This is a genomic window from Leptotrichia sp. oral taxon 223 (genome assembly GCF_013394795.1).
GTDB lineage: Bacteria > Fusobacteriota > Fusobacteriia > Fusobacteriales > Leptotrichiaceae > Leptotrichia.
Genome location: NZ_JABXYU010000001.1, coordinates 1 through 115,343, shown reverse-complemented (window position 1 = coordinate 115,343; position 115,343 = coordinate 1). Strand labels below are relative to the sequence as shown.

113 protein-coding genes (1 of these 113 running past the window's edge) are annotated in these 115,343 nt (G+C 29.7%); 89 read left to right on the top strand and 24 right to left on the bottom strand.

Annotated elements, in window-relative coordinates:
- A protein-coding gene (locus HW275_RS00565; RefSeq protein ID WP_178934295.1) for a PEP/pyruvate-binding domain-containing protein crosses the window boundary here: on the bottom strand, positions 1-798 show its 5' end (the start). The gene continues 1,920 nt to the left of window position 1, outside the view; the window shows 798 of its 2,718 coding nt (coding positions 1-798); it begins with the start codon at positions 796-798; the stop codon falls past the left edge of the window.
- Positions 799-1,244: 446 nt separating this feature from the next.
- On the opposite strand from HW275_RS00565, the gene HW275_RS00560 reads away from it, so the two are divergent.
- From HW275_RS00560 to rsmA, 6 genes are all read left to right on the top strand, one after another.
- Positions 1,245-2,279, top strand: a complete 1,035-nt coding sequence (locus tag HW275_RS00560) for a DUF3644 domain-containing protein (RefSeq protein WP_178934294.1) — start codon at positions 1,245-1,247, stop codon at positions 2,277-2,279.
- A gap of 408 nt (positions 2,280-2,687) precedes the next feature.
- Positions 2,688-3,221 (top strand): translation initiation factor IF-3, encoded by a 534-nt coding sequence (infC, locus tag HW275_RS00555; protein ID WP_269473061.1) that lies wholly within the window; start codon positions 2,688-2,690, stop codon positions 3,219-3,221.
- Positions 3,222-3,265: 44 nt separating this feature from the next.
- Complete coding sequence (gene rpmI / locus HW275_RS00550) at positions 3,266-3,472, top strand: 50S ribosomal protein L35 (RefSeq protein ID WP_178934293.1); 207 nt, start codon at positions 3,266-3,268, stop codon at positions 3,470-3,472.
- Between the two features lie 193 nt (positions 3,473-3,665).
- Entirely contained in the window at positions 3,666-4,010 is a 345-nt protein-coding gene (rplT, locus tag HW275_RS00545) for a 50S ribosomal protein L20 (protein WP_021770297.1), read from the top strand.
- A 1,224-nt stretch (positions 4,011-5,234) separates the two neighbouring features.
- Entirely contained in the window at positions 5,235-5,789 is a 555-nt protein-coding gene (gene hpt / locus HW275_RS00540; protein ID WP_178934291.1) for a hypoxanthine phosphoribosyltransferase, read from the top strand.
- A 53-nt stretch (positions 5,790-5,842) separates the two neighbouring features.
- A complete protein-coding gene (rsmA, locus tag HW275_RS00535) occupies positions 5,843-6,691 on the top strand; it encodes a 16S rRNA (adenine(1518)-N(6)/adenine(1519)-N(6))-dimethyltransferase RsmA (protein ID WP_178934288.1) in 849 nt (282 codons plus the stop codon).
- Positions 6,692-6,878: 187 nt separating this feature from the next.
- Here rsmA and HW275_RS00530 read toward each other — a convergent pair whose 3' ends face one another.
- From HW275_RS00530 to HW275_RS00510, 5 genes are all read right to left on the bottom strand, one after another.
- On the bottom strand, positions 6,879-7,157 hold the full coding sequence (locus tag HW275_RS00530; RefSeq protein WP_178934287.1) for a type II toxin-antitoxin system RelE/ParE family toxin: 279 nt from the start codon (positions 7,155-7,157) through the stop codon (positions 6,879-6,881).
- Entirely contained in the window at positions 7,141-7,443 is a 303-nt protein-coding gene (locus tag HW275_RS00525; RefSeq protein WP_178934286.1) for a hypothetical protein, read from the bottom strand. Before HW275_RS00525 ends, HW275_RS00530 begins: the two co-directional genes overlap by 17 nt.
- 142 nt (positions 7,444-7,585) lie before the next feature.
- The gene (locus HW275_RS00520; RefSeq protein ID WP_178934285.1) at positions 7,586-7,846 is read right to left on the bottom strand and encodes a DUF4911 domain-containing protein; all 261 of its coding nucleotides are present in this window, start codon (positions 7,844-7,846) and stop codon (positions 7,586-7,588) included.
- Positions 7,847-7,868: 22 nt separating this feature from the next.
- Positions 7,869-8,804: an ATP-binding protein gene (locus HW275_RS00515; protein ID WP_178934283.1), complete on the bottom strand. Its 936-nt coding sequence runs from the start codon at positions 8,802-8,804 to the stop codon at positions 7,869-7,871.
- A gap of 15 nt (positions 8,805-8,819) precedes the next feature.
- Positions 8,820-9,815: a virulence RhuM family protein gene (locus tag HW275_RS00510; protein WP_178934282.1), complete on the bottom strand. Its 996-nt coding sequence runs from the start codon at positions 9,813-9,815 to the stop codon at positions 8,820-8,822.
- A 702-nt stretch (positions 9,816-10,517) separates the two neighbouring features.
- Here HW275_RS00510 and HW275_RS00505 point away from each other — a divergent pair.
- The 17 genes from HW275_RS00505 to HW275_RS00425 all read left to right on the top strand — a co-directional run bounded on the left by HW275_RS00505 (position 10,518) and on the right by HW275_RS00425 (position 33,431).
- The gene (locus tag HW275_RS00505) at positions 10,518-14,285 is read left to right on the top strand and encodes an autotransporter-associated N-terminal domain-containing protein (RefSeq protein WP_178934281.1); all 3,768 of its coding nucleotides are present in this window, start codon (positions 10,518-10,520) and stop codon (positions 14,283-14,285) included.
- A gap of 44 nt (positions 14,286-14,329) precedes the next feature.
- Positions 14,330-16,309 (top strand): autotransporter outer membrane beta-barrel domain-containing protein, encoded by a 1,980-nt coding sequence (locus HW275_RS00500; RefSeq protein ID WP_178934280.1) that lies wholly within the window; start codon positions 14,330-14,332, stop codon positions 16,307-16,309.
- 878 nt (positions 16,310-17,187) lie between these two features.
- Positions 17,188-18,576: an asparagine--tRNA ligase gene (gene asnS / locus HW275_RS00495; protein ID WP_178934278.1), complete on the top strand. Its 1,389-nt coding sequence runs from the start codon at positions 17,188-17,190 to the stop codon at positions 18,574-18,576.
- A gap of 198 nt (positions 18,577-18,774) precedes the next feature.
- Complete coding sequence (locus HW275_RS00490; RefSeq protein WP_178934277.1) at positions 18,775-19,464, top strand: lipopolysaccharide assembly protein LapB; 690 nt, start codon at positions 18,775-18,777, stop codon at positions 19,462-19,464.
- A gap of 18 nt (positions 19,465-19,482) precedes the next feature.
- Positions 19,483-20,574 (top strand): DNA-processing protein DprA, encoded by a 1,092-nt coding sequence (gene dprA / locus HW275_RS00485; protein ID WP_178934276.1) that lies wholly within the window; start codon positions 19,483-19,485, stop codon positions 20,572-20,574.
- A 40-nt stretch (positions 20,575-20,614) separates the two neighbouring features.
- Complete coding sequence (locus HW275_RS00480; RefSeq protein WP_178934275.1) at positions 20,615-21,322, top strand: hypothetical protein; 708 nt, start codon at positions 20,615-20,617, stop codon at positions 21,320-21,322.
- A 68-nt stretch (positions 21,323-21,390) separates the two neighbouring features.
- Entirely contained in the window at positions 21,391-23,775 is a 2,385-nt protein-coding gene (topA, locus tag HW275_RS00475) for a type I DNA topoisomerase (RefSeq protein WP_178934273.1), read from the top strand.
- Positions 23,776-23,963: 188 nt separating this feature from the next.
- Positions 23,964-25,073: a tyrosine-type recombinase/integrase gene (locus HW275_RS00470; protein WP_178934272.1), complete on the top strand. Its 1,110-nt coding sequence runs from the start codon at positions 23,964-23,966 to the stop codon at positions 25,071-25,073.
- 57 nt (positions 25,074-25,130) lie between these two features.
- Positions 25,131-26,252, top strand: coding sequence for a ribosome biogenesis GTPase YqeH (gene yqeH / locus HW275_RS00465; protein WP_178934271.1), 1,122 nt, complete (start codon positions 25,131-25,133; stop codon positions 26,250-26,252).
- A gap of 173 nt (positions 26,253-26,425) precedes the next feature.
- Positions 26,426-26,863: a competence protein ComE gene (locus HW275_RS00460; protein WP_178934270.1), complete on the top strand. Its 438-nt coding sequence runs from the start codon at positions 26,426-26,428 to the stop codon at positions 26,861-26,863.
- Positions 26,864-26,930: 67 nt separating this feature from the next.
- Positions 26,931-27,704 carry an MBL fold metallo-hydrolase gene (locus HW275_RS00455; protein ID WP_178934268.1) on the top strand — a complete coding sequence of 258 codons (774 nt, stop codon included), beginning with the start codon at positions 26,931-26,933 and terminating at the stop codon, positions 27,702-27,704.
- A gap of 30 nt (positions 27,705-27,734) precedes the next feature.
- The gene (locus HW275_RS00450) at positions 27,735-28,268 is read left to right on the top strand and encodes a uracil-DNA glycosylase family protein (protein WP_178934266.1); all 534 of its coding nucleotides are present in this window, start codon (positions 27,735-27,737) and stop codon (positions 28,266-28,268) included.
- A gap of 23 nt (positions 28,269-28,291) precedes the next feature.
- The gene (gene ychF, locus HW275_RS00445; protein ID WP_178934264.1) at positions 28,292-29,395 is read left to right on the top strand and encodes a redox-regulated ATPase YchF; all 1,104 of its coding nucleotides are present in this window, start codon (positions 28,292-28,294) and stop codon (positions 29,393-29,395) included.
- 178 nt (positions 29,396-29,573) lie between these two features.
- Positions 29,574-30,686: a 23S rRNA (adenine(2503)-C(2))-methyltransferase RlmN gene (gene rlmN, locus HW275_RS00440; RefSeq protein WP_178936376.1), complete on the top strand. Its 1,113-nt coding sequence runs from the start codon at positions 29,574-29,576 to the stop codon at positions 30,684-30,686.
- Positions 30,687-30,720: 34 nt separating this feature from the next.
- Positions 30,721-32,766 (top strand): transglycosylase domain-containing protein, encoded by a 2,046-nt coding sequence (locus tag HW275_RS00435; protein ID WP_178934262.1) that lies wholly within the window; start codon positions 30,721-30,723, stop codon positions 32,764-32,766.
- 148 nt (positions 32,767-32,914) lie between these two features.
- Entirely contained in the window at positions 32,915-33,172 is a 258-nt protein-coding gene (locus HW275_RS00430; RefSeq protein ID WP_178934260.1) for a type II toxin-antitoxin system Phd/YefM family antitoxin, read from the top strand.
- 1 nt (position 33,173) lies between these two features.
- Positions 33,174-33,431 carry a Txe/YoeB family addiction module toxin gene (locus tag HW275_RS00425; RefSeq protein ID WP_021768111.1) on the top strand — a complete coding sequence of 86 codons (258 nt, stop codon included), beginning with the start codon at positions 33,174-33,176 and terminating at the stop codon, positions 33,429-33,431.
- 110 nt (positions 33,432-33,541) lie between these two features.
- Here the strand turns inward: HW275_RS00425 and HW275_RS00420 are convergent, their stop codons facing one another.
- The 6 genes from HW275_RS00420 to HW275_RS00395 all read right to left on the bottom strand — a co-directional run bounded on the left by HW275_RS00420 (position 33,542) and on the right by HW275_RS00395 (position 39,291).
- Positions 33,542-34,924 (bottom strand): NCS2 family permease, encoded by a 1,383-nt coding sequence (locus HW275_RS00420; protein WP_178934258.1) that lies wholly within the window; start codon positions 34,922-34,924, stop codon positions 33,542-33,544.
- Between the two features lie 46 nt (positions 34,925-34,970).
- The gene (locus HW275_RS00415; RefSeq protein ID WP_178934256.1) at positions 34,971-36,329 is read right to left on the bottom strand and encodes a hemolysin family protein; all 1,359 of its coding nucleotides are present in this window, start codon (positions 36,327-36,329) and stop codon (positions 34,971-34,973) included.
- 175 nt (positions 36,330-36,504) lie between these two features.
- Positions 36,505-36,978, bottom strand: coding sequence for a GNAT family N-acetyltransferase (locus HW275_RS00410; RefSeq protein WP_178934254.1), 474 nt, complete (start codon positions 36,976-36,978; stop codon positions 36,505-36,507).
- 109 nt (positions 36,979-37,087) lie between these two features.
- Positions 37,088-38,491: an argininosuccinate lyase gene (argH, locus tag HW275_RS00405; RefSeq protein WP_178934253.1), complete on the bottom strand. Its 1,404-nt coding sequence runs from the start codon at positions 38,489-38,491 to the stop codon at positions 37,088-37,090.
- Positions 38,492-38,642: 151 nt separating this feature from the next.
- Positions 38,643-39,065, bottom strand: a complete 423-nt coding sequence (locus HW275_RS00400; RefSeq protein ID WP_178934251.1) for a type II toxin-antitoxin system HicB family antitoxin — start codon at positions 39,063-39,065, stop codon at positions 38,643-38,645.
- Between the two features lie 37 nt (positions 39,066-39,102).
- On the bottom strand, positions 39,103-39,291 hold the full coding sequence (locus tag HW275_RS00395) for a type II toxin-antitoxin system HicA family toxin (RefSeq protein WP_255459973.1): 189 nt from the start codon (positions 39,289-39,291) through the stop codon (positions 39,103-39,105).
- Between the two features lie 285 nt (positions 39,292-39,576).
- Between HW275_RS00395 and HW275_RS00390 the strand changes: the two genes are divergently transcribed.
- The 26 genes from HW275_RS00390 (at position 39,577) to HW275_RS00265 (ending at position 62,249) form a co-directional block, all read left to right on the top strand.
- Complete coding sequence (locus HW275_RS00390; RefSeq protein WP_026749234.1) at positions 39,577-39,819, top strand: KH domain-containing protein; 243 nt, start codon at positions 39,577-39,579, stop codon at positions 39,817-39,819.
- Positions 39,820-39,880: 61 nt separating this feature from the next.
- On the top strand, positions 39,881-40,288 hold the full coding sequence (locus tag HW275_RS00385; protein ID WP_178934250.1) for a thioesterase family protein: 408 nt from the start codon (positions 39,881-39,883) through the stop codon (positions 40,286-40,288).
- 107 nt (positions 40,289-40,395) lie between these two features.
- Complete coding sequence (gene rpiB, locus HW275_RS00380; protein WP_178934249.1) at positions 40,396-40,824, top strand: ribose 5-phosphate isomerase B; 429 nt, start codon at positions 40,396-40,398, stop codon at positions 40,822-40,824.
- Between the two features lie 120 nt (positions 40,825-40,944).
- On the top strand, positions 40,945-41,286 hold the full coding sequence (locus HW275_RS00375) for a histidine triad nucleotide-binding protein (protein WP_178934248.1): 342 nt from the start codon (positions 40,945-40,947) through the stop codon (positions 41,284-41,286).
- Positions 41,287-41,322: 36 nt separating this feature from the next.
- Positions 41,323-43,509 (top strand): DKNYY domain-containing protein, encoded by a 2,187-nt coding sequence (locus HW275_RS00370; RefSeq protein ID WP_178934246.1) that lies wholly within the window; start codon positions 41,323-41,325, stop codon positions 43,507-43,509.
- A gap of 174 nt (positions 43,510-43,683) precedes the next feature.
- Positions 43,684-45,903 carry a DKNYY domain-containing protein gene (locus HW275_RS00365; protein WP_178934245.1) on the top strand — a complete coding sequence of 740 codons (2,220 nt, stop codon included), beginning with the start codon at positions 43,684-43,686 and terminating at the stop codon, positions 45,901-45,903.
- 174 nt (positions 45,904-46,077) lie between these two features.
- Complete coding sequence (locus HW275_RS00360; protein ID WP_178934244.1) at positions 46,078-48,015, top strand: DKNYY domain-containing protein; 1,938 nt, start codon at positions 46,078-46,080, stop codon at positions 48,013-48,015.
- Between the two features lie 89 nt (positions 48,016-48,104).
- Positions 48,105-48,875, top strand: a complete 771-nt coding sequence (locus HW275_RS00355; protein WP_178934243.1) for an RNA methyltransferase — start codon at positions 48,105-48,107, stop codon at positions 48,873-48,875.
- A 34-nt stretch (positions 48,876-48,909) separates the two neighbouring features.
- Positions 48,910-49,056 carry a hypothetical protein gene (locus HW275_RS00350; protein WP_178934242.1) on the top strand — a complete coding sequence of 49 codons (147 nt, stop codon included), beginning with the start codon at positions 48,910-48,912 and terminating at the stop codon, positions 49,054-49,056.
- 47 nt (positions 49,057-49,103) lie between these two features.
- Positions 49,104-49,811 (top strand): Bro-N domain-containing protein, encoded by a 708-nt coding sequence (locus HW275_RS00345; RefSeq protein WP_178934240.1) that lies wholly within the window; start codon positions 49,104-49,106, stop codon positions 49,809-49,811.
- 7 nt (positions 49,812-49,818) lie between these two features.
- Positions 49,819-50,136, top strand: coding sequence for a TfoX/Sxy family protein (locus tag HW275_RS00340; protein WP_178934239.1), 318 nt, complete (start codon positions 49,819-49,821; stop codon positions 50,134-50,136).
- Positions 50,137-50,154: 18 nt separating this feature from the next.
- Positions 50,155-51,078 (top strand): deoxyribonuclease IV, encoded by a 924-nt coding sequence (locus HW275_RS00335; RefSeq protein WP_218975068.1) that lies wholly within the window; start codon positions 50,155-50,157, stop codon positions 51,076-51,078.
- Between the two features lie 231 nt (positions 51,079-51,309).
- Positions 51,310-51,729, top strand: coding sequence for a hypothetical protein (locus HW275_RS00330; protein ID WP_178934238.1), 420 nt, complete (start codon positions 51,310-51,312; stop codon positions 51,727-51,729).
- An 18-nt stretch (positions 51,730-51,747) separates the two neighbouring features.
- Positions 51,748-52,422 carry an NAD(P)H-dependent oxidoreductase gene (locus tag HW275_RS00325; RefSeq protein ID WP_178934236.1) on the top strand — a complete coding sequence of 225 codons (675 nt, stop codon included), beginning with the start codon at positions 51,748-51,750 and terminating at the stop codon, positions 52,420-52,422.
- A gap of 68 nt (positions 52,423-52,490) precedes the next feature.
- Entirely contained in the window at positions 52,491-53,099 is a 609-nt protein-coding gene (locus HW275_RS00320; RefSeq protein WP_178934235.1) for a hypothetical protein, read from the top strand.
- A 274-nt stretch (positions 53,100-53,373) separates the two neighbouring features.
- A complete protein-coding gene (gene gltX / locus HW275_RS00315) occupies positions 53,374-54,888 on the top strand; it encodes a glutamate--tRNA ligase (RefSeq protein ID WP_178934234.1) in 1,515 nt (504 codons plus the stop codon).
- A gap of 141 nt (positions 54,889-55,029) precedes the next feature.
- Positions 55,030-55,242 (top strand): hypothetical protein, encoded by a 213-nt coding sequence (locus HW275_RS00310; protein WP_026749217.1) that lies wholly within the window; start codon positions 55,030-55,032, stop codon positions 55,240-55,242.
- A complete protein-coding gene (locus HW275_RS00305; protein WP_255460064.1) occupies positions 55,217-55,789 on the top strand; it encodes a GNAT family N-acetyltransferase in 573 nt (190 codons plus the stop codon). The genes HW275_RS00310 and HW275_RS00305 overlap by 26 nt, the downstream gene beginning before the upstream one ends.
- A 554-nt stretch (positions 55,790-56,343) precedes the next feature.
- Positions 56,344-56,751 (top strand): YkvA family protein, encoded by a 408-nt coding sequence (locus HW275_RS00300; RefSeq protein WP_178934232.1) that lies wholly within the window; start codon positions 56,344-56,346, stop codon positions 56,749-56,751.
- Positions 56,752-56,763: 12 nt separating this feature from the next.
- Positions 56,764-57,660 (top strand): RNA-binding protein, encoded by an 897-nt coding sequence (locus HW275_RS00295; RefSeq protein ID WP_178934231.1) that lies wholly within the window; start codon positions 56,764-56,766, stop codon positions 57,658-57,660.
- A 75-nt stretch (positions 57,661-57,735) separates the two neighbouring features.
- Positions 57,736-57,918: a hypothetical protein gene (locus HW275_RS00290; RefSeq protein WP_178934230.1), complete on the top strand. Its 183-nt coding sequence runs from the start codon at positions 57,736-57,738 to the stop codon at positions 57,916-57,918.
- Positions 57,919-58,025: 107 nt separating this feature from the next.
- Entirely contained in the window at positions 58,026-59,825 is a 1,800-nt protein-coding gene (pepF, locus tag HW275_RS00285; RefSeq protein ID WP_178934229.1) for an oligoendopeptidase F, read from the top strand.
- A 107-nt stretch (positions 59,826-59,932) separates the two neighbouring features.
- A complete protein-coding gene (locus HW275_RS00280; RefSeq protein WP_006804298.1) occupies positions 59,933-60,208 on the top strand; it encodes a type II toxin-antitoxin system RelB/DinJ family antitoxin in 276 nt (91 codons plus the stop codon).
- Positions 60,209-60,281: 73 nt separating this feature from the next.
- Positions 60,282-60,986, top strand: a complete 705-nt coding sequence (locus tag HW275_RS00275; protein WP_178934228.1) for a hypothetical protein — start codon at positions 60,282-60,284, stop codon at positions 60,984-60,986.
- Positions 60,987-61,010: 24 nt separating this feature from the next.
- Entirely contained in the window at positions 61,011-61,751 is a 741-nt protein-coding gene (locus HW275_RS00270) for an OmpA family protein (RefSeq protein WP_178934226.1), read from the top strand.
- Between the two features lie 129 nt (positions 61,752-61,880).
- Entirely contained in the window at positions 61,881-62,249 is a 369-nt protein-coding gene (locus HW275_RS00265; protein ID WP_178934225.1) for a hypothetical protein, read from the top strand.
- Positions 62,250-62,294: 45 nt separating this feature from the next.
- Here HW275_RS00265 and HW275_RS00260 read toward each other — a convergent pair whose 3' ends face one another.
- From HW275_RS00260 to HW275_RS00245, 4 genes are all read right to left on the bottom strand, one after another.
- The gene (locus tag HW275_RS00260; protein WP_178934224.1) at positions 62,295-63,107 is read right to left on the bottom strand and encodes a phospholipase D-like domain-containing protein; all 813 of its coding nucleotides are present in this window, start codon (positions 63,105-63,107) and stop codon (positions 62,295-62,297) included.
- Complete coding sequence (locus HW275_RS00255) at positions 63,079-63,960, bottom strand: triacylglycerol lipase (protein ID WP_178934223.1); 882 nt, start codon at positions 63,958-63,960, stop codon at positions 63,079-63,081. Before HW275_RS00255 ends, HW275_RS00260 begins: the two co-directional genes overlap by 29 nt.
- A 17-nt stretch (positions 63,961-63,977) precedes the next feature.
- Positions 63,978-64,751 (bottom strand): type III pantothenate kinase, encoded by a 774-nt coding sequence (locus HW275_RS00250; RefSeq protein ID WP_178934222.1) that lies wholly within the window; start codon positions 64,749-64,751, stop codon positions 63,978-63,980.
- Between the two features lie 81 nt (positions 64,752-64,832).
- Complete coding sequence (locus HW275_RS00245) at positions 64,833-66,497, bottom strand: OPT/YSL family transporter (protein WP_178934220.1); 1,665 nt, start codon at positions 66,495-66,497, stop codon at positions 64,833-64,835.
- Between the two features lie 257 nt (positions 66,498-66,754).
- Here HW275_RS00245 and HW275_RS00240 point away from each other — a divergent pair, with 257 nt between their 5' ends.
- From HW275_RS00240 to HW275_RS00230, 3 genes are all read left to right on the top strand, one after another.
- On the top strand, positions 66,755-67,549 hold the full coding sequence (locus HW275_RS00240; RefSeq protein ID WP_178934219.1) for a M48 family metallopeptidase: 795 nt from the start codon (positions 66,755-66,757) through the stop codon (positions 67,547-67,549).
- A gap of 20 nt (positions 67,550-67,569) precedes the next feature.
- The gene (gene dusA / locus HW275_RS00235) at positions 67,570-68,568 is read left to right on the top strand and encodes a tRNA dihydrouridine(20/20a) synthase DusA (protein ID WP_178934218.1); all 999 of its coding nucleotides are present in this window, start codon (positions 67,570-67,572) and stop codon (positions 68,566-68,568) included.
- Between the two features lie 628 nt (positions 68,569-69,196).
- On the top strand, positions 69,197-75,493 hold the full coding sequence (locus HW275_RS00230; RefSeq protein ID WP_178934217.1) for an autotransporter-associated N-terminal domain-containing protein: 6,297 nt from the start codon (positions 69,197-69,199) through the stop codon (positions 75,491-75,493).
- A 263-nt stretch (positions 75,494-75,756) separates the two neighbouring features.
- Here HW275_RS00230 and mscL read toward each other — a convergent pair whose 3' ends face one another.
- From mscL to HW275_RS00215, 3 genes are all read right to left on the bottom strand, one after another.
- On the bottom strand, positions 75,757-76,158 hold the full coding sequence (gene mscL / locus HW275_RS00225; RefSeq protein WP_178934215.1) for a large-conductance mechanosensitive channel protein MscL: 402 nt from the start codon (positions 76,156-76,158) through the stop codon (positions 75,757-75,759).
- A 141-nt stretch (positions 76,159-76,299) separates the two neighbouring features.
- Complete coding sequence (locus HW275_RS00220) at positions 76,300-76,644, bottom strand: hypothetical protein (protein WP_178934214.1); 345 nt, start codon at positions 76,642-76,644, stop codon at positions 76,300-76,302.
- Between the two features lie 38 nt (positions 76,645-76,682).
- Positions 76,683-77,360, bottom strand: a complete 678-nt coding sequence (locus tag HW275_RS00215) for an XRE family transcriptional regulator (RefSeq protein ID WP_178934213.1) — start codon at positions 77,358-77,360, stop codon at positions 76,683-76,685.
- A gap of 513 nt (positions 77,361-77,873) precedes the next feature.
- On the opposite strand from HW275_RS00215, the gene HW275_RS00210 reads away from it, so the two are divergent.
- The 17 genes from HW275_RS00210 (at position 77,874) to hisC (ending at position 92,519) form a co-directional block, all read left to right on the top strand.
- Complete coding sequence (locus HW275_RS00210) at positions 77,874-77,969, top strand: SHOCT domain-containing protein (protein ID WP_178936374.1); 96 nt, start codon at positions 77,874-77,876, stop codon at positions 77,967-77,969.
- Positions 77,970-78,202: 233 nt separating this feature from the next.
- Complete coding sequence (locus HW275_RS00205; protein WP_178934212.1) at positions 78,203-78,748, top strand: hypothetical protein; 546 nt, start codon at positions 78,203-78,205, stop codon at positions 78,746-78,748.
- 121 nt (positions 78,749-78,869) lie between these two features.
- Positions 78,870-79,772: a UTP--glucose-1-phosphate uridylyltransferase GalU gene (gene galU / locus HW275_RS00200; RefSeq protein ID WP_218975067.1), complete on the top strand. Its 903-nt coding sequence runs from the start codon at positions 78,870-78,872 to the stop codon at positions 79,770-79,772.
- Between the two features lie 125 nt (positions 79,773-79,897).
- On the top strand, positions 79,898-80,248 hold the full coding sequence (gene folB / locus HW275_RS00195) for a dihydroneopterin aldolase (protein WP_178934211.1): 351 nt from the start codon (positions 79,898-79,900) through the stop codon (positions 80,246-80,248).
- Between the two features lie 13 nt (positions 80,249-80,261).
- Positions 80,262-80,765, top strand: a complete 504-nt coding sequence (folK, locus tag HW275_RS00190) for a 2-amino-4-hydroxy-6-hydroxymethyldihydropteridine diphosphokinase (protein ID WP_178934209.1) — start codon at positions 80,262-80,264, stop codon at positions 80,763-80,765.
- 600 nt (positions 80,766-81,365) lie between these two features.
- A complete protein-coding gene (gene folE / locus HW275_RS00185) occupies positions 81,366-81,956 on the top strand; it encodes a GTP cyclohydrolase I FolE (RefSeq protein WP_178934208.1) in 591 nt (196 codons plus the stop codon).
- Positions 81,957-82,391: 435 nt separating this feature from the next.
- Positions 82,392-82,781 (top strand): hypothetical protein, encoded by a 390-nt coding sequence (locus tag HW275_RS00180; RefSeq protein ID WP_178934207.1) that lies wholly within the window; start codon positions 82,392-82,394, stop codon positions 82,779-82,781.
- Between the two features lie 209 nt (positions 82,782-82,990).
- Entirely contained in the window at positions 82,991-84,376 is a 1,386-nt protein-coding gene (locus tag HW275_RS00175; protein ID WP_178934206.1) for a folylpolyglutamate synthase/dihydrofolate synthase family protein, read from the top strand.
- 65 nt (positions 84,377-84,441) lie between these two features.
- Complete coding sequence (folP, locus tag HW275_RS00170) at positions 84,442-85,524, top strand: dihydropteroate synthase (RefSeq protein ID WP_178934204.1); 1,083 nt, start codon at positions 84,442-84,444, stop codon at positions 85,522-85,524.
- Between the two features lie 43 nt (positions 85,525-85,567).
- Positions 85,568-86,098 (top strand): NUDIX domain-containing protein, encoded by a 531-nt coding sequence (locus HW275_RS00165; RefSeq protein ID WP_178934203.1) that lies wholly within the window; start codon positions 85,568-85,570, stop codon positions 86,096-86,098.
- Between the two features lie 46 nt (positions 86,099-86,144).
- The gene (locus tag HW275_RS00160) at positions 86,145-87,032 is read left to right on the top strand and encodes a CPBP family intramembrane glutamic endopeptidase (RefSeq protein WP_178934202.1); all 888 of its coding nucleotides are present in this window, start codon (positions 86,145-86,147) and stop codon (positions 87,030-87,032) included.
- Between the two features lie 103 nt (positions 87,033-87,135).
- Positions 87,136-88,275, top strand: a complete 1,140-nt coding sequence (locus HW275_RS00155) for an ATP phosphoribosyltransferase regulatory subunit (RefSeq protein WP_178934201.1) — start codon at positions 87,136-87,138, stop codon at positions 88,273-88,275.
- Positions 88,272-88,889, top strand: a complete 618-nt coding sequence (hisG, locus tag HW275_RS00150; RefSeq protein ID WP_178934200.1) for an ATP phosphoribosyltransferase — start codon at positions 88,272-88,274, stop codon at positions 88,887-88,889. The genes HW275_RS00155 and hisG overlap by 4 nt, the downstream gene beginning before the upstream one ends.
- A gap of 128 nt (positions 88,890-89,017) precedes the next feature.
- On the top strand, positions 89,018-90,298 hold the full coding sequence (hisD, locus tag HW275_RS00145) for a histidinol dehydrogenase (RefSeq protein ID WP_178934199.1): 1,281 nt from the start codon (positions 89,018-89,020) through the stop codon (positions 90,296-90,298).
- A gap of 244 nt (positions 90,299-90,542) precedes the next feature.
- The gene (locus HW275_RS00140) at positions 90,543-90,692 is read left to right on the top strand and encodes a hypothetical protein (RefSeq protein WP_218975064.1); all 150 of its coding nucleotides are present in this window, start codon (positions 90,543-90,545) and stop codon (positions 90,690-90,692) included.
- 36 nt (positions 90,693-90,728) lie between these two features.
- Positions 90,729-91,421 carry a hypothetical protein gene (locus HW275_RS00135; RefSeq protein ID WP_178934198.1) on the top strand — a complete coding sequence of 231 codons (693 nt, stop codon included), beginning with the start codon at positions 90,729-90,731 and terminating at the stop codon, positions 91,419-91,421.
- 18 nt (positions 91,422-91,439) lie between these two features.
- The gene (gene hisC / locus HW275_RS00130) at positions 91,440-92,519 is read left to right on the top strand and encodes a histidinol-phosphate transaminase (RefSeq protein ID WP_178934197.1); all 1,080 of its coding nucleotides are present in this window, start codon (positions 91,440-91,442) and stop codon (positions 92,517-92,519) included.
- A 93-nt stretch (positions 92,520-92,612) separates the two neighbouring features.
- Here the strand turns inward: hisC and HW275_RS00125 are convergent, their stop codons facing one another.
- Positions 92,613-92,990, bottom strand: coding sequence for a hypothetical protein (locus HW275_RS00125; protein ID WP_178934195.1), 378 nt, complete (start codon positions 92,988-92,990; stop codon positions 92,613-92,615).
- Between the two features lie 162 nt (positions 92,991-93,152).
- Here HW275_RS00125 and hisB point away from each other — a divergent pair, with 162 nt between their 5' ends.
- Together hisB and HW275_RS00115 are read left to right on the top strand one after the other, a co-directional pair.
- Positions 93,153-93,743, top strand: coding sequence for an imidazoleglycerol-phosphate dehydratase HisB (hisB, locus tag HW275_RS00120; protein ID WP_178934194.1), 591 nt, complete (start codon positions 93,153-93,155; stop codon positions 93,741-93,743).
- Complete coding sequence (locus HW275_RS00115) at positions 93,743-94,642, top strand: DUF1311 domain-containing protein (RefSeq protein ID WP_178934193.1); 900 nt, start codon at positions 93,743-93,745, stop codon at positions 94,640-94,642. Before hisB ends, HW275_RS00115 begins: the two co-directional genes overlap by 1 nt.
- A 196-nt stretch (positions 94,643-94,838) precedes the next feature.
- On the opposite strand, the gene HW275_RS00110 is transcribed toward HW275_RS00115, so the two are convergent.
- On the bottom strand, positions 94,839-95,027 hold the full coding sequence (locus tag HW275_RS00110) for an AAA family ATPase (RefSeq protein ID WP_178934192.1): 189 nt from the start codon (positions 95,025-95,027) through the stop codon (positions 94,839-94,841).
- Positions 95,028-95,454: 427 nt separating this feature from the next.
- Here HW275_RS00110 and HW275_RS00105 point away from each other — a divergent pair, with 427 nt between their 5' ends.
- The 6 genes from HW275_RS00105 to HW275_RS00080 all read left to right on the top strand — a co-directional run bounded on the left by HW275_RS00105 (position 95,455) and on the right by HW275_RS00080 (position 101,169).
- Positions 95,455-96,690, top strand: a complete 1,236-nt coding sequence (locus HW275_RS00105; protein ID WP_178934191.1) for a hypothetical protein — start codon at positions 95,455-95,457, stop codon at positions 96,688-96,690.
- Positions 96,691-96,707: 17 nt separating this feature from the next.
- A complete protein-coding gene (hisH, locus tag HW275_RS00100) occupies positions 96,708-97,337 on the top strand; it encodes an imidazole glycerol phosphate synthase subunit HisH (protein WP_178934190.1) in 630 nt (209 codons plus the stop codon).
- Positions 97,338-97,422: 85 nt separating this feature from the next.
- Positions 97,423-98,277, top strand: coding sequence for a hypothetical protein (locus HW275_RS00095; protein ID WP_178934189.1), 855 nt, complete (start codon positions 97,423-97,425; stop codon positions 98,275-98,277).
- Positions 98,278-98,455: 178 nt separating this feature from the next.
- Complete coding sequence (gene hisA / locus HW275_RS00090) at positions 98,456-99,172, top strand: 1-(5-phosphoribosyl)-5-[(5-phosphoribosylamino)methylideneamino]imidazole-4-carboxamide isomerase (protein ID WP_178934188.1); 717 nt, start codon at positions 98,456-98,458, stop codon at positions 99,170-99,172.
- Positions 99,173-99,241: 69 nt separating this feature from the next.
- Positions 99,242-99,997: an imidazole glycerol phosphate synthase subunit HisF gene (gene hisF / locus HW275_RS00085; protein WP_178934187.1), complete on the top strand. Its 756-nt coding sequence runs from the start codon at positions 99,242-99,244 to the stop codon at positions 99,995-99,997.
- A 38-nt stretch (positions 99,998-100,035) separates the two neighbouring features.
- Positions 100,036-101,169, top strand: a complete 1,134-nt coding sequence (locus HW275_RS00080; RefSeq protein WP_178934186.1) for a hypothetical protein — start codon at positions 100,036-100,038, stop codon at positions 101,167-101,169.
- A 101-nt stretch (positions 101,170-101,270) separates the two neighbouring features.
- Here the strand turns inward: HW275_RS00080 and HW275_RS00075 are convergent, their stop codons facing one another.
- Both HW275_RS00075 and HW275_RS00070 read right to left on the bottom strand, forming a co-directional pair.
- Positions 101,271-101,606 (bottom strand): type II toxin-antitoxin system RelE/ParE family toxin, encoded by a 336-nt coding sequence (locus HW275_RS00075; RefSeq protein WP_178934185.1) that lies wholly within the window; start codon positions 101,604-101,606, stop codon positions 101,271-101,273.
- Positions 101,596-101,853: a type II toxin-antitoxin system Phd/YefM family antitoxin gene (locus tag HW275_RS00070; protein WP_178934184.1), complete on the bottom strand. Its 258-nt coding sequence runs from the start codon at positions 101,851-101,853 to the stop codon at positions 101,596-101,598. The genes HW275_RS00075 and HW275_RS00070 overlap by 11 nt, the downstream gene beginning before the upstream one ends.
- A 246-nt stretch (positions 101,854-102,099) precedes the next feature.
- Between HW275_RS00070 and HW275_RS00065 the strand changes: the two genes are divergently transcribed.
- The 12 genes from HW275_RS00065 (at position 102,100) to HW275_RS00010 (ending at position 113,833) form a co-directional block, all read left to right on the top strand.
- Positions 102,100-102,987 (top strand): ketopantoate reductase family protein, encoded by an 888-nt coding sequence (locus HW275_RS00065; protein ID WP_178934183.1) that lies wholly within the window; start codon positions 102,100-102,102, stop codon positions 102,985-102,987.
- A gap of 117 nt (positions 102,988-103,104) precedes the next feature.
- A complete protein-coding gene (gene hisIE, locus HW275_RS00060; RefSeq protein WP_178934182.1) occupies positions 103,105-103,758 on the top strand; it encodes a bifunctional phosphoribosyl-AMP cyclohydrolase/phosphoribosyl-ATP diphosphatase HisIE in 654 nt (217 codons plus the stop codon).
- A gap of 102 nt (positions 103,759-103,860) precedes the next feature.
- A complete protein-coding gene (locus HW275_RS00055; protein WP_178934181.1) occupies positions 103,861-104,664 on the top strand; it encodes a YhfC family intramembrane metalloprotease in 804 nt (267 codons plus the stop codon).
- 120 nt (positions 104,665-104,784) lie between these two features.
- Positions 104,785-105,636, top strand: a complete 852-nt coding sequence (gene hisJ / locus HW275_RS00050) for a histidinol-phosphatase HisJ (RefSeq protein WP_178934179.1) — start codon at positions 104,785-104,787, stop codon at positions 105,634-105,636.
- Positions 105,637-105,691: 55 nt separating this feature from the next.
- Positions 105,692-107,143, top strand: coding sequence for a hypothetical protein (locus HW275_RS00045; RefSeq protein WP_178934178.1), 1,452 nt, complete (start codon positions 105,692-105,694; stop codon positions 107,141-107,143).
- Between the two features lie 59 nt (positions 107,144-107,202).
- Complete coding sequence (locus HW275_RS00040; RefSeq protein ID WP_178934177.1) at positions 107,203-107,835, top strand: M15 family metallopeptidase; 633 nt, start codon at positions 107,203-107,205, stop codon at positions 107,833-107,835.
- A gap of 27 nt (positions 107,836-107,862) precedes the next feature.
- Positions 107,863-109,374 carry an NAD(P)H-hydrate dehydratase gene (locus HW275_RS00035; RefSeq protein WP_178934176.1) on the top strand — a complete coding sequence of 504 codons (1,512 nt, stop codon included), beginning with the start codon at positions 107,863-107,865 and terminating at the stop codon, positions 109,372-109,374.
- Positions 109,375-109,486: 112 nt separating this feature from the next.
- Positions 109,487-109,984: a polymer-forming cytoskeletal protein gene (locus HW275_RS00030; protein WP_178934175.1), complete on the top strand. Its 498-nt coding sequence runs from the start codon at positions 109,487-109,489 to the stop codon at positions 109,982-109,984.
- Positions 109,985-110,191: 207 nt separating this feature from the next.
- The gene (locus tag HW275_RS00025) at positions 110,192-111,193 is read left to right on the top strand and encodes a bifunctional riboflavin kinase/FAD synthetase (RefSeq protein WP_178934174.1); all 1,002 of its coding nucleotides are present in this window, start codon (positions 110,192-110,194) and stop codon (positions 111,191-111,193) included.
- 7 nt (positions 111,194-111,200) lie between these two features.
- On the top strand, positions 111,201-111,926 hold the full coding sequence (locus HW275_RS00020; protein WP_178934173.1) for a ScpA family protein: 726 nt from the start codon (positions 111,201-111,203) through the stop codon (positions 111,924-111,926).
- A 24-nt stretch (positions 111,927-111,950) separates the two neighbouring features.
- Entirely contained in the window at positions 111,951-113,465 is a 1,515-nt protein-coding gene (murJ, locus tag HW275_RS00015; RefSeq protein ID WP_178934172.1) for a murein biosynthesis integral membrane protein MurJ, read from the top strand.
- Positions 113,466-113,467: 2 nt separating this feature from the next.
- Positions 113,468-113,833, top strand: a complete 366-nt coding sequence (locus HW275_RS00010) for a helicase (RefSeq protein ID WP_155282809.1) — start codon at positions 113,468-113,470, stop codon at positions 113,831-113,833.
- A 341-nt stretch (positions 113,834-114,174) separates the two neighbouring features.
- Here the strand turns inward: HW275_RS00010 and HW275_RS00005 are convergent.
- A partial coding sequence (locus HW275_RS00005) for a site-specific integrase (protein WP_255459972.1) occupies positions 114,175-115,343 on the bottom strand: 1,169 nt, incomplete at its 5' end.

The window sequence follows — 115,343 nt, the reverse complement described above, 5'->3', positions numbered from 1 at the left end:
ATTTATTTCTTCTACTTTTATTTTCTGATTTTCAAAATCTAAAACCTGTCTTATCTTCTTTGTTCTTATTTCCTTTTTAATTTCCTTCGTTTTTTTATTATAAATAAACAGATCCCCGTTTTCATCTCCGTCAACAATGCTTGTCCCCAGTCCATAAGTTCCAGAAATGACAGCTTCATCATAATTGTTATTTACAGGATTTACGCTAAATCCAACTCCAGCCTTTTCAGAATTAACCATTTCCTGAATTATTACCGCCGGAACATTTATTTCGTTATTTATTTTCCCTTCCTTCCTATATTTCATCACATGCGGTGAAAAGGACGAAATCCATACTTCCTTTATTTTTTCCAGCATATTTTCTTTTTTCACATAAAGATACGTCTCAAACTGCCCCGCAAATGAAAAATTACTGCTATCTTCCTCAATCGAAGACGATCTCACCGCATAATAGCTTTCTTCATTTAGCGTATTTTCTATTTCCTTTTGAAATTCTTCCTTAATTCTATGATTTTTTATAATTCTAATTATATTTTCAATCTTTCTTTCAGAATTTCCACTAAATACATCATCCCAGTCCTTTATTTCATCATTATTCCCTGCTTTTCGATTATCCTCTTCAATTTCTTTTAGCACAATTTCCTTAAAATATCTATTTGTAATTACTGAAAAATAAGGAACATTAAAGCTTGCAGCAGCCAGTTCAACCAAATTTTGTGCTTTTTTACCTATTTTTTCCTCAAATACTGTATTTTCATTATGATTTTTTAGTTTATCAACGTTATAAATATATTTCATAAGTTATTTTCCTTTGCTAAAGATTAAAGATTACGAATCTTTATATGTATTATACCTCATTAAGATTAATTTTAAAAATTTTTATATAGAAAAAGGCAGAGTAAAAAAATCAGGTTTTAAAATAGAAGTAATTTTTTTTTGTTGGAAGGTCGAGGAAAATAAAAAAGTAGGGGATTGAGGAGGTTTTGGGATTTATTAAAAAAAGTTAAAAAATATAGTTGACAAAAAGTAACAAAAGTGTTATAAATAATATGTGGATCGTACTATATCAATGATTTCTTAAATAGAAGTCGATATAGGCTGAAATTATAATTTAAATTAATATAAAGCTCTCTGTTTGGAGGGCTTTTTTCTATAGAATAAATCTAAAAATTTTTTGAAAAATAAGAAATTATGTAGTATAATTATATTAAAATTTGATAAAAATAATACAGGAAGGATAGTAAATGGAGAAAAAAACTATTAATTTTATAAATAAATTGATTGAAAAATCAACAGAGGCGTTTATAATGGGATTAGAAATTTACAATAAACCTACAATAAAATATAGAGTAGAAGGATTTAGTTTTTTTATTTGTAATGCTTGGGAATTGATGTTGAAAGCAAAATTATTAAAAGAAGAAAAATCCATATATTTTTCTAATCAGCCTAATAGAACAATTAGTTTAACACGAGCTATTGAATTAATTTTCACAAATAACAAAAATCCTTTAAGAATTAATTTAGAAACAATAAATGAACTACGAAATACAAGTACACATTTTATTACAGAAGATTATGAAAAAATTTATGCACCATTATTTCAAGCATGTGTAAAAAACTATTGTGATAAATTATTAGAATTTCATAACATTGATATTACAAATCAAATAGCTCAAGATTTTTTAACATTGAGAACAGTTTTTAGTGATTTTGATGAAACTGAACTATTAGCAAAATATCCCCCTGAATTAGCAGAAAAATTGATTTTTAATAACAATAATATTCAAGTTTTAGAAAAGCAGAATAATAATAATTTTGCTTTTACTATAAATCATTATTTGTATATCACAAAAAATCCTAAAAATGCTGATTTCAAAATATCAGTGGATAGAAATTCAAACTCTAAAGGAACAATTATTCGTGAAATAAGAAATCCTAACAATACACATATATTTTCACATGGAAAATTAACTAAATATATAAAAGAGGAACTAGAAAAAAGAAATATATTGTTTGAGTATTCTTTAAGTAATGGAGAAATAAAAAAAAGTTTTACTACAAACACATTAAATTTGTTTATCCAATTTTATGATATGAAGAATAATGAAAAATTTTCTTTCAAACATGTTATAGGAGAGAGTTGTCAATATACTTATTCTATAAATGCAGCAGAATTTATAATAAATGAAATAAAAAAAGATCCAAAAAGTATTTATGAAAATTTGAAAAAAGGAATTGAAATAAAAAAAAAGATAACCTCAGGGGCAAAGGAATTCTAAGATTTTAATCCTACTCCTATCCAGGAACCCAGCACTAATCCTTCACAAGTTATCTTGTTAAATTAATTATATCATAATTTCATAAAATGTCAAGAACAAGAAGTCAAAAAAAATTCAAAATTTACTTGCAAAATAAAATAAAATATGATAAACTATTTTAGTAATTAAATTAGAAGTAGAAACATTGTTTCTCACCTTTCCATCAATATATTTAGGTTTTGGATTGATTTTCCAAATAAAAATAGAATAATTAGTTCTATTTTCAGGATGAGTTGGGTATTAGTTATTTGATATTTTATAATGAAATAGGTATTTTTATTATACTGATTTTGTTGTGGATTTATTTATATGATAACTATTGAGCAAGGTTTCTTATATCTTGTTTTTTTATTGTAAAAAAATTAGGAGGTGTTTTTTATAAGAGGAAATAACCGATCTGATGAGCCAAGAATGAATGAGCGAATTAGAGCAAGAGAAATTAGAGTTGTTGGTGATGATGGAGAACAGTTTGGAGTAATGTCAGCTAGAGATGCGTTGGCACTTGCTGCAGAAAAGGAATTGGACTTAGTTGAGATTTCACCAAATGCAACACCGCCTGTATGCAAAATTATGGACTATGGAAAATTCAAGTATGAGAAAACGAAGAAAGACAAGGAAAATAAGAAAAAGCAAAAAAATGTCGTTGTTAAAGAGATTAGAATCAAGCCTCATATTGACGAGCATGATAAGGAAACAAAAATTTCTCAGATTGAAAAATTTATAGCCAAGGAGCATAAGGTAAAAGTCAGCTTAAGACTTACAGGTAGAGAAAGATTGCACGCAGAATCTGCTATTAAAGTATTAGACGAGTTTGCAAGCCATTTTGAAGAAATTGCAACAGTTGAGAAAAAATACGGGAAAGAACAGGTTCAAAAATTTATTTTATTATCGCCTAAAAAATAAAGGCAAAATTTAAAAAAGTGAAAAGTGATTTAGGAGGAAAGAAAATGCCAAAAATGAAAACACATAGAGGAACAAAAAAAAGAGTTAAAGTTACAGGAAGTGGAAAAATTTCTTTAAGACACTCTGGAAAGAGCCATATCTTGACTAAAAAAACTCATAAAAGAAAAAAACGTCTAGGACAAGACGCAATCGCTCCAAAAGGTGCTGAAAGAAAAATCAAAAAAGTATTGGCTGGACAAGAAGGAAGATAGTTCCGGCAATTGTTTTAAAATTATTTTGAAAAAAACAATTTAACAAAATTTATAACTTTTATTTAAAAGTAAAATAAAAAAAGCAGTTTAAAACAAGAATCAACGGCTTTTTATTTAAAAAATTAAAAATTGACAAAAGTTAGTTCTAAATATAAGGAACAGAAAACGGCTAAAATATCAAGGAGGAAAGAATATGCCAAGAGTAAAAACAGGAATAGTTAGAAGAAAAAGACATAAAAAAGTTTTAAAAGAAGCAAAAGGTTATAGAGGAGCCATAAAAACAAATTATAAAAAGGCTAATGAAGCAGTTAAAAAAGCTATGGCTTACGCAACTGAACATAGAAAACTGAAAAAAAGAAAAATGCGTGAATTATGGATTATCAGAATTAACGCTGCCGCAAGATTAAACGGAATTTCTTACTCAAGATTAATGAACGGACTTAAAAAAGCTGGAATTGAACTTGATAGAAAAGTTTTAGCAGACTTAGCATTAAATAATCCTGCTGAATTTACAAAATTAGTAGAAAAAGTTAAATAGAAATAAATAACAAATCAATACTCAAATGGTAATTTTTAATAAAATCACCTATTTGGGTATTAATTTTTTTAATACTATTTTCCATTTAAATAGTAGAAATCAGAAAATTCATGGAATTAAAGCCTTTTTTACAAGATTGTACTGTTTACAACCTATGTAACTATAAAATATCCTTTAATTAAATTTAATCATTAAGTATCCATCTTAAAGCCTTTTGTAATTTTATTTATATGTTTTTTAATGTAAGGGCATCAGATGCCATGCCCTTACAACCCCGCTTACGCAAAACTTTCTTATAAAGAAAAAATAAAACTCGCTTCGTAAAACTACGCTCAGACAGTTATTTTTCCTTTAACGAAATTTTGCTTATTTGATATTTTTCAAATGTAAAAGCCTAAAATTTAAATATAATAATCTTTATAATTTAATATATAATGTCGTGATTTTTTTGGAATGAAAACGACTGTCTGAGCGTCAGCGAGTTTCGTTTTTGTTTCAAAAAAATGCTTAGACGAGCCAGGGTTGCAAGGGAAATGGCGATTGATTTCCCTTGCTTATATAAAAAGAAAAAACATGAAATTATGAAAAATATTTATTAATAATAAGCAGTTTTTCAAACCCTAAATAAAAATCCCTTATACGGATACTGGATACTTAAAAAATTAGATTTGATATTTTTAACAAGGCTATCAAATTAATTATTATAGAATTTTATTACTATTTTTTAAATGGGGTTTAGTATAAGTTAAAATATAAAAAACTTATGTAATAAAAAAAAACTAAATAAATTAGATTTGATTAGAAAAGGCTATGTTTGTAAACTTTGTAAAAAAAATAAGTTGTGAATTATGAGATAGCCCTTTTTATATAGGGAAATTAAATAAATAATGTTTTTTTGGGCTATCTCATAAAATGGTCTTTTATTCAAAAAAACAAATTCCCCTATACAGCCAAATGATTGTTAAGTATTAATTAACTTTCCTTTGACAATATCATTATAACACGAAAGTTAAAAAAGTCAATAGCATAAATTAAATAATTTTAAATTTTTTTTGAAGTTTTTCAAAAATATCTATTTTTTATTCTTGAGATAGGATGTAAAAAATTTTAAATATGTTTGAAATTATTGAAATTTGAGGTAAAATAGAGATTGAGGGAAATTATAACGTGTATTTGTTTTTAAGCAGGTATCGCAGTAAAAAAATTGATGATGGAGGAAAACTGATGATAAGAGATGTTGAATTTGGGATAAAAAAGCAGCTGATTACGAAAGAGGAAATTCGGAAAAGATTAGCGGAATTGGGAAAAGAAATTACTGAGGATTTTAAAGGTGAAAATGAGCCGCTTATAGTTGTTGGGCTTTTAAAGGGTTCGATTGTGTTTATGGCTGATTTGATCAGGGAAATAAAGTTGCCGCTTGAAATTGACTTTATTGAGGCTTCCAGCTATGGAGAAGGGACTCAAAGTTCTAGGGAAGTTAAGATTTTGAAGGATTTGAGAAGCACAATCAGCGGGAAAAATGTGCTAGTTGTGGAAGATATTATTGATTCAGGGTTTACACTTAAAAAAGTATTACAGCTTTTAGGAAGCAGAAATCCCAAGAAAGTATCCTTGTGCACATTGTTGGATAAACCTGAAAGAAGAGAAGTTGAAATTGATGTGCAGTACATCGGCTTTGAAATTCCAAATGAATTTGTTGTGGGATACGGGCTTGATTTTAATGAAAATTACAGAAACCTTGAGTATGTGGGAATAGCAGAACCGTCAGTTTTTGAATAAATTTGTAATTTATTTTTAAAATAGTTCTAGGGCACATTAAATAAGGAGAAAGATTGAAAAGAAAAAAAGAGAAATACCAAAAGAAAAATAAACATTTTGAGAATGAAAATCATAAGGCTAAGAAAAAATACGGTCAGAATTTTTTGAATGACAGCAGTTTGTCAGATGAGATTTTGAATGTGGCGAATATTGATGAAAAAACAGAAGTGCTGGAAATTGGGCCGGGGCTGGGATTTTTGACAGAAAAACTGATTGAAAATTCTAAATTTTTGACTGCCTTTGAGATAGACGATGATTTGATACCATTTTTAACTAAAAAATTTGAAAAAAAAGAAAATTTTAAATTGATTCATCAGGATTTTATGGAAGCAGATTTAGGAAATTTTTTTGAAAACAGGCAAAATGTTAAAGTTGTGGCAAATATTCCGTATTATATAACTTCGCCGATTATTAATAAGCTTTTGAAATACCGTGAGAATATTGATGAAATTTACTTGATGGTGCAAAAGGAAGTGGCAGAGCGGATTGCCTCACAGCCTCATAGTAAGAATATGAGCTTACTTACACACGCAGTTCAATTTTATGCTGAAGCGGAGTATCTGTTTACTGTGCCGAAAGAAAAATTTGATCCTGTTCCAAAAGTTGATTCAGCATTTTTAAGAATAAAAATTTTGAAAGATAAAAGATATGAAAGCCAGATTTCAGAAGAGAAATATTTTAAATATTTAAAAGAAGCCTTTTCCAATAAACGAAAGAGCATTGCAAATAATCTGATAAAATTAGGATTTTCAAAGGATGTAGTGGGAAATGCGCTGGAAAAAACTGGAAAGACAAGACTTGCACGGACTGAGGAATTTTCTGTTCAGGAATTTATTGATTTTATTGAAATTTTGGAAGGGTAGTTTTTAATAATAAAAGGGGCTGTCCCATAAGGTAAATAAAATTACCAAATCATAAGTTTTATATATTTTACTATATTTACAAAATCAATAAAAATAATATCTGTTGATTTTTAAAAATATATAATATTTATGTTAGTAAAGTTATTTTTGACCTATGAGACACCCTCATTTTAATTATTTATTTTTGTTATTTTTTGTAAATATCTCCACGACTATTAATATCAATTACATTAATAATTTTTATTTCCTCATTTTCGATTGTAAAAATAGCTCTGTATTTTCCTATACGCATTCGATAGGCATTTTGAAAACTTTCATAATAATCAATATCAAAATTATTGAAGTTATTATAAAAGTCCTTTGACAATTCTGTAAAATTTTTAAAAAATCTTATTCCATATTCTTTATGGCTTTTCATAAATTTTTCAGCTTTTTTAGAATACAAAACTTTATAATAGCTCTTCAAGAGTTAGCTCCCTTCCTGGATCATTTTTGTCATATTCTTTTAAGACTTCAATTATTTCATTTTCTTCCTCTTTTGGAACTGGATTACAGTTTGCACGCAAAAATTCTGCTAAATCTAAGTTTTCCTGTTCCTGAACATAGTCGTATGTAGCTTTTTCTACGAGCTGAGAAAAAGAAATGCCAACTTTTTTTGCAAATCTTTCCATTGTATAAAATTGCTCAGCATTTAAAGTTATGTTTTTTCGAACTTTGTTTCCTGATTTTGGAACATTAACAGCTTCATTCATAATACTTCCTGCTTTCTTTATAAATATATGTAAATAATATCATATCTTATTTAGTGTGTCAAGGTGCGTATGTGTATATGTGTATAATGCGATGATATAAATTACTTACTATTAAAAAATTTGTAAATAAAAAGGCTTGGAATTATAATACTCCAAGCCATTCTCTTCTTTCCAGAACTTCTATTTCAATATTTTTTTTGTGTAATGTTTCGATTGCGTTGTCCATATCGTCCAGAAGACATGAATTTGTGAGGATCTTTATTAAACCGTTCTGGTTGTCGATTGTCCTTACATTTCCTAAACCATCATATGCTTCTATGATTTTATTGATAAAGTCGATGTACTCTTTTTTTGTTTGAATAATGTATTCCCAGCTTTTTATTTGCTTTTCTGCATTTTTCATATTTTATTTTTTACCTTTCTTTTTAAAATTTGTCTAAATATGAGTGTTTCCCGTTAGAGTCCTTCCAGCCTAATATTTTTTCTAAATTTACATTTTGTACTGAATGAACTATACGTTTTTTTATGTCTGGATTGGTTTTTACAAGCTGTGCGATTAATTCCTTTGTTTCCCGTCGTTTGCTTGAAGTCTTTTCGGCGGCTACTGTACAGCCACAGTTCATTGGCAAAATTCCATTATTTCGTACCCATTTGATAATTGCTTTTTCTTCAACATAGAATAATGGACGGATTAATTCTATTTCAAAATTATCGGACTTTAATTTTGGCAGCATTGTTTCAAATTTTCCCATATAAAAGATGCTCATCAGAGTGGTTTCGATGACATCGTCAAAATGATGTCCAAGTGCCAGTTTATTGCATCCAAGAGAAGCTGCTTTTGTGTAAAGGCTTCCACGCCGCATTTTGGCACACATGTAGCAGGGATAGTCTTTTGCAATTTTTTCTGCAATTTCAAAGATATTATCATTATAAATTTCACACGGAATATTCAGATGTTCCAGATTTTTTTTCAAATTATTCAAATTGGCAGGGTTAAATCCAGGATTCATTGAAATAAACACTAGCTCAAAATTAGTTCTGCTGGCTCTTTTCAGTTCTTGAAACAGTTTGGAAAGTAAAAGGCTGTCCTTTCCGCCAGAAATGGCAACTGCAATCCTGTCCCCATCCTTTACCATCTCGAACTCCTTCAAAGCCCTTATAAATGGTGCCCAAAGTGCTGAACGGTATTTTTTCTGAATACTTTTTTCAATAGTTTCCAATGGTTGAAGCGGAACAGATGGCAAAATCGTTTCACAGACTGCACTTCCAAGAGAAGTGGAAGCAATCTTGTCAGCACTTAGTTGTTCTTTATCCATTGTATTCTCATTATCAGAATAGCTTTCAATATTTTCTAAATTCATTATCTGCACCTCCTTTTAAATTTTGATTTTATTTATTTTTGTTTCAATATTTTTAATTTCTTTGAGATAATCTTTTTCAACTTTACTTAAAGTTTTTGATTGATATTTCTTATATTCATTTTCTACTTTTTTTATCATTTGAGTGTGTGAAACTTCTCCATTTCCTGAAAGCAAATTTTCTCCAGAAGCTGTAAGGATTTTATCTACATGATTTACCCAGTCCTGCATTGTCATTGGTATTTCTTTTTCTGCCTGTCTTTCTGCAAAGTCTAAATATCCCGAAACTAATTGATTCAGCCCTTTAAGTTCTTTTTCTGTCAAATAATTTTTAGCGATCTTGGCTTCATTAAGAGTAGGGAGCTCCCCTTTAAATGTCGAAAGCCCCATAAATGATTTTTCACTATCAACACGATTATAAATTAATTCACTTGCTGTGTGGCTGTGTATGGCAAAGTGCATTTTATTTTGAACAGTAGCGAAAAAATGTTTTGCTTCTTCACTTTTAGGATTGTAATCAATACTTGTGGAAAATAAATCTAAAATTTGGCGATAAAAAACTTTTTCACTTGAACGAATATCTCGGATTCTGTCTAACAGTTCTTTGAAATAATTTCCGCCACCTAAATTTTTAAGTTTTTTGTCATCCATAGCAAATCCTTTGACAAGATACTCTTTTAAAATTGTTGTTGCATAATTCCTGAACTGCATTCCTCTAGGTGAACGTACACGATAACCTATGGCTAATATCATATCAAGGTTATAGTAGGCAACCTGACGTTTAACCTCTCTTTTTCCTTCTTTTTGAACTGTCAACTGATAGTTGACAGTTGACATCTCTGAGAGTTCACTGTCTTCAAAAATAGCTTTTATATGTTTGCTTATATTTTGTTTAGTTGTGTCAAAGAGTTCGGCTATTTCAGACTGGCTTAGCCAAACCATGCCGTTTTCCAGGCGTAAACTTATCCGTGCCTTTCCGTCTTCTGTATTATAAATAATTATTTCGTTATTCATATCAGCTGCTCCCCCTTTTAAAATTTTTAACGTTTAATATGCGTAAATTACTTTGGAATCGGAATAAAAATCAAATAATTTGGATTCTGGTTCAAAATAATTTTATCATAAATAGACTGTACCAAGTTTTTGGGGGATTGTCAAGAAAAAAGGTGTATGCTTTTTTTAAATTAAATTTGGCTTAAATTTAAAGAAATATTTCATTTTAGTTAAAAAATATAACTGTTTTTATAAAAAAATATTAAAAAAAACAGGTTTTTTGAAAAAAGTATTGTATTTTTTTATTAAATTTGATAAAATGAAGAATAATAAGTTTTTTAAAACTTTTATTTGCAGTGAAAGTGAATTAAGTATAAATTTATAATTTAAATAAGTTTGAATTGTAATAAATTGCATTATAGTTAGACTGCTTGTAAAAAATTACTGTAAAGTTGAACGTAAAAATTTGAAGTGCTTTATTAATTTAATGTTAAATTTTAGAGGCTGTTTGATTTTTAAGTTCGGTTTTATGTGATTTTTAATAGGAAAGTTGAGAAATTGATTTAATAAAAGTTAAAAAACATAAAAAATATGAATGTTTAACAAATAACCTATCTAATCTTAAAATGAAATCACTGGTCATTTATTTTAAATTTTAATTTGTTAAATATGAAAAATTTTTTGAAATCACAAAGATTTAATTAAGAAGGAGTGAGAATCAAAATGACAAATAATCTTAGAAAAGTTTCACAAGATTTAAGAGCATTTGCAAAAAGAACAAAAGATTTTAAGTACACAGATTCTGCATTAATCACGTTTTTAATGACAGGAGTGGTGTCAATTACAAGTAATTTATTTTCTGCGCCTACGGATAAAAGCATAGAAAATCAGAAACAGGAGATTTCATCCTCAATAAAAGGGATGCACCAAAAAGTTAGGGAAACAAGACGTGAAAACAACAAATTACTAAAAGATACAAATCTTGAACTTATCCAATTAATGGAACAAGGGGATCACGTTGTAAAATCACCTTGGAGCAGCTGGCAGTTTGGAATGAACTATATGTATAACGACTGGCACGGACACTACAAAGGACGTGGAGATAAGGAAGAAAAATATCCATATGAAGGGATATTTGAAAGAAGTTCAAATGTTTATGAAAGAACTGTATCGCCAGATAGTGATAAGTATTCGTTGCTTTCAAAAACAAGAGGTCTAAAATCAGCTACAGGATCAGCTGGCAACTATGGGATAGCAAGTACAAAGGTGGTAAAGGAACCAATAGTAGGATTTGAAGTAAATGCGGGAATAACGCCAAGACAAGTACAAAAAGGTGCGATAACTATTCCAGCAAAACAAGCAACAACACCGCAAACACCAACACCAGTTAATTTTAGCCCAGTAGCACCAAATGTGCCAACGATAAATACTGTTCCTGTAAATATAACAGCAGTGGCATTAACTCCTTTTTGGAATAGTAATAGACAAACGAAATTAGGGAAAAATTTTAGCATTAATGATAATAACACATACACTTTAAATACAGGAGATCTTGGACTTTGTTCACCTTCTTGTCCTTCGGGAGAAAATGCAGCCCATGCAATATTAGAGATAACTGATACAGGAGAATATTCAATTGGGAAAAATGTTACTTTTGTTGTAAATGCTACAGGAGAAAGAGCATTATCTTTTGATCCTATAGAAAACACAAAAAGTCTTAATTATAGTAAATTTACAAATAATGGTAAAATTATCTTGAACGCTACAAATACAGCAGGAATGGAACTTACAACACAAGAAAATGGTATAAATGTAACAGGTATAAATAATGGTACAATAAATGGGGAGCTTGATAGACAATCAGCTTTTACATTTACTCAGGAACAAAATCCTACAGGAACATATACAGCAATAAATGAAACAGGTGGAACCATCAGTTTAACGGGAAACACTTCAACGGGATTCGGTTTTTATGTAAAAAGTCCAGGATGGGTTGTAAAAGCTATAAATAAAGGTAATGTTACTATGGCTGGTAATACTAGCTACGGTATAGGGTTAAGTACAAAAGCTACACTTCCTGGCGGAGGAACTGCAAATAATAATGTAGCAGCAGGTTCAGTATTTCAAAATGCATCAGGTGGAATAATGAACATCAGTGGAGATAATTCAGGAGGAATAGCGGTACAAAAACAAGCTGATCCTAGTCGTGCCTTGACAGTTGAAAATTCCGGTGGTGGAACCATAAATGTAAGTGGAGAAAATTCTTTTGGGATGTATTCGGAATTACATCAAAATGTTACAAATGCAGGAGATATAAATATAACAGGTTCAAAAAATAATTCGATTGGACTTAGAAATAATAATATTGATAATGATGCAAACAGTAGTATGACAAATACAGGTAATATAAACATTTCAAGTACAGGTAATACAAATATAGGACTTTATACAAGTAACGGAACGGTTATAAATACAGGTAAAGTAAATGTAACAGCTGGGAAAAATGTTGGTATGGTTGTTTATGGTACTGGAAAAGGAAAAAATGAAAGTGGTGCAGAAATTAATGTCACTTCTTCTGATGTTTCACAAGGAGTTGTAACTAAAGGAACGGGTTCATTTACAAATAAAGGTAAGATAACCCTTAACAGTGCTGGAAACGGTTCAGTTGGAGTTATAGTTGGAAATGCGACTCCAATGGAAAGTGGAACTTTAGATAGTACAAATGGAGAAATTGATATAACTGTAACGGGTAATAAATCTATAGGAACTTTTTCAAATGGTAATTTAACATTAGGAAAAACAAATGTTGTTGCTAATGATGGAGCTGTAAACTTTTTTGAAGGAAAAAATACTTCATCAACTACGACATTTGCGACAGGTAAAAATTCAACTGCTAAAACTGGACAAGGTTCATTGTTATTTTATTCAGATGGCGGAAAATTTAATATAGCTGGTAAATTGACTGCCGATGTAGCAGGAGGTAGTGATGTTAATAGTAGAGGTACTGCTTTTTACTATACTGCCCCTTCACATTATGCTTCATTTAATTCAGGAGATATAACTACTTGGGCAAATAGTATCTTTAATGGAAGTTTAAAGAATTTAACATTGAATATGGATAAAGGTTCAAGATTATTTGTGGCTTCAGATGTGGGAATGAATTTATCCGATACAACAGGGGATTCTGTTTCAAAAGCTACAGGAGCAAATATACAAGGTACAGGTTATAAAACGTTTATGTTGTACAAAAGTAAACTTACTATAAATCAAAATGTAAATCTTGATGATGATAATGATGCACTTAATCAGCTTGAAATTGCAAATTCTTCTATAGATAATAATAACAGTCAAACAATAACAGGAACTAAAACTGGATTGGTAGCACTTGCACAGGAAAACAAAGCACATACAAATAGAGCTGATGTTACAATAAATAACTATGGTACAGTTAATTTGTCAGGAGCAAAGTCAACCGGTATGTATGCTAAATATGGAATATTGAATAATGATACTACAGGAAAAATCACAATGGGAGATTCTTCAACTGCAATATATGGGAAAGACGATTCAATAGTTACTAATAAAGGTGTAGTTACAATAGGCTCAAACTCAACAGGACTATACTCGGAAGACACTGATCAGGCAATTACAAATGATGGAACAATTACAAGTTCAGGTAATAATTCTATTGGAGTATCGTATAAACCTAAAGCAATTTCAGCAGCTGGAACAGATATGTTAAAAAATACAGGTACGATTACAATGACAGGAGATAAAAATGTAGGGTTGTATGCTACAGAAGGTGCAGCTGCTACATATAATGTGTTAAATGCAGGAACAATTACAATGGGAGATTCTGCTTCATTATCAAATCCTAATGTTGCAATTTATACTGACAATGCAAATCATACATTAACAAATGGAGGAACTGTTACTGTAGGTAAAAACTCAATTGGATTATATGGTTATACATCAGATAACTCAGGTAATGTTACTGTTGGAAATGGTGGAATTGGAATTTATTCTCAAGGTGGAAATGTAAACTTAACTGGAGGAACAATTACAACGGGTTCTAATGAGGCAGTGGGAGTTTATACTGTTGGAAGTGGACAAAATATTACAAACAATGGAACGACATTTAATTTGGGTGATAACTCATTCGGATTTGTGAATGTAGGTAGTGGAAATACAATAACTTCAACTATTTCAAATATAGGACTTGGAAACAACAGTGTATATGTTTATTCAAACGACACTAAAGGAACAGTAACAAATAATACTGCTATCTCTTCAACTGGAAACCAAAACTACGGACTTTATTCAGCTGGAACTGTAAATAATAATGCAACCATTAATTTGTCAAATGGTAAAGGAAATGTTGGAATATATAGTGTTGGTGGAGGAACTGCGACAAACAATTCTTCGATAATTGTAGGGGAATCAGATTCAAAAAATAATTTATTTTCAATGCGACAAACAATTCTTCGATAATTGTAGGGGAATCAGATTCAAAAAATAATTTATTTTCAATCGGTATGGGTGCAGGGTACGGTACAACAGATCGTGGAACTATAATAAATAAAGGTACAATTACTGTAAATGGTAAAGACAGTATAGGGATGTATGCAAGTGGCTCAGGAAGTCAGGCTATAAATGATACAGGATCGACTATAACATTAAATGCAGACAATACCACAGGTATTTATGCTGATAATGGAGCTACTGCAATTAATAGAGGTACAATTACAACTTCGGGTTCACATTCAAAAGTAGTTGGAGTGTATCTAGGTAAAGGTGCAACACTTAATAATACTGGTACAATTCATATTGATTCAGATAATGGAACAGGTATTTATCTAAAAGGTGGAATAGTATCAAATTATGGAACTATAACAGTGGCTGGAGGAGCGAAAAGAGAAGCAGAATTTACAACACCTCCAACAGGTAAAGAAGTTGGTGGAGTATCAATTGATGCACCTGCAGGAGCAACAAGTGCCACAATTACTGTAAATGGAGTACCTCAAACACCAACAGTAGTAAATACAACAGGTAAAAATCCAATAACAGTGTCAGCTTCGAGTATTGGGTTATATATAAATACTTCAGGGGTAAATATTACAAAATCAATAGATGGATTGAATAAATTAACAAACAAGGCGGATTTAATTGTTGGTACAGAAGCTACAGAAGTGACAAATAGCAAATATATTTTGGTAAATGATCCTAATATAATAAATCCATATAAACAAGCTATGTTGCAAAATAATAATATAAAATGGAATATTTACTCAGGTTCATTAACATGGATGGCTACACCAACATTAGATCGTTCAAATGGTTCGATAAACAGTCTATATATGGCTAAAATTCCATACACAAATTGGGCTGGAAATGAAGGAACACCTGTAAATGGTACAGACACGTATAATTTTGCAGATGGGCTGGAACAAAGATATGGCGTAGAAGCCTTAGGTACAAGAGAACGTGAATTATTCCAAAAATTAAATGGAATAGGAAACAACGAGGAAGTATTATTGTACCAAGCATTCGACGAAATGATGGGACATCAATATGGAAATCTTCAACAAAGAATAAATGCGACTGGAAACATATTGGATAAAGAATTCAGATATCTGAAACACGACTGGAGAAATCCATCTAAACAAAACAACAAGATCAAAGTGTTTGGCGCAAGAGATGAGTACAACACTGACACAGCAGGAATCATTGACTATACAAGTAACGCCTACGGTGTAGCGTATGTTCATGAAGATGAAAAAATCAAGATGGGTAACTCAAGCGGATGGTATGCGGGAGCTGTAACAAACAGATTCAAGTTCAAGGATATAGGACATTCAAGAGAAAATCAAACTCAGCTTAAAGCAGGAATCTTTAAGACAATGTCACCTAAGAAAGATTACAACGGGGCATTGCAATGGACAATTGGAGGAGATGTATTCTTTGGAATTAATAATATGAAACGTAAATATCTGGTTGTAGACGATATATTCCAGGCAAAATCTGACTACAATTCTTATGGTGCGGCATTGAAGACAGACTTGGGATATGACATAAGAATGAGCGAAAGAACACATTTACGTCCATATGGAGCATTGAAGATGGAATATGGAAGATTCAATACCATTAAAGAGGATAACGGAGAAATGAGACTGGAAGTAAAAGGAAACGACTACTTCTCAGTTAAGCCAGAAGTTGGAGTTGAATTCAGATATGTACAGCCACTTGCAGTGAGAACAAACCTGACAGTAGGATTGTCAGCCGCCTATGAAAACGAATTAGGCAAGATGGCAAGCAAGAACAACGAAGGAAGAGTAAGATACACAAGCGCAGACTGGTTCGGAATAAGAGGGGAAAAGGAAGATAGACGTGGAAACGGCAAGTTTGACTTGAACATCGGAGTTGACAACACAAGATTTGGAGTGACAGTAAATGGAGGATATGACACTAAAGGCAATAATATAAGAGGTGGAATAGGATTTAGAGCTATTTACTAATTGTATGAAAAACCACTAATAAGAAGAGCAGTGAAATTTAGGTTTTGCTGTTCTTTTTTCTGTTTTATAGCAATGCTGGTCTATTTATATTAAACCCTATTTAAAAAATAGAAATAAAATTCTATAACAATTAATTTGATAGCCTTGTTAAGAAAATCAAATCTAATTTTTAAGTATTCATATAAGGGATTTTTATTTAGATTTTGAAAAACTGCTTATTATTAATAAATGTTTTTCATAATTTCATGTTTTTTCTTTTTATATAAGCAAGGGAAATCAATCGCCATTTCCCTTTATTTCGCAATAACAGTTATTTTAACATATTTAAATAATGACATATTAAAGAGAATAGCGAAAGTGCTACGCACTATCCCTGGCTTGTCTAAGCATTTTTTTGAAACAAAAACGAAACTCGCTGACGCTCACTTTCGCAAATAAAGATTAGAACAACTCTATAAAACATATTTGTTATAAAGGTTTTGGCGAAAGAAACACATAAATGTGTTTAATCGTTTTCATTCCAAAAAAATCACGACATTCCATATTAAATTACAAGATTATTATATTTATGTCTTTAAGATGGATACTTAATGATTAAATTTAATTAAAGGATATTTTAATAGTTACATAGGTCATATAATAGCATAATCATGTAAAAAATGAGTTTAATTTTATGATAAAAAGTATAAAAATAGAGATACAGTGTAATTTCAACCTCAAATATGAAACAAATTTTCAAATTTATTATTAAAATATATAGGAATTTGTGTTATAATATGAAAATATAGAAGAATAAATAAAAATTTATAGAGTAAAAATTAAAGAAAGGAGCTGTGTGAATTTTGTATAAATTATTATAATTTTTCATGCAGAAATATATGTTGTTAGAATTAAGAGAACTTCAGAAGAATACAAAAGAGTATTTGGTAAAAGAAATTGAAATTAATGGATGGGTGAAAAAGATTAGAAGCCAGAAGAACTTTGGGTTTATTGAACTGAATGACGGGACTTTTTTTACAGGGATACAAGTTGTGTTTGATGAAGAGCTGGAAAATTTTGAGGAAATTTCTAAACTTACAATTTCGACTTCTGTTAAAGTTACAGGAATTGTAGTGGAATCTTTGGGGAAAGGGCAGGATTATGAAATTAAGGCGACAAAAATTTCTGTTTACCAAAAAGCTGATTCAGATTATCCGTTGCAAAATAAAAGACATACATTTGAATTCTTGAGAACGATTGCACATTTGCGTCCTAGAACTAATGCGTTTTTTGCAACTTTCAGAGTGCGTTCAATTTTGTCTTATGCGATTCATAAATTCTTTCAGGAAAAGAACTTTGTGTATGTGCAAACTCCGATAATTACTGGAAGCGATGCGGAAGGTGCTGGAGAAATGTTTAGGCTTACGACACTTGATATAAACAATGTTCCAAAAACTGAAAATGGAAGCATTGACTTTAAGCAGGATTTCTTCGGGAAAGAGGCAAATCTTACAGTGAGCGGGCAGTTAAATGTTGAAACTTTTGCAAGTGCATTTAAAAATACGTATACTTTTGGGCCTACATTCAGGGCTGAAAAATCTAATACTCCAAAACACGCTGCGGAGTTTTGGATGATGGAGCCTGAAATTGCATTTGCAGACTTGGATGTAAATATGGATGTCATTGAGGAAATGATAAAATATATCGTAACTTATGTAAGGGAAAACGCCAAGGAAGAAATGGAATTTTTTAATAAATTTGTAGACAAGGATTTGTTTAATAGGCTTGACACTTTGGTAAATAATGAGTTTGGAAGGATTACTTATACAGAAGCCATTGAAATTTTGAAAAATTCAAAACAGAAGTTTGAATATGAAGTGGAATGGGGAATTGATCTTCAAACTGAACATGAGAGATATTTGGCGGAAAAACATTTTAAAAAGCCTGTATTTGTAACTGATTATCCAAAAGACATAAAAGCGTTTTATATGAAGTTGAATGAAGATGGAAAAACTGTAAGGGCGGTTGACTTATTGGCGCCAGGAATTGGGGAAATTGTAGGAGGAAGTCAAAGGGAAGATGATTATGAAACTCTTTTGGGAAAAATTCACGAAATGGGATTAAAAGAGGAAGACTACTGGTGGTACTTAGACTTGAGAAAATATGGAAGCGTGCCACATTCAGGATTTGGACTTGGGTTTGACAGAATGCTTATGTACATTACTGGAATGACGAATATAAGAGACGTGATTCCATTCCCAAGAACTACTAAAAATTTGGAATTCTAATTTAATCTTTAATCCTCAAATTCAGCTTGACAAAATATTAAAACCATATTCAAAGAAAAGACAAATATAAGAGATGTGTTTTTTGTGTATAATTTAAGTGAGAATACTTTGAAATCTGAAATTAAAATTTTTGATTAAATAAATTTATTGATTTTAGGATGTTGTATAATATCAAAATTATGCAGTCAGGAGGGAAAAATGGAGAAATTAAGAAGAATAATAATGGGAATGCTGCTGCTTTCCTTTACAACTGTAGTAAAGGCAAACTACTACATTGCAGAAAACGTAGGCACTAATAGCGGCGGTGATGCGACAACTGTTGAAGAGGAAAGAGTGCCGGCAGTACCGCCAACAACCGAAGCTGATGACGATACAAAAAAGGCGCTTGAGCATGGGAATGAGAAAAGTAAGCCTAAAGAGGAAAAAAAGACTGTTGACACAGGAACTATGCCGGCAACACAGACTGAAGACATATCAACTGAGGCAAAATATGATTCCTATGCCAATTATGAAAATGCTACACTTGCCAAAAAAAGTTCATCAGCCACATTCAGGATGGCACAGCTTTACTTTCGTGACGGACTTTATGAAAAAGCAGTAAATCTGGCACTAAAGGATGAGGCGCCTGACATTCCTGTAATGTATGTAATTGCAATTGGTTCACGATTAATGGGAGATAATGACAAGTCAATTGACTATTATACTAGAATATTATCGCAGGATGAAAATCAGGCGGAAGCAAAACTTGGGATAGGTATTGCCTACAAATCAAAAGGGGATTTTTCAAAGGCGTTAGGATATTTGCGAGATTATAATTCAAAATATGCTAATGACGAGGTAAAAAAAGAAATCGCAGTATTAAATGAAATATTAGCTGGTTCAAAATAAAAAATAGGGGGGATTATTGTGGAATGGCTTAGACTAAAGGAATATGGGATGAAAAATGCTCATATAAAAAAACTTATGTTAATTTTTCAAGATTTTGAAGAATTATTTTATGAAGAAAATTTTAAATTGTTTAATGACGAATTAAAAAATCAGCTGGAAGAAGCAATGAAAATTGATATGAAAGACAGGCTGGAGCTTTACGAACGAAACAGAATAAGAATAATAAGCGCAAATGACAAGGAATATCCAAAAAAATTGAAGGAAATAAAAGATTTTCCAGTCTTTTTGTATTTAAAGGGGAAAAAATTAAAAGATTACGATAAAATAAAAATTGACAAAGGTAAGATTTTAGTAGATAATAAGCGAAATATCGGAGTTGTGGGAACACGGCGGGCAACAAAATTTGGAAAGACAGCCTGTGAAAAAATTGTAAATGAGCTTGTAAACTATGATGTAACTGTAATTAGCGGACTTGCTGACGGGATAGATACAATTGCGCTAAAAACTGCACTGGATAAGGGAATAGAAGTTGTGTCAGTGGTAGGAACAGGGCTGGATGTAGTTTATCCATACGAAAACCGTGGTTTATGGGAAAGAATAGGTGAAGTTGGTACAATTATGAGCGAATATCCGCTCGGAACGCAGCCTACAAGATGGACTTTTCCCAGAAGGAACCGAATTATAGCAGGAATGTCAGATGGAGTTCTCGTAGCCGAAAGTTTCAAAAAAGGTGGCGCATTAATTACAGCGGAACTGGCTTTTAGCATGAACCGTGAAGTTTTTGCCGTACCTGGATTTATAAATTACCCATCTTTTGAAGGCTGTAACGATTTAATAAAAAATAATAAGGCAAAGTTAGTAGCTTGCGGAAATGACATTGCTGAAGAGTTTTTGTGGGATATAAAAAAAGAAAAAAGCAAATTACAAAAACTGACAGAAGAGGAACAAACTGTATTTGAAGCAATAACCGAAGAAACAAGCTTTGAGCAAATATTGCAGAATGTGAAAGAAAAAATTGAGAAAAATAAGCTGTTTTCAATAATTATGAGCTTGAAAATAAGAGGATTAATTACAGAAACAAATGGGGCGAAGTATATAAGGATAGTATAATTAGAGCAAGAAAATATACGAGATTTAGGGAAGGAATAATATGGCAACCAAGTATTCAAAAAATGAAATTTTAGAAATGATGGAGAAAATAAAATCTGATATTAGAAGCTTTTATAAACAAGAGTTTGTAAACTATGCAGGGAAAACAAAAGATTCAAAAGAATATTATACAGAAATTGCTGCAGAATGGCTGTTGAGTCACGTTGAATTATTTAATAAGATAAAGCTAATAAATAGAGAAGGAAGTTATAGAATAGAGAGCCATGACGGAAAAATTAAAAATCAAAACTCAAATCGTGTAGAAGAAAAAATTGCTATGAAATTATTTGATTATTCGCAAAATAAAGGAGAAATTTTTGATAAAATTGGGAAAATTATAGATTATCAGACACCTTTAAAAAATATACAAACAGATGATGCTGGTAAAATAGATTTGCTTGCCTATAATGAAGATGCTAACACTTTGAGAATCTTAGAATTAAAAAAATCTGATAGTAAAGAAACTATGTTAAAATGTCTGTTAGAAGTTTATACCTATTTAAAAATTGTAAATAAAGATAAACTTTTAAAAGATTTTGGATTACCAAAAGATACGATAGTTAAAGCCTCTCCACTTGTATTTTTTGAAGGAATGCAGTATAAGGAAATGCAGGAAGACAGGAAAAATTTAAAAAAATTAATGGAAAAAATGGGAATAGAACCAGTATATTTAATTGAAGAAAATAGAAAATATAAAGTGAAATTATAAGAATTTAGAAAATAATTTTAAAAATAAAAACTATTTATAATAAACAAAGGAATAAGGAGAAAATAGAGTTGGCTAAAAAGTTAGTTATTGTTGAGTCACCGTCAAAAGCAAAAACCATTGAAAAGATACTTGGCAGAAATTATGAGGTTGTTGCATCTTATGGGCATGTTATTGATTTACCAAAAACAAAAATTGGGATAGATGTGGAAAATAATTTTGAGCCACAGTATAAGGTTATAAAGGGGAAAGGTGAAGTTTTAAAGAAATTAAAGGAAAAATCGAAAGGTGCAAGTGCTGTTTATCTGGCATCGGATCAGGATAGGGAAGGGGAAGCGATAGCTTGGCACATTTCTAATTATATTAAGCAGCCTGATAAAGTAAAAAGGATTGAGTTTAATGAAATAACGAAGACGGCTGTAAATAATGCGATTAAGAATCCGAGAGATATTAATGACAATCTTGTGAATGCACAGCAGGCTAGAAGATTGCTCGATAGAATTGTGGGATATAAAATAAGTCCGCTTTTGTGGAAAATAATTAATCGTAACGCCAGTGCTGGACGTGTACAGTCGGTTGCATTAAAGCTGATTTGTGACCTGGAAGACGAGATAAATGCGTTTATACCGCAAAAATATTGGGAAGTAAGTGCATTAATTGAAAAAGATATTAATCTTAATTTAGTAAAAATTGTAGATGAAAAAGTGGATAAAATCTTTAATGAAAAAGTTGTAAAAAAATTAAAAAAAGACTTAAAAAATGAATCATTGACGCTTGAGAAAATAGAAGTTAAGAAAAAATCTCAAAGGCCGCCGCTGGTATTTAAGACAAGTACCTTGCAGCAGCTTGCTTCATCATATCTTGGGTATGGTGCGAGTAAAACGATGAGAATAGCACAACAGCTGTATGAAGGGCTTGCCATTAATGGTGAAAATAAAGGGCTTATAACTTATATGAGAACCGATTCTACGAGAATTTCAATCGATGCCATAAATATGGCAAAGGATTACATTACAAAAAATTATGGTGAAAAATATGTAGGGAAATATATTGTAAAAAATTCAAAATCAAATGTTCAGGATGCCCACGAAGGAATCCGTCCATCTGATATTAACTTAGTCCCAGATAATATAAAAGCTTATCTGACAAATGATCAGTACAGGCTGTATAAATTGATTTGGGACAGATTTCTAGTTTCGCAGTTTGCAGCAATGCAGTATGAGCAGATGCAGATTAATGCCGTGAATGGAGATTACAGTTTCCGTGGGACGATTAACAAGGTAATTTTTGATGGGTATTACAAGATTTTTAAAGATGAGGATGAAATTAAGACTGGGGATTTTCCAGAATTAAAGGAAGGCAGTGTTCATCCAATAGACAAATTGAATGTGGAAGAAGGAATAACAAAGCCTCCAACAAGATTTTCCGAAGCGACACTTGTAAAAAAACTGGAATCGGAAGGGATTGGACGTCCATCAACTTATGCTTCAATTGTTGAAACGCTGAAAGCAAGGGAATATGTGGAACTTATTGAAAAACGTTTTTATCCAACTTATTTAGGATACGAAGTAAAGGATGAGCTCGTCAAGAATTTTAAGGACATTATGAATGTGAAATTTACGGCGAATATGGAAAAGGAGCTGGATAAGGTTGAGGAAGGGACAGTTGAGTGGATACAGCTTTTGAGAACTTTTTATGACTCGCTGGAAAAGGATATTGACAAGTTTGAGAAGGAAATTGATGAAATAAAAAATCGTAGAGTTGTGTCAGATGTGTTGGATTCAGAGGGCAATCCTATGGTTTTAAAAACTGGACTTTATGGAAAATACTTGATTAGTGAATCAAATGAGAAGGAAAAAATTTCGTTAAAGGGAATTGCAGTATCGCCTGAGGCTCTTAAAAAGGGAGAAATCTTTGTAAAAGAGGAAGTGGAGAAACTTCAGAATAATAAAAAGGGAATATTGACTGATTATTTTGATGAGGATGGAAACAGATATGTGCTGAAAGTTGGACGATTTGGAGAATATCTTGAAAGTGAAAATTATGAAAAAGATGAAAAGAGAATGTCGCTGCCAGTTGAATTGAAGCAGAAGTATAAAAAAGGCGCAGTAATAGAGCTAGATGGAGTATTACAAATAAATGATGAAATGAAACGGTTGCAGGAGATTGACAGAAAAATAATAGAAGAAGCAGGAGTCTGTGAATTTTGCGGAAAACCGTATGAAATAAAAACTGGAAGATTTGGAAAATTTTTGGCTTGTACAGGCTATCCTGAATGTAAAACGATAAAAAATATAAAAACTGGGAAAGTTACAAGAGTGACTGAAAAAGCTGAAAAAACTAAGAAAACTACAAAAAAAGCGACTAAAAAAACAGCAACTAAAGCAAAATCTACATCTAGAAAGGCTAAAAAGACAACGATAACTAGAAAATCTACAGTGAAGAAATCTAAATAACAGAAAAAATAATTAATTTATTAAAATTTAAGTTTAAAGTTATTTCGTTTTTTATTATCGGACTAATAAATTGAATAATACAGATTGTCATAGATTTTAAGTATGATTTTAGATATTTTTTTAAATAAAAAAGTGAATTAATTTGTATTGCTGTGAATGATTGTGTTATAATAAATGGAGAAGTTTTAATGAATAATAGTGACAAAGACGTTGAGAAAGAAAAGGACATTGGAAATAAAGACAATATAAGAAATGAAAATCTTGTGATGTATGTGGATAAATTCTTGTATTACGAAGAGGTTATTCTTGGTAAGAGCTTTAATACAATTAGAAGTTATCGGAGGGATTTACTGCAGTTTATGGAATATCTGGATGAATATGAGGAAATTCGAAATTTTGAAGAAATTGAAATGATGACATTCAGATCTTTTATTGCGTATTTAAATTCTCCCAAAAGACTGACTAAAGATGAGGACAAGGAACAAGGTTCGGAGAAAAGTGCTGAAAATGTAGAAATTAAAGATACAGAAACAGAGATTGATAAGATAAAAAGTATTGAGGATATGGAAGAAATAAATAAAAAAATAAGCGTCAAGCCTGTGTCTAAAAGAACTATAAATAGGAAGATTTCAGCACTTAGGACATTTTTTAAATATCTTCAGGAAATAAAAGTAATTGAAACGAACAAGGCGGCTTATATAAATGTGCCAAAATTTGAGAAGGAACTGCCGAATGTATTGAACAGGGATGATTTGAACAGGTTAAGGCATGTTATAAGTACGGAAAAAATTACTGGGATTAGAGACAGGTTGATTATTGAACTGCTTTATTCTAGTGGACTTCGTTCGATGGAGCTTATTAATCTAAGTGAATTTATGATTGATATTGAAGAGAGGGAAATCAGGGTTATTGGAAAAGGTGATAAGGAACGGATAACTTTTTTTAGTGAAAATGCTAAGAAATGGCTTATAAAATATATTGAGGAAAAGAAAAGGCAATATGAAAACTACACCAGGGAAGTACTGATTGTAAACAGTAAAGGGAAAAAATTGACGACACGTTCGCTAAGAAGGCTTATTTCGGCACATGCACATGAGGCGGGGATACAAAAGGAAATAACTCCACATGTATTTAGGCATTCATTTGCAACGGAACTTTTGAATAACGGCGTGGATATCCGATATTTGCAGGAATTGCTTGGGCATAGCAGTATTGCTACAACGCAAGTTTATACACATGTGAGCAAGGCGTTCTTGCGGGATATTTATATGAACACTCACCCGTTGGCTAAGGAATAATGAATTTGAGAAAATTGAATTTTAATGTAAGAGGAATGATAAAAATAGGAGGAAATTTTGATTATAAAAAAATGTAGTGGTTGTGGAATTGAACTGCAGTTTGAGGATAAAAATAAGGAAGGGTATGTTCCAGAGGAAAAGTTTATTACGCAGGATAATTTACTTTGTCAGAGATGTTTTAAAATTAAGAATTATGGGGAAAATCTTGTAAATAATTTTAGCAGAGAAGATTATTTGAAGGAAGTGAATAAAAGTGTGAAAAAATCTGATATAATACTTCCAATATTTGATATTATTGATTTTGAAGGCTCGTTTACTGAGGAAATTTTGGATTATTTAAGAGATTACAGATCAATAATTTTAATTAATAAAATAGATCTACTGCCTGACTTTATACATCCAACTGAAATTTCTAACTGGGTAAAGAATAGGCTTGCCGAAGAGGACATTGTGCCTGATGATATTGCTTTTATCAGTGTAAAAAATAAATACGGAATAAATGGAATAATCAGAAAAATCAAAAATATTTTTCATAACAAAAAAGTGAAGGCAACTGTCCTTGGAGTTTCAAATGTTGGAAAATCATCAGTTATAAATTTACTTCTTGGGAACAATAAAATAACAACTTCTAAATATTCTGGAACCACTTTAAAATCAATTAACAATAAAATTCCAAATAGTGAAATCACAATAATTGACACACCTGGACTTATTCCAGATGGAAGAATTTCTGACTTGATTAGTGTTGAAAATGGGTTAAAGCTGGTGCCAGCTGGGGAAATTTCACGAAAAACTTTTAAACTTGAAGAAAATCAGGTATTTATGTTTGATGTTTTCTGCAGATTTAAAATATTGGGAAATGAACTTCTGGAAAGTGGAAGCAAACCTATTTTTTCTGCTTATGCTTCAAAAAGTGTGAAGTTTCACGTGGCTCGTGAGGAAAGAGTGGAAGCCTTGCTAAATGGAAATTACTTTGAAATTTTACAAGGAGCTGAAAAAGAAAAGTATTTTCAAAATGAATTTGTGACTCATGAAGTGGAAATTGAGGAAAATGAAGAGCTGGTAATTGCAGGGCTGGGCTGGATAAATGTTAAAAGAGGTCCGCTGAAGGTGCAGCTGAAAGTTCCTAAAAATGTGAAAGTGGTTGTTAGGTCGTCAATTTTTAGAAATAAAAAATAGATTTAAGAGATTATTTTATTAGGAGCTTGAATCTATTGAAGATTTGATTTTGAAAAAGTAAGGCAGGAAAAACATAGAATTTGAGATATAAAAAAATCTGAAGGAAGGAGAGCGTGATTTTTTACATCATTATAATTATAAAATTAGAAATTTTGTAAATTTCATGCGGGAAAATGGCTTTTGATAACGATTATTATGTAAATAGCAGGACAAAGGTGACAAAAAAAATTGTTCTTCGTGGTATAACTTTTCTTGTAGTTGTATTTATTGCGATATTTAACGTTGTGATTTTGTTTTCAAGAAAAGTGGACAAACTTATAGCGGCTGACATTCGGGTAGAAACTGTAAAATTACAGAATGCAATTAAAAAATTTAATGAAAAGACAGGCTCTAATCCAAATTTGGCAGGACTTGAAGATAGCTTGCAAAATGTAAAAAGTTCAGATGGAGCATATAATTTTGGGACTTTTTATGGAAGTGATAAAATTTATGAAATTCCTGAAAGTATAAAGGATTCGAGGGAAAGAAGCAATAGAATTGTAACGAAAAAGGATAAAAAAGGTGGATGGGTTTATGATCAGTTAAAGGGGACAATTTCACCAAATATTTAAAATTCTAAAGTGAAAAAATGGGGGGAGTTAAATAAAAAACTCAATTAGAAAGAAGATTAGTAAAAGAATGAAATTTTCAAGTTTGGGAAGCGGAAGTAGCGGAAATTCCAGCTATATTGAGATGGGCAGCAATCAATTTCTTATAGATGCAGGATTTAGTGGCAAAAAAATTGCAGAAAAATTGAACAGTATTGAAAAAAGAATTGAGGATATAAGGGGAATATTTGTGACACATGAGCATTCTGATCATATTCAGGGACTTGGAGTTGTTTCACGAAAATACGATATTCCAATTTATCTTCATGAAGTAACTTATAGTGTGATTAAGGACAAAATTGGAAAAATTGAGAAAAAGAATTTGAATTTTATAAAAGATGAAAAAACTGTAATTGACAATTGCGTGATAAACAATTTTGAAGTAATGCACGATGCAAAAAAATGTTTGGGATATACATTTGAATATGAAGGGAAGAAATTGTCCTATGCCAGTGATGTTGGCTGTGTAAATAATATTATTAAGGAAAATCTGAAAAATAGCGATGTAATCGTGCTGGAAAGTAACTATGACTATAATATGCTGATGACAGGTCCATATCATTGGGAACTCAAAAACCGTGTGAAGGGAAGAAATGGACATTTGTCAAATTCAGAAGCATCAAAGCTGATTGGACAGGTGCTTAGTGAGAAACTGAAAAAGGTTTATTTAATGCATATAAGCAAAGATAATAATACGCCAGAGCTAGCTTATAATTCGCTGTATCAAATTTTGGAGCGGGAAAATAAAAGCCATCTGGAAATCGAAATTATTAATGAAGAAGGAACCGAAATTTATAAAATATAGAATATTAGAATAAAGAATAAGGAAAAAGTTATGTGGAATGACTTAAAACTGGAAATTGACATTTGCACTAGATGCATTTTGGAAAAAACTAGAATTAATCCAATTGTTGGCGAAGGAAATAAAGAGGCGGAAATTTTGTTTGTGCTGGATAGCATAAGTGAGGAAGAGGATATAAAGCAGAAACTTTTGATTGACAGAAATGGGAAATATTTTAAAAAGTTTCTGGAGTATTCAAAGCTGGATTTGAAGAAATGTTATTTTACAGCCCTTACAAAATGCAGCTCACACGGCAATTTAATTGAAAAAGACAGTATTTTACAGTGCCACGAGTTTCTTATAGCGCAAATTGCTCTAATTAATCCAAAGTACATTATAACAGTTGGAGAACGGGCAACTAAATCGCTTCTGGAAGATGTGGAAAAAGAGGATATAATGGATCTGGTGGGGAAAGTGTTTGATTTTTATGGAGAAATTAAGATTGTGCCGATTTATGACATTTCCTATTTGTTTAAGGCGACAGATAAGGAAAAATGGAAATTAATAAAAATTTTGGAAAAATTATAAAAGAAGAAAGGAAATAAAAAAGAATGATAGGAATAGGAATTGTAGGATTACCAAACGTGGGAAAATCAACATTGTTTAACGCAATAACAAAAACACAGAATGCAGAGGCGGCAAACTATCCATTTGCAACAATTGAGCCAAATGTAGGGCTTGTAAGCGTGCCTGATCCACGTTTAAAGGATTTGGAAAAAGTGGTTAATCCAAAAAGGACAGTTGGAGCGACAGTTGAGTTTGTAGATATTGCAGGACTTGTAAAAGGCGCATCAAAAGGGGAAGGGCTGGGAAACCAGTTTTTATCCAATATCCGAAATACAGCTGCAATTTGCCAAGTTGTAAGATGTTTTGACGATGACAATATTATCCACGTGGAAGGAAGCGTTGATCCTATAAGAGATATTGAAACAATTAATGCAGAACTGATTTTTGCTGATTTGGAAACAGTTGAAAGGGCGATTCAGAAAAATCAGAAACTGGCTCGTGGAGGAAATGCAGAAGGGAAAGAATTGGTGGCAGTTCTTGAAAGATGTAAAGTTCATCTGGAAGAATTCAAGTTATTAAAAACATTGAAATTTACGCAAAGGGAAGAGGAATTAATAAAAGTTTATCAATTTTTGACAGTAAAGCCGATGATGTTTGCTGCAAATATTTCAGAAGAGGACTTGACAGCTGGAATTGAAAACGATTATGTAAAAAAAGTGCGTGAATTTGCAAAACAGTATGACAGTGAAGTAGTAACTTTTTCAGCAAAAGTGGAAGCAGAATTAATCGAAATTGAAGACGAAGAAGAAAGACAAATGTTCATTGATGAACTGGGAATAAAAGAACCAAGCCTAAACAGGCTAATCAGGGCAGGCTTCAAATTATTAGGGCTAATCACATACTTTACAGCCGGAGAAAAAGAAGTGAGGGCCTGGACAATAAAACAAGGAACAAATGCCCAAAAATCAGCTGGTGAAATCCATACAGACATTGAAAAAGGATTCATCAGAGCCGAAGTTGTATCCTTTGATAAATTTATTGAACTGAACGGATGGAACGGAGCAAAAGAAAAAGGCGTGATGAGACTCGAAGGGAAAGAGTACATTGTGCAGGATGGGGACGTTATGTTCTTTAGATTTAACGTATAAAAATTGAAATAGAAAAAGTGTTCAGAAATAGGTTATCTAAAATTAGATTAAATTTTTGAACATTTTTTTTGTTTTAAAAATTCTCTTTTTTGTACTATAATATTTTTGTAAAATATGGTATGATATAGGCAATAAAAATTGGAAAAATAAAAGGAGGAAATTGAAAAGATTAAAAAATATGGAGAGAAATGATAACGAAATGATAAATGAAGATGGAAAAAATTTAGATACAATTGAAAAGATTGATATTCTGGGAATGAGCTTGGAGAATCTGCAGGAGAAATTTGTTGAAATTGGGATGAAGAAGTTTAATGCAAGCCAAGTTTTTGACTGGCTACACAATAAATTGGTATTTGATTTTGATGAGTTTTCCAATATTTCCAAGAAAGACAGGGAAATTTTGAAAGAAAAATTTTATGTGGCAAAACTTGAGTTTAAGACGCATCAGGTTTCAGAAGATGGGGATACTGAGAAATTTTTATTTGAACTGAAAGACAGAAGGCTAATTGAAAGTGTGCTTATTTCTCATAAAAATCGGCATACACTTTGTGTTTCTTCGCAAATTGGCTGTCTTATCGGATGTGATTTCTGTGCGACAGCGACAATGACTTATGAAAGAAATTTGTCAATTTCTGAAATTTTACTGCAATATTATTATGTGCAGAAACATCTGCTACAGCGTGGAGAAAAGCTGGGAAATGTGGTTTATATGGGAATGGGAGAGCCGTTTTTAAATTATGATGCAGTTCTTGGTTCAACTAATATATTAAATTCCCCGAAAGGACAGAATTTTTCAAAAAGAAATTTTACGATTTCTACAAGCGGGATTGTGAGCGGGATAAAAAGATTTACAGAAAATGAGAGCCAGATAAATCTTGCGATTTCATTGCATTCAGTAAGAGATGATGTAAGGAGCGAGATTATGCCGATAAATAAAAGATGGGGAGTAAAGCAGTTGAAGGAGTCGCTTCTGGAGTATCAGAAACAGACTAAAAACCGGATTACGTTTGAATACATCCTGATTGATGACTTGAATTGTGAGCCTCAGGATGCGAGAGAGCTGGCTGGATTCTTAAATTCATTTTCGTGCTTAGTGAACTTGATCCCTTATAATCCTGTTGGCGGAAAGCCTTACAAAACGCCATCAAAACAAAAACAAAGGGAATTTTATAAATTATTAAAAGATAAAAATGTTAATGTAACCTTGCGGGAAACTAAAGGGCAGGACATTGCGGCAGCTTGCGGACAGTTGAAGGCAAAAAAACAGATGGATTCTATTCAGAATATTTAAATAAATATTGAAATAGTTACGAAAAGAGGTAGTAATGAAAAAGAATAATAAAAAAGTAAAAGTTGCAAAACCTGGAAAAAAATTTAGCCTATTGTCGTTTTTTTTCAAAGTTTTTGTATTTTTGTTTATAATTACATTTGGAGCTGGAGCTTATCTTGTTTATACAGTGAGCAAGGAAACGCCAGTTGATTTAATAGATGGTTATGCACCTGTGTCGCCTTCGGTAATTTATGACATTAATGGAAACCAGATAGATACGATAATGGTTCAAAACAGGGCACCGATAGGTATTGGAGAAATTCCTCTGCATGTACAAAATGCCTTTTTGGCAATAGAGGACAGAAAATTTAGGACTCACCACGGATTTGACTTTGTAAGAACGGCAAGAGCGCTGTTTTTAACGATTACAGGAAGACGGCGTGAAGGTGGAAGCACGATTACCCAGCAGCTTGCAAAAAATGCCTTTTTGTCGCCGGAACAGACAGTAACAAGAAAAATTAAGGAAGCAATTTTAGCAATAGAAATTGAAAGAAAATATACAAAAGACGAAATTCTGGAAAATTACTTGAATACAATTTATTTTGGGCAAGGGGCTTATGGAATAAAAAATGCGGCAATAAAGTATTTTAATAAGCAGCCGAAACAGCTTTCCATTGCACAAGCGGCAATTTTAGCGAGCCTACCTAAGTCACCGACAAAATATTCAAAATTAGAAAATGCATTGGAAAGACAGAAAATTGTACTTCATCAAATGAGAAACTTTGGATTTATAACAGATGAAGAATATAACGAGGCGATTAATGAGAAAATTACATTTGTAAATGGGAATATTAAAAGCCGTAATGAAGAGGAACAGATTTCGACTTCAAATGTGGCGCCTGAATTTACTACAGTTGTATTAAGTGAAGTAAGAAAAATATTGAAAATACCTGAAGAGGATCAGAAATTCCTGTTTGACGGCTATAAAATTTATGCAACAGTTGATTTAGACTTACAAAGGGCAGCCTACTCAGCCTTTAACAATAATTATAACTTGAAGAGCCGTGCAAACTTGAACGGTGCATTATTTTCAATTGATCCGAGCAATGGATTTGTAAAGGCGATGGTTGGAGGGAAAAACTATAAAAAAGGAAACTTTAACCGTGCATTAAGTTCATTAAGACAACCGGGTTCATCATACAAACCAGTAATTTATCTTGCAGCACTGCAAAAAAATATGGCAATGAACAGTGTTATGGAAGATTCACCGGTAAAAATTGGAAACTGGAGTCCTAAGAACTATGATGGAGTTTTCAGGGATAGCATGACACTTGCCAAAGCGTTGGAAATTTCAAATAATATAATACCAGTAAAACTGCTACAGCGTGTTGGAATCAATTCGGCTGAAAAAGTATGGCGTGATGCAGGAATTGTAGGAGGAGATTTTCCAAAAAACTACACATTGGCACTTGGTTCAATTTCCACAAGGCCAGTAGATATGGCGATGTTTTATGCAGCGCTTGCAAACGGAGGTTATCAGGTACAGCCTCAATATATTTATAAAATTGAAAATAAATATGGGGAAGTTGTTTATGAAGCAAAGCCAAAAATGAAAAAAGTTTATGATTCAAAAGATGTTGCAATATTAACTTATATGCTTGAAAACGCTGTAAATTATGGAACTGGGCAATCAGCTAAAGTATTTAAAGATGGAAAATTAATCCCAATGGCTGGAAAAACAGGGACAACTTCTGATTATGTTTCAGCGTGGTTTACAGGCTATACACCGACTCTTGCCACAGTAGTTTACGTTGGAAATGATGATAACAAGTCAATGGGGCCTGGAATGACAGGAGGAGCTGCCGCCGCACCAATTTGGAAAAACTATATGCAGGCAGTAGTGGATTTACCAAATTACAATGTTGGAGTATTTGAGTTTATAGATGACTATATAACAAGAAAAGATTTAACGACAAGAGATATTGACTTGCAAATCGGATTGCTTGACAGAGATGGCGTAAATAAGCGGACAGCATTGTTTAAGGCTGGAACAGAGCCGATTGAGTCAGAAGGTAAATTTAGAAGAGGAGTTACTTTCTAGATTTTACAATAAAAAATTTAAATATGAAAAACATAAGTAGAGAATTTGATAAAAACAAGTTCTCTATTTTTAGCTGTATAAATATTGTTGACAATTTCTTTTATTTATTGTACAATAAATTGAACAAAAGATATAAGGAGTGAGAAATATGATAGCTACAAATTATTCTAATATTAGAAATAATTTTAAAAAGTATTGTGACAAAGCCACAAGAGATTATGAAACAATAATTGTAACTAGAAAAAATGATGAAAATGTGGTATTAATGAGTGAAGAAGAATACAATAATCTTATGGAAAATTTGTATATTATGTCTAATGAAGATTATTATAATGAATTGTTGAAAAGTAAAAGGGAAGCAGAAATGGGGAAATTAGAAGCTCATGAGTTAATTGAGGAGGACTAAAGTGAATATTGTATGGACAAGTATAGCTTGGAAACAATATGTAGAAATGCAAGCTCAAGATAAAAAAGTTATAAAAAAGATAAATGAAATTATAAAAGATATTCAGAGAAATGGAAATGAAGGAATAGGTAAAGCAGAGGCTTTAAAGCATGAATTAAGTGGCTATTGGAGCAGAAGAATAACTGATAAGCACAGATTTATTTATAAATTAACTGAAAATGAAGTTATAATAATAGCCTGTGCCAATCACTACAAGTAACTTTTTAAATTATTTTATTTAAAAATAATAAAAAATATGATTTCAAATACAGATTAATGTACAAGAAATCATATTTTTTGTTTATAAAAATTTTTTTATTTGATTAGTAATTATGACATAAATAACAATTTAACTATAAATAATGCTCCTAGAATAATCATCACCCATGAAACGTGTCTTCTGTCTTCTTTTTTTGAGAATAAATTGTAAAGAAGATTTATCAATACGTAAGATAAAATTCCCAATGTTAATCCATCTCCAATGCTGTAAGTTAGAGCCATTGTTGTGATTGTGATAAAAGATGGTACACCTTCAAGAATGTCGTGCAAATCTATGTTTTTAACTGAACTTAGCATTAAGTAGCCAACGTAAATTAAGGCTGGAGCTGTAGCACATCCTGGTATTGAAATAAATATTGGTGAAAAAAACATTGATATTAGAAATAGGAAACCTGTTGTGATGGCTGTCCATCCTGTTCTTCCACCTGCGATAACTCCTGTTGAGCTTTCTACATAAGTTGTAACTGTTGAAACTCCAAGTGCGGCACCGGCTGTAGTTGCGATTGCGTCTGCCATTAAGGCTCTGCCTACATTTGGCACATTTCCATTTTCATCCAGCATATCTGCTTTTGAGCATACCCCTATCAATGTTCCGACAGTATCAAAAAAGTCTACAAATAAGAATGTGCAAACTATGACAAACAAATTTCCAAACATTTTAAAATCTGTAAATAAGTTAAAGTCCAATTTTCCCATAACAGGCATCATTGACTCATATTTAAAGATGCCGGCTGGTAAGTAAATTCCCAGTTCCTTTGCATGTGCAGGATTTATGAGAGCATATCCCCAAGCTAGCAGGGAACTTAAAACGATTCCATAAAGGATTGAACCACGTACATTTTTTTTATCCAGAATTGCTATTAAAAATAAACCGACAAATGAAATAATAACGGCTGGAGAAAAGTGTCCCATGCTGACTTTTGTCGATTCGTTTAAAACAATCAGCCCGCTGCCTGAAAAACCGACAAATGCGATAAATACTCCAATTCCACCAGTAACAGCGTATTTCATATTTTCTGGAATAGAATTTACTACGGCTTCACGAACTTTAAAAAGCGTTAAAAATATAAATATAATTCCTTCACAGAATACGGCAGTCAGAGCAGTTTGCCAGCTGATACCGCCTTTTAATACAACTGTAAATGCGAAAAATGCGTTTAACCCCATACCAGAGGCAAGAGCAAAAGGCAAGTTTGCAATAAGGCCCATAAGAAAACAACCTAGTGCAGCTGAAAAACAAGTAGCTGTAACTAATGCGCCTGCATCCATCCCTGTTTTTGATAAAATATTTGGATTTACGGCAATTATGTACGCCATTGTAAGAAATGTTGTAATTCCTGCCATGATTTCCCTTTTCATATTGATATTTTCATTTGCCAGAAGCGGAAAAAGCCGTTTAAGTCCGCTTGTCTTCTGAACATTAGTGATGTTCATTTTGATTAATCAACTCCATTTCTGTGTATTATTTTTTTATAAAATATCATTCATCTTCATTCGGCTTAGTTTTAGCCTTTTCATCATCTTCTTTATCTTTATTTTTATCAAAAGTCATAACAACTTTTTCAATTTTTTTATTTCTGACTCGCTGTGGCTTGAATACAACGCCATTAATTGTGATTGGCTCAATAGTTTCATTATCTTCAGGAATGTACCCCAAATTTTCAATTAAAATTCCACTCAAAGTGTCGTAATATTTTGATTCAAGTTCAAAGTGAAAGTTGTCATTCAAGTCATTTAACGAAACTTCTCCGCTAATTAAATATTTATTTTTCGACAGCTGACGGATTGACAAATCTTCGTCATCAAATTCATCAGCAATATTTCCCATCACTTCCTCAATCAAGTCTTCAAGCGTAACAATCCCTGAAAAACCGCCATATTCATCAATCAGAATAGTAATATGTTTTTTCTCAAGCTGCATTTCATTAAAAAGTTCGTTTACATTTTTCGTTTCAGGCACAAAATATGCTTCTTGCAGCAGATCAGCCACTTTTATGTTATCAAAGCCTTTTTTGTAGGCTTCCATCATCAAGTCTTTAGTTAATAAAATTCCAATAATGTTGTCAGCCTCATTTTCATAAACTGGAATACGTGAATATTTTCCAATTTCCTTATTTTCAAAAAGTTCATGAATCGAAATATTTTTATCAATCAAAAATACTTTTGTTCTCGGAATCATTATTTCCCGTGCAATTTTTTCGTCAAATTCAATAATATTTTCAATCATTTCCTGCTCAGTTTCATTAATAACTCCGTGTTCCTTCCCAACTTCCACAAGTGAACGCAGCTCTTCCTTAGAAACCTTCTCTTCAATATTATCTTCCTTCATTTTCAAAATTGTAAGAACCAAATTTGTAGAAAATGTCAAAAATTTTACAAATGGAGAAAATAATTTTGAAATAAATACAACAACTCCAACTGACGATAATGCGATATTCTCTGAATTTCTAAGTGCGATTCTTTTTGGAATCAGTTCCCCAAAAACAAGCGTGATATATGACAACAGAAAAGTTATCAGAATCATCGAAATTTGATTGCTGTAAGGAATATTCAAAGGCTGCAATGCACTTGACAAATAATGGGATAAACCGGTTGCTGCCGATGCAGACGCAAAAAAGCCCGCCAAAGTAATTCCAACTTGAATAGTAGACAGGAATTTGCTCGGTTCCTGCAGCAAGTTGTCAAGTAAAATTGCTTTTTTATTTTCCTCTTCAATTAATATTTTTAATTTATTTTTATTTAACGAAACAATCGCCATTTCCGCACTGGAAAAGAAAGCGTTAATTCCCGTTAAAATTATTATTATTACAATCTGTAATAATAAACTGCCCTCAGACATTTTAGTTTTCCTCCTAAATTTTTTAAATTTACCAATTTTTATAGTAACAAATTTTAAAACTGAATTTAAAAATTGTAACCATTTATTCAAACTCTAATTTTTTATTTTGTGTTAATCTAAAGAGTTTAAGCATATTATAGCATATTTTTAAAAAATTTAAAAATTGATTTTAAAATTATAAAATCTCCTCAAAAACATACTTCTGAACTTTCATTCCCAATTTTTCATAAAATCTAACAGCTCCAGCATTATCAGCCCAAGCATCCAGCGTTAAATTGTAACAGCCTTCTTTTTTCGCAAAATCTAAAGCAAAATCGTATAATTTCTTTCCAATATTCTGCCCACGTGTGCTTTCATCGACACAAAGATCGTCAATGAATAATGTTTTTATATCAGTTAGAACATTGTGATTTGTCTGCTGCTTGAAAATACAGAAAATATAGCCAATTATGTTATTATTTTCATCAGTTGCTACAAATATTGGCTTGTTTGAGTCGTTTAACATTTCTGTTAATTCTTTTGCTGTGTATTTTTTTCCAGTTGCCTTGAAAATATCAGGACGCCCTTCGTGATGAATTAATAAAATTTGTTCTAACAAGTTTTCTATTTTTGGAATATCCTTTTCTTGTGCAAGTCTAATTTCTTTCATTGTAATAATTTTTCCTTTTATTTGTATTTTTATGTAATTTTTTTAATATTATTTCCTATTTAAATAGTGAATGTTTAATAAATTTTAAATTATATATTTTATCAAGAAATTAAAACTTCTTGTTCTTAACATAGTTTCTATTTTTTAAAAATTTTTTTCCATTTTCAATTTGCATTTCAACATTTTTTATGGAAGTTCCGCCAAATGAATTTCGCTTGTTTACACAGTTTTCAATTGTGATTTCTGAAAGAATGTCATCTTTGAAAACATCAGAGAATTTATGAAATTCTTCAAGTTTCATGTCGTCAATTGCGATTTTCTTATCTTCGCAATAGGATACAATTTCTCCAACGATTTTATGTGCCTGTCTGAACGGAACATTGTGTTTTGCAAGGTAATCGGCTACATCTGTTGCGTTTAGAAATCCTGTTCGCATTGAAGCATAGATTTTTTCATTATTTACTGTTATTGTATCAAGCATTAGATAGAAAATTTCAATGGACAGTTTGATATTGTCAATAGAGTCAAAGATTCCTTCCTTGTCCTCCTGCATATCCTTGTTGTAAGCCAGTGGAAGTGCCTTCATTGTTGTTAAAATGCCCATAAGATTTCCGTAGATTCTGCCTGTTTTCCCTCTTACAAGTTCGGCAATGTCGGGATTTTTTTTCTGTGGCATAATTGAAGAGCCAGTTGCAAAGGCATCATCTAGACTTATAAATGAAAATTCAGATGTGCACCAAATAATAATTTCTTCTGAAAATCTTGACAAGTGCATTGAAATTACTGAAATAATCATTGCAAGCTCAATTATAAAATCCCTGTCACTTACAGAATCAAGGCTATTTTCCGTAGGCTTTGAAAACCCAAGTTCTTCTGCTACAAAATGTCTATCAAGATTAAATGTAGTTCCAGCCAAAGCTCCTGCTCCAAGTGGCATTTCATCACTTCTTTTGAGAAAGTCCTCAATTCTTGAAATATCCCTTTTAAACATTTGAAAGTAAGCCATCAGGTGGTGAGAAAATAAAATTGGCTGAGCCCTTTGTAAATGTGTATATCCAGGAATAATAACATTTTTATATTTTTGTGCAAGTCCTAGCAGTACATTTTCCATTTTTATAAGCAATTTTGAAATTTCACGGGCTTCTTTCCGCACATACATACGGACATCGAGAGCCACCTGATCATTACGGCTTCTAGCAGTATGCAGTTTCCCAGCCACAGATCCAATAATCTGTGTCAATCTTTTCTCAATCGACATATGAATATCTTCATCTTCAATTCTAAACTCGAATTCTCCTTTTTTAATTTCATCCTTTATTTGAAGCAACCCATTTTCAATATCTTTTTGCTCGTTCTCTGCAATAATCCCCTGTTTAGCAAGCATTCTGCTGTGTGCAATACTTCCTGTAATATCTTCCTCATACATTCGTTTATCAAACGTAATGGACGCATTAAATTTTTCTAACAATTTGTTAGTTTCCTTATGAAATCGCCCTTCCCACATTTTTTTCATATTTCTCAGTCCTTTCTAAAAACATAATTTATTTGTATATTATATCAAATAAAACCTTATTTTTAAAGAGTTTAAAAGTATAAATTAAAATTATGTATAAAAAAATCTCGAATAAAAAAACACAGTCAAAATAACTGTGATTTTATGAATTTTAAATACCTAACTCTTGTTTTAAAGCCTTTTGAAGAGTGTTTGAAAAATTTATATTATTTCTTTTTGCCATTTCGTTTAGCCAGCTTGGAATTGATACATTTTTTCTTACGATTTGATTTTTGCTTTCTTTCACATATTTTTGCATATCTAAACTTACATATGATTTAAAACTTTGATTTGGAATATAAAATTCTTTTTCATCATTTCCAATCTTTATTTCAACATCGTCTATATTGCTGGCTTTAGGAAGTTCATTATTATTTATAAAATCATTATATAAATAAGTCCCTATATAATCTTGAGCCATTTCCATTGCTTCCTCCAATGTTTCTCCTTGAGTTGCACCATTGTCAAAATCTGGAAAAACAACTATAAATCCACCTTCGGTGGCTTTGTGGAATATTGCTGGATATACTAGCATTTCGATACCTCCTGTTTTTTCTTTTTTACAAACAAGGCTATTTTTTAAGCCCTGCTTGCGTTAAAATTGTATGTTCCATACCTTTTTTCAATTCTTTAGAATGATATGGAACTAAGGTTGTTCTGCCTGTACTTTGATTGAAAAATTTTCTATGAGAACCTTTACCGCCATTAATTTCAACAAAACCATTTCTCAATAAAAATTTAATCATTTCCTTTGGTTTCATTGGCATAATATCACCTCAAATTCATTATACATAATATTGTGTAAAAAATCAATACTAAATTTTTAATATCACTAATTTATATTATCGGACGTTTTTGGTTAATTATATATTATAAAAACAAACAAATACATACAAACGATATTTACAATTAAATTTTATAATAATTTATGCCAAAAAATTTTCTTCAAAAAATTAATAAACAAAATTTGATAAGAATATTGAAATTGTGTTATAATAATTGTAAGAAAATAAAATCTTAAATAAAAAATGGAGGAAAGAAATAAAATGAGTAAATATTTTGAAACTGTGGATTTTTGGGTTGAAAATTTATTGGATTCGACTGAAAGCTATACGATTGAGAGTAATGAAAAAGGGAAATTTGTGGATATTACGATTAATGTTACAAAAGATGATATGGGGAAAGTGATTGGAAAAAATGGGAGAATTATTACAGCGCTTAGGGTTCTCATGTCTTCAGTTGCAAAAAAGGATAGAAAAAGTGTAAAAATTGAAGTTAAGGAAATGTAGATTAACCTAGAACTGTTGTATTTAAATTTAATAAAATTTTGTCAATCTAAGGAGTGAGTTTATGGAAACTTCTGATTTGAAAAAGAAAAGCTTTAAACTTAGAGTTTATTATTATGATACTGATAAAATGGGAGTTGTGTACCATTCAACTTATTTAAAATGGATGGAAATGGCACGGACTGAATATTTTAGGGATGTCTTTCCATATAAGAATATGGAAGATATGGGATTTATTTTGCCAGTAAAGACGTTAAATATTGAATATATTAATTCGGCAAAGTATGACGAGGAAATTGAAATTTCTGTGAAAATTGAGGAAATAAACAATATTAAAATCAGATTTTCTTATGAAATGTATAATTCAGACGGGGTTTTAAAGGCAAAGGCTGAAACTGTAAATGTTTTCGTGGATGAAAATGGAAAATTAAAGAGAATTTCAAATGAATTGCTGGAAAAACTTACTAAATAAATAATTGTTTGGAATATTTATATTGTTATTAAAGTAATTTTGTGAAATAAAATTAAATTTATAAAATAAATTTATTATAACTCATAAAAAGAAAAGAGGTATTAAAAATGAAAATAGCAATTGGAAATGATCACGCAGGAGTGGAATTTAAAAACAAAATAATGAAGGAACTGAGAAGCAAGGGATATGAAATTGTGAATGTGGGAACTGATACTTTAGATTCAGTTGATTATCCCGACATTGCAAAAGAAGTTGGTGAGAAAGTTCTTGCTGGAGAAGTAAATTTTGGAATTTTGATCTGTGGAACTGGAATTGGAATTTCTATTGCTGCAAATAAAATAAAAGGAATTCGTGCAGCTCTTTGCCACAATGAGTACACAGCAAAACTTGCAAGACTTCACAATGATGCAAATATTATAGCATTAGGAGCGAGAGTTTTAGGTGAAGATTTAGGGCTGGCTTGTGTTGAGGCATTTGTAAATACAGAATTTGAAGGTGGTAGACACGCTAAAAGAGTCGGAAAAATAGAATTGTAATTTAGAAAATATCTTAAAAATTCTAATTAAAATTTTATCGCTAAATATTTGTTAGACTTGTCTGGAAATTACTAAGGTTTAGCAAAACAAATATTATTATAAAATAAGGAAGTGATTTTTATGTCAACAATTTTTAAAAAGATAATAGATAAGGAAATACCAGCAAATATCGTGTATGAAGATGAAGAATTCTTAGCTTTTCATGATATAAATCCAGCGGCAAAAGTTCATGTGCTTGTAATTCCAAAAAAAGAAATCAAAAGTTTGGATGCAGCAACTGAAGAAGATGCTTTATTGTTGGGAAAATTGCAGCTTACGGTAGCAAAAGTGGCTAGAATTTTGGAATTAGATAAGGATGGATATAGGGTTATAACTAATATTGGAGAAAATGGCGGACAGGAAGTTTTGCATATTCATTATCATATTTTAGGTGGAGAAAAGTTGCCAGTTAAATTAAAATAGAAATAGTCAAATTTTCTAAAATTATGGAGGAAGTGCATGAAAAGTAGACTTTCTAAAATTGTAATTCTTGTCTTTCTTGTGGCAAATCTAGGAATGGCTGAATATATAAAAAAAGATAATGCTGTTTACTATAAGGATGAAATATGGCAGGCAGATGAGAAAAAGGTAAATGATGCCGATTTTAAGACATTTGTAGAGTTGAATAAGATTTACGGGAAAGATAGTAAAAATGTTTTTTATGAAGATGGAAAACTAGAAAATGCCGATTTTAAAACGTTTCAGGCAGTTGGGGAAAATATTGGAAAAGACAAAGATAACTTTTATTGGTATAACCAGAAAGTAAAAATAAATCCAAAAGATTTTAAATTTTATAAAAATAAGGATAAAATAGTATATTTTAGAAATAATGGTAAAATATATGATTTAAAAGGATTAAATGAACTTAATGAAATTGAGGATGTAGATACTTTTGAAGTACTGGATGATGAATATTCAAAAGATAAACATAATATTTATTATGGTGGAGTAACTTTGTCTGATGTGGATATGGATACTTTTCAGATAATAATGCCAAATTACTATGCTAAAGATAAAAATAGCGTGTATTCAAGACATAAAAAAATTAAAGGGGCAAATCCAAAAACAATAAAAGTTTTGAATATTGCATATATAAAAGACGATAAAACTGTTTTTTCAGATTTTTCTTTTAGTAATACACTTAAAAATGCAGATGTTAAGTCTTTTGAAGCATTAGGACAATACTACGGAAAAGATAAAAACAATGTGTATTTAATGGGAAAAAAAATAAAAAAAGCCGATGTAAAAACTTTTCAGGTAATTTCAGAAGAATCTTTTGATCACTATTCAAAAGATAAGAATAATGTTTATTTGGAAACATACATTATAGAAGGAGCAGATCCGAAAACTTTTGAAATTATAAAAGAAGAGCCGTCTTATTCAAAGGATAAAAAGTACTTGTATTATTCTGGGAAAAAAATTGATGAAATTAGAGATAACTTAAAAATTATGAGTGCAGGAATCTTTGATATTATAATAAATGGAAATAAAATTTATGCTAATGGAAGTAGGCTTGATATAGAAAATCCAGAAAATTTTAAAATAATAAAAAATGATTATTACAATAATCCAAATGTAATTTATGGAAAAAACAATAAAAATATATATGTAATTATAGGAAATGGACAAAAAATTCGTAGTAAAGTAATAAAAGATGCGGACATAAACTCTTTTGAAATAATGGAAATAGGTGCATATTCACGGGATAAAAATAATATTTATTTTACGCATTCTGATGTTGTGAAAATGAAAAATGTAGACAAAGACAGTTTTACTATTGGAGAACATGGCTTTTCATACGATAAGAACAGTGTGTATTTTTATGGAAAAAAGATAGATGGCATAAGTCCAAAAGGATTTAAAATTGTTGATTTAGCTGTTAATTCTGGGGATTCTGTAACATTTGCACTATTGACAGACAGTAAAAATTTATATAAATTTATTTATGAATTTGATCCTGAAACGTATAAATTGAAAAATACAAAATTGGTTACTGTAACGAATGTAAAAGTAGATGCTCCGAGTTTTGAGATTGTTAAAGAAGACACGGGAAGTTATTATAAAGACAAGGACAGCGTTTTTTATTATGATATGAATAAAAAAGAACTGAGAAAGGTCGAAGGTGGTGATAGAAACAGCTTTGTCGAAATGGATAATTTTTTCGCAAGGGATAATAAAAATGTCTATTATCTTGGGAAGCAGATTAGAAATATCAGCTCAGAAGGGTTTAAATTTGTTGGTCCAGATATTGCAAAAAATAAAAATGGTGTATATTTTTTGAAAGATGAAACTGGGACAGGAGACTATGAGATAGTACCTTTAAATTTTGACGGTGCTTCATTTGATATAGCGAATAAGGATACGAGCAATTATTTTAAAGATAAAAATGGAATTTATTATCTTGATTACGGTAAATTGTTAAATTCAGAATCAAAGGATGTACAAAATGCCTTTATTAAACTCGAAGGAGTTGATATTCCAACATTTAAAGCATTTGGATATGGGTATTCCAAAGATAAGAATAGAGTTTATTGTGAATATAAGGAACTTAAAGGGGTGGATGTTTCAAGTTTTACTGTTGTACTGGAAGACGAGGGAGTTGTAGTTAAGGATAAAAATAGGATTTATAAAAATGATTGTGAGTGACAAGTAAAAATTATTTTGAGTTATATTTTGGTAAGATTGCTTTAAAACAGAATTTAGAAATCATAATTATCCTGCTAAAATTCTTTTTAATTATCTGATTTAATTTTGAAAGGTTTTAAATATTTTTAAATGTTTTTTGATAAATTGTTTATAAAAGGAGTTGGAGGAAATTTTATGAAAAGCAAATTTTCTAAAATTGTAATGCTTATCTTTCTTGTGGCAAATTTGGGAATGGCTGAATATATAAAAAAAGATAATGCTGTTTACTATAAGGATGAAACGGAGCAGGCTGATGAGAGAAAAGTAGAAAATGCGGATTTTAAGACATTTGTAAAATTAAATGATATTTATGGGAAAGATGGGAAAAGTGTTTTTTATCTTGATAAGAAGTTAATAGATGCTGATGTTAAGACTTTTCAGGTAATTGGGGAAGTCAATGGAAAAGATAAAAAATATATTTATAATTATGATGAAAAAATGGAGATAAATCCGAAAGATTTCAAACTTTATAGAAATAAGGACAAACTTTTGTATTTTAGAAATAATGGTAAACTGTATATTGGAGGAAGTTTTCTTGAAGTTGAATATGTTCAGGATTTGAATAGTTTTGAGGTAATTGATCAGGGTTATTCAAAGGACAAGTATAATATTTATTATGCTGGAACGCCGATATATGATGTTGATAAAAGTACATTTCAGATAATAATGCCTGATTATTACGCAAAAGACAAGAATAATGTGTACAGTGGCTATGATAAAATAAAGGATGCGAATCCTGATACGATAAAAATATTAAATCAGGTTTATTTGAAGGATGATAAAAATGTATTTCTGAATTTTGGACAGAAGATAAAAAATGCCGATGCGGCTACTTTTGAAGTAATAGGAGAAAATGGAGCTTATGGAAAAGATAAAAATAATGTCTACTATCTTGGTGAAAAAATAAAAGGAGCTGATGCAAAATCTTTTGAAGTCATTTTAGAGCCTAGCGATCTTGTTCAAATGTATTCAAAAGATAAAAATAACGTCTTTATTGGAGGTCGAAAAATAAAAGAGGCTGATTTGAAAACTTTTGAAAGGCTTTCTGGAACAACTTATTATTCAAAGGATAGAAATAATCTTTACTATCGGGAATTGAAAATTGATAAAATTGATAAGAAAAATCTTAAAATTTTGTATTCTGGTGGAATTGACGTGGTAAAAAATGGGAATAGAATTTTTGCAGAAGGGGAAAAACTGAATATAAAAAGTCCAGAAACTTTTGAAATAATTTTGAGCAAGTATTATAACGTTCCAAATTTAATTTACGGAAAAGACGATAAAAATGTGTATGTAATTTCAAAATCAACAAAATTTGATGAAACTTATTCAAGCAAAATAATAAAAAATGCCGATGTAAATTCTTTTGAAGTAATGAAAAATAATATGTATACAAAAGATAAAAATAATATTTATTTTACACGAAATGATGTTGTAAAGTTGGAAGGTGCTGACAAAGATAGTTTTGTTATTCAAGAAAATGAGAACGATTTCTCTTATGATAAAAATAGTGTATATTTTATGGGGGAAAAAATAAATGGAATGAATTCTAATGAATTTAGAATTATAGATTTGAATAATAAAAATGAATCTTTCTATTTCCTGACTGACAATAAAAATTTATATAAGTTGATTACTATTTTTGATGGAGATAGTGGTAAAATTGCAAAAACTAAATTAGTTACCATAGAAAATCCAAAAGTGGATACTAAAAGTTTTGAAGTGATAAATAAAAACTTTGATACTTATTATAGAGATAAAAATACTGTTTATTATTATGATGCGGATTTTAGCAAAGAATTGAAAAAACTGGAAGCAGCTGACAGTAACAGTTTTGTAAGTTTGGAATCAGACTTTGGAAAAGATAACAGGAATATTTATTATAATGGAAATAAATTGGAAGGCGTAAATTCTGATGGATTTGAAATTTTAGATGAAAATGCTATAATTTTTAAAAATAAAAATAATGTTTATTTTTTGAAAGCTAAAAATGAAGAAAAAAAATATAAACTTATTCCTTTAAATTTTGACAGCAGTTCCTTTAAGCCTGTTCATAAACGCAGTGGATATTTTAAAGATAAAAACGGGATTTATTATTTTGGTTATTCAAATTTGGAAAAATTGGACACCGAGAAAACTGAGGATATCCAAAATAAACTATTTTTTAAAATAGAAGGCGTAGATGTTCCGACATTCAGGGAACTTCAATTTGGATATTCAAAAGATAGGAATAGAGTGTATTGTAAAAATAAGGAAGTTAAAGGTGCAGATGCAGAAAGTTTTGTTATATTTTATGCAGATGAGGAAATTGTAGTTAAAGATAAGAATAGGACTTATGAAAATAATTGTGAATAAAGGATAAAAATTATTTTATTTATATTTTGGTAAAACTGCTTTAAAAAAGAATTTAGAAAATCATAATTATCTTACTAAAATTCTTTTAAATTATCTAGTTCAATTTTGAAGAGTTTTAAATATTTTTAAACATTTATTGAATAAATTATTTGTAAAAGGAGTTGAAAGAAATTTATGAAGGCTAAATTTTTTAAAGTTGTATTAGGAATATTTATTTTAGCTAATTTAGGAATGGCAGAATACGTGAAAAGGAATAATGAAATTTATTATAAATTTTCTAAAGAAGATGAAACAGGATTTAAAGTTGAAAATGTGGATTTGAACACATTTAAAATATTGAATGATAAATATGCGAAAGATGGTAAAAGCGTTTATTTTTCAGGAAATAAATCGTTTGAAGATGTGGACAGTAAAACTTTTGAAGTGCTACCAAACTATTATTCAAAAGATAAAAATAATGTTTATAGACCAATTAATGAATGGATTCGGAAAATAAACGGGGCAAATCCAAAAACAATAAAAGTTTTGAATCAATATTATTCAAAAGATGATAAAAATGTATTCTATGATTCAGATAAAATTTTAAATGCAGACATAAATTCGTTTGTGGTTCTGGAGGGAGACCATAGTCATGCAAAAGACAAAAATTTAGTCTATTATTCAGGAGAAAAAATTGAAGGTGCGAATCCAAAAACATTTAAAATAATTTCGGATGGAATGTACTCAAAGGATGATAAGAATGTCTATGCTGCAGTAGACATTATAAAAGGTGCAGATCCTCAAACTTTTAGAAGAATTCCTGAAACAAATTATGCCAGAGATAAGAATAACCTGTATTATTACTTTGGAGATGTTAAAAACCTTGGGAAAATAAATGAAAAAGATTTTAAAGTTTTGGATAATAATTTAGTTAAAAATGGAAATGAAATGTACTATTTGGGAGAAAAAGTGAATATAAAAAATCCTGAAAAATTTGAATCAATAAAAGTTTCAGATGATAAATACATTCTTTATGGAAAAGATGATGAAAATATATATGCAGTAACGTCAGATGAAAAGCATGGATATTTCAAGGTTATAAAAAATGCTGATAAAGATACTTTTGAAGTAATGGAGAAAGATACTAGATATTCAAAAGACAAAAATAATGTTTATTATGCAGGATATAATGTTGTGCAATTACAAGATGTAGATAAAAACAGCTTTGCTATTGGAGAAGAAAATGGTTTTTCATATGATAAGAAAAATGTTTATTACGCAGGAAGAAAACTAAATGATATAAGTTCAGCCGGCTTTAAAGTTACAAGACTTGTTAATAGACCAAATTTACCGATTAATTTTTTAAATGATAATAAAAATATATATAAACTTATTGATGTATTTGATGAAGAAACTGGAGAGTTGAAAAGTGTAAAAACAGCTGTTGTAAAAAATCCTAAAGTAGATTCTAAAACTTTTGAACTGTTTGACCATTGGGAAAATTATTTCCGTGATAAAAATAACGTGTATTACGAAAATGAATTGTATAAAATGGGCTTGAAAAAAATAGCGGGTGCAGATAGAAACAGTTTTGAGGTTTTGAATGATGAATTTTCAAAAGACAAAAACAATGTTTATTATTATGGAAATAAAATAAACGGTGTAAGTCCAGATGGATTGGAGTTTGTTGGAAACAAATTTGTATTTGAAAATCATGAAGATTTTGTTTCTTTCATAAAAGATAAAAATAATGTTTATTATTTGAAAGGGAAAATTGGAAATGAAAAATATGAAATAATACCTTTAAAAGTTGACAGCAAGTCCTTTAAATATTCTAATAATGGTTTTTATGAATTGACTAATTTAAATTATACTGGTTATTTTGAAGATAAAAATGGAGTTTATTATTTTGATGGATTGGCTAAATTAACTCCAAATAATATTTTATCTAAAGTTGAAAACGCTGATATTCCATCATTTGTACAATATATGGCAGGTTATGCAAAAGATAAAAATAAAGTATATTGTGGAACTAAGGAAGTTGAAGGTGCAGATGCTGAGAGTTTTGCTGTGTTTACTATAGATGGTGAATATGTAATAAAAGATAAAAATAAAATTTATAAAGAATTTTAGAGTGTATAAAACCCTTTGAAATTGAGTTTGATAAATTGAATAGATTGGGATTTTGTACTTTTAAATAAGTAGAAAGCGGAAAATATAAAATGAGAGATGTAATAGCAAGTCCAGATAACAAATTTTATAAATTGTTGAAAAAGCTGGATAAAAAGAAGTATCGTGATGAAAATAGTATTTTTAAGGCTGAAGGCGAAAAGTTTTTAAATGAGAATATTAATTTTAATAAAATTATTGTAAAGGAATCGAAATTTGAATATTTTGATGAAAAATATGAAATTTCTAAGCATGATAATTTGACGATTTTGAAGGATAATCTGTTTGATGAAGTTTCAACTCAGGAAAATAGTCAAGGGATAATTTTTTTATATTCTAAAAATTTGAATACAATTGAGGATATAAAGGGAGACGTGGTAATTCTAGATGATATTCAGGATCCAGGAAATGCTGGAACTATCATTAGAACAATGATTGCTGCAAACTTTCAGAATTTAATTCTGACAAAGGGTTCTGTCGATGTTTATAATCCAAAGACAGTACGTGCTACAATGAGCGGGATTTTCAAGTTAAACATAATTTATGAAACACCTGAAAAAATTGTGGAATTTTTGAATAATAAAAATTATTTAAAAATAGCAACTGCTTTACATGAAGATTCTATTTCCTATGAAAAAATAGAATTGCGGAAAAATAATGCGTTTATTTTTGGTCACGAAGGTGGAGGAGTGTCTGATTATCTGATAGAAAATTCTGATATAAAGGCAATTATTCCGATTTATGGGAATATAGAATCACTGAATGTGAGTGTAGCGGCAGGGATTTTTTTGTATAAGATGAGGGAGAAACTGCAAGGCTTATAAAAATTGTGGAGATAATAATACGAGAAAAATAATAATGTTTATTGTATTGTTGATTATAGTAGCAAATTTTGATAAACTTTTGGAATTAAATAGTGAATGGGAGAGAATGAAAAGGAAAAGAGGATATAAATGCAAATATGATGATTATGGACATTTGAAATTTTGTGATTATGAAAATTAATATAAATATTAATAAAGTTCAAAAAACTACATAAGGGGTGGGAAATAATGGAGAATAATATACAAATATTTGAAGGTAAAAAAATTAGGTCTGTTTGGGATAATGAAAAGGAAGAATGGTATTTTTCTGTTGTCGATGTTGTAGGAGCATTAACGGATAGTGTAAATGCTAGAGATTATTGGTATAAAATGAAAAAAAGAATGACAGATGAGGAAAAAAGTGAATTGTCGACAATTTGTCGACAGTTGAAGTTAAAAGCACCTGATGGAAAAATGAGATTAACGGATGTTGCTGATATACAAGGTATTTTCCGTGTTATTCAGTCAATTCTGTCTCCTAAGGCAGAACCATTTAAAATGTGGTTGACACAAGTGGGAAAAGATAGAATAGATGAAATTTCAAAGGCATGGTCTGGGATGTCAACTAGAGAATATAAAGATTTAAAAGGATTAAAAAAAGAGAATTTAAGGGATAATATGTCAACTTTAGAACTTGTACTTAATATGCTTGCAGAAGCTACAACAACAGAATTAACCAATATTCATAATCCAAATGGCTTGGAAGAAAATAAAAAAGTTGCAAAACGAGGTGGAACAATAGCAGGAAATACTAGAAAAGAGATTGAAGCAGATACTGGAAAATCGGTTATTACAGCTAAAAATGCAGTAGATTTTTCTAAATTGATTGAGGATGTAGTAAAAGATATTCCTGATATAGTTAAAAATTGTAAAGATGAAGAAAAAAGCAAGGAGTGAATTAAATATGGCTTCAAGTAAAGAATATTTAAATTTTGTATTGGAACAGTTGTCGGAAGTGGAAAATGTTAGATATAGAGCGATGATGGGGGAATATATTCTTTATTATAGGAAAAAAGTTATTGGTGGGATTTATGATGACAGGTTTCTTGTGAAGGCTGTAAAATCGGCAAAAGAGCTTATGCCGAATGCTTTGCATGAAGTTCCTTATGAAGGAGCAAAGGAAATGTTGCTGGTTGATGATGTTGAAAATAAAGAGTTTTTGAAGAATTTATTTGAAGCGATGTATGATGAACTTCCTGTTTTGAAGAAAAAAAAGAAATAATAGAAAGGTAAAATAGAAATGTCGAAAAAAGAAATTTTTAAAATTGGATCACATGTGGGAATGAGTGGGAAAGATATGCTTTTGGGATCGGTTAAGGAAGCGGTTTCTTATGGATCGAATACTTTTATGATATATACTGGAGCGCCGCAGAATACACGGAGAAAGCCGATTGATGAGCTGAATATTGAGGCTGGGCTTAAACTTATGAAAGAAAATGGTATTGATATAAATGATATCGTTGTTCATGCCCCTTATATTATAAATCTTGGAAATGCTGTAAAGCCTGAAACATTTGAGATTGCAGTGCAGTTTTTGAGAACAGAGATTGAAAGGACAGATGCCATTGGAGCGAAAAGAATTGTTCTTCATCCAGGTGCTCACGTTGGGGAAGGTGAAGAAGTTGGGATTAATAAGATTATTGAAGGATTGAATGAAGTTTTGACAAAAGAACAGAAAACTACTGTGGCGCTTGAAACAATGGCTGGAAAAGGTACAGAATGTGGAAGAAGTTTTGAAGAAATTGCAAAAATTATTGACGGTGTAAAATTGAAGGAAAAACTGACAGTTTGTTTTGATACTTGCCATGTTCACGACGCTGGATATGATATTGTAAACGATTTTGAAGGAGTTATTGAACAGTTTGACAAAATTGTAGGAATTGACAAAATTTCGGTAATTCACTTGAATGATAGTAAGAATGTGTGTGGTGCACATAAAGATAGACACGAAAATATAGGATTTGGAAACATTGGCTTTGAAGTGTTAAATAAAATTGCACATTTTGAAAAATTTTCTCATTTGCCAAAAATTCTAGAAACGCCTTATGTGGCTTTGAGCGATGATAAAAAGGCTAAAAAAGTTCCGCCATATAAATTTGAGATTGAGATGTTGCGAGCTGGCAAGTTTGATGAAAATGTGATGGAAAAAATCAAAAATCAGTAAAATTTATTATTGTTTGAAATATGAAAGGAATTGATGTATGGTAAAAAAAGGATTATTTTTATTAGTTTTATGTTTAACGGTTAGTTGCGGAAATAAATCATCTTAAAAAAAGAGACAAAAACGACTTCAGGTGGAAAATACAAAATTATTGCTTTAGAAGAATCTGACGGACACAAAATAATCTCAATTGTAGTTGAAAATGAAATAAAAGAAGACAATCTGGTAAAATTAATGAGAGAAGCAGCAGCTCAAAATCTTGGAAATGCAAAATCTGTAACAATACAAGCATTTGGAGATGAAAGATATTTAGGATTGGCAGGAAATACTCATGGAAGATATACTTATGAGAAAAATATGTCAATTGAAAAAATTAACGAAGATCAAGAAAAAGGCTATACTTATTTTAGAACTAAAAAGTCAAAACCTTCTGAAAAAGCTGTGAATATTAGGATAGATTATTTTAAATTGTTTGAACGAGATAGAGAAAAAGAAATGAAATTAACAAGTGAAGAACAATTAAAATTATATAAAGAACAATTGGAAGAATTAGGAAAGAAATATAAAATGACGACAGATCAAGTTAGAAAAGAAATGGAAGAATTTGATAAGTATAGTGAAGAAGATATAGTAGAAGATGCAATGATAAAATAATAGAAAGAAGTGATAAAAATGCTAAAAGATAAAGAATTAACAAAAAAGGAAATGTTTGAAATATTTAACAGAAGATATGCGTGCAAAAAATATAATAAGACAAAAGTTGTTTCAGACGAAGATTTTATGGCAATTATTGAGGCTGGGCGACTTTCTCCTAGTTCATTTGGGCTTGAGCCTTGGAAATTTATTCTTGTGAAGAATGAGGAAATGCTGAATGACATGAGAGAGTTTGCTTGGGGAGCGATTAACAGCTTGAATGGAGCGAGCCATATTGTTATGGTGTTAGCTAGAAAAGGTGTTACTGGTGATAGCAAGTATTTTGAGAGAATTGGGAAGGAAATAATAAATATTTCAGATGAAAATTTTAAGATTAGAAAAGAATTTTTTATAAAATTTCAAAAAGAGCATTTTAAATTGCTAGAAAGTGAAAGAGCATTATTTGACTGGGCTTCAAAACAGACTTACATTGCATTAGTAAATATGATGAATATGGCTGCAGCTCTTGGGATTGACAGCTGTGCAATTGAAGGATTTAATAAAGAAATGGCTGAAAAATACTTCTCTGAAAAAGGTGTGTTTGATTTAAAGGAATATGGAATTTCATATTTCGTAAGTTTTGGATATAGAGATGAAGACATTACTCCGAAAACTAGAAGAAAACTTTCGGAAGTTTATGAGGTTGTTGAGTAGTTAGTGAACACTTGAATTTATGATATACTCAAATCGTAAAATTAATTTATTGCAGAAAGAGGATTTTTATGAAAAAAATTTTTGTAATGATGTTGCTGGTAACGGCATTTTCGTGTGGTAATAAAAATAATCAAAATGAAAATAAAAATAAACCAAATAATACATCTGAACAGACGAGCCAAAAGCAAGAAAATTCAGAACAGGTATCAGAAGGAACGAAGAAAAAAAGAATAGAAGCAGAAACAGCTTATGAAAAGAATTTAATGAAAGTTAAGGTAGATGGAGGTTCTGAATATAAACAATTAAGTGATAAAGACGTGACTGAAATAAAGCAGATTATCCAAAAAAAATTTAAAAATTCAGTAATAACTGCTGTAACAAATGATGGACGTTTTTTTATAATGCAAGCAGTTAATGATCCTACAAATAAAGAAGAAACTGCTAAGGAAATTATTATTGATAGAGTGGATATTATTGAAACTATTGGGAAATGGTGTAAAGACAAAGGAACAGAATATAAATTTGTAATTGTTCAGTTTTTTGATCTGGATAAGAAAGAACGGATTAGCGAGTCCATATATTATTCATATATTTTGGAAAACCTTTATGAAAAGGAAGAATACAAGCAGGCAATAAGTGATGCTTTTGATAAATATAAAAGAGCTATAAGATATTAAAGTAGAAAATATTTTTCCAAAAAAGTGTATTTGAATTGAAGAAATACGGAGTTTCAGTGATGGTAAGTTTTGGGTATAGGGATGAAGAACAACCTAAAAAAGTAAGAAAACTGCCTAAAGAATTTTTGAAAATAATAAAAATAAAAAATTTAGAGTAAAAGAGATAAATAAATTAAATTTATTACTGTATCATAAAATCAAATTGTTGCACAATAATTTATTTTATTATATAATATAAAAAGAATAACAAATAGATAGGAGAAAAAGAGAGAAAATGTCAAATAGTGATAACAAAAGAGTGAGAGTTAGGATAGCACCATCTCCAACTGGAGATCCACATGTGGGAACTGCTTACATTGGGCTTTTTAATTATGTATTTGCAAAACATAATGGTGGAGATTTTTTATTGAGAATTGAAGATACAGATAGAACGAGATTTTCTGAAGATTCAGAACAGCAAATTTTTGATGCGATGAAGTGGCTTGGGCTTAATTATGATGAAGGTCCAGATGTTGGCGGGGATAGAGGTCCTTACAGACAATCAGAAAGATTTGAAATATATAAGGAATATGCCAAAAAACTGGTGGAAAAAGGTGAAGCGTATTACTGTTTCTGTACACCAGATAGATTGCAAAAGTTGAGAGAAAGACAAGCTGCAATGAAACAAGCACCTGGATATGACGGTCATTGCAGAAACTTGTCAAAAGAAGAAGTTGAAGCAAAATTAGCGGCTGGTGAGCCTTATGTTATTAGACTTAAAATGCCTTATGAAGGAGAAACTATTGTAAATGATGGATTAAGAGGAGAAATTAGATTTGAAAATAGTAAAATTGACGATCAGGTACTTTTAAAATCTGATGGATTTCCAACTTATCATTTGGCTAATATCGTGGATGACCATTTGATGGGAATTACTCATGTTATAAGAGCAGAAGAATGGATTTCATCTACGCCTAAACATATTCAATTGTACAAAGCGTTTGGTTGGGATGAGCCAAAATGGTATCATATGCCACTTTTGAGAAATGCGGATAAGACTAAAATTTCTAAGAGAAAAAATCCAGTTTCATTGAACTATTACAAAGAAGAAGGTTACTTAAAAGAAGGATTACTAAACTTCCTTGCACTTATGGGATGGAGCTTTGGAGAAAACAAGGAAATTTTTACTATTGATGAAATGATTCAAAATTTCTCATTTGATAAAATTTCTCTTGGAGGGCCTGTATTTGACCTAGTTAAATTAGGCTGGGTAAATAATCATCACATGAGATTAAAGGATCTGGATGAATTGACAAAATTGGCTATCCCATATTTTGTACAAGCTGGTTATTATGAAAATGAAAACTTGTCAGATGAAGAATTTTCAAAATTAAAAAGAATTGTGGAAATTACAAGGGAAGGTTCACAAACATTAAAGGAATTGCCAGTAAATGCAGCAATTTACTTTGAAGATGAATTTGAATTGCCGGTAATTGAAGAGGGAATGAATAAAAAGGAAAGAAAATCAATTGAAAGATTAACTTCTTCGCTTGAAACAGAAACTGGTAAAAAATCTATCCAAATGTTTATTGAAAAAATCAATAAATTAAATGAAGAAATTTCAGAAGACGAAGCAAAACAAATCCTGCACGAATTACAAGATGAAATAGGAGAAGGTCCAGCAGCAGTATTGATGCCACTTAGGGCAGTTATTACAGGAAAAGCCAGAGGAGCGGATTTGTACACAGTAATTGCAGTTATTGGGAAAGAAAGAACGTTGGCTAGGATAAATAATATTTTGAATAAATAATATTTTTAAAGAGAATTACTAATATGTAGTTCTCTTTTTTGTATTAATTTTTTTAACTATTTTTTAAAATTTTGTGGAAATTTTATTTCTTATGTGGTATAATTATCTTAATCAGGAAATAAAAGATAAGGGGTGATAGTTATGGCTACAAGCAGTTTTTTCAAAAATTTAGAATTGAATAAAGAAGCGGCTGAAGAGCTGATCAAAATGATGGAAGAAGGATTTACTGTAAATAAAAATGAAGATTTGAAATGCGAGGAAGCTGATATAGAAGAAATAGGTAAAAAATTTAAATTGAGAAAAAAAGGGGAAATAGCAATTGAAGAGAATGAGGTTACAGGAGTTATTGAATAAATATGACGAACTAGATGTTATAAAAGAATTAAAAAAATTTAAAAGTATTTCAGTTTATCCTAAAAATGATATTGAGATATTTTTACAAGAAAAATCTATTAGATTCGAAAAATCATGTGTTTCTACAACCCATTTAATATTTGATGATAATATTGAAGAAATGTTAGGATATTTTACAATTGCAAATAGAAGTTTAATTCTTTCAAAAGAAGAATTGAATGTGCTTTCAAAAACACAGCAAAAGAAACTGAGTAATAGCGGAAGTGTATTAAGAAATGGTGATTTGATGACAAGTAGTTTTTTGTTGGGACAACTGGGGAAAAATTATTCAGATGATATTTTGAAAAAAATTACAGGAAAAGATTTACTAACTTCGGCATATAATTTGTTATTGAAGATAAAGGAATTGATAAATACTAAATATGTCTGGTTGGAATGTCAGAATGAATCTAGATTGATTAATTTTTATAGAGATTTTGGATTTAAACTTTTGGAGCATATTATTTCTGATGAAGGATTGAAAGTAATGATAATGGAACTTAAATGAAGTATATTGAATTTACTATTGAGATTAAATGGATAAAATTATAAGAATTTAAAAAAGTGATGTATAGAGTTTTAAACTTTTAAATATCGCTTTTTTTATTTTATTTATATTCAAATTTATAATAAATATTTTTTTTAACAAAATAAATTTTTTAGTTTTAATAAATCGACGGAACTTTTATAATTTAATTAAAATAATCCATAATTATTTAATACGAAACCTCATTTAAATAATAAATTTATTACAAACTTTTCTAATAAAGGATATAAACCTAATATTTTCAAATAATTAAAATATAATTTTTATTTTTTATAAACTAATCCGTCGGAGCATTTTTCTGTGCTGGCAAATAGGATTTGCGGCAATGAGCAATCCTACAAAAATAAAAAAGAAAAAACATAGAATTAGTTGAATGATTATGAATCAGCTATCAAATAATCCTATTATAAAAATTTATTCCTATTTTCAAAAGAGGTTTAGTATAAGTTGAATTATAAGAAGTTTTTTAGTATAATTAGATAAATGAAAGTTTCATTTACGAAAGGGGAGAAATTATGTTAAAAAGAGCGAAAAAATTATATGAGAAATATAAAAAGACAAATATCACAGCAGAAGATTTGAAAAAGGCTGGAAAGTTGAAAAATAATTTAGGAGCAGTTGCATCAAAGTTTGGGCTTTTTGTGAGAATGTTACAGGCGGATAAGAAAGGGGAATTTAAAATTCCAACGTTGGATAAAATAAAGATTGTTGGAGCAGTTGTTTATGTGATTTCGACAATTGATGCAGTGCCTGATATTTTGCCGATTATTGGGTTTGGTGATGATATAGGTGTTGTGGCGTATGTGATTTCAAAGCTGGGAAGTTTGATTTCTGAATATGAAAAATTTGAGCTTCAGAAAAAAAGGGAAGAGAAGGACAGGAATGTGGATTGGGATAATTTACAAGTTGTGAATGAGGATTAAGAATGGAGAAATATGAAAAAAGAAAATTTTTTGAGGCAGTTTCCAAAAGAAATGGAGTATTTGGCTAGTAAATTGTATAATTCTTATGAAGTGGCGAAGGAATATGAGATTGTGAGCTTTACTGAGGAATTTTATACGCCGAATTTTTGGAAGAATCTGGGGAAAAGGATGGATGGACTTAATGTTGTTTGTGATGGAGTTTTTGCGGATAGTGATAGACGGCAAATTGCATTTGTGCCTGATAATTTTATAGCTGGAAATAGAGATGTTTATGATAATTTTGCAAAAAATGGCAAAAGTTTGGTACAAGATGATGAAAAATTTGAAGAATATGCGGACTTTAATAATGAGTTTAATGAGAATAGTTTTCAATTTCCAAATAAATTGTTAAAAATATCAATAGATTCAAGATTTCGTGAATATCTTCATAAGGATTTTTTAGGAAGTCTTATGGGGCTTAATATAAAAAGGGAGCTTATGGGAGACTTGATTTTGGAAAATGAGGGCAGGAAAATATCAGGGTATATTCCAGTATCAGAGAAAATTGCGGATTATATTATTTCGGAATTAAAGCAAATTGGAAAAGCATCTTGTGAAATTAAAATTATTGACACAAAGAATAAAAATATTCTTCCGCAATATAAATATGATGATAAGCTAATCACAGTTCCCTCCAAGCGTTTGGACAGCATTGTTTCAACGATTACAAATTTATCTCGGACAAAAGTAATTGAGCCGATTGAAAAAGGAAAGGTTCTAGTTGATTATGTGGAAGAAAAGGATAAGTCTAGAATGCTTGAAATTGGCAGTTTGATTACGATTAGAGGGTTTGGGAAGTATAAATTGTTTTTGGATAAGGGGGAAACGAAAAAGGGGAAGGAACGGATACTTGTGAAGAAATACATTTAGAATCTTGGAATAATAAAAATAGATTTATTGATAACTTGATTTAAATGTTCTAAATCAAAGAAAGAAGGTAGAAAAATGAAAGATGTTACGCCAAAAAGTAATTTTGAAATATTGATAAGATGTTTTGTAATAGCAATTGGGATTGTGGCAGTGATTGCATTGCTGAAATTGGCACTTGCAGTATTTTTATCAGTTGCAATATGGATAATTCCAATTGCGTTGATATTATTTTTGTATGAAAAATTTAAAGAAAAATAGTTTTTTTTAAAAAATTTTTATTAAGTAATTTTAGCGCTTGAAAATATGTAACTTTTACATTTAGATTTGAAAAAGTATTATTATAAAAACAGAAAAGGAATGAAAAGATGGAAAGAAGTGAAATAAAACAGGAATATAAATGGAATTTATCAGATATTTATGAAAATTATTCAACTTGGGAGAAGGATTTTGAGAAAGTTAGTGAGCTGAAAAAAGAATTGGCTGGATTTAAAGGGCAATTTGGGAATGAAGGAAAGTTATTGGAGTTTTTTCAGAAGCAGGAGGAGATGGATAAGATTTCTTATAAATTGTATCGATATCCTCAGCTTGCGAGGGATTTGAACTCGTCGGATAAGGAGGCTGTGGAGCATTTGCAGAAAGTGCAGTTTTTGTTTGCAGAGATTTCTACTGAATTGTCCTGGGTAAATTCGGAACTGGTTGATAATCGTGAGAATATTGAAAAATGGATTGAAAAAAAAGAATTTGATGATTATAGATTTGGACTGAAAAATTTATTTAGGTTGCAAAAGCATATTCTGGAAGAAAAGGAAAGCAAACTGCTGTCGTACTACAGTTCATTCTTTTCAGCACCGAGAAGCATTTATTCTGAAGTTACGGTTACGGATGTGGAGTGGCCTCAGGTTACGCTTAGTTCTGGAGAAAAAGTGGATGTAACGCCTGCCAATTATTCTAAAATTTTGTCTACAAATAGAAATCAGGAAGACAGAAAACTGATGTTTCAGACGTTTTATACAATTTATGAAAAGAAAAAAAATACAATTGCTGCAATTTATAACTCAATTTTGCAAAAAGGGATTGCTTCAAAGAAAGCCTACAATTACGATTCATTTTTGTTAAGCCATCTGGAGAGTGACAATATTCCAGAAGAAATTTACTTAAATCTTGTCAATACGGCGAAAAATAATACAAAACCATTGCAAAGATATTTAAAATTGAGAAAGAAAATTTTAGGACTTGAAAAATACTATAATTTTGATGGCTCAATTAACCTAATAGAATTTGACAAGGAATACGAGTATGATGATGCTAAGGAAATAGTATTAAATTCAGTTGCTCCACTTGGAGAAGATTATGTAGAAAAAATGAAAAAAGCGATTTTAGAAGGCTGGCTGGATGTATTTGAAGCGAAAGGGAAAAGAACGGGAGCGTATTCTGCAGGAGTTTACGGAGTTCACCCATATATGCTTCTGAATTACAACAAGACTTTAGACAGCGTATTTACATTGGCACATGAACTGGGACATACTTTGCACACTCTTTATTCAGATGAAAATCAGCCTTTCTCGATGGCAGACTACACAATTTTCGTAGCGGAAGTGGCTTCTACATTTAACGAAAGATTACTGCTTGACTATATGCTGGAAAATACCAATGCTCCAAAAGAAAGAATCGCACTATTGGAGCAGGAAATTGGAAATATTGTTGGAACATTCTATTTTCAGGCATTGCTAGCAGATTATGAATATCAGGCACACAAGCTGGCAGAAGCTGGAGAGCCAATTACAGCGGAAGTTTTGAGCAAAATTATGGAAGACTTGTTTGACAAATATTATGGCGATATAATCGAAAAAGATGATTTAATCTATATTTTCTGGGCAAGAGTTCCACACTTTTTCAACTCGCCATTTTACGTTTATCAATACGCCACTTGCTTTGCCTCATCAGCGATTTTATATGAAAAAATGATAAATTCAAACGATGAAAGCGAGAAAAAACAAACACTAGAGAAATACATTCAATTATTAAGCTCAGGAGGAAATGACTTCCCAATGGAACAATTGAAAAAAGCAGGAGTTGATTTATCGAAAATTGAGACAATTGAGGCTGTGGCGAAACAGTTTGATTTGCTGTTAGATAAATTGGAAGTGGAAATTGGGAAGTTGTAGAAATATATTGAAATATAGAAAAAGAAAATATTTATTATTTTGTACGATGTTGTATTGACAATGTAATTAAAAATTGATACAATGAAGAAAAAAAGGAGGTATTTGTTATGGCAAATGCAAATTTAAGTATTAGAGTTGATAAAGAAACAAAAGAAAAAGCGAACGAATTATTTAACAAATTTGGCTTGACAATGACAACGGCAGTAAATATGTTCTTAAAAACTGCAATTAGGGAAAATAGAATCCCTTTTGAATTGAAATTGGAAGAAGAGCCAAATGAAGTAACTTTAGAAGCGATGAGAGAAGCTGATAGAATTGCAAGAGATGATAGTGTAAAGGGATATGACAGCATAGAGGAGTTGAGAGAGGCACTTGGTGTATAAAAAAATAGGTTCACACTCAGAACTGTTTTAGTATGGTTCTGAGTTTTTGATATTATGAAGGAGTGGATTTTTTATGAAAAAAATATTTTTTGTTTTAATTATTATAATAATTTTAATTATAATATTTGCTAAATCATACAAAATAAAGGCAAAATCAGATTTAGAACATACAGCCAAAGAGTTTGTTAATAAACTTGATGAATTAGGATATTTTAAGTATGCTAAAAGAGAAGATGCTCCTTCTTTAAAGAAAGAAATGTTAGAGATGATAAGAAAATATGGAAATGAAGGAACATTAACTACGCTATGGAATGAAAATGCAAATGTAGCAAAAGATTATAGATTTTATTTTTGTGATGGGGAAACAGTTTTTGAAGGGGATGGAATACCAGATTTGATAAATGATCTACAACCTTCATTTGAAAAATTTGGAGTTAAAATAAAAATTGACAGTTTTTCAGAAGAATGGGATGACGAAAAAGGATTAAGCACCAAAATCAAAATTAATGGCACAGAGTATGAAATTTTTAAAAATTTTAAAAAAAGTGGATGGGGAGAAGCTCCTATGAGAATAGCACATGCTGTAAATAAAGAACTTGAAAAAAAAGGAATAAATGAAAAAATTTATTTAATATCAGGTGGAAATGACGGAAAATTAGTATTTTTAACAGAAGAGCAATATAAATATATCTATGCCTTTTTTAAAGATTCCAAAGAAAAGCCTCTCGAATTGAATGAATGGGGAAAGGTAATGAAAACAGAGCCGTTGAATTTTTAATCTATTAAGAAAGGATAAATTTAAATGAAAAAAATAATTTTACTTTTCACAATAATTTTAGAATTTAATTTATTTTCAAATACACCATATGACGAGTTTTTTCAAAAAGTAGAGCAATTGGAAGAAAAAATAAAAAATGGAGATAAAAAGGCGATTAATAATTTGGGGAATTTGTATGCAAAAGATAAAAATTCTCGTAATATTCCTAAGGCGAAAGAATATTATAGATTGGCGATAAAAAATGGTTCTGAAATTGCTAAGAAAAATTTGGAGATAGCGAATAAATTTCCGAAATTGTGTCCTGATGGAGCGATATGTGAAAATTGGACTACGATTAGATTTGTAGATAAAGATGGAAAAATTGTGAAAATGATAATAAAAGGGTTTCCTGTTAATAAAGAAGAAGTGACTGAGATTGAAAAACGGGAAATTAAAGGCGAAATAGAATATTTATTAAATGTTTTTCTTGAGAATGAAGAATTTGTAATTGTTGGGTATGCTGATGAAACTGAAAAAAATAAAAAGAAATTATCTTTATCAAGAGCTGAGAAAATGGCTGAATTTTTGAAACAAAATGGATTGAGAAAAGATATAAAAATTAGTAAAATAACTGGAAAAAGTTCTGAAAATCCAGTTGATACAAATGATACGGAAATTGGAAGATACAATAATCGCCGTGTTGAGATTTTTCTGAAAAATGGGAAAGTTAAGAAAATTGATGTTGAGGATGTTGGGGAATTGTTAAGTCAGTTGAAAGATGAGTAGATTTTTGAAAAAGTAGGATTTTGTACCAAATATATTAAACTGATAAAATAATTTTTTTATAATTTTCTGTTTCCCAAAAAAATATGGTATAATTAATATGAAAAAAGATTGAAAGAGAGGGTGATTTTGATGAAAAAAATTTTTAATAAAAAGATTGGTGTTTTGATTTTCTCTTTGGTATGTGCTGGATTGGTAAATGCTGCACCTGTGAGAAGTGAGAATGAAGCAGTGAGACTTGTGCAAAATTCAATAGCTAAGCATAAATTTGGTGGTAGTCAAGGGACAAAATGCATGAGATTTTATGTTGATGAAACTGATGAGGAATTTGAAATTGATGTGCGAAGTAATAATGCGAAATGTGGTGGAGATCCGAATATTGAGCCACGTTTGTTCAGTTATACTGTAAATAAGAGAACTGGTAAACTTGCAACAGATAACATTAGTTATGCTAACAGTTTAGGGTTGGAGTGGGACGGAAGCTATAATCCGATAGATTAATTGTATTAAAAAAAAGAGTTGTCTAAATTGTTAAACTAGGCAACTCTAATTTTTTTTGCTAATTTTATATTTCAATTCTCTTAGTGACATTGGGTTTACTTTTAGTAAATCTTTATAAACGTTATTTAGGTGCTTAATTGCAGTTTTATCTGTTGTTTTTATGCAAGTTTCGTGATTTAGCATAAATCCTGTGTCGGTAAAGTTTAAGGATCCTAAAAATGCAATTTTATTGTCAATTATGTAGATTTTGCTGTGAAGATCGTAGTTCTTGTTTAAAATATGAATATTAAAATTATCACGCAATGAATAGTAAAATTCATTGTTTTTTATTACTGTTCTTAAGAAAAATGTAAAAAGTCCTAGAAAAATTGTTAAAGCTAAAAGATTGTTTTTTGTAATTGGAAATACAGACTTTGTAAAGGAAACATCAAAGAAAAACAATGTGAAAATTTCCAGTATTAAAATCGACAAAATTAAATAGAGTATTATCAGTATAAGTTTTCCCAAGAGGATAATAAATTTTCCAAAACCTGGCATTGAATGATATTTAAATAAGTTTTTTCGTAAAAAAGGGTAAATTTTTTCATTATCTTTTGAAATAATATTTACCTGCACGTCTTTATTTAATGAACTAAAAATATCTTCAGTTATCATATTTCCGCTTAAAAAAGGAGAAATTACCGTGATTGATTTCTTGGCTTTTTGGATTGCATTTCGTACGCTAATGCCAGCCTTTTTTCCAACATAGATATCACAGGAAATCCCTTCTAAGAAAGGTTGCTCTGTTTTTGGAATATTCCTTGTTCTTGAAGTTTTTTTTGTTGTGTAGTTAGTTCGTCTTGTCGTCTTTTTTGTCATCATTTTCTTTTATATCAGAACTTTTTAAAAAGTCAGAAATCTCCTTCATTGTTCGGCTGTCTTTCAAAATGCTGGTGTGAGTAGTATTGTTAATAATTTTAAAATTATCAGATTCCATTTTTGCAGTTTCCAAAGGCACCATTCCATCATCCTTCCCACGAATTATCATTGAATATAGCGGATTATTCGTCTTATTTCCAATCAGAATCATATAATCGTAATCAGGTTCGCCAAGCTGATTTACAAAACTATCCTTTTTTGTGCTAAATTGTGGAACGACTTTTCCAAGCATAACTGGGAGTTTGTCTACAAATGGAACATCTGCCAAATGGGTTCCATGCGATGGTGGTGAAATAAATACAACTTTTCCTAAATTTTCAAGAGGATTTTCCTTTAAATAATATCGCAAAATCCCAGTTCCCATCGAGTGTGCTACAAAATTAATCTTTATATTTTTTTGTGTATTTTCATCATTTTTTTTATCTTTTCGTTTACCATTTTCATCAATTTCATAATACTGATTGTCTATTTTTCTATGCAAATTGTCTGCATAAATCTGCCCGTTAATATCCTCAATATTTGGCTTTATATAAAGTTCAACAATCTCTTCAGCAGTTTCTTTAGTAGTAGGATACTGAATATTGATAATCCTGTAATCATTCTTAAATTTTTGTGCAATGCTTTCCATATCCGAACTTTTCCCATAAATACCGTGAAGAAGTACCATAAAATCCTGATTTTTCCGAGCTTTATCATCTTTTTCATAATACGTCTTGATTTTATATTCATGATACAGAAGTCCAGCTACTGTAATTATTGAGCCAATTAATATATTTTTTGCTATTTTTTTCATATTATTTTCCTTTTTATTTATTTTTTGCAGTTCAATTTATAAAATTCAAAAATTCCCATTTCCCCAAGTTTTGCTACATATTCATCAATTTCTTCGATATATTCTGAAATTTTCTGTCCTTGTCCGCCAGTTGCGATAACATAAGCGTTTGGAAAGGAATTTTTGTATTGTAAAATTAATTCTTTTATTGCACCAACATTTCCGTAAAAGATACCGGCATTTATTTGTGAAATTGTATTTATTCCCAAAACTGTTTCAGGATTGGTAAATTCGATTTTTGGCAAAGCGGCGGTATTACTGAACAAGGCATTTATTGAAAGAGTGATTCCGGGAAGAATGCAACCGCCCATATAAGTGGAATCTTTTATCATGTCAAAAGTTGTGGCTGTACCAAAATCAATTATTAAAAGTTCCTTTTCTGGATATAGTTTTTTTGCCGCCAAAATGTCTACAATCCTGTCTGCACCGAGACCACGTTCCATATTTGGCAAAATTTTTATTTCATTTTCTACATTGTCAAATGTTACAAACATTGGATTGATGTTAAAATATTTTTTTCCAAGCCTTGTAAAATTTTCGTTAATATTTGGAACAACTGATGAAATAACAATATTTTTAATATCTGAAATTTCTAAATTGCTGTTTTTTGCAAATTCCTTTAACATTACAAAAAGAGTATCTTCGGTAAATTCCAGATGTGTCGGTATTCTGAATGTTGCTAGAATATCGCCATTTTCATTATAAAAAATCGGTATAATATGTGTATTTCCAATATCAAATCCTAAAATCATTATTTTTCCTTTCCGTTAGTGAGTTTATTAAAAGATTAAACTCAAAATCTTGTCTAAATTTAAATATTAAAGATATTTTTTTTATTTTACAAACAGCTTAATATAAGCAACAATTGATAAAATAACGCCTATAATCGCTTCTCCGCTCATTAATCCATTAGAAATTAAAAGCAGGTTTGAGTGAGATTTTTGTGAAATTCTGTTTCCAAAAAAACTTGCAAGTCCGCCTAAAAATACAGTTGAAGTTAAATAAAACGGTACATAGATTCCGATTCCAAAAGTTAAAACTGGTAAATTTAACAGGCTTAAAAGCAGTCCCGTTACAAGTCCAATAAAGAAAATATTCAAAAACGGAATTCCATTTATTACCGTTGCAACAATTGAAGCTTGTAATGCTATTAAATCGGTATTTTCTACTGGACCGATAGTTTTATAGACTCTGAAAAATACAAAAAATAAGAATGTTATTACAAAAGAACTTGCGATTGAGCCGATTAATTCGCCAAAAAGCTGCTCTGATGGATTTACTTTCATTTTGTAGCCTGATTTAAAGTCATTTAGAATATCGCCAGAAAGTCCGCATGCGACTGCTATAATGCAAGCCAGTAAAAAGAGAGTCAGGGTATTTAAGTTTATAGAAAATTTTATTCCGCCAATATTTAATCCGTTTAACATTTTATTTAAAAATGAAATTATTAGGATTGTAATTATGGCATAAATTTCCATTGGATTAACTCCAGTCTTTCCAGTCGAATAACCTGCAATTATTGTACATAAAATCGATATTAGGACTAAAACTAACGCAAGAAATATAGGAAGTTTATAAATAAAAATTATTATAATTATTGAAACGGCTGATAAAATAAATAATTTGGTAATGATACTTCTGTTTTCTGAATTATTCTTTGATTTATTTGAAAAAATAATTTTTAAAATTACAGCAATTCCAATTCCAATCATAAATCCCATTCCAAAACTATTTTTCATAGTGGGAAAATCAGCAATTTTAAACATTTTTGCAAGTGGTTCCCCAACAAAAATTACAGCAGCGCCGCCTAAAAACCAGACAAATGTATTTACAAATCCAAGCACATATCCGATTCCGACTAAAAGAGGCGATACATAAAAGCTGAAAGGCAGATTTTTTAGTGAAACTAATGCTGGAATAATGGGCGGTTTTCCCTTTGTAAAGCTGAAATCACGGAAAAGGGCGACAATAGAACTGAATAATGTTCCGAAGGCCACATAACGAATACTGTCAATATTTTTCCCAGAATCCACAAGATTGTATGCCGCTTCTCCAATTGGAAATTCCAATTCTTCTTCTTCAATTAACTTTGAACGAAAAATGTAGGACAAAAATGAACCTGCAATGCTTCCAATCAAAATTGTGATGAAAAGCAGCTGCTGATTTATGTCTGTTAATTTTCCGCCTAAAATAATGTAGGCTGGAACTGTAAAGGCAACTCCTCCCGCCACCATTGAACCAGCGCTCATAATGGTATGTGTAATTGTAATTTCCTTATTATTCGTCTTTTTAAAAAATTTTAGTGCCATCATAGATAAAAGCGTAACCATTATCGTTGGCCATGGCAATGCCCCAAATTTAAGCACGATATAAAAGGAGCTGGCAGATACAAGTATCGCTCCGATAATTCCAATTAAAATTGATTCAAATGTCATATTTAATCCGTTGCTTTTACTATTATTTCTTTTATTTGCTTTTGCTGATCTCTTTTTTGCCATTAAGTTTCCTCCTTGTTTTGCTATTAAAATTTTACTTTATTTTTGGGGTGTTTGTCAATGGAATTTTATGTTATTTGTATGTTAAATTTTGGAAAAAGAAAAATTCAAATAAAAATTTTGATATAAAGTTTATTGTAACTTATAAATTTTAAAATAATTATAAGAGAATTAATATTGAAAATTATAATAAAAAATTGTAAAATTATATAAAGAATAATAATTTATAAAATAAGAATACAGAGAGGAGAGGATTAATTATGAAAAAGAACTTAAAAATATTGTTTTTTGTGACAGCTTTAGGAATGGTTGCCAGCTGTACAGTAGCACCGCTTACAGGGAGAAGACAGCTTAAACTTGTGAGTGATAAAAGTGTGGCAGAAAGTTCAGTTTCTGCTTATAGACAGCTTATCCAGCAGGCAAATGCAAAGGGGCTGCTTGCAAATAACACGGCGGATGGACAGAGATTGAGAAGAATTGGAGGAAGAATTTCGTCAGCGGTGGAGCAATATCTGAATGAAAATGGAATGTCAAAAAAAGTTTCAGATTTACAATGGGAATTTAATTTGATAAGAACTAACGAGATAAATGCGTTTGCTATGCCAGGTGGTAAAATTGCCTTTTATACTGGAATATTGCCGATTCTAAATACTGATGCGGGAATTGCGTTTGTAATGGGACATGAAATTGGACATGTTATCGGGGGACACCATGCGGAAGCCTCAAGCAACAAGGCTCTTGCTGGAATTGCTGCTACTGTAACAGATGCCGTAACAGGTGGAAATGCTGTATCTTCCCTTGTTTCAAGCGGACTTTCCATTACTCTTTTGAAATTTAACAGAACTCAGGAATATGAGGCGGACAAATACGGAATGATATTCATGGCAATGGCTGGATATAATCCGTCTGAAGCAATTACAGCTCTTGAAAGAATGGATTCGATAGGCGCAGGAAAGAGAGCGGAAATTTTGTCGACACATCCGTCTGGAAAGCACAGAATTGAAGCGGCCAGAAAATTCTTGCCTGAAGCAATGAAATATTATAAGGCAAGATAAATTGAAATAATAAAAAATGTATGAAAGGAAATGTCGTGGGAAATAAGATAAGCATAGCTCCGATGGTAGACAGAACAGACAGGAATTTTAGAAATTTTGTGAGAATGATAAATAAAGATGTTTTGCTGTATACGGAAATGATAACAGCACAGGCTATTTTAAATGGAGATCTGGAGTATATTTTAGGATTTGATGAAGTGGAAGAACATCCAATAGTGCTGCAAATTGCGGCAACTAATCCGAAAGAAGCATATGAGGCGATAAAAATTGCTGAAAAATATAATTATGATGAAATCAATCTAAATGTTGGCTGTCCGTCTAACAGAGTTTCAGGAAATATGATGGGTGCTTATCTTATGGCATTTCCGAAAGAAGTGGCAAATATTGTGAAGGCAATGAAAGATGCAACAGGCAAGCCTGTATCTATAAAACATAGAATTGGGATTGATGGGAAAAATATACTTCCTGATACTTTTGAACGGACATTGCTGGATAAATATGAAGATATGATGAACTTTATTAATATTACTAAAAATACTGGAGTGAACAAATATATAATTCACGCACGGATAGCAATACTGGCAGGACTTGATCCAAAACAGAACAGAAGCGTTCCGCCACTTAGATATGATGAAGTTTACCGTGTAAAAAATGAAAATCCAGATTTACACATAGAAATTAATGGTGGAATTAAAAGTGTCAAAGAAATTGACGAGCATTTGAAATACGTGGATTCTGCAATGTTAGGACGTGAAATTTACGACAATCCTATGATTTTAACTGAATTTGGTAAATATTATGGAAAAGAAATAAATATCACCCGTAAGGAAATTATAGAAAAAATGATTCATTACGTCGAAAATATGGAAAAACAAAATCTTCGTCCACATCTATTCCTAATGCACACACACGGATTATTTCACAACGTACGTGGCAGCAAGATTTGGAAAAGGGTGATTAATGAACCAAGGGCAGATTCTGAGACATTGAGGGAATTATTAAAAGAAATGAAAAAATAAAATATATTGTTTTGATCAAAAATTAAAATTCTTAATTAATCGTTGTTTTAAAAGACAGCGATTTTTTTATAAAGTTAAATTTGAAAATTATGACTATATTATTTAACTTCAAAGATTGTTTAGTTTTATTGGTTTGAAATTAGAGGAAATTGATTATAAGATAATTTGAAAATTAACTTTAATATTTCTGTAAATAAATTTTAAGTAAAAAAGTTAAATATTTTTAAAATATAACTTGTATTTTTTTATTGTTTTTGATACAATATATTGTAACGAATTTTCAAAATTTTTTATTAACAATAAAAAAACTTTAAATGTTTTTCAAAGCAAAATGATAGTGAAAACATAATAATTTATAGAGATGTTTTATTAAAAATTTGAATTTATGCAATATGATTAAGTATTTTTATCAAATATATTATTTTTAAATGTGTATAATAAAAAAACAATTTAACATTTTAAAAAAGTTTTTTTTAAAATACACATGTTTAATGAAATAAAAGGAGTTCAAAATTGGTTATTTAGCAAATTTTGTGTTTGTTAAATGTGTGGAATAATAAATTTTTTTGGAAATAAAAGGATTTTAAAATTATAGAAATATTATTTAACAAAAGGAGTGTAAAACAAAATGACAAATAATCTTAGAAAAGTTTCGCAGGATTTGAGAGCGTTTGCAAAAAGAACAAAAGATTTTAAATATACAGATTCTGCATTAGTTACATTTTTAATGACAGGAATAGTATCAATTACAAGTAATTTGTTTTCAGCAACAACAGACAAAAACATAGAAAATCAGAAACAGGAGATTTCATCTTCAATAAAAGGTATGCATCAAAAGGTTAAAGAAACAAGAAGAGAAAACAACAAACTATTAAAAAATACAAATCTTGAACTTATTCAACTAATGGAACAAGGAGATCATGTTGTAAAATCACCTTGGAGCAGTTGGCAATATGGAATTAATTATTTTAATAATAATTGGAATGGAACTTACAAAGGAAGAGGAGATAAAAAAGAAAAATATCCTTATGAAGGGGTATTTGAAAGAAGTTCGAATATTTATGAAAGAGCAATATCGCCAGACAGTAGTAACTATGGACTATTAGATAAAAATAGAAAAGCAAATTTTGCTTCAGGTTCAGCAAAAGGATACGGTATAGCCAGTGTAAAATCGGTAAAAGAGCCAATTATACCTTTTGAAGTACGTGCAGGAATACGTCCAAGAAATATAAATAAATCGCCAATTGTAATAGCAGCAAAAAGTGCGATTACACCAACATTACCAGAAGCAATTAGCTTTACACCACCAAAACCGGTTATTGGGTTGCCAGAATTGCCAAAATTACCATCACCACCGACTTTTAATATACAACTAGGTTCTTACTGTAATTATATGGCAGATTGTGGAAGCGGTGTAGATGGTGGAGCTTATAATTATGATTTTGATCTTAATGCTTTTTCGGTTTTAGCTAATGCTCCTGGTACTAAAGGAAGACTTAGAGATGGTCATCCGTCATTAAGACATTCTTGGTCTAATACAGGAAGTGTTTTATTAAAATCATACTTTGATACAGAAACAAATTACAATTTAACAACTAATTTAACAGTTAATTCAGAAAATCCACTTAATGAAACTCAAAAACAATCTGAAAGAAATGCGGGAAGAGGATATAATGCACAAACTTTCTTAGTTGGTGGTTCTCGGGCAGCTACAATGGATAATGCACCCGCAAATACAGATATTAAACTTGATAACAAGGCAACAGTTAATTTGGTTGGGCCTTTGACAGTGGGATTTGAAGTTCAAACAGATACATATTACGGGCCAAATGGAAGTAAAAGAGAAATGGTTAATACAGGAACAATAACAGATGCTTCTGAAACGACGCTTGCAACTATTGGTGGATTAGCCAAAGGAGCTTCTGCGCCATTAACTCTTGCACCATTACTAGGTGGGACAACTGTTGATATAAATAGAACTGCTACTGGGTATACAGGATACAAAATTGGTATAATATTAACTTATGAGAATAACGATAGAAGAGTTAATAGTAAATATGTATTAACAAATAATGGAACAATTGATTTTGGTGGTGAAAAATCAATAGGAATTCAAGTTTACGCTCCCGGTTCACCTTCGCTTGTAGAAGTTGCAAATACAAATAAGATGAATATAGGTGGTACAGCGAGCTATGGTATGAAATGGTCTTCACGTGTAGCACCTAATAGTACGATGGAAAATACTGGAATACTTAATGTAAGTGGGGATGCAGGAGTTGATTCTAAGAATAATCCAGTAAATTCATTGTCATCAGGAATTGCAGTTATAGAAGATTCTAGTTACAGTAATGCTAGTGCAATAAGAGCATATCAAGGAAGAGTAAAAAATAATGGAATAATAAATGTTTCTGGTGGTAAAGGTAATACCGGTATGGTTTTGATTGCGAATGCCGCTGATGATATAACAAATGATGCGGCTGGAACAATTAATGTCAGCAGTACTGAAAAAAGACAAAATATAGCTATGAGAGTAGGTAAAGGGTCAGTATCAACAGATGCAAACGGGACACCTAAAGCAATAAATAACGGAACAATCAATTTAGATGGCGATTCATCAATAGGAATGGTTGGAATAAATGCAGACGTTGTTAATAATGCTGGAAAGAAAATAGGGACTACCAGTGGCAAGACAATCATTAATGGGATTGGTATGGCAACAAGTGGTGGAAAACTTGAAAATGAAGGTGAAATTGAATTAAAAGGTACAGGAGTTTCGACTAACGTTGGTGTATATATGATTAAAGGAACTGCCAATCCGACTGGAACACTTGGTTCAAACAGTAAAATCACAGTAAGTGGTACTAACTCAACAGGAGTATTGGTTACAAATGGTACATTGACTTACGGTGGAAGCACTACGGTTACAGGAGCAGCGGGAATTGCTGGGGCGATTGTTGGAGATAATAACACCAATACAGCGGATGTGACTGCTACAGGTGGTACAATCACGGTAAATGATGGTGCAGGCGGTTCTGCCGGAGTGTATGAATATACAGCTTCTGATGGGAAAACTAAAGTCAAAAAAGGTTCTTACGGACTTATTGTAGGAAAAGGTTCAAAATTTGTAGGAAAAACTGTGGGAGGAACAACAACATATGCAAATATTGATGCCAATGTAAAAGGTGAACAGTCTATCGGAGTGTATGCTGGAGAAGGTTCAAAAGTAGAACTTAAGGATCATACTGTAAAAGCGTACGAGGGAGCGGTAAACTATGATGCTGATAAAAATTCAACTATAACCTTAAAAGGAACAGGAACAGCAACTACAGGGCAAAAATCATTACTATTCTATCTTGGTGAAGATGGTACAGGAAAAGTTGCGATAGATGGAAAGATGAATGCGACAATTGAAGGTGGAACTACTCCTAATACCAGAGGAAATGCCTTCTATTATGTAGGAAATGGTGGTAACTTTGGAAAAACTCAGATTGAAGGATGGGCAAAACATAACTTCGGAGATGGAACAAGTACAACTTTAGGAAATCTAACCCTAAATATGAATAAAGGTTCAAGACTGTTTATCGCTCAAAATGTTGGAATGGACTTGTCTGATACAACAGGAGATGCCGTCTCAAAAGCTACAGGAGCACATATAAATGGAACTGACTATAAGACATTTATGCTGTACTTAAGTAAACTTACAATTAATCAGGATGTAAACTTGGATGATGCCAACGACGCATACAATCAGCTTGAAATTTCAAATTCGTCAATAACGAATGCAAATACTAAGACTATTACAGGAACACAGGCTAATCAGGTTGCAATGGCTCAGGAAAATAACAGGGGTCTGTATGCAAGAAACAAGGTTGTCTTGTCAAATGAAGGAACAATTAACTTAAGTGGTGCAGGATCTACTGGAATGTATGCTAAATTTGGAGAATTATACAACAAGGCAACAGGAACTATGACAATTGGTGACAAATCAACTGCTATTTATGGTATTGATGATTCATTGATTGAAAATGCAGGTAAGATTACAATAGGTTCTAATTCAACAGGATTGTATTCAGAAGGTTCTACAACACAGGCAATAAACAATCCAGGATCAATAGAATCAGCAGGAAATGATTCAGTTGCAATTTCTTACAAACCAGATGCGGCACTTTCTCCAGGGGTAATATTGGAAAATACAGGAAAAATCACTATGACAGGTGATAGAAATACGGCAATGTATGCAACTGGAACGCCAGGATATACAGCTAAGAACAGTGGAACAATAACATTGGGAGATTCAGCTTCAATTACTAGCCCTAACGTTGGACTTTACACCGACCATAATACTGTAACACTTGAAAATACTGGAACAATAGATTCTGGAAATAATACAATTGGAATTTATGGATATAATGCAGAAAATTCAGGTAACTTGAAGATAGGAAATGCAGCAATTGGAATATATTCTCAAAATGGAAATGTAAATTTGACAGGTGGAACAATAACAACAGGAACAGACGAGGCAGTTGGAGTTTACACAGTAGGAAGCGGACAGACTGTTACAAATAGTGGAACTGCATTTAATATAGGAAACAATTCATTTGGATTTGTAAATGTTGGGACAGGAAATACAATAAATTCTAAAATTTCAAATGTAGGACTAGGAGACAAGAATGTATATGTGTATTCGAGTGATACATCAGGAACAGTAACAAACTCTACAAATATAGCTTCTACAGGAGGACAAAACTACGGTATTTATTCAGCTGGAACAGTAACAAATAATGGAAACATTGATTTTTCAAGTGGTTCAGGAAATGTGGCAGTTTACAGTATTAAAGGTGGAACTGCAACAAACAATGGAACAATCACAGTAGGAGAATCAGATATTTCAGCTGTTGACAGTAGCGGTAATCCAGCTCCTCTGTACTCAATAGGTATGGGTGCAGGATATGAAACAACTGATACAGGTAATATAATAAATAAAGGAACAATTAATGTAAACGGGAAACATAGTATCGGTATGTATGCAAGTGGTGCGGGAAGTACAGCGACAAATGACGGAAATATCGTATTGAACGCAAGTAACACAACAGGTATCTATGCTGATAATGGAGCAACTGCAATAAACAATAACTCAATTACAACAGGTTCAGGAACTTACACAAATACAGTTGGAGTATATCTTGGAAAAAATTCAAAATTGATAAATAATAAAGGTGCGACTATCGACATAAATGCGAAAAACGGTGTGGGAGTTTACTTAAAAGGTGGAACAGTGGCAAACTACGGAACTATAAAAGTAAATGGAAGCACAAAAGATGAAGATACAATTTATGAATATACAGTGCCTGCAACAGGAAAAGGAGTGGGAGGAGTAAAAATTGATGCACCTGCGGGAGCCTCGACTGCCACAATTACTTTAAATGGAGTACCTCAAACACCAGTAGTTGTAAATACAATGGCAAAAAATCCAATATCTGTATCAGCATCTAGTATTGGATTATATGTAAATACTTCAGGAGTTAACTATACAAAATCAATAGATGGATTGCAAAATTTGACAAGTGAAGCAGATTTAATTATTGGATCTGAAGCTGCAGAATCAACAACTAGCAAATACATTTTAGTAAATGATCCTAACATAATAAATCCATATAGAAGAGCAATGTTAAACAATCCAAATATCAAGTGGAATGTATATTCAGGCTCAATAGGATGGATAGCGACTCCAACATTGGATTCAAATGGAGTAATAACAAGTCTATATATGGCTAAAATACCATATACAGACTGGGCAGGAAAAGAAACAACACCAGTAAACAGTACAGATACATATAACTTCTTGGATGGATTGGAACAAAGATATGGAGTGGAAGCCTTAGGTTCAAGAGAAAATCAATTATTCCAAAAATTAAATGGAATAGGAAATAACGAAGAAGTGTTGTTATATCAAGCTTTTGATGAAATGATGGGACATCAATATGGAAACCTTCAACAAAGAATCAATGCAACTGGAAATATATTGGACAAGGAATTCAGATACTTGAAACACGACTGGAGAAATCCATCTAAGCAAAACAACAAGATTAAAGTATTTGGCGCAAGAGATGAGTACAACACTGACACTGCTGGAATCATAGACTATACAAGTAACGCCTACGGTGTAGCGTATGTTCATGAAGATGAAAAAATCAAGATGGGTAACTCAAGCGGATGGTATGCAGGAGCTGTAACCAACAGATTCAAGTTCAAGGATATAGGACATTCAAGGGAAAATCAAACTCAGCTTAAAGCAGGAATCTTTAAGACAATGTCACCTAAGAAAGATTACAATGGAGCATTGCAATGGACAATTGGCGGAGATGTATTCGTAGGTATCAATGATATGAAACGTAGATACCTGGTTGTAGATGACGTATTCCAGGCAAAATCTGACTATCATTCTTATGGAGCGGCATTAAAGACAGACTTGGGATATGACGTAAGAATGAGCGAAAGAACACATTTACGTCCATATGGAGCATTGAAGATGGAATACGGAAGATTCAATGACATCAAGGAAGACAGAGGGGAAATGAGACTGGAAGTAAAAGGGAACGACTACTTCTCAGTTAAGCCGGAAGTCGGAATGGAATTCAGATATGTACAGCCACTTGCAGTGAGAACAAATCTGACAGTGGGACTTACAGCAGCCTATGAAAATGAACTAGGGAAAGTTGGAGATGTGAATAACAGAGGAAGAGTAAGATACACAAGCGCAGACTGGTTTGGAATCAGAGGAGAAAAGGAGGATAGAAAAGGAAATGGTAAGTTTGACTTGAACATTGGAGTTGACAACACAAGATTTGGAGTAACAGTAAATGGAGGATATGACACTAAAGGCAACAATATAAGAGGTGGAATAGGATTTAGAGCTATTTACTAGAATAAAGAATCATGGAAAAGTGAGGAACTTTAACAACTAAAATGTAACAGATGTTTGAGTTAGGAACTTAAAAGAAAAAAGGATGAAAGGGCAGTGGAACTTAGGTTTTGCTGTCTTTTTTTGTATTAATATTAAACCCCATTTAAATAACGAATTTATTAAAAAAGAAAAAACATATTTTTAAATGGGAGTTAGTATTAGTAACAAAAAAAGAGATACATTAACAGCATCTCATGAATTTACATTAACTTTTGAAATTTAAATTACTTATTTTTTAAAATATCTCTAATTTCAGCTAATAATGTTTCCTCTTTTGTAGGTATAGCCTCAGTAACTTCTTCAACTGCTTTTGATGCGGGTTTTCTTAATTTATTTACAAATTTTACCATTAAAAAAATAACAAATGCCATGATTAAGAAATTAACTACGTTTTGGATAAATAATCCATATTTTACTGCAGCTTCTGGAGCTGTTTCTGTAGCGGGTGTAATAATAATTTTTAAGTTTGAAAAATCAATTTTTCCTAAAATAATTCCAATAATTGGCATAATTATATCATCAACCAGTGAAGTTACTATTTTGCCAAAAGCAGCACCGATTATAACTCCAACTGCTAAATCCATTACATTTCCTTTAGAGATAAATTCCTTAAATTCTTTAAACATTAAAAAAGATTCTCCTTTCAAAATTTTATATCGCTTATTATAATGTATTTTTTATAAAATTGCAACTTTTTTATAAAAAAATTTATAGTTAATGGATTTGAACACTTCTTAAAACTAGAAATAATAAACTAAATGGATTATTTAAACTGTATTTTTTTGTTTTTTGGATTTATATATTTCCAATGTTTTGAAGAATACTTTGTTAAGTGAAATTAACAATTTTTTTCTGGCTTCGTTGGTAATAGTGCCGTTATTAGTATAAACAAACGAGTCAGAAATGAGGCATTTAATATATTGAATCTTTTCCCATTTGCTTAGTTTTTCTACTCGTTCATCGTTTGAAAGATTGTATTTTTGCACTTCCTTGTTTAGTTTATCCAGACTGTATGTTTTTACTTCCTTAAAATAAGTTGCTCTATCTTTTTCAAAATTAAAATTTCCATTTTCATCAATAACTGCGGAAATAGCTTCTTTAACTAATGTCATTTTTTATTCCTCCTCTAGTTTAAATGTATTTTACTTTTTCACCATTGATTTTCTACAAAAGTTCTGATTACTCGCCCTTTGCAATATAGTAATTCAGTATTTAAAATAATAATATCATCATAATCGGGATTAAATGAATGTAATCTAATAATTCCCTGCTTATCTATTATTAATTGCTTTATGTATGTTTCATCATTGTATTCAAATACACAGACTTTACCATTTAGACTTATTGGGTTAGTGCACAGTTCAGGATCAACAATGGCAATTGAATCATCCGGAATACTCTTATCAAAGCCGTTCATGCTGTCGCCAGAAACTTTTATGGCAAAAAGTCCATTTTTATAAATATCTTTTGGTATGGAATAGCTTCCAATTTCTTCGGAAAGATTGATGTAGCCTGTTCCTGCGCTGGCTTTGCCATACATTGGGATTTCGGTTATTTCAACAGGAATCAAATTTCCGTGAGAAGCAGCATTATATTTATTATGAGAATCAAAATTTGTTATGCCGGCCAGGTAATTTAAATCAACATTAAAAAACTTTGCGTATGCAGTGACAAATTTGCTGCTGGGTTCTGATAAGTTGTTTTCCCAACGGGATACCATACTTTTGGTTATACGTAAATTGTATTCTTTATTTAGTTTTTCAACTAAAGTGTCCATTGATAATTTATTATTTTTACGTAATTCTTTTAATCGTTTGCCAATATTCATAGGATAGTCCTCCAATGTTTTTATAATTTTTGAATTTATGGGGTATAAGCAGGATGGTTATGATTTTATAGTTCAAATTAAATTAATTTATTTTAGTATATTATACCTCTTTTGTTCCTAAAAAGCAACAAAAATTTTTAAAAATATTTATATAAAAATAAAAATATCAAAAAAATATAGATTTTAAAGGGTTTAGTTACAAGTCTTTTTTAAAAAATTTACAAATAAAACATTTTATAAAGTTCCTTAAAAGGTACAAAAAAAGTTTTGCTTAATTTAAAAAAACATAGTACAATTATAGTAATACTATTTTTAAGTTGAACAAAAAATATCGGTTTGACTGTTTTTCACAAATTAAGTTTGAAGAAGATTTATAGATAAAATGATTGTGAGAAAGGAAAATATAGATATGAGACAAATATATTGAAAAGAACGCTTATTCATTTGTAAATGCTGTGAATGATTCGATATGGGGAGTTTGAAAAGTTGAAAAAACTGTTAAATTAGTCTTCGATTGCTGATGAGCTGATTAAATTTAAAAAATTGCTGGATGAAGGGGTTATAACTCAGGAAGAATTTGAAAAAAGAAAGAAAGCGCTTTTAAAATAAAAATTTTAATTGTTTAGAAGATAAGAAAAATAATATTTTATGTGAAAATTTATTAAATAAAATCAAAAAATGTTGATGTATTATTTAAAAAATTATGATATAATTATATAAAATTGAAATTATATAAAAAAACTAATTTAGAATTGGATTTAAAAGTTATTTTATTTAATTCTTAATTTGTTTTAGTTAGATTTCAAAATAGTTCAAGCATATATTGAAAGGATGTAGATAAAATGAAAAAATTAATATTCTCACTTTTGTTTTTAGTCGGGATACAGGGATTTAGTGATACTTGTAATTTTGCAGCTAATCCTGATACTTTTTTAGATAGAGTTATAAAAAAGATACAATCTGAAAAGCGGACAGATGATATTTTTTGTGACAGGGACAAAATAAAAATGGCATATTACACCATTGAAGATGAAGATTATAATGCAAATGTAGGTGTTGTGATAAAAGTTAGCCCAGCAACGTCAAATGATGACTTTAAAAAGGATTTTTACAAAAAATTTAATGACTATAAAAATTTCTTTACAGGAATTGATACAAGAAACTTAGGAAAAACACCGCTTCCAGACAAGGAAATTGTACGTTTCTATATCCAGTTTCCAGATGAAAAAAGTATCATTATAATTGGGAAATATGAATATGACTTGAAAACTAAGAAATATCAGTTAGTAGCCAATTCAAAAGCAAAAGATTATTTTGAGAAAATAAATTTATTTGCTCCATTAGCTTCAACAAAAGTAACTTATTCTGATGAAGGGCACATATATTAGAATAACTAATTATATATAAAAATTCTAAAACTGAATTTAAAAACTACTAACTTTAGGTTTATGTTATCTTGTCAGTTGAATTTTATGATAGTTTGAGCATATATCAGGAGGGAAATTAAATATGAGTATAAAAAAAATAAGAAAAGCTGTTATACCGGCAGCAGGACTTGGAACAAGAGTTTTGCCAGCAACAAAGGCACAGCCCAAAGAAATGCTTGTAATTGTTGATAAACCTGCATTGCAGTATCTTGTGGAAGAACTGGTTGAAGCGGGAATAGAAGAAATATTAATTATTACCGGAAGAAATAAAGGTTCAATTGAAAATCATTTTGATTATTCTTATGAACTGGAAAAAACATTAGAGGAAAAAGGAAAAGAAGACTTGCTGAAAGTAGTAAACAATATTTCTGAAATGTCAAATATTTATTACGTGCGTCAGAAAAAGCCGCTGGGATTGGGACATGCAATAAGCTGTGCAGAAGCATTTGTAGGGGATGAGCCATTTGTTGTGCTTCTGGGAGATGATATTATTTATACAGACAAGAAAAAAGGGCAGAATCCCGTTACAAAACAGCTTGTAGAAAAATACAGTGAATTGCAGAACGGTACAATTTTAGGAGTACAGGAAGTTCCTCATCAGAATGTTTCAAAATACGGGATAATAAAGCCGTTAAAACAAATTGATGAAAAAACAGTGGAGGTGGAAGATTTTATCGAAAAGCCTTCAGTTGATGAAGCTCCAAGCAATCTTGCCGCATTAGGGCGATATGTGTTGGAACCTGAAATTTTTTCATATTTAAAAAGGACAAAACCTGGAAAAGGCGGAGAAATTCAATTGACAGATGCAATCTTGGCAATGAAGAACGATGGTGAAAAATTGTATGCGTATAATTTTGATGGACTAAGATACGATACTGGAGATAAATTTGGAATGTTTATTGCAAATGTTGAATTTGGATTAAGACACGAAGAATTGAAGGACAGGGTAAAAGATTATTTGAAAGATTTAGTAGAAAAATTATAATTTTTATATTAAGGGCATAAGATGACAGCTTTATGCTCTTTTCTTTTTACCCGAGCACTATTTATTTTTAAGATTTTATATGATAAAATATACGTAAACTTTAAATAGAAACGAAGGAGATGCAATTGTATAAAATAAAGATTAATAATATGAAATTTCATTCATATATAGGCGTTTATGAGGAAGAAAAAAAAATTGGGCAAAACATTGAAATTGATTTAATCATTTCACTTTCAAAGGAAATCATTAAGAATGATGATATAAGCAGTACATTAAGCTATGGGGACTGTTATAGAAAAATAGAGAAAATTGTTAAAACAAGCAGAGTGGATTTGCTGGAAACATTGGCTTTGGATATTATAAAAGAAATGAAAAAATTGAATCAAAAAATTGAATATGTGCAAGTAAATATACGAAAATTGGCGGTTCCAATTAATGGAATTTTTGACAGTGTTGAAATTCAGATAAAAGATTAGGCAGGAGCAGAAAATGAATAAAATAAAAAAGGCTAAAAACAAAGTTTATTTAAGTTTGGGCAGTAATATTGGAGAAAGAGAAGAATACATTCAAAAAGCTATTGAAGCAATTGAAAGAACTGAAGGAATTGAATTATTGAAAAAATCGGGATTATATGAAACAACTCCTGTTGGATATTTGGAACAGGATTTATTTTTAAATGCAGTAATTAAGATTGAAACTGATTTTTCAGCAAGAGAAATCTTAAAAATTATAAATAAAATTGAAGCGGAACTAGATAGAAAAAGGGAAATTAGATGGGGTCCAAGAACGATTGACATTGATATTTTGATTTTTTCAGATAAAAAAATTAACGAACCTGATTTGATAGTTCCACATAAGGAAATATTGAATAGATTATTTGTATTAGTTCCATTGATTGAAATTTATGATGGAGAATATTTTGAAAAAGAAGAAATTGTACAAAAAATAGATGAATTAGTTGAGGCAGGAGATCAAAAAATCGAAAAAATTTGAAAATACTAATAATTATAAAATTAATAACTCATTTGAATAACAGATTAATTATAAATTTTTTTACGAGGGACTAAAATTTCTTGTTAGTAAATAATAAAAAATATAATTTCTATTTTTTTAATGGAGTTTAGTATTGTATCAGATTAAAGTTTTCGAATTATAATAAAAAGGGCTGTCTCATAAAGTAAATAAAATTACTAAATCATAAATTTTATATATTTTACTATATTTATAAAATCAATAAAAATAATATCTGTTGATTTTTAGAAATATATAATATTTATGTTAGTAAAATTATTTTTGACTTATGAAACACCCTCTTATATTTTTTAAAATTGTCAATTAAATTATCGGACTCTATATATTATATAATATTATATATCATTAATATCAATACGAAACACACATATATTTAAACAAATATTTTCTAGAACAAAGGGTATTAGCCCTTGTGGAAATATAAAAATTTAGGTTGTTGAATTGGTGGTTTCTAATGGTCTAATAACTTTAATTAAGTTTTCCTACAGTAAAAAAAAATTTATCAAAATAGAATTGTCGGAATACTTCTACCATAAAATCAAAAAAAGAAAGGTTAAGAAAATGAAAAAAAGCAAAAGTATAGATAAAGAAACGAGATTAAAAAATATTGAAAATGCAGTACGTGAAATTTTAATAAATATTGGTGAAGATGTAAATAGGGAAGGGCTTGTTGAGACTCCTAAAAGAGTTGCAAAAATGTATAATGAGATTCTGAGTACAAAAAGTGTAGATGATTTTGAAAATTATAAATTATTTGATGTAGATTTAGGCGATTCGCAGGAAATGGTGCTTGTAAAGGAAATACCATTTTTTTCAATGTGTGAGCATCATATGCTACCATTTTTTGGAAAGGTGCATGTTGCTTATATTCCGAGAGATAATAAAGTTATTGGACTTAGCAAGATACCAAGACTTGTGGAATTTATTTCAAGAAAATTAAGTGTTCAGGAGGAAATCACTGTAAATATTGCAAAAAAATTAATAGAGATATTGAATCCATTGGGAGTTGCTGTAGTGGTTGAGGCACGACACATGTGCATTGAAATGAGAGGAGTTAATAAAATTGGTTCTGTGACTAGAACTTCATTTTATAGTGGCGAATTTAAGGAGAATGTGGATAGGAAGAAGGAGTTTTTAGATGGGATAAAATAAGACAACATGGAACGAAAGATAGAGGTGCATATTAATGAAAAAATATATTTTTCTTTTATTTAACTTAATTTATTTAATTGGTTTTAGTACAGATGTAAAAAATATTACTAGAAGGCTTAGTGATAAATTAAGTCAGTTGAAAACTTTTTCTATTACGAAAATGGCAGTAAATTAATTCAATTTAAAGGTAATATAACAATAGAAGCTAATAAAAATAATATTCCCGTTTGGATCCTTGATGATTATGAGTTTGCTGATAAAATAATTAATAGTATTGATAATAAATTCATTTTGGATAACTTTAATATTAGTATAAATGAAAAAAAATTTGATTTTTTCAATGAAAAAGATTTAATTAAAATAAAAAAGTCAAATATTAGAGAAAAAATAGAAAATATTGAAAAAAATTCTAATATTTTAGAATACTATAAAAGGATGAAAGCAAACTATTATTTACCTTCATCAGCTCCAAAGCCTGATTTTAATATAATCTCTTCTGAATTTATTTGGATTGCATTTTCTAAAGGTGGACTGCTAATTGATGTTCAAGGATTTAAGAAATTTGAAAAAGAAGTTTTATCAATTCCTAATGTAGATAAAAAAATTATGGAATTAAAGGAATTTATTGAGTACATTGACAAAAATAGAACTTTATCTTATGAAGCAAAAGAAGAAGAAAAGAAATTTGAAAAATTAATATCCAAGGAGTATGAAGATAGTAGTATTCAGCCTAAAGGATACGATAATACATATAAAAAGATTTACTTTTATATGTTAGCTAAAGATATAGTTGAACTAAATAATTTAATAAAAGAAATAAAATAAAAGTATTAAAATTTAAAGTTTTTGATATGATAGATTGTAAAAGTAAAAATGATAAAATTGAATAACAGTAATGTTTATTTATAGTAACAAGGGTTAAGACTTCTTGTCAGAGAGTGGAGAAAAATAATAAATTTAAAAATGCTGTATTTACTGGAATTTTTAAACTTTTACAAATGACTAAAAGGATTAAAAAATAGGAGAAAAAAGTGATGAAAGAATCATTATATGGAGAAAAGAAAAGAGTAAAATTGCTTGCAGAAATTTTGGATATAATGAATAATCCAGCGAGCGATGTTCAGGTTATTCATGTTAGCGGGACGAATGGGAAAGGTTCGACTTGTTATATGATTAATAGCATTTTGTGTGAAATGGGATATAAAGTTGGATTATTTACGAGTCCTCAAATAAGGACAATTTATGAATTGATTAAGGTTAATGGGGTTGAAATTACTGAACTGGAATTTGAAGAGTGTAAAAATAAGTTAAGACAGGTTTTGAATAAACTGGATTTGGATTTGGAAAATGATTTATCGTATTTTGAAATGGTGTTTTTGATTGCGATGATACATTTTAAAAATAAGAATGTGAATGTTCTGATTTTGGAATGTGGGCTTGGAGGGGAGCTGGACGCAACGAATGCAGTTTCAAAAATTGATTATACTATTTTTACAAAGATTGGGATTGATCATAAAAATATTTTGGGGAATACGATTGAGGAAATTTGCCGAACAAAGTCAAAAATTATAAGAAAACAGAGCAATGTTATAATTGCTCCAAATCAGAGAAATGTAGTTTATGAAATTTTGGAAAAAGAAGCAAAATATAAAAATTGTGATATTTTTTTAGCTGAAAAAAATATAAAAATTGAAAAAGTAGAAAATATAAAAGAGAATAGACAAAATATTTACGAAAAAGAAGATTTAAAATCTGAAAACAGTTTAGAATTTCAAAATAAAGTTAAAGCTGAAATAATTAAAAATTATGATTTTGGGAAAAATTTTAAAAATAATGAGTATTTTTTTAGATTTGGGCTAAAAGGCAATCAACAGCTGGAGAATCTGGCAACAGTCTTAATGTGGTATTTTAGATTTTATGATGATTCTAAAAATAGTGTAGAAAATACAGAGGAAATATTGGATAGAGCTTTGGGAACATTGAAAATTGCAGGACGAATGGAAAAAGTTGAGAAAATTAAAAATGTGTATTTGGATGTGGCACATAATGAGGATAGTGTTGAGGCTTTTGTAGATTATGTTAAAAAGAATTTTGATAATAGGAAAAAGATTTTTGTAGTTGGATTTTTGAAGGATAAGGAAGTGGAGAAATGTGTGAATCTTTTAAAAATAGCTGGAGATAATTTTATACTTACAGAGCCGAATAATGAAGAAAGAAAATTGGATTCAGAGATTTTGGAGAGATATTTTGAAGATAAAAAAATTGAAAATCCTAAAAATATTATAATTTCTGAAAAGAATATTGAAAAGGCTTTTTTGAAAGCGTTGGAATTGAGAGAGAATGAAGATGAGTGTATTTTTGTAGTGGGATCATTTTACTTGTTAGGAGAAGTAAAAAAAGTTATTGAAAAATGTTTTTAATTTAATCAGAATAAATATTAAAACAAAAAAATAGACATATTATTTAAGAAGGGAAAGAAATAAAAATGATTAAAATTAATGAAATTAAGAATAGGGATTCAAAAAATATTGTTATTGAATTTAATGGAAATAAAGAAGAACTGCGTAAATTTGAGAATTTTTTGGAAGAAAAGAATATTTTTTTATTTAATAAAAATGAAGGGATTACAGCTATTTTTAAATATTCAGAATTAAAACAATTAGTTGAAATTTTGAAAATGGAAAATAGGTTTGAATTTGAAAATGGAATTGAAAAATTGGAAGAGATTTTACAAGAAAATAGATTGATTTGGAAGGGGAATAGTTTTGAATTTGATTTGACGACTGAGTCGGTTATTTATTCGATTTTGAATATTACGCCAGATTCATTTTATGACGGGGGAAGGAATTCAAGTGTAAATAAGGTTTTGAAGCGAATTGAGGAAGATATTAGAAATGGAGCTAAAATATTTGAGTTTGGGGGGAAATCGTCTAAGCCTAATTTTGATGATATTTCGGCAGAAGAAGAATGGAATCGGATTGAAAAATATATTGAGGCTGTGAAAAAGGAGTTTCCAGATATTGTGCTGGCTTTGGACAGTGATACTGAGGAAGTTATTGAAAAAGGACTGGATACGGGAATTGATATTATTAATGATTTTAATGGATTCACTTCGGAAGGAAAATTGAAATTGGTTGAAAAATATAAACCTTCGTTGGTTGTGATGAATAATGGACGGTTTGATGAAATTCCGAACTTGAAAAATTATTTGGAAAATTATTTTGATAAGCGAGTAAAAGCAATTTTAGAAACTGGAATTGAAAGAGAAAAGATTTCAATAGATCCGGGAGTTGGATATTCTTCAAATAATAGCATGAATACTCCTGAAGACATGGAAAGAATTAAGTCTGTAAAATATTTACGGAATATGAGATTACCAATAATGATTGCAATTTCAAGAAAAAGTTTTAATGAGAAAATATTTGGGCTGTCGCTAGAAGAAAGACTTATGGGAACATTAATATTTGAAAGTCTGATGGTGCAAGATGGAGGAAGAATTTTGAGGGTTCATGATGTGAAGGAAACTAGGGATATTTTGAATATGCTAGAAGTTTATAATAAAATTTAATTTTAAAATTAAAGAAAATATTCAAAAGGAGAACACTTTGAAAATGGAAAATGTAAATTTCTTAAAAAAACATTTACAAAATTTAGCAGAATACGAGCCTGAATTGAAAACAAAAATAGAAAAAATTTTGGAAATATTATCACAAATGAAAATAGAGGATTTGACAAACAGAAAATCAAAAGTTCATTTATCAGCAAGTGCAGTTGTTTTTAATAAAAATAAATGTTATTTTATAAAACATCCATATTTAAAAACTATTTTACTGCCAGCAGGACACGTAGAAAATGATGAAATACCTTTAGACACTGCTATCCGTGAATTTGTAGAAGAAACTGGTTTTTTTGCAAAAATTGATGAAAATATGAAAAATATGGGATTGATTGATGTAAATGCGATTGACATTCCTAAGAATCCTGTGAAAAGTGAAGGGGAGCATATTCATATTGATTTTCGGTATAAACTTGTCTTGGATGAAGATAGAGAAGGGCAAAAGGCTGAATTGGAGTGGTTTTTGCTAGGAGAAAATGAGGTTGATGAAGAATTTAAGGGGTATTATAAGTATTTGAAAAAATAAAATAATTTTTAGATAAAATAAAGAAATATATGGGAGATTAAGAAAAATGACTGACGAATTTCAAAATTATGTAGATGATATTCGAGAAAATAATAAGTTAAAGTTAATACTGGTACCGATTGTTATTGTTTTTTTTGCATTAGTTTTAAATTTTTATTCAATAATTTTATTAATGCCATTTTTTATAGATAATTTGGGAGAACTTTTTACTTTAGAGGGAAATGTAAGTATATTGAATGAGTTTTTTTGCTTAGGATTGTCTATATTTTTTATGATGAAAGTTTCAAGATTATCATTGAGGCAGTTAGGTTTTGTTAAAGATAAGATATTTGGTTCTTATTTGAAAGGTGCTTTATTTGGGATTTTAGAAGTTTTTTTCGTTTTTTTTATAATATTTGGGTTAAGAGGAATAGAAGTTTATTTTTTAGGAAATCTTAAATTTTTTGTATTCATAAGAATACTTTTATTTTTTATTTTTCAAGGAATGTTTGAGGAAGTTTTATTTAGAGGATATTTAATGGTGATGTTTTCAAAGGTAATGGGGATAAAATTTTCTATAATAGTATCATCTTTCTTGTTTGCAGTAATTCATTTATTAAATCCAAATATTCAGATTCTAGGATTATTTAATATATTTTTAGTTGGAATTATGTTTGGCCTAATATATTATTACACTGGGAACTTATGGATAATCGGGGCAATGCACACGTTCTGGAATTTCACTTTGGGCTATATTGTTGGCTCGCAGATAAGTGGAATGGGTACGTTAAAGTCAATTTTGAGTTCGATACCAATTGACAATAAAGAATTTATAAGTGGCGGGGCATTTGGATTTGAAGCCAGTATTGTTACAGTAGTAGTTCAGATAGCTATAAGTCTGTTTGTAATATATTTGATAAAAAAAGAAAAATTAAAGAAAGCTGATAATTTATAGAAAATATTTGAATGAAAGGGAGTGTAAAAACTTCCTTTTTTTGCAATTATTTTGATTATATGGTAAGATAAAAGCAAAACAGGTGTGGAAAGTGAAGTAAATTATGAAAAATTATATAAAAAATATGAGTAAAAAAGATTTAGTATTACTAAATATACGGAAAATGTATGATTCTTATGGATATAAAAAGATTTCTCTTCCGAGTTTTGAGGAATATGATTTGTATAATGAAAATAAGGATTTTATTGATAGGAATGTATTGACTGTTATGAGTCCGAATGGAAAATTGTTAGCGTTGAGACCTGATATTACGTTGTCGGTTGCTAAAAAGGTGTCTAAAGATCAGTCTTTGAAATACAGTAAAATTTATTATCAGGAAAATACCTACAATTTAACAAAATATGTTGGTTACGAAGAGGATGAACAGCTAGGGATTGAATTAATTGGGAAAGAATCGACGTTTTTGGATTTTGAGATTATTAATCTTGCAGTAAAAAGTTTGGATATTATAAATAAAAAAAGTATGATTGTTTTGTCACATGCGGGATTTATTTCTTCGATTTTTGAAAATTTCGATTTGGAATATGAAACAAAAGAGCAAATATTGGATTGCATTAATAGAAAAAACAGCCACGATATACAAAAAATACTAAAAAGCAATGAACATATTTCAGAAAATGTGAAAAAATTGATTTATAAAATTCCTGAATTGTCGGGCAATTTGGAAAATATTGAAAAGGAACTTTTAAAATATGAAATAAATGGCAATACGAAAAAAATATTATCTGAACTTAAACAGTTAAACAGTTTATTGATGAAATTTTACAAGAAATCAAAAATTATATTTGATTTTTCTGTTGTAAAAAATTTAAATTATTACAACGGAATTATTTTGCAAGGATATATTGAAGACTTTCCAAATGTAATTTTAACTGGCGGCAGATATGACAAATTGTTTGAAAAATTTGGGGTTGATACCGGAGCTGTTGGATTTGCGATTTTGACTGATGGATTGAAGGGGTATTATAAGGATACGAATAAAAAGGATTTTGAGGTTTTGATTGCTTATGATAACAGTGATTTTGAAAAATTGGTGGAAATTGTGAATGATTTTCAGAAAAAGGGGCTTAGAGTAAGGACAGAAAATATTGAGAATTTAGGTGAAAGTGATTTTGAAATTTTTAATTTTGATGAGAAATATATTTTTCAAAATGGGGAATTGAAAAAGGGAGGAATAGTATGATAAATATAGCTCTTCCTAAAGGGAGATTAGGAAATAAAGTGTATAATTTATTTGAGAAAATAGGATATGAAAGTTCGGAAATGAAGGAAGATAATAGGAAACTGATTTTTGTGAATGAGGAAAGAAATATTAGGTTTCTTTTGGTGAAGCCGTCGGATGTAGGGGTTTATGTCGAAAAGGGAAGTGCGGATATTGGAGTTGTAGGAAGGGATATACTGCTTGAAGAAAATCCTGATGTGTACGAACTAATGGACTTGGGATTTGGGAAATGCAGGTTTTCGATTGCAGGACCGATGGATTTTAAAGAAAATTTCGATAGACCTCTTGTGGTTGCAACAAAGTATCTTAATGTGGCTAAAAAATATTTTGACTCAATTAATAGGGATGTAGAGCTTATAAAATTAAATGGTTCTATTGAAATAGCACCGATTTTGGGACTTTCGGATGTGATAATGGATATAGTTGAAACTGGGACAACTTTGAAGGAAAATAATTTGAAGATTCTTACAAATATTGAAGATATAAGTGCCAGATTTGTTGCCAATAAATCAAGTTACAGATTTAAAAATAAAAAAATTGAGGAAATTGTTAACAAGATAAAAGAAATTTTGTAAATAGTCTAAAAATTAAACAAAATATAGTAGCTACACAAAACATTCATAATTTTTAAGGCTTATTTTAAATAAAATTACTATGAAAATATTTAAATAAATATAATAAAAAAGAAGTGGAGTGATGCGTTATGATTAAGACAATAAAGTATTCAAAAGATGTTGATTTGGAAAAGGAGCTTGCTAGAAGCCAGTTTTCGTACGATGATGTAAATGAAACTGTGGAAAGTATTTTGAAAGATGTTAAAGCTAGAGGAGATAAGGCTTTGATAGAATATACTGAAAAATTTGATGGTGTAAAACTGGAAAATTTGGAAGTTACACAGGAGGAAATTCAAAAAGCTTTTGACACAATTGACAAGGAATTAATGGAAGTTATTCAGTATTCACACGACAACATCAAGAAATTTCACGAAAAACAAGTTAGGAATGATTTTTTAATAAGACAGGAAAATGGCGTAATTTTGGGGCAAGTAGTTAATCCGATTGAAAAAGTTGGACTTTATGTACCAGGAGGAACAGCGGCTTATCCTTCGACTGTGCTTATGAATGCAGTTCCAGCTAAAATTGCTGGATGTGATGAAATTATAATGGTAACACCTCCAACTGCAGATGGAACAATTTTATCCTCTATTCTTGTTGCGGCAAAAATTTCTGGAGTTGACAGAATCTTTAAAGTGGGTGGAGCTCAGTCAATAGCTGCCCTTAGTTATGGTACGGAAACTATTCCAAAAGTATATAAAATTGGCGGGCCAGGAAATATTTACGTTGCAATGGCTAAAAAAATGGTTTATGGGGAAGTTTCGATTGACATGATAGCAGGACCAAGTGAAGTGCTTATAATTGCTGATGAAAGTGCAGACCCAGTTCATACAGCGGCAGATTTATTGTCACAGGCGGAACACGACAAACTGGCAGCCTGCATATTAGTTACGACTTCTGAAAAGTTGGCAAATGAAGTTAGTAAGGAATTGGAAAAGCAGTTAAAGGAATTGCCGAGAGAAGAAATTGCAAGGGCGTCGATTGAAACTCAAGGAAGAATAGTTATTGTAGACAATATGGATGATGCTGTCTTTGTAAGCAATTATGTTGCACCAGAACATTTGGAACTGGCAGTAGAAAATCCATTTGAATTATTGCCAAGAATAAAAAACGCAGGATCAATATTTATGGGACACAACACACCTGAACCAATCGGAGATTACCTAGCAGGCCCAAATCACACATTGCCGACAAGCGGTACTGCCAAATTCTCTTCTCCACTCTCAGTAGACGACTTCGTTAAAAAATCTTCGTTTATTTACTATTCAAAACAAGGACTTGAAGAAGTTAAGGATAAAGTAATTAAGTTTGCTGAAAATGAAGGGCTTACGGCTCATGCTCGTTCGGTTTCTAAAAGATTTAATAAATAAAAAATAGAATTTGTCTGAAAACAGATTTTTAATAATTTTTTGATAAAATTGAAAATTATAAATTTCTAGTTTTCAGGCTTTTTCAAAATATTAAAATTTTTCATTTTTAAAATAAAAAGTATTTAATTTTTGAAAGTTTTTATTTTAGAGAAGAAAAAAATTGTGAAATTGGGAAGTTTTTTGAATAGAAAAGAAAAAATTGATTATTTTTCTTTTTTTGGTATACTTTGTATGAGGTGATTTTATGATTAAAAAAACTGAATACTTGAAAAAATTGAAAAAAGTAAAGGATAATTTTCAGAAGTTTATAATTTCGATGGATGAAATAAATTTGAGCGAAGATGGAATAAATCATCTAAATATTTTAGATTTTTTACAAAATAGAGATAATTAGAACCAAAAATTAATAACAGAATAATTGGAGGAATTAATGAAAAAAATACTACTAGAATTGTTTATTTTGGGAACATTGGGAATGGCACAAAGTAATTATGAGGTTTATGTAAAAAGTGGGGTTAAAATTTCACAAAGTGAAGTTGATAAAGATAGTAAAGAAATTACGAATCTTGTTAATAAAGAAATAATAGAGAGATATGTTCCAGAAGGAAAAAAGATTTCAAAAAAACTTTATCAAGAATATATAAAAAAATCATCTACTGAATTATTGGAAAATATTCCTAAAAGACAAAAGCAGGCTGCAAAAGAGTATTTTGATAAGACAAGTAAAATTATAGAAAATAATTTTTTAAATGTAATTGATAATTTAACAATTTTGATTAGTGAAATTTCATTTTTAGAAAAAAATAAAGCAAAAGTTAGATTAGTATCAAACTCTAAAGATATTGACGATTTTGATACTGATGAAATTCTAGATGAGGCATTTGAAAAAGCTAATATTTCATACAAAGAAATGGATAATATAGAAAAAATGAGTAAAGCAAAACTTGATAACTTTTATAAATATCTTGATGAAAAATTTAAAGAAAAATTAAACGATCTTGATTATGTTGAAACTTACTCAGAAATAGAAGTAAAAAAAATTAATGGAAAATGGGAATTAGAGTATGATTTTAATACTTCTCTAAATGAAATTATGAATGGGTTTAATACAAATGATGATTAAATGAAAAGAGGAATATAAATGAGTAAATTTTGGAATGATAAAATAAAAGAAATAGAGCCTTACACACCGGGAGAACAGCCTAAAGACAAAAAATATATTAAACTTAATACAAATGAAAATCCTTATCCGCCATCAGCGAAAGTTATAGAAAAAATAAAATCTATGAATTTGGAAGATCTGAAATTGTATCCAGATCCAGATGTAATGGAGCTTGGAAAAGTTATTGCTGAATATTTTTCTAATAAAATAAACGATAAAGTTACACATAAGCAGGTGTTTATTGGAAATGGATCGGATGAAGTTCTGGCATTTATTTTTATGACATTTTTTAATGCGGGAGATAAAGTGTATTATCCAGATATTACATACAGTTTTTATCCAGTTTATGCCGATTTATTTAATGTAAAGGAAGTAAAAATTCCTTTAAATGACAGTTTTGAAATTGAAATTCAAAAATATTTTGGCTTGGATGGACATATAATTATTGCAAATCCGAATGCACCAACTTCGATTGCTTTAAAATTGGATGAAATTGAAGAAATAGTAAAAAATAATCCAAATCAGCTAGTTATCGTTGATGAGGCGTATGTTGACTTTGGGGCGGAAAGTGCTGTAAAATTAATAAATAAATACGATAATGTTCTTGTAGTTCAGACGTTTTCAAAATCACGTTCTATGGCGGGAATACGGCTTGGATATGCACTTGGCTCTGAAAATATAATTGAAGGGCTGAATAGACTGAAATTTTCATTTAACTCATACACGATTGACAGAATTTCAATTGAAGCTGGAATTGAGTCGTTTAAGGATGATGAATATTTTGAAAAAACTAATGCTAAAATTATTCAGACTAGAGAAAAAACAGTTAAAAAATTGAAAAAATTAGGATTTAAAGTATTAAATTCAAGTGCTAATTTTATTTTTATTTCTCACAATAAAGTTTTCGCAGGCAATTTGTATAAACAGCTAAAAGAAAATGGAGTTTTAGTAAGATATTTTGCGAAAGATAGGATTGATAATTATTTGAGGGTTACGATTGGGACGGATGAGGAAATGGGGATTTTTATTGAGAAATTGGAAGATTTGTTGGAAAAATAACGTAAATTAAAAATAAACTGAATATGCAAGGGGGTAATTCCCCTTGTCAGAAATAAAAATTGTTAAATTTCTAAACATATTTAATACAGAATATTATAACCAAACTTTATATTCATCTACAAAATCTTTTATAATTTCTTTTTTTGATGGAATGTCGTATTCTTTCATCTCTATACCATTGTTTTCTAAACTAATAATCCATATGCCGTCAATTGCAACTCCCATATCCATATCAATTTTATATTTTACTTTTTCTAATAACGGAACATCAGAAATATCGCCTAAACAAAACAAATATCCGCACAATACACGTAGACATTCAGAACTATCATAAAAACATCTTTTTCTCTCTTCAACTGCTCTTTCAAATTCTTCATTTATTAAAGAAATTATTTGATTTTTATCAATTTTATCAAAGTCAAAACCAAATCTTTTTATAAAATTTTCAGCTCTTTCATCAGAAGTAAGCATATTTTCACCTCCTATATTTTAGAATACATTAAATTACTCACTAAATTGTACCATAGTTTTTAATATTTCAAAACAAATTTCTTGTTTTTTGGTCAATCTTGAAAAAGAGAAAAAAATAGATTATACTATTTATAATTAAAGGTATAACGAAAGGATAAAGTTATGAGAAAATCTAAAATTGAAAGAAATACATTTGAAACAAAAATAAAAGTTGAATTAAATATTGATGGAACCGGGAAATATGAGAATAATACAGGGGTTGGATTTTTGGATCATATGCTTGACTTGTTTGCGAAGCATGGGAGATTTGATTTGAAAGTTTATTGTGATGGGGATACACAGGTGGATGATCATCATAGTACGGAGGATATTGGGATTGCATTGGGGAAATGTTTTTATGAAGCTTTGGGAGATTTGAAGGGGGTAAGAAGGTATGGGAACTTTCTTTTGCCGATGGATGAGGCCCTGACGTTAGTTGCTGTTGATTTAAGCGGGAGATATTTTTTGAATTTTGATGTGAATATTCCGACTGAGAAAGTTGGGACTTTTGATACAGAATTAGTGGAAGAGTTTTTCATTGGCTTTACACGGCATTTGAATGCGACGTTGCATATAAAAAATATAGCAGGGACAAATTCGCATCATATAATTGAGTCGATTTTTAAGGGAGTTGCTAGAGCTTTGGCAGAGGCTGTGAGCATTGATGAGAAATATAGGGATGAGATTCCTTCGACTAAAGGGGTTTTGGTTTAGTGAGAATTAAGAAGATACTGTTTATAAGTATATTTTCTTTGATGTGTTCAGTAAATTCGTTTACTAAACCATTATTTAATGAAAATGTAACAAAAGAATTAAAAGAAAACACAATAAATTTATTTATTGGAACTCCTTTTGAAAAAAATATCAAAAAAAAATTAGAAGATATAGAAAAAAAATATCCGGAAAGTCATTATAATCATGAAAAAAAAGAATTAATACATGATAAACAAAGGATAGTCGATGATGAAAAAAATATATTTTATCGTTACAATGAAGGAATATATAAACTATTTAGTGAAAGTACTAAAAATTGGTACACTTTTGTAAGTGAAGAAGCCCACTTTGCATTATATTTAAGTGAAAAATATGAAATTGGTTTACATTCTGATATAACTATGGTAGATGGGCATTTTGTTGAATCTGCTTTTTTTAGAAAAGAGGATTATAAAAGAATTTTAGAGATAGCAAAAATAATTGACGAATTAAATTCTGATAATAAAAAAACTTTAAATCTAAATGTAATTAGAAAAACAAAAGAAGAGTATGTAAAAGAAAATAATAGGATGAATAAAAAATACGACGAATTATATTATCTCGTTAAAGATGATATTTTTGCTGATGACTCATCGTATGGATTTGGCTCTCCTCTCGGATGTGTACTTCCAGCATTATCAGAACAATCAAATGGATTGTTGAGTTCACAAAGGGAGTGGCTAGAATTTAGAGAAAATGAGGCACAAATGTATTTTATTCTAGCAAATAAAGATGAAGGTGTGTATTATGGAAAACTTTTTGAGATAACGAAACGGAGAACTGATTATTTAGAAAATGTTATTGAGAATATAAAGAAAAGCGAAAAATATAAGGAAGAACAGAAAAAATTGGGAAATTAGAATTAAAAATAAAAAATTAAGGGGAATAACATTAATTTATTTCCCCTAAATTGTTTAGTTATTGCTCTATATCCTAATTGAGAATGTTTTAATCCTAGATCAAGAAGATAAAATTTTTCTTGCGTTTCTAAAATGGAATTTCCTTTTATGTCGTATCTTTGAACTTTTGAAATAATATAGGCATTTTCAAGTGCTTTTAGATAATTAAAGACTCAAAATTAATAAAAATAATATTTTCCTTGTTTATACCATTTTCTTCAAGTTCTTTAGATATTAATTTTAATATCATAGATTTACCACTTCTACGCATACCAGTAATAACTTTTATTACAGGTTTATCCACAAATTTTCTAATTTCTTTTAAATATTGTTCTCTTTTTATCATTTTATCACCGCCTATATAAGAAAATTATATCATTTATTGTAAAGTTTTTCAACTTATAAGAGAAAAAATATGAATTTTTTTAACTTATTTCTATTGTATAAGAAAAAATTATCAAAAGTATTTCCCTATCTTTTTTTGAAATTATATGATAAGATAAAATAAAACAATATTTTAAGAAGAAAAGTATAAATATGGAAGAAAAAAAAAGGATAAATATTAATGAAAATAGTAAAGAAAAAAGCTAAAGTGGAGTTTAAAATAGTGAAAAATAGCTGATTATATTTTGCTTCTTTTTGTTTATACGATATAAATTCTAAATTTAATAAAAAGTAAAAAATTGTTTTTATAGTAATTTTATGGTATAACAAGAATGAAGGGCAAATAATTTTATAGTACTAGATTTTAAAATATTAAGAAAGGATAAAAAATGTGGAATGCAATTATTAAAATTGTAAAAAAAGATAAAAAAATGATTTCTAATAAAACTATGCGAGAACTAGGTATCGAAATTGATGATAATTTATCAGAATTTAATAAAAATATAAATAGTTATCAAAAAATAGATATAAATTTAGTTGGAAAATTAGATAATTTAATGCAAATGTTCCCAGCAGTAGTAAATTTACAAAATAATAAAGATGCTTATAGAGCAATATATGACAAAGGATTAGGAGCGTTACAAAAAGTTGCTCAAAATGGTCGTGGTGTTAGAGGAAATATTGTTAATGGTGTGAATAATAAAATCGTAGGACAAGCAATATTCGAGCCATTATCTAATACTCCTCAAATTATTGGTGGGATTTTTTCTGTAATGTCCATTATAACAGGTCAGTATTTTATGGCACAAATTAATGGTAGTTTAAAAAAAATTGAAAAAGGAATAGTAAATATTCAAAAATTTCTTGAAAATGATAAAAAAAGTAAATTACAAGGCAATGAAGAATTTTTAAAAAATATTCAAAAAACATTAAGTTATATTTTGGAAAATGAAATGCAACAACAAGCAACAATAACTTCTATTCAAAATATAAAACGGGATTCGCTGCAAGCAATAAAATTTTACAAAAATCAAATCAATGAATTAAAGGATATTTCAAAAGAAAAAGATAAAGCAGAAGAAATTTTAAAAAATATAGAAGAGAAATGTAAATTAATATCAGAATACTGGTACTCTCTTTATCTGTATTGTTTTGCAACATATCTTGAGCCAATAGTAAGCCAAAATTATAATGAAGATTATCTCAAACAATCAACAAAAGAAATAATAGAAAAATGTGAAACATATAAAGTACAGCATCAAAAATGGAGCGAAAAGTTAAAAGAATATGTATACAATTCAAAAGCTTTAAATGATAATATAGCATTTTTTATAATGAAAAAAATGTTGGGGTTAGATGTTGCTTTTGGGGTTGTTAATCCATTTTTTTTGGTAAAAAATACAATTGGTATGATTGGTCATGTAGCATATAAAATTGATAAGAATAATAAAGAAAAACAAAAAGATGAAGCACAAAAAATAATGGGTGAGATTTTAAATACAGGGAATGATATAAAAACGATAGAAGCACTAACTTTATTTGATAAATTGAATAATGGAAGAATAGAATTGATAAAACAAAATGATGAAATGTATATAAAATTATTAAAACAAACAATAAAATAGAAAGGATTTTTTTACTTATGATAGCAGTAATTGATTATGGGGTAGGAAACCTTTTTTCCTTACTTTCGTCTTTAAACTATGTCGGACTGGATACAAAGCTGACTAACGATATTGAAGAGATAAAAAATGCTAAGGGGATAATATTGCCAGGAGTTGGAGCTTTTAGAGATGCTATTGGGAATTTGGAAAAATATGGGCTAAAAGAAACTTTGATAAGCGAAGCGAAAAAAGGGAAGCCGTTTTTGGGAATTTGTCTTGGTATGCAGATGCTTTTTGAAAAAAGTTATGAATATGGGGAATATGAAGGGCTTGGGCTTATAAATGGAACTGTTGAGGAGATAAAAAAATATATTTCAGAAAACTCTGATTTGAAAATACCTCATATGGGATGGAATAGTTTAGCCATAAATGATGGATTTAAAGATGATAAAATTTTAAAAAATATAGACAATAATGAATATGTTTATTATGTTCATTCATATTTTGCAAAAACTGATACAAAAAACATTGTCACATATTCAGAGTACGGAACAAAAATTCCTGGAATTGTAAAAAATAAAAATGTATATGGAATGCAATTTCATCCTGAAAAATCTGGAGATACTGGATTGAAGTTATTGAAAAACTGGGGTGAATTAGTAAAGTAAAAGTAAAATTGTAATTATTTTACTTAATTTATTCATTTTTAGGTTGGTTTTGATAATTTATTTTTTAATTGAGAAAGAGGTATTTATGAAGAAGATAATATTATTGATGAGTATTTTTGCAATAGTGAATATGAATGCTAAAAGTCGAAGCGAAATGATAAGGCAGGATTTGTCAAAATTAGGAGTTTCTCAGGAAATAATAGTAAAAACAATAGAACTGGATAAAGAAATACCTAATGTGGTGAGTGAACCTGACAGAGAAAAAGTAAAAAAATTGGCATTGAAAATTGAAGAATTGCTGAAAAAGAATGAGAAGAATTTTGTATTGTCAGAAAATTTGATAAATATTTATAATGCACTTGGAAAAAGTGATGCTGAAAAATTAAATAATTTTAAGAGGTATGAAAAATATAATCCTTATGAAGTGTCAAAATTATTTTTTTCAAATATGTATTATTCTAACAAAGGAGATACAGTAGCGTTTGATAAAAATTATGAAAAACTTAAAAGGGAATACCCTGATTATTTAATCACTAAAATTGCTGTAACATATACGATAGGAAGAGATGCAATCTGGAATGTTATGAAAAACGATGAAAAAGCGGCACTTGCAAGTTTAAATTCCATTATGAAGATGTGCGATGATAAAACAAAAACGGAAGAATCACATATTTCTGATGAGCAAGCGTGGGCATATAAATTAACGATGGGATGGTTTGCGATAAGTTTTTATTTAAATGAGAACCGTACACAGGATGCAATTGATTTTTATTATGAAAATTTTGAAGGAAAAAATAAGCCAAGTGAAGAAATATTGTATTACAACAGGTATCAAAACTGGTATATAAAATCAGAGCTGGCAAAGGCGAATAAAACTGATTTTTACAATAATAAGAAAATATTTCAAAAAAATCTGGATAAAATAAAAATGTTTGATTAATATTTTGAGATTTTTTATCAAAGTTAGAATTTGAGTATGGTTGTTAGAGCAGATATTCCAAATATTAGGATTTTTCCTTTATGTTTTGGAATGACCTAACTTCCTTTGAAAAATTTTGCAGTACATCAAAAAATAGAGTTATAAAATAAAAGTATATAATATTTGAAGGAGATTAATTATGATAGAGATTTTTCCAGCGATAGACTTACATAACGGTCAGGCAGTTAGATTAAAACAAGGCGATTATAATCAGGTGGAAGTATTTTTTAAAAATCCTGTCGAAGTTTTGGATTTTTTTAATAAAAATAATTCAAAAAATCTTCATATTGTAGATTTGGATGGGGCAAAAGATGGAAATACTAAAAATTATGAAGTTATAAAGGAACTTGTAGAAAAGAGTGATTTTTTTGTTCAAGTTGGTGGCGGAATCCGTGATGAAGAAAGAATAAAAAAATATATTGATTTAGGTGTAAATAGAGTTATTTTAGGAACGATTGCTGTTGAAAATGAAGAGTTTTTAAGAGAAATGGTAAAAAAATATGGAGATAAAATTGCAGTTTCTGTGGATGCGAAAAATGAAAAAGTTGCTGTAAAGGGATGGACTGAAACTGTTGAATTAAATTCAGTTGAATTTTGCAAAAAATTATCGGATATCGGAGTAAAAACAATAATTTATACTGACATTTCAAAAGATGGAATGTTAAATGGTACAAATCTTGAAATTTATAAAAAATTGTCCAAAATAGTAAAAGCAGATATTATAGCTTCAGGCGGAATTACATTTTTAGACGAAATAAAGGAACTTAATGAAAATGGGGTTTATGGAGCGATTGTTGGAAAAGCAATTTATTCTGGAAATTTAGATTTAAAGAAAGTGTTGGAAGTTAGCAAGTAATATTTTAAAAATTGTTTAATTGAAATTGAAAATGTAAATATTGTATATTAAAAGAAAGTGGGTGCAAAAATGCTTGCAAAGAGAATTGTTCCCTGTTTGGACGTGAGAAACGGGAAAGTGGTAAAAGGCGTTAATTTTACTGGGATAAAAGAAGTTGACAGTCCAGTTGAGTTAGCAAAGTTTTATAATAAATCTGGTGCAGATGAACTTGTTTTTTATGATATTACAGCAACTGTTGAGGAAAGAGGGCTTTTTACTGATATTTTAAAGGAAGTGGCAAGTCAGATATTTATTCCGCTTACTGTTGGCGGTGGGATAAACACACTAGATGATTTTGACAGAGTGTTAAAAGCGGGAGCAGATAAAGTAAGTGTCAATTCAGGAGCAATAAGAAATCCAAAATTAATTGAAGAAGCTGCAAAAAAATATGGAAATCAGTGTGTTGTTTTGTCAGTCGATGTAAAACGGGTTGATGGAAAATTTAAAGTTTTTGCAAAAGGTGGGAGGGAAAACACTGGAATTGATGCAATTGAATGGTTTGTGCAGGGGCAGGAAAACGGCGCTGGGGAAGTTGTCGTGAACAGTATTGATACGGATGGCGTTAAAACTGGCTTTGATTTAGAACTTTTATCAATTTTGGTTAAAAAATTATCAATTCCGATAATTGCGTCAGGTGGAGCTGGTAATATGGAACATTTTAAGGAATTATTTAAAATACCAGGAATTGATGCGGGACTCGCAGCTTCGATTTTTCATTTTAAGGAAGTGGAAATTATGGAGCTGAAAAAGTATTTGAGGGATAATGGAGTGGAAATGAGGATTTAAAATTTATCAAGTTAATAAAAAATGAAAGTAGGAATAAAATGTATAATAGTTTGAAGCATTTATCGGAAAAAGAAATTGAAATATTAATGGATAAATATTACAGTGGAGTTAAAGTAACAGATCTATTGAATGAATATAGCATAAATTCTTCTGAGTTTGTTTTTTATAAATCATTTCCTCCTAAAAAATTTTTTGAATATAAATGTGAATTTTGTGGAGAAATACTTGTTGCAGATAGACATTCCAAAACTAATAATACTGGGTATCGAAACTATGAATTATACTGTCCAAATTGTTTTCATAAACCATTTACAGAATGTAAGTGTTCAAATTGTCTACTAAAGGAAATAGAAATAGAAAACATAAGAAGGGAAAATTTATTTGAAATATTTGATAATAGAGACGAAAGTATAGATTATAATGAATTATCTTTTCTTGAAAAAGTTTATTTAGGAGCTTTAATACGAGCTGGAATGCGAGAAGATGAATATGTAATAGAAAGTAAAAAAGAAAAAATGTTTAAATTAGTACCTTATACTAAATCTAATGAATTTGAATTAGAAATTTATAAATATTTGGTTGACAGAAAAATAATTTTAATAGATCCTGAAAGTGACTTAGAAAGTTTTAGTTTTAATGAAAAAAACTATCCGATTACATATGACACTTTTAAAGTTTCTTATTTAATAAATATTAAAAATTTAGATGATGAACTATTACAACAAATATTAAATCCTAAATTTTATAGTGAAGAATATTCAAAAGATGCATTTGATCTTTGGAAAAAAATTGCTTTAGAAGAATGCATAGAGTATCTATTGTATCAAATGGAAAAAGTGAATTTTTCTTTTTCGGTTGGTAAAAAAACAAACAGTGTATTAAAAACTTTGTTAGAAGATTTTTCTGTTTCACAAATTTTTGCAATTATTTATAATTGTGTTTCAAATGCTTCAAGATATTGTTTAGAAAGGAATGTTAGTAGAAAACAAGCGGCTAATTCGGTCATTACAAGATGTGAAAGATATGGAGAAAGGGCAATTTCACAAAATTGGACTATAAATAGGTATGGAAGGCTTAAAGATTTATCACAAAGTTCTTTATCGTCGTATTTCTTTTATAAAGTAATCCAAATAGGAGAATTGGGATTTGATGATGTTCCACAAAAAATATAAATTTAAAAAAAAAGAAATACATTACAATTTACTTATGATATTGAAAAATGTTATTGATCTAACAAAAAAGGGTTTTAATTAAAAAAGAGAGAAAATCCCTCTCATAAGTTTTTATTTTTTAGAATATTGTCAGTATCTCTATGGCTAAAAACAATACGCAAAATAATTATACTTTTTAAATTATCATTTACAGAATAATACAAAATATAGTTGTTAATCAATTTTTTTCTAATAATAATGTATTCTGGTAAAAATTTATTTATAACTTTTGGCCAACTATTTGGAAATAACTGAATGTTAGTAACGGATTCTTGAAATTTATTTATAAAAGAGGTTGCAGCTGTTGGATTATTTAATTCTACTTTGATATAATGAAGAATCTGCTCTAAATCATTTTTAGCACTTTTAGTAAATTGATAAGAATATTTAGATTCCATATTTACCTCTTAATTCATTAATAGTATTTTTGCCGTCTAAAGTATTGTTATTTTGAACATCTTTTATTCCATCAAGTAGAAGTTTTGCTTCTTCAATTTCACGCATAGTTCGTTCATAATATTCAATATTCATAACAACTAAACGTCCATAACCGTTTTTAGTTATAAATACAGGTCCTTGTTCTTCGGAACAATATTTTTCAATTTCGACTGTATTTTTTAAATCACGAATTGGTATAATTTTCATAGTAACCCACTCCTTTACATATTATTTATATCTATATTATACCATAAATTATGTCACAATAAAACTAAATTTTAAATTTTTAGAAAGGACAAAAAGATGAATAAAAGAAGAGATTTTAGAAAAATTAACAAAAAAATGATTTACGAAGCTTCTGTTTTTGAAATGGAAGATTTATTAAAATATATTTATATATTTAAAAAAAATTGGGAAAATAAATTATAGAAATTTATATAGGAATACAAAAATATGAGATTATTAATATACGGAGCTGGGGTGATAGGATCAATTTATGCGGCTTTATTTGCTAAGGCAGGTTATGACACCAGCGTTTATGCAAGAGGAAAGAGATTGGAGGTTCTTAAAACAAAAGGACTTCTTTATTTAGAAAATAAAAAGATTAAAAAGGCAGATGTTTCTGTTTGTTTTGAATTGCTGGATAATGATATTTATGATTTTATTTTTCTGACAGTTAGAGAAAATCAACTATATCAGGCACTTGAGGAATTGAAAATGAATCAGAGCAGATGTATTGTTACTATGGTAAACTCTATTGATGACTATAGCAAATGGGAGAAAATCTGTGGAAAAGGAAAAATTCTTCCAGCTTTTCCAGGAGCGGGAGGCAGTATTAATGGAGATGTACTTGATGGAGCACTTACGCCATGGTTAATACAGCCAACCACATTTGCTGAAATTTCTGGAATGAAATCAGAAAGAACAGAAGCCCTTTCCATGATATTTAAAAAGGCAAATATTCCTTATCAGGAAGTAAAGGATATGCATATTTGGCAGCTTTGCCATTTGGCGTTAGTAGTGCCGATTGCAGATGCATATTATGAAGCCAGTAATCCAAAAAAAGTATGGACAGAAAGAAAGATTATGTATAAGACAGCAAGACAATTAAAAAAGAATTTTCGTTTTTTGAAAAGAGATTGCGGAAAATTATCGCCTAAAAAAATGAATATATTTCGTTTTGTCCCATTAATCATATTGGTAATTGTCTTGAAATTTATCTTCAATAGTAAATTTGGTAATAAATTTATGTATCGACATTCAATGAAAGCGCCAGATGAGATGAGACAGTTATATAAAAAATTTTATGATTACGTACAGAAGCGAAAAGCAGAATGGTAAATTTTAATTTTCTGTATGAATATTCAATTATAAAATTGATGCTAAAGAATTTGACAAGAGATTTTAATAAAATAAATTTGAAAATTTTTATAAAATAAAGAAAAGAAAGGGTACAAAATGGAAATAGAAAAAATGAAATTTGATGAAAAGGGGCTTGTTCCCGCAATAATACAAGATTATTATACAAAAGAAGTGCTGACACTTGCGTATATGAATAAGGAAAGCCTAGAAATAACTTTGAGAGATAAGAAAACTTGTTTTTTCAGTAGAAGTAGACAAAAACTTTGGTTAAAAGGAGAAACTTCGGGAAATTATCAGAATGTTGTTTCATTAAAATATGATTGTGATTCGGATTCTTTGCTTATGGAAGTGAAAAAGGAAGGTCCTGCTTGCCATACTGGCTCTGAAAGCTGTTTTTTCAATTCTTTATTTGAAGCAGAGAATTACAGTAATTTTAGTTCTGAGAAACTTTATAATTTAATAAAAGATAGAAAGGTCAATCCTAAGGAAAAATCATATACAAGTTATCTTTTTGAAAAAGGGCTTGATAAAATTCTAAAAAAAGTTGGGGAAGAGTGTACAGAAGTTATAATTGGGGCTAAAAATAATGATAATGATGAATTGAGATATGAAATTGCAGACTTATATTATCATACTTTGGTTTTAATGATTGAACAGGGACTTACAATACAGGATATAAAAGAAGAATTGGCTAAAAGACATATTATTGATCATAAAGTTAAGCAGGAGAAGATGGGTGGTGAGAAGTAAAAAATATTTTTTTTGTTTATTATTGCAAAAATTTTGCATGAATTATTTATAAGAACAAGATATGAATATTATTTATGAAAAATAAAAAATTAGGGGGTAATTATGAATTATGAATATATTGGAACTAGTACTATTACCGCAATAATTTTAATGATTATTATTGGAACGGCTGTACCTTTAATAATCGCTGCAATATGGAAAATTAAGACAAAAGAGCCAATATCAACTATATTTATTGGAGCTGTTACATTTATTTTATTTGCAATTATTTTAGAAAGTATTCCTAAAGTGTTTTTGTTTCAGGTCAAAAATCCAATTAGCGACTATATAGCGAATAATAAATGGGTATTTGTGATTGTTCCAGCATTATTGGCAGGAATATTTGAAGAAAGTGGAAGATTTGTGGTATTTAAATTTTTGTTGAAAAAAAGAAAAAATAAGAAAACTGCTATTTCATATGGGATAGGATATAGTGGGATTGAAATGATATTTATACTTACTTTTGCTGGTATACAATGTCTAGTATTTGCCCAAATGATTAATTCAGGACAGTTTGCAAAACTTTTGGAACAGGCAGGTAATAATCAAGTTCAACTTAAATCATTGCAAGCAATACCTCAATTAATAGCTTCTATCTCTTTTGGAACTTTAGAAATCTCATTAATTGAAAGAATTAGCGCAATTTTGGTACATATAGCCTGTTCAATACTTGTTTTTTACAGCGTGCATTTTAAAAATAAAAAAATATTATTTCCTATAGCCATTTTATTGCACACTTTTATTGATATATTTGCAGGACTTTATCAGACTAAATTAGTAACAAATTTAGTAATTATAGAAGGTTGGGTATTTGTTATTTCAATTATTATTTTTTCTTTTGTATATAAAAAAGTGTATGAAAAATAATAATAATACAAAAAACAAAAAAATAAATCAGAATTATCTTAGAAAAAATTATAGATTTTGAAAAAAGTGTAAAAAAAATTGAAAAAAGTTTAATTTTTAATAAGGAAGGAGCTGATAAAAATGCAAACTAAAAAAACAATTTTCCCATCAAATCTTCATGCCCACACATTTTACTGCGATGGTAAAAACAATGCTGAAGATTATATTTTAACTGCAATAGAGAAAGGATTTACAAGTGTCGGACTTTCGGGGCATTCTTTTACAGCATTTGATACAGAACCGTGTATGACGGAACAAGGAACACAGGAATATTTGAAGGAATTAAAAGAACTAAAAGAAAAATACAAAAATAAAATGCAGGTTTATATTGGAATCGAAGCTGATTTTTATACTGGGTATAACAAGGAAATTGATAAGGAAATGGGACTTGATTTTAGGATTGGATCTGTTCATTATGTGAAAGATAAGAAAAAAGACGAGTATTATTGTGTTGATAACACGCCTGAAATTTTGAAATACGGAATAAAAAATTATGCAGATGAAGACGAAAGGACATTCATTGAAGCATATTTTGATAATATTGTGGAAATGGTACATACTCAAAAACCTGATATTATTGGGCATTTGGATTTAGTACGAAAATTTAACAAAAATTTGAAATATTTTGATGAAAATGCTGACTGGTATAAAAAGAAAGTAGAATATGTACTGGATGAAATAGCAAAAACTGATGCGATTATTGAAATTAATACTGGTGGAATGTCAAGAGGATGGACACAAACTCCTTATCCGAGTGTTCCAATACTGGAAAGAATATTAGCCAAAAATATTCCAATTACAATTTCTTCTGATGCACACGAAACTAAAAATATTGATTTTTATTTTGAAGAAAGTCTGGAAATTGCTAGAAAAGTTGGGTTTAAAAGTGTGAAGATTTTGGATGGTGAAGAGTTTAAGGATTTTGAGATTTAAAAAAGGAAAATAATAAAATAAAAAAAATATATTAATACTCTTTGTAATATGTTGTATGTTTATTTTTATAATTATTTCTGTAAAAATTGTTTCTAACATCAGAAAAGAAAATAAGATAAAATTTGAATATTCTGCAAATGAGCTGGAAAATACTTATTTACGATTTGGGATAGATTTGAAACAGGAACTGAAGAAAAATGGAAATCTTAAATTAAAAAATGGCACTTATTTTATAAAACTTGATAAAGATATAAATTTTAAAGCAAAAAGTGATTTTAAAGATTTCGTACTGCTTGAAAAAGTTATGAATGAAAAAATTGTTTCTTCAAAAGATTTTAATAAAAGTGTTGGCAGACAGATAAAGTTCTTTATTGGTGCAAAAAGTTTTTATAATGTCAATTTTGAGGATTTTAAAAATTTATCTTCAAAATCGCAGGAAAAGGTTTATTACATCTCTGTGGATGGCAAAAATGATGAGGAAGCAGATATTTCTAAAATTTCAAATTTGAAAAATATTATTAAACTTACTTTAAACAATGTAAATATTAAAAATTTCCATAAGGTTAATGAAATTGAGAATCTTTTGGAACTAAACCTAAATGAAAGCACGATTTTAGAAAAAGAAAATAATAATAAAATTGTTTTAAAGCATTTAATAACTTCTGAAAATGATTTAGGGGTACAGGGAGTAAATGTGATTAAAGGAAGTATTTTTCCTGAAAAAAGTGAAATTCTAAAAAAGGATGAAATTGATAAAAATGTTAAAGATATTTTGGTAAACAGGAAAGATTTTACAATGAAATCTCTGGAAGAAAGATACAAAATGTATGGAATAAATTTAGAAGAAGAAATAAAAAAGGATAGCAATATTGTGAAAGTTAATAATGAATATTATCTGAATATGAAATCTGAAATATTTTCAAACTGTTCTGGAGAATATGATGAGGGGAAAGATATTGTAAAAAATTTTAAAAAGTTTAATAAATCTATGGGAAATCAAAATTCGGATTTTGAATCTTACGATTTAGAGGCAAAGCAAAGTGAAATATTTGAAAATGTCAATAGAATTATGGGATTAGTCAAGCTGGATGAAATTTCAAAAAGAACGTGCATTAGAAGGCAGGGTAACAGCAACAGTTTTATGTACGGATATTTAAAATGGTTCATTTCGTTAAATAAAATCGAAAATATTCATACAGATTATATTGAAGAAATAAATCCGATAACTAGAAATCAAATCAAGGATTTTTCTTATGATGATGAAAATTATGACATTATTGACATTAAAGAACTTAATAAATTGAAAAATTTGGAAGATGTTTGTATTTATAGAAAAAATCGGATTAAAAATATTGAATATGTTCAGTATATTAAAAATTTAAAAATGCTGTATATTCCTAAAAATGTTGTTATAAAAAGCAAAATTTCTGAAATGGATTTGAAAAAAATATTGGATAAAATTAAATATATGGTTATTTATGAAGCTTTTGATAAAGAAAAAATTTAAAAAATACTTTAAAATTATGGGAGCATAATTGAATTAAAAATAAAGGAATGGTAATTATAATGAATAAAATAAATTTAAAAAAAAGAATAAAACAGTTTACATTACTAACTGCATTAATACTTTCAGCAGCAACTTTAAGTACAGCAAATAATATTTATGAAAATCTATATTCTTTTAGATCTAAGCGAAAGGTTGAGAATCCTGATCCAGATTCTGAATTGAAACAAAGGGTTAAGGATAGAATAAGAGATGTTTCAACAAGAGCAGAAGCTGAAGAAAGGTTAGTCTGGGTAGAAGTGCCTGTCTGGCGGTTGAAGGATGGGAAAAAGATTTCTGATAGAGAGAGATTTCAAGTTTTGGATGTTCTGGCTGATGAGGTAAAGGAGATTTTTCACGAGATACATAAAGGAAAGGAAAAATTTCCAATAAAAAGGTTAATTGGATATTCTTGGCGTGGGAGCTTAAAAAGTTTACACAGTACAGGGCGAGCAATAGATTTAAATCCTGAAGAAAATCCACAGGTGAACAGTAATGGAAAAGCTATTGTTGGAAAAAGCTGGGAGCCAAATAGCAATCCGTATTCTATAAAACCTGATGGCGATGTAGTACGAGCTTTTACAAAAAGAGGATGGATTTGGGGAGCAAACTTTAGAACACGAGACTATATGCACTTTGGCTTTGATGAAATGTAAAAGAAAAAAATAAAAGAGGCGATAAAAATGTTATTGGGTGGAAATGAAACTACAAGAAAAATTGACAGTTTCGCGATAAATGAATTAAAAATACCAGGCATCGTGCTTATGGAAAATGCTGCTATTTCTTTTGTAAAACATATTGATGAAAATGAAAATAACTTTCTTATCATTTGTGGCAAAGGGAATAACGGTGGTGATGGCTATGCGATTGCACGGCAATTATTTTCAAAAAATAAAAATGTTAAAATTTTTTGCATAAGCAATGAAAATATGAGTCATGACTGCCTTGTAAATTATGAAATTTGTAAAAATATGGGAATTGAAATATTTTATAAAATAAAGGAACTGGATAAGTTGCTTTTAGAATGTGATATTGTAATTGAAGGTATTTTTGGAACAGGACTAAATTCAGAAATAAAAGGAATTTATCGGGAAATTATCGAAAAAATCAACGTAGCAGGAAACAGCAAGGCTATTTATTCAATTGACATTCCATCTGGAATTAATGGAGATACTGGAGAAATTATGGGGATTTCAGTTAAAGCCAATATTACAATTTCGTTTGTTACATACAAAAAAGGATTTTTAAATCCAAAAATAAAAAGCTGTTTAGGAAAAGTCATTATTGAAAACATTGGATTGAATGAAAATAATATCAATCATTTAGTTGATGAATATTATTTGACACCTGAAATGGTAAAGAGTTTTCATATAAAAAGAAACGAAGATTCCCATAAGGGAGATTTTGGAAAAGCATTGATTTTTGCTGGAAGCAGTGGATTTTATGGTGCAGGGAATATTGTGGCAAAATCGTGTGTGAGAAGTGGAGCAGGACTTACAACTGTGATTACTGATAAAAATAACTTTTCATTAAATATATTTGTACCAGAAGCTATGAGTTTTCCAATTAATTTTGACAATATAAATGGAAATCTCGAAAAATTAAAAAATGAAATTTTAAACTGCGATGTAATTGCAATTGGACCAGGAATTGGGAAAAGTCAGGAAGTACTTACAATTTTTAAAAAATTGATCAGCATTGAGAAAAACAATAAAGGGAATACAATAAAACTGATATTAGATGCAGATGCGTTAAATTTGCTTGCAGAAAACAGGGAACTTTTTGAAAAAATAAGAAATAGAAGCATTTTGACGCCACATTTGGTTGAATTTTCACGACTGACAGGATTTTCCCCAGAAGAAATTAATAAAAATAAATTTGAAATAACAAAGAACTTTGCAAAAAAATATGGAGCAACTCTTTTGTTAAAAGGTAAAAATACAATTATTACGGATGGAGAAAGACTTTTTGTAAACAGTACAGGAAATTCACATATGGCAAATGGTGGAATGGGAGACTGTCTAACAGGAATAATATGTTCACTTGCTGGACAGAAGTATAGTTTGCTGCAGTCTGCCGCTATTGGGGCATATTTGCATGGTAAAATTGCAGATGAATTGGTGAAAAGCCAGTATATTGTTAATGCAACAGATGTAATTGATAATATTTCTAAGTATATGAATAAAATTTTTTAAGTTAACATCAAAATATTAAAAAAACATTTGAAAAAATAAAGAAAATGTAGTACAATAACATTATGAGTAATTTCACAATAAAAATTAATTTAATTTCAAGAAAGGAGTAAAAATGGCAATATTTTCTAGTAATAAAGTAAAAGAAAAAAAAGAAACAGCGACTCTTAGTAGCCAATTTTCTGCAAACAATGAAGAAAATGTACATGGTGTCAGCACAATTTCAATGGAAACAACAATAACAGGAACTATCGAATCAAACTCTCTATTCAAGATGGACGGTGTCCTAAATGGAGATATTAAAGGGAACAAACTTGTTCATATTGGAAAAACAGGAATAGTAAAAGGAAATGTTACAGCTGAAAATGTAATTGTAGACGGAGAAGTATCAGGAGAAATTGCAGCTACTAAAGTTGAAATAGGAAGCACTGGAAAGGCCTATGCTACAATAACTTCGGCTTTATTTGTAATTCAGGAAGGCGGTGTATTTGAAGGAAGAAAGAAAATGAAAATTGCTCTTATAAAAGAAGAATCTAAAAATACATCAAATTCATCATTAGTAGAAAAAAAAGAAAAAAAAGTTACTGAAGAAGCGCCAAAAGAAAAAAAATAGAAAATTAGAAAAAATTAAACAGAAATTATAGTCGCTGGCTCAAAATAAATTTACGAGTTTGTGGCTATTTTTTATTATTCTTCATTTTTTTTATTCTAAGATTATTTAATTTTATTCGTTTGATATTAAAAGGGTTGAGTATAAACTGAAATTGTGATAAAATCTAGTAAGTGAATTGATTAAATAAAAAAGGAACGAGATTTAATAATGAAATTTATTACAGAAAATTTGTCCGAAGTAAAGGATATTGTGGAATATAATGATGATTTGGAATTTACTGATTATGATAAAAATCTTAAAGAAATAAAACAGAATAAAAATATTGTTATTTTGGGAAATTTTGATGGCGTTCACATTGGACATCAGATAATTTTACAAAAAGCCGTGAAAGAGGCTAAAGAAAAAAAATTGAAGACAATAGTTTATACTTTTAGTGAATATCCCAAAAATCAGCAGACTAAAATAACGACTTGCTCAGAAAAGGCGTATTTGTTAAATGAAAATGGAATTGATTATCTCTATTTGGAGCAGTTTGAGAAAGTTAGGAATTATACGCCTGAAGAGTTTGTAGAAAAAGTCCTTGTGGATATTTTAAATGCGAATGAAGTTTACTGCGGCTTTAATTTTACTTTTGGAAAAGGGAAGTCCGGGAGTGCTGAAACACTTAAAAAATTGTTAAGAGAAAAAAATATAAAATTAAATGTACAAGAACCAATTTTGGATGAAAATGGAGAAATTATAAGCAGCACAAGAGTTAGGAGCTACATCAAGGAAGGAAATTTTGAGAAAGTTAGAAAACTTCTTGGGCATAATTTTATCATTCTTGGAGAAGTTGTTTACGGAAAGCAGCTTGGACGTGTAATTGGTTTTCCTACGGCAAATTTACGGTTTGAAAATAAAATTTATCCTAAATTTGGAGTTTATGGTGTAAAAATCCGTATTCAAGATGATGAAAAAGTTTATAACGGAGTTATGAATATTGGACGAAATCCTACAGTTGATGTAGGTGTATTGAGTGTTGAAACTAATATTTTTGACTTTAATAAAGATATTTATGGAAAAGTTATTTTTATTGAAATTTTGGAAAATATTCGGCACGAAAAAAAATTTGGATCAGTGGATGAGTTGAAAGAGCAGATAGGCAAGGATGTAGATTACTGGAAAAATAAAATATCATACTGGCGCAAGAAATATCAAAAAGAAAAATAGGTAAAATATGGAAAATATAATACAAATAAAAATTGAAAATTTTGAAGGACCTCTTGACTTGCTTATTCATCTAATCGAAAAAAAGAAAATGGATATAAATGCGATAAATATTTCACAAATAATAGACGATTATTTGAATTATATTCATGTACAAAAAGAATTAAATCTAAAAATTAAAGTTGAATTTCTGGTAATGGCGACAGAATTGATTGAAATTAAAGCCTATTCAGTGTTGAATAGGGATAAAAAACTCGAGAAAATAGAAAATTTGGAGAAAAAAATAATAGAATACCAGTTGTTCAAGGAGATTTCAGAATTATTTTCAAAAAATGAAAATGAATACAATATTCCTCACACAAGAACAGGAACAGAAAGTATCGGAGTGGAAATAACAGAATATGATATTTCCAGTTTAAGTCTAGATAATTTGTTTAAAAGTCTAAAAAATTTAATTGCTTCCAAATTAAATAATAAAAATAAAATTGAGGAAAAAATGATTATAAATTTGGAAGAAGATGACTATTCGGCTGAAGATGCTCATACCGAAGTTTCTCAAATTATCCAAGCTAATAAACAGGTAGAATTTAATCATCTGCTAAAAAACAAATTTTCCAAATCCAGAATAGTAACTTTGTTTCTCTGTATTTTAGATATGTTTAAGAACGGGGAAATTGATATCATCGTTGAAGAAAACAATTTTTTTATTAAATCTATGAAGAATAAGGAAATATAATAAAATAAGAAAGGAAATTAATTAATGTTTAAATCTAGTTTTATAGTAATGATAATAAATATGCTAAGCCGTATTCTAGGGCTTGTCCGTGAAATGATTATTGGAAGTGTATTTGGAGCAACAGGAATGACAGACGCATATTTTAGTGCCACAAAAATTCCAAACTTCTTTACAACATTATTTGGAGAAGGATCGCTTGGTACAGTTTTCATTCCAATTTATAATCGTGGAATCGAAGAGCAAGGAAAAGAAAGAACAGATGAATTTGTTTTTTCAGTATTAAACTTAATAGTTGCATTTACATCGACAATGTCAATTTTAATGATTATATTTTCAAGACAAATTTTAAAAATAACAACAAAGTTTACAGATTCAGAAAGGTTTGAAACAGCCAACATTCTTCTAAAAATAGTTGCTTTTTATTTTTTGTTTATTGCACTTTCTGGAGTAGTATCGTCATTATTGAATAATTATAAAAAGTTTGCAGTTGCAGCTTCAATGGGAATTGTGTTTAATTTGACAATTATAATTGGAACGCTTTTTTTGAAAAATAAAATGGGTATTTACGGCTTAGGAATTGCATATTTACTATCTGGTGTTTTCCAACTGACTATGATGTTACCACAATTTTTTCAGATAGTAAGAACATACAAATTTACTTTTAATTTAAAAGACGAGTATGTAGTAGAAATGTTCAAATTAATGATTCCAACACTAATTGGCATTTTTGGCTATCAAATAAACGAAATTATAGACAACCGTTATGCAACAATGTTACCAAAAGGAACTGTTAGTGCTTTAAATTATGCCAGCCGTCTATACTTGTTACCAATTGGAGTTTTTGCCATTTCATTATCAGTAGTAATATTTCCTACATTGTCAAAAGCTGTGATAAAAAACAATATGAAAACAGTACGAAGAGTAGTTCATCAAGGTTTATACATGTTAGCATTTTTAATAGTTCCATCTTCAGTTATATTATTCGGTTATGCACAGGAAATTGTAGCGTTGATTTACAAAAGAGGACATTTTACAACAAGAAGTGTGGTTATAACATCCGAAACATTACAATTTTACGCAATTGGGCTATTATTTTTCTCAACAATACATCTTTTAACAAGAAGCCATTATGTATTTAAAGATAGAACTTTGCCTGTAATTTCTTCATTTACAGCAATTGGTATCAATATTATTTTAGACGAGTTATTATATAGACAGTACCTGCACGTTGGACTGACATTCGCAACATCATTTGCTGCAATGGTAAATTTCTTAATTTTATATACTTCGCTTGCAAAAAGATACGTAAAATTACGGACTTTCAAGTATCTCGTAATACTTATTGTTACATTTGCAATTTCAGGATTTTCTTTTTATATTTCAAAAATGGTAAAATTAAATTTGCTTGGAAGATTTGACATCGCAATAAATTTAATAGTATTTGCTGTGATTTACCTACTTATCTGGTTTATCTTAATTTCAATTTTCAGAAAAGATTTAATTGAAAAAATGCTAAAAAGAGTTTTGAACAGAGGTTAAATATGATACAGGAAAAAACTAGATACACAAAGACAGGCAAACGAATAGAAGTCTACGAATTTAAAGCCAAACTGCATCAAAAAGTAGTAATGAGCAAAAATCAGTTTGAAGAGCATATTTTGCCAAAACATCCTGAAATCTCGCTAGAAATAATAAAAGAAGTACTAGAAAATCCAGATTTTGTGACAAAGCAGTCAAAATCTCGAAAAGAACATTTTTATCAAAAAAAACTTGGAAAATTAAATTATTTTGTAGTAATTTCCCAACATAAAAATGTAAAAAATTTAAGATTTGTATTAACAGCTTTCATGGCGAAAGATACAAACTTTTTGAAAGAAAAAAATATACATTACAGATATAAGAAATAAAAATATAAATTCAAAATTACTATTTAACAAAATTTTGACTAAATAATAAAAATAGCAATTTATAACTTTATAGTAAAATTATTGTGAAATTGAATAAAATATAAGAAAAAAATCATCGTAATAGAAAGCGTATAAGAGCCTAAAATCAACTTAGCCATTATTTACTATTGTCGATGGTTTTTTATTGCTTAAAATCGCTTATTTAGATTTTTTGTATTTTCTATTTATGTAAAACATAAATCAAATTTTTATTAATACACCTTATAAAATCAATAATAGATTGTATTTTAAACTTTTATAAAGTTCTATAAAAGTTCTGTTTTTAAAACAAATTTATAAAATTATTTATTTAATTTTTCCATTAACTGGGTATTCGCATCCTTATACAAATGAGAGTATGTATTTATCGTAGTTTGCAAATTATCGTGTCCCAGCCGTTTGCTGATAGCAGTGATGTCAGCTTGAATAAATAGCAAATATGAAGCATGAGAATGCCTAAAGTCGTGAAGGCGTATTTTGGGTAAATTTGCTTGTAAACCGTATTTTTCTAGAACATATCGAAGCTGTGAACTTTTTAAATTAAAAATTCTGTTATTCTTTATATTTTTTTTATTTCGATTAATTTTTAAAGTTTTAGAAAAATATAATTGTAAATCTGAAATAAGAGTTTCTGGCAACAAAACTTTTCTTATTGAACCAAAAGTCTTCGGAGTAGTGATATAGTCCTTTTTACTTATATGTGAAAGAGTCTTATTCACATCAATAAATTTTTCATTCAAATTTATATCATTTTCCGAAAGTGCCAAAACTTCACCAATCCTAAGCCCAGTCCAAAACAAAATTTTAAAAACAATAATAAAATCAGAATATTTATCATTTTTCTCTTTATTTTCTAGTTCTAAAACTTCAATAAACTTTTCAAAATCATTAATAGACCATATTTTCATTTCCGAACGATTTTTCTTGCTCCCAAAAGTCCCTATATTTTTACATGGATTTTCATTTAAGCCTTGATATTTCGTAGCCCAATTAAACATGCTTTTCAAAGCCGCATAAATATTAGCCTTAGAATTTTCGCTAAACAATTTCCCGTTCCCATTTTCCTTTTCCAGCATCTCATTCTGCCATTCCCGAATCATAAAAGGAGTAATTTTATCAACTTCAATCTCATCAAAAAACGGTAAAATATGCAGTCGAAAAAAAGTTTTCACAGTATTAATTGCAGTAGGTTTATGTCTTTTACTATAATCTTCAAAATACAGCTCATACAATGATCGAAACGACATATTCATAGATTTAGCAACTTTTTTCTTAAATTCATATTCGTATTCCTGAGCTTCCTTTTTCTTCTTAAACCCAGTTTTCTTATACTTCTTATTTACACCCTTATAATCCTTAGCATAAAACATCGCATACCAAGTCTTTCTATCTTCATTATAATAAACTGGCACTTTAAAGTTCTCCTTACCTCTATAATCTTTAATATAATTATACCATATTTTTAAAATAA

Coding starts and splice junctions, on each gene's coding strand:
- HW275_RS00560 (WP_178934294.1), top strand. CDS start 1,245: ATGGAGAAAAAAACTATTAATTTTATAAATAAATTGATTGAAAAATCA.
- rpmI (WP_178934293.1), top strand. CDS start 3,266: ATGCCAAAAATGAAAACACATAGAGGAACAAAAAAAAGAGTTAAAGTT.
- rplT (WP_021770297.1), top strand. CDS start 3,666: ATGCCAAGAGTAAAAACAGGAATAGTTAGAAGAAAAAGACATAAAAAA.
- hpt (WP_178934291.1), top strand. CDS start 5,235: ATGATAAGAGATGTTGAATTTGGGATAAAAAAGCAGCTGATTACGAAA.
- HW275_RS00525 (WP_178934286.1), bottom strand. CDS start 7,443: ATGAATGAAGCTGTTAATGTTCCAAAATCAGGAAACAAAGTTCGAAAA.
- HW275_RS00520 (WP_178934285.1), bottom strand. CDS start 7,846: ATGAAAAATGCAGAAAAGCAAATAAAAAGCTGGGAATACATTATTCAA.
- HW275_RS00515 (WP_178934283.1), bottom strand. CDS start 8,804: ATGAATTTAGAAAATATTGAAAGCTATTCTGATAATGAGAATACAATG.
- HW275_RS00510 (WP_178934282.1), bottom strand. CDS start 9,815: ATGAATAACGAAATAATTATTTATAATACAGAAGACGGAAAGGCACGG.
- HW275_RS00505 (WP_178934281.1), top strand. CDS start 10,518: ATGACAAATAATCTTAGAAAAGTTTCACAAGATTTAAGAGCATTTGCA.
- HW275_RS00500 (WP_178934280.1), top strand. CDS start 14,330: ATGGGTGCAGGGTACGGTACAACAGATCGTGGAACTATAATAAATAAA.
- asnS (WP_178934278.1), top strand. CDS start 17,188: ATGTTGTTAGAATTAAGAGAACTTCAGAAGAATACAAAAGAGTATTTG.
- HW275_RS00490 (WP_178934277.1), top strand. CDS start 18,775: ATGGAGAAATTAAGAAGAATAATAATGGGAATGCTGCTGCTTTCCTTT.
- HW275_RS00480 (WP_178934275.1), top strand. CDS start 20,615: ATGGCAACCAAGTATTCAAAAAATGAAATTTTAGAAATGATGGAGAAA.
- HW275_RS00470 (WP_178934272.1), top strand. CDS start 23,964: ATGAATAATAGTGACAAAGACGTTGAGAAAGAAAAGGACATTGGAAAT.
- HW275_RS00460 (WP_178934270.1), top strand. CDS start 26,426: ATGGCTTTTGATAACGATTATTATGTAAATAGCAGGACAAAGGTGACA.
- HW275_RS00455 (WP_178934268.1), top strand. CDS start 26,931: ATGAAATTTTCAAGTTTGGGAAGCGGAAGTAGCGGAAATTCCAGCTAT.
- HW275_RS00450 (WP_178934266.1), top strand. CDS start 27,735: ATGTGGAATGACTTAAAACTGGAAATTGACATTTGCACTAGATGCATT.
- ychF (WP_178934264.1), top strand. CDS start 28,292: ATGATAGGAATAGGAATTGTAGGATTACCAAACGTGGGAAAATCAACA.
- rlmN (WP_178936376.1), top strand. CDS start 29,574: ATGGAGAGAAATGATAACGAAATGATAAATGAAGATGGAAAAAATTTA.
- HW275_RS00435 (WP_178934262.1), top strand. CDS start 30,721: ATGAAAAAGAATAATAAAAAAGTAAAAGTTGCAAAACCTGGAAAAAAA.
- HW275_RS00430 (WP_178934260.1), top strand. CDS start 32,915: ATGATAGCTACAAATTATTCTAATATTAGAAATAATTTTAAAAAGTAT.
- HW275_RS00420 (WP_178934258.1), bottom strand. CDS start 34,924: ATGAACATCACTAATGTTCAGAAGACAAGCGGACTTAAACGGCTTTTT.
- HW275_RS00415 (WP_178934256.1), bottom strand. CDS start 36,329: ATGTCTGAGGGCAGTTTATTATTACAGATTGTAATAATAATAATTTTA.
- HW275_RS00410 (WP_178934254.1), bottom strand. CDS start 36,978: ATGAAAGAAATTAGACTTGCACAAGAAAAGGATATTCCAAAAATAGAA.
- argH (WP_178934253.1), bottom strand. CDS start 38,491: ATGAAAAAAATGTGGGAAGGGCGATTTCATAAGGAAACTAACAAATTG.
- HW275_RS00400 (WP_178934251.1), bottom strand. CDS start 39,065: ATGCTAGTATATCCAGCAATATTCCACAAAGCCACCGAAGGTGGATTT.
- HW275_RS00395 (WP_255459973.1), bottom strand. CDS start 39,291: ATGAAACCAAAGGAAATGATTAAATTTTTATTGAGAAATGGTTTTGTT.
- HW275_RS00390 (WP_026749234.1), top strand. CDS start 39,577: ATGAGTAAATATTTTGAAACTGTGGATTTTTGGGTTGAAAATTTATTG.
- HW275_RS00385 (WP_178934250.1), top strand. CDS start 39,881: ATGGAAACTTCTGATTTGAAAAAGAAAAGCTTTAAACTTAGAGTTTAT.
- rpiB (WP_178934249.1), top strand. CDS start 40,396: ATGAAAATAGCAATTGGAAATGATCACGCAGGAGTGGAATTTAAAAAC.
- HW275_RS00375 (WP_178934248.1), top strand. CDS start 40,945: ATGTCAACAATTTTTAAAAAGATAATAGATAAGGAAATACCAGCAAAT.
- HW275_RS00370 (WP_178934246.1), top strand. CDS start 41,323: ATGAAAAGTAGACTTTCTAAAATTGTAATTCTTGTCTTTCTTGTGGCA.
- HW275_RS00365 (WP_178934245.1), top strand. CDS start 43,684: ATGAAAAGCAAATTTTCTAAAATTGTAATGCTTATCTTTCTTGTGGCA.
- HW275_RS00360 (WP_178934244.1), top strand. CDS start 46,078: ATGAAGGCTAAATTTTTTAAAGTTGTATTAGGAATATTTATTTTAGCT.
- HW275_RS00355 (WP_178934243.1), top strand. CDS start 48,105: ATGAGAGATGTAATAGCAAGTCCAGATAACAAATTTTATAAATTGTTG.
- HW275_RS00350 (WP_178934242.1), top strand. CDS start 48,910: ATGTTTATTGTATTGTTGATTATAGTAGCAAATTTTGATAAACTTTTG.
- HW275_RS00345 (WP_178934240.1), top strand. CDS start 49,104: ATGGAGAATAATATACAAATATTTGAAGGTAAAAAAATTAGGTCTGTT.
- HW275_RS00340 (WP_178934239.1), top strand. CDS start 49,819: ATGGCTTCAAGTAAAGAATATTTAAATTTTGTATTGGAACAGTTGTCG.
- HW275_RS00335 (WP_218975068.1), top strand. CDS start 50,155: ATGTCGAAAAAAGAAATTTTTAAAATTGGATCACATGTGGGAATGAGT.
- HW275_RS00330 (WP_178934238.1), top strand. CDS start 51,310: ATGAGAGAAGCAGCAGCTCAAAATCTTGGAAATGCAAAATCTGTAACA.
- HW275_RS00325 (WP_178934236.1), top strand. CDS start 51,748: ATGCTAAAAGATAAAGAATTAACAAAAAAGGAAATGTTTGAAATATTT.
- HW275_RS00320 (WP_178934235.1), top strand. CDS start 52,491: ATGAAAAAAATTTTTGTAATGATGTTGCTGGTAACGGCATTTTCGTGT.
- gltX (WP_178934234.1), top strand. CDS start 53,374: ATGTCAAATAGTGATAACAAAAGAGTGAGAGTTAGGATAGCACCATCT.
- HW275_RS00310 (WP_026749217.1), top strand. CDS start 55,030: ATGGCTACAAGCAGTTTTTTCAAAAATTTAGAATTGAATAAAGAAGCG.
- HW275_RS00305 (WP_255460064.1), top strand. CDS start 55,217: ATGAGGTTACAGGAGTTATTGAATAAATATGACGAACTAGATGTTATA.
- HW275_RS00300 (WP_178934232.1), top strand. CDS start 56,344: ATGTTAAAAAGAGCGAAAAAATTATATGAGAAATATAAAAAGACAAAT.
- HW275_RS00295 (WP_178934231.1), top strand. CDS start 56,764: ATGAAAAAAGAAAATTTTTTGAGGCAGTTTCCAAAAGAAATGGAGTAT.
- HW275_RS00290 (WP_178934230.1), top strand. CDS start 57,736: ATGAAAGATGTTACGCCAAAAAGTAATTTTGAAATATTGATAAGATGT.
- pepF (WP_178934229.1), top strand. CDS start 58,026: ATGGAAAGAAGTGAAATAAAACAGGAATATAAATGGAATTTATCAGAT.
- HW275_RS00280 (WP_006804298.1), top strand. CDS start 59,933: ATGGCAAATGCAAATTTAAGTATTAGAGTTGATAAAGAAACAAAAGAA.
- HW275_RS00275 (WP_178934228.1), top strand. CDS start 60,282: ATGAAAAAAATATTTTTTGTTTTAATTATTATAATAATTTTAATTATA.
- HW275_RS00270 (WP_178934226.1), top strand. CDS start 61,011: ATGAAAAAAATAATTTTACTTTTCACAATAATTTTAGAATTTAATTTA.
- HW275_RS00265 (WP_178934225.1), top strand. CDS start 61,881: ATGAAAAAAATTTTTAATAAAAAGATTGGTGTTTTGATTTTCTCTTTG.
- HW275_RS00260 (WP_178934224.1), bottom strand. CDS start 63,107: ATGACAAAAAAGACGACAAGACGAACTAACTACACAACAAAAAAAACT.
- HW275_RS00255 (WP_178934223.1), bottom strand. CDS start 63,960: ATGAAAAAAATAGCAAAAAATATATTAATTGGCTCAATAATTACAGTA.
- HW275_RS00250 (WP_178934222.1), bottom strand. CDS start 64,751: ATGATTTTAGGATTTGATATTGGAAATACACATATTATACCGATTTTT.
- HW275_RS00245 (WP_178934220.1), bottom strand. CDS start 66,497: ATGGCAAAAAAGAGATCAGCAAAAGCAAATAAAAGAAATAATAGTAAA.
- HW275_RS00240 (WP_178934219.1), top strand. CDS start 66,755: ATGAAAAAGAACTTAAAAATATTGTTTTTTGTGACAGCTTTAGGAATG.
- dusA (WP_178934218.1), top strand. CDS start 67,570: ATGAAAGGAAATGTCGTGGGAAATAAGATAAGCATAGCTCCGATGGTA.
- HW275_RS00230 (WP_178934217.1), top strand. CDS start 69,197: ATGACAAATAATCTTAGAAAAGTTTCGCAGGATTTGAGAGCGTTTGCA.
- mscL (WP_178934215.1), bottom strand. CDS start 76,158: ATGTTTAAAGAATTTAAGGAATTTATCTCTAAAGGAAATGTAATGGAT.
- HW275_RS00220 (WP_178934214.1), bottom strand. CDS start 76,644: ATGACATTAGTTAAAGAAGCTATTTCCGCAGTTATTGATGAAAATGGA.
- HW275_RS00215 (WP_178934213.1), bottom strand. CDS start 77,360: ATGAATATTGGCAAACGATTAAAAGAATTACGTAAAAATAATAAATTA.
- HW275_RS00205 (WP_178934212.1), top strand. CDS start 78,203: ATGAAAAAATTAATATTCTCACTTTTGTTTTTAGTCGGGATACAGGGA.
- galU (WP_218975067.1), top strand. CDS start 78,870: ATGAGTATAAAAAAAATAAGAAAAGCTGTTATACCGGCAGCAGGACTT.
- folK (WP_178934209.1), top strand. CDS start 80,262: ATGAATAAAATAAAAAAGGCTAAAAACAAAGTTTATTTAAGTTTGGGC.
- folE (WP_178934208.1), top strand. CDS start 81,366: ATGAAAAAAAGCAAAAGTATAGATAAAGAAACGAGATTAAAAAATATT.
- HW275_RS00180 (WP_178934207.1), top strand. CDS start 82,392: ATGAAAGCAAACTATTATTTACCTTCATCAGCTCCAAAGCCTGATTTT.
- HW275_RS00175 (WP_178934206.1), top strand. CDS start 82,991: ATGAAAGAATCATTATATGGAGAAAAGAAAAGAGTAAAATTGCTTGCA.
- folP (WP_178934204.1), top strand. CDS start 84,442: ATGATTAAAATTAATGAAATTAAGAATAGGGATTCAAAAAATATTGTT.
- HW275_RS00165 (WP_178934203.1), top strand. CDS start 85,568: ATGGAAAATGTAAATTTCTTAAAAAAACATTTACAAAATTTAGCAGAA.
- HW275_RS00160 (WP_178934202.1), top strand. CDS start 86,145: ATGACTGACGAATTTCAAAATTATGTAGATGATATTCGAGAAAATAAT.
- HW275_RS00155 (WP_178934201.1), top strand. CDS start 87,136: ATGAAAAATTATATAAAAAATATGAGTAAAAAAGATTTAGTATTACTA.
- hisG (WP_178934200.1), top strand. CDS start 88,272: ATGATAAATATAGCTCTTCCTAAAGGGAGATTAGGAAATAAAGTGTAT.
- hisD (WP_178934199.1), top strand. CDS start 89,018: ATGATTAAGACAATAAAGTATTCAAAAGATGTTGATTTGGAAAAGGAG.
- HW275_RS00140 (WP_218975064.1), top strand. CDS start 90,543: ATGATTAAAAAAACTGAATACTTGAAAAAATTGAAAAAAGTAAAGGAT.
- HW275_RS00135 (WP_178934198.1), top strand. CDS start 90,729: ATGAAAAAAATACTACTAGAATTGTTTATTTTGGGAACATTGGGAATG.
- hisC (WP_178934197.1), top strand. CDS start 91,440: ATGAGTAAATTTTGGAATGATAAAATAAAAGAAATAGAGCCTTACACA.
- HW275_RS00125 (WP_178934195.1), bottom strand. CDS start 92,990: ATGCTTACTTCTGATGAAAGAGCTGAAAATTTTATAAAAAGATTTGGT.
- hisB (WP_178934194.1), top strand. CDS start 93,153: ATGAGAAAATCTAAAATTGAAAGAAATACATTTGAAACAAAAATAAAA.
- HW275_RS00110 (WP_178934192.1), bottom strand. CDS start 95,027: ATGATAAAAAGAGAACAATATTTAAAAGAAATTAGAAAATTTGTGGAT.
- HW275_RS00105 (WP_178934191.1), top strand. CDS start 95,455: ATGTGGAATGCAATTATTAAAATTGTAAAAAAAGATAAAAAAATGATT.
- hisH (WP_178934190.1), top strand. CDS start 96,708: ATGATAGCAGTAATTGATTATGGGGTAGGAAACCTTTTTTCCTTACTT.
- HW275_RS00095 (WP_178934189.1), top strand. CDS start 97,423: ATGAAGAAGATAATATTATTGATGAGTATTTTTGCAATAGTGAATATG.
- hisA (WP_178934188.1), top strand. CDS start 98,456: ATGATAGAGATTTTTCCAGCGATAGACTTACATAACGGTCAGGCAGTT.
- hisF (WP_178934187.1), top strand. CDS start 99,242: ATGCTTGCAAAGAGAATTGTTCCCTGTTTGGACGTGAGAAACGGGAAA.
- HW275_RS00080 (WP_178934186.1), top strand. CDS start 100,036: ATGTATAATAGTTTGAAGCATTTATCGGAAAAAGAAATTGAAATATTA.
- HW275_RS00075 (WP_178934185.1), bottom strand. CDS start 101,606: ATGGAATCTAAATATTCTTATCAATTTACTAAAAGTGCTAAAAATGAT.
- HW275_RS00070 (WP_178934184.1), bottom strand. CDS start 101,853: ATGAAAATTATACCAATTCGTGATTTAAAAAATACAGTCGAAATTGAA.
- HW275_RS00065 (WP_178934183.1), top strand. CDS start 102,100: ATGAGATTATTAATATACGGAGCTGGGGTGATAGGATCAATTTATGCG.
- hisIE (WP_178934182.1), top strand. CDS start 103,105: ATGGAAATAGAAAAAATGAAATTTGATGAAAAGGGGCTTGTTCCCGCA.
- HW275_RS00055 (WP_178934181.1), top strand. CDS start 103,861: ATGAATTATGAATATATTGGAACTAGTACTATTACCGCAATAATTTTA.
- hisJ (WP_178934179.1), top strand. CDS start 104,785: ATGCAAACTAAAAAAACAATTTTCCCATCAAATCTTCATGCCCACACA.
- HW275_RS00045 (WP_178934178.1), top strand. CDS start 105,692: ATGTTTATTTTTATAATTATTTCTGTAAAAATTGTTTCTAACATCAGA.
- HW275_RS00040 (WP_178934177.1), top strand. CDS start 107,203: ATGAATAAAATAAATTTAAAAAAAAGAATAAAACAGTTTACATTACTA.
- HW275_RS00035 (WP_178934176.1), top strand. CDS start 107,863: ATGTTATTGGGTGGAAATGAAACTACAAGAAAAATTGACAGTTTCGCG.
- HW275_RS00030 (WP_178934175.1), top strand. CDS start 109,487: ATGGCAATATTTTCTAGTAATAAAGTAAAAGAAAAAAAAGAAACAGCG.
- HW275_RS00025 (WP_178934174.1), top strand. CDS start 110,192: ATGAAATTTATTACAGAAAATTTGTCCGAAGTAAAGGATATTGTGGAA.
- HW275_RS00020 (WP_178934173.1), top strand. CDS start 111,201: ATGGAAAATATAATACAAATAAAAATTGAAAATTTTGAAGGACCTCTT.
- murJ (WP_178934172.1), top strand. CDS start 111,951: ATGTTTAAATCTAGTTTTATAGTAATGATAATAAATATGCTAAGCCGT.
- HW275_RS00010 (WP_155282809.1), top strand. CDS start 113,468: ATGATACAGGAAAAAACTAGATACACAAAGACAGGCAAACGAATAGAA.